79 protein-coding genes (1 of these 79 running past the window's edge) are annotated in these 95,364 nt (G+C 51.1%); 66 read left to right on the top strand and 13 right to left on the bottom strand.

All coding sequences use genetic code 11. From position 1 onward, the window contains the following. Both RSX24_RS15315 and RSX24_RS15310 read left to right on the top strand, forming a co-directional pair. The coding region (locus RSX24_RS15315) for a hypothetical protein (RefSeq protein ID WP_343261067.1) at window positions 1-104 on the top strand (104 nt) is incomplete at its 5' end. 315 nt (window positions 105-419) lie between these two features. Continuing rightward, window positions 420-929, top strand: a complete 510-nt coding sequence (locus RSX24_RS15310) for a shikimate kinase (protein WP_343261059.1) — start codon at window positions 420-422, stop codon at window positions 927-929. A 55-nt stretch (window positions 930-984) separates the two neighbouring features. Here RSX24_RS15310 and RSX24_RS15305 read toward each other — a convergent pair whose 3' ends face one another. After that, window positions 985-1,290, bottom strand: coding sequence for a rhodanese-like domain-containing protein (locus RSX24_RS15305; protein WP_236416505.1), 306 nt, complete (start codon window positions 1,288-1,290; stop codon window positions 985-987). A 151-nt stretch (window positions 1,291-1,441) separates the two neighbouring features. On the opposite strand from RSX24_RS15305, the gene aroA reads away from it, so the two are divergent. The 4 genes from aroA to ptsP all read left to right on the top strand — a co-directional run bounded on the left by aroA (window position 1,442) and on the right by ptsP (window position 7,190). Beyond that, complete coding sequence (gene aroA, locus RSX24_RS15300; RefSeq protein ID WP_236416504.1) at window positions 1,442-2,737, top strand: 3-phosphoshikimate 1-carboxyvinyltransferase; 1,296 nt, start codon at window positions 1,442-1,444, stop codon at window positions 2,735-2,737. 36 nt (window positions 2,738-2,773) lie between these two features. Continuing rightward, window positions 2,774-3,208, top strand: a complete 435-nt coding sequence (locus RSX24_RS15295; RefSeq protein WP_236416503.1) for a CoA-binding protein — start codon at window positions 2,774-2,776, stop codon at window positions 3,206-3,208. A gap of 344 nt (window positions 3,209-3,552) precedes the next feature. Next, window positions 3,553-5,433 carry a glucose PTS transporter subunit IIA gene (locus RSX24_RS15290; protein ID WP_236416502.1) on the top strand — a complete coding sequence of 627 codons (1,881 nt, stop codon included), beginning with the start codon at window positions 3,553-3,555 and terminating at the stop codon, window positions 5,431-5,433. Beyond that, window positions 5,430-7,190 carry a phosphoenolpyruvate--protein phosphotransferase gene (ptsP, locus tag RSX24_RS15285; protein WP_236416500.1) on the top strand — a complete coding sequence of 587 codons (1,761 nt, stop codon included), beginning with the start codon at window positions 5,430-5,432 and terminating at the stop codon, window positions 7,188-7,190. The genes RSX24_RS15290 and ptsP overlap by 4 nt, the downstream gene beginning before the upstream one ends. A gap of 154 nt (window positions 7,191-7,344) precedes the next feature. Here the strand turns inward: ptsP and RSX24_RS15280 are convergent, their stop codons facing one another. Continuing rightward, the gene (locus tag RSX24_RS15280; protein WP_236416498.1) at window positions 7,345-7,872 is read right to left on the bottom strand and encodes a type 1 glutamine amidotransferase domain-containing protein; all 528 of its coding nucleotides are present in this window, start codon (window positions 7,870-7,872) and stop codon (window positions 7,345-7,347) included. A 281-nt stretch (window positions 7,873-8,153) separates the two neighbouring features. Between RSX24_RS15280 and RSX24_RS15275 the strand changes: the two genes are divergently transcribed. The 4 genes from RSX24_RS15275 to RSX24_RS15260 all read left to right on the top strand — a co-directional run bounded on the left by RSX24_RS15275 (window position 8,154) and on the right by RSX24_RS15260 (window position 11,003). Then, the gene (locus RSX24_RS15275; RefSeq protein ID WP_236416495.1) at window positions 8,154-8,555 is read left to right on the top strand and encodes a hypothetical protein; all 402 of its coding nucleotides are present in this window, start codon (window positions 8,154-8,156) and stop codon (window positions 8,553-8,555) included. Between the two features lie 122 nt (window positions 8,556-8,677). After that, a complete protein-coding gene (gene ytxJ / locus RSX24_RS15270; RefSeq protein ID WP_236416493.1) occupies window positions 8,678-9,025 on the top strand; it encodes a bacillithiol system redox-active protein YtxJ in 348 nt (115 codons plus the stop codon). A gap of 92 nt (window positions 9,026-9,117) precedes the next feature. Next, window positions 9,118-10,125: a catabolite control protein A gene (gene ccpA / locus RSX24_RS15265; RefSeq protein ID WP_236416492.1), complete on the top strand. Its 1,008-nt coding sequence runs from the start codon at window positions 9,118-9,120 to the stop codon at window positions 10,123-10,125. A gap of 182 nt (window positions 10,126-10,307) precedes the next feature. Continuing rightward, window positions 10,308-11,003: a 5'-methylthioadenosine/adenosylhomocysteine nucleosidase gene (locus tag RSX24_RS15260; protein WP_236416489.1), complete on the top strand. Its 696-nt coding sequence runs from the start codon at window positions 10,308-10,310 to the stop codon at window positions 11,001-11,003. Between the two features lie 120 nt (window positions 11,004-11,123). Here RSX24_RS15260 and RSX24_RS15255 read toward each other — a convergent pair whose 3' ends face one another. Then, the gene (locus tag RSX24_RS15255; protein WP_339273501.1) at window positions 11,124-11,756 is read right to left on the bottom strand and encodes a GNAT family N-acetyltransferase; all 633 of its coding nucleotides are present in this window, start codon (window positions 11,754-11,756) and stop codon (window positions 11,124-11,126) included. 277 nt (window positions 11,757-12,033) lie between these two features. Between RSX24_RS15255 and acsA the strand changes: the two genes are divergently transcribed. Then, window positions 12,034-13,758, top strand: a complete 1,725-nt coding sequence (gene acsA / locus RSX24_RS15250; RefSeq protein WP_343261058.1) for an acetate--CoA ligase — start codon at window positions 12,034-12,036, stop codon at window positions 13,756-13,758. A gap of 148 nt (window positions 13,759-13,906) precedes the next feature. Here acsA and RSX24_RS15245 read toward each other — a convergent pair whose 3' ends face one another. Then, on the bottom strand, window positions 13,907-16,999 hold the full coding sequence (locus RSX24_RS15245) for a transglycosylase domain-containing protein (RefSeq protein WP_343261057.1): 3,093 nt from the start codon (window positions 16,997-16,999) through the stop codon (window positions 13,907-13,909). A gap of 255 nt (window positions 17,000-17,254) precedes the next feature. Beyond that, entirely contained in the window at window positions 17,255-17,854 is a 600-nt protein-coding gene (rpsD, locus tag RSX24_RS15240; protein WP_236416476.1) for a 30S ribosomal protein S4, read from the bottom strand. A 464-nt stretch (window positions 17,855-18,318) separates the two neighbouring features. Between rpsD and RSX24_RS15235 the strand changes: the two genes are divergently transcribed. From RSX24_RS15235 to RSX24_RS15215, 5 genes are all read left to right on the top strand, one after another. Next, the gene (locus RSX24_RS15235; protein ID WP_343261056.1) at window positions 18,319-20,295 is read left to right on the top strand and encodes a sensor domain-containing diguanylate cyclase; all 1,977 of its coding nucleotides are present in this window, start codon (window positions 18,319-18,321) and stop codon (window positions 20,293-20,295) included. A 216-nt stretch (window positions 20,296-20,511) separates the two neighbouring features. Further along, window positions 20,512-21,303 (top strand): hypothetical protein, encoded by a 792-nt coding sequence (locus RSX24_RS15230; protein ID WP_343261055.1) that lies wholly within the window; start codon window positions 20,512-20,514, stop codon window positions 21,301-21,303. A gap of 168 nt (window positions 21,304-21,471) precedes the next feature. Next, on the top strand, window positions 21,472-22,587 hold the full coding sequence (locus tag RSX24_RS15225; RefSeq protein ID WP_236416471.1) for an aminopeptidase: 1,116 nt from the start codon (window positions 21,472-21,474) through the stop codon (window positions 22,585-22,587). Between the two features lie 98 nt (window positions 22,588-22,685). Then, the gene (locus RSX24_RS15220; RefSeq protein WP_236416469.1) at window positions 22,686-22,931 is read left to right on the top strand and encodes an HPr family phosphocarrier protein; all 246 of its coding nucleotides are present in this window, start codon (window positions 22,686-22,688) and stop codon (window positions 22,929-22,931) included. Window positions 22,932-23,161: 230 nt separating this feature from the next. Next, window positions 23,162-23,455, top strand: a complete 294-nt coding sequence (locus tag RSX24_RS15215; protein WP_236416467.1) for an Fpa/YlaN family protein — start codon at window positions 23,162-23,164, stop codon at window positions 23,453-23,455. A gap of 165 nt (window positions 23,456-23,620) precedes the next feature. Here the strand turns inward: RSX24_RS15215 and cax are convergent, their stop codons facing one another. Continuing rightward, the gene (cax, locus tag RSX24_RS15210; protein ID WP_236416465.1) at window positions 23,621-24,691 is read right to left on the bottom strand and encodes a calcium/proton exchanger; all 1,071 of its coding nucleotides are present in this window, start codon (window positions 24,689-24,691) and stop codon (window positions 23,621-23,623) included. 180 nt (window positions 24,692-24,871) lie between these two features. Between cax and RSX24_RS15205 the strand changes: the two genes are divergently transcribed. Next, window positions 24,872-25,234, top strand: a complete 363-nt coding sequence (locus RSX24_RS15205) for an Asp23/Gls24 family envelope stress response protein (RefSeq protein ID WP_236416464.1) — start codon at window positions 24,872-24,874, stop codon at window positions 25,232-25,234. 76 nt (window positions 25,235-25,310) lie between these two features. On the opposite strand, the gene ftsW is transcribed toward RSX24_RS15205, so the two are convergent. Together ftsW and RSX24_RS15195 are read right to left on the bottom strand one after the other, a co-directional pair. After that, window positions 25,311-26,606: a putative lipid II flippase FtsW gene (gene ftsW / locus RSX24_RS15200; RefSeq protein WP_236416461.1), complete on the bottom strand. Its 1,296-nt coding sequence runs from the start codon at window positions 26,604-26,606 to the stop codon at window positions 25,311-25,313. A gap of 14 nt (window positions 26,607-26,620) precedes the next feature. Next, window positions 26,621-26,968 carry a YugN family protein gene (locus tag RSX24_RS15195; RefSeq protein ID WP_236416457.1) on the bottom strand — a complete coding sequence of 116 codons (348 nt, stop codon included), beginning with the start codon at window positions 26,966-26,968 and terminating at the stop codon, window positions 26,621-26,623. A 208-nt stretch (window positions 26,969-27,176) separates the two neighbouring features. Here RSX24_RS15195 and RSX24_RS15190 point away from each other — a divergent pair, with 208 nt between their 5' ends. The 8 genes from RSX24_RS15190 to RSX24_RS15155 all read left to right on the top strand — a co-directional run bounded on the left by RSX24_RS15190 (window position 27,177) and on the right by RSX24_RS15155 (window position 35,697). Further along, on the top strand, window positions 27,177-28,352 hold the full coding sequence (locus RSX24_RS15190; protein ID WP_236416454.1) for a M20 metallopeptidase family protein: 1,176 nt from the start codon (window positions 27,177-27,179) through the stop codon (window positions 28,350-28,352). Between the two features lie 129 nt (window positions 28,353-28,481). Continuing rightward, the gene (locus tag RSX24_RS15185; RefSeq protein WP_343261054.1) at window positions 28,482-30,134 is read left to right on the top strand and encodes a DNA repair helicase XPB; all 1,653 of its coding nucleotides are present in this window, start codon (window positions 28,482-28,484) and stop codon (window positions 30,132-30,134) included. 55 nt (window positions 30,135-30,189) lie between these two features. Further along, window positions 30,190-32,064 (top strand): helicase-associated domain-containing protein, encoded by a 1,875-nt coding sequence (locus RSX24_RS15180; RefSeq protein ID WP_343261053.1) that lies wholly within the window; start codon window positions 30,190-30,192, stop codon window positions 32,062-32,064. Between the two features lie 184 nt (window positions 32,065-32,248). Beyond that, window positions 32,249-32,689, top strand: coding sequence for a YlbF/YmcA family competence regulator (locus RSX24_RS15175; protein ID WP_236416445.1), 441 nt, complete (start codon window positions 32,249-32,251; stop codon window positions 32,687-32,689). Between the two features lie 92 nt (window positions 32,690-32,781). Continuing rightward, complete coding sequence (locus RSX24_RS15170) at window positions 32,782-33,045, top strand: YlbG family protein (RefSeq protein WP_236416733.1); 264 nt, start codon at window positions 32,782-32,784, stop codon at window positions 33,043-33,045. 212 nt (window positions 33,046-33,257) lie between these two features. Next, window positions 33,258-33,695 (top strand): hypothetical protein, encoded by a 438-nt coding sequence (locus tag RSX24_RS15165; protein WP_236416443.1) that lies wholly within the window; start codon window positions 33,258-33,260, stop codon window positions 33,693-33,695. A gap of 139 nt (window positions 33,696-33,834) precedes the next feature. Beyond that, window positions 33,835-34,737 carry a selenium metabolism-associated LysR family transcriptional regulator gene (locus RSX24_RS15160; protein ID WP_236416440.1) on the top strand — a complete coding sequence of 301 codons (903 nt, stop codon included), beginning with the start codon at window positions 33,835-33,837 and terminating at the stop codon, window positions 34,735-34,737. 84 nt (window positions 34,738-34,821) lie between these two features. Further along, window positions 34,822-35,697, top strand: coding sequence for a PHP domain-containing protein (locus tag RSX24_RS15155; RefSeq protein ID WP_236416437.1), 876 nt, complete (start codon window positions 34,822-34,824; stop codon window positions 35,695-35,697). A gap of 157 nt (window positions 35,698-35,854) precedes the next feature. On the opposite strand, the gene RSX24_RS15150 is transcribed toward RSX24_RS15155, so the two are convergent. Beyond that, window positions 35,855-37,606 (bottom strand): Rqc2 family fibronectin-binding protein, encoded by a 1,752-nt coding sequence (locus RSX24_RS15150; protein ID WP_343261052.1) that lies wholly within the window; start codon window positions 37,604-37,606, stop codon window positions 35,855-35,857. A gap of 360 nt (window positions 37,607-37,966) precedes the next feature. Between RSX24_RS15150 and RSX24_RS15145 the strand changes: the two genes are divergently transcribed. From RSX24_RS15145 to spoVM, 19 genes are all read left to right on the top strand, one after another. Next, window positions 37,967-40,810 carry a calcium-translocating P-type ATPase, SERCA-type gene (locus tag RSX24_RS15145; RefSeq protein WP_343261051.1) on the top strand — a complete coding sequence of 948 codons (2,844 nt, stop codon included), beginning with the start codon at window positions 37,967-37,969 and terminating at the stop codon, window positions 40,808-40,810. 139 nt (window positions 40,811-40,949) lie between these two features. After that, entirely contained in the window at window positions 40,950-41,783 is an 834-nt protein-coding gene (dapF, locus tag RSX24_RS15140; protein WP_343261050.1) for a diaminopimelate epimerase, read from the top strand. 329 nt (window positions 41,784-42,112) lie between these two features. Continuing rightward, window positions 42,113-44,002 (top strand): bifunctional homocysteine S-methyltransferase/methylenetetrahydrofolate reductase, encoded by a 1,890-nt coding sequence (locus RSX24_RS15135; RefSeq protein WP_236416429.1) that lies wholly within the window; start codon window positions 42,113-42,115, stop codon window positions 44,000-44,002. Window positions 44,003-44,021: 19 nt separating this feature from the next. Continuing rightward, complete coding sequence (locus RSX24_RS15130; RefSeq protein WP_236416428.1) at window positions 44,022-44,921, top strand: YicC/YloC family endoribonuclease; 900 nt, start codon at window positions 44,022-44,024, stop codon at window positions 44,919-44,921. 51 nt (window positions 44,922-44,972) lie between these two features. Next, window positions 44,973-45,233 carry an extracellular matrix/biofilm regulator RemA gene (remA, locus tag RSX24_RS15125; protein ID WP_006209218.1) on the top strand — a complete coding sequence of 87 codons (261 nt, stop codon included), beginning with the start codon at window positions 44,973-44,975 and terminating at the stop codon, window positions 45,231-45,233. 13 nt (window positions 45,234-45,246) lie between these two features. Continuing rightward, complete coding sequence (gene gmk / locus RSX24_RS15120; protein ID WP_236416427.1) at window positions 45,247-45,819, top strand: guanylate kinase; 573 nt, start codon at window positions 45,247-45,249, stop codon at window positions 45,817-45,819. Between the two features lie 94 nt (window positions 45,820-45,913). Beyond that, entirely contained in the window at window positions 45,914-46,129 is a 216-nt protein-coding gene (rpoZ, locus tag RSX24_RS15115) for a DNA-directed RNA polymerase subunit omega (protein ID WP_236416426.1), read from the top strand. Between the two features lie 111 nt (window positions 46,130-46,240). Next, window positions 46,241-47,509, top strand: a complete 1,269-nt coding sequence (coaBC, locus tag RSX24_RS15110; RefSeq protein ID WP_343261049.1) for a bifunctional phosphopantothenoylcysteine decarboxylase/phosphopantothenate--cysteine ligase CoaBC — start codon at window positions 46,241-46,243, stop codon at window positions 47,507-47,509. Window position 47,510: 1 nt separating this feature from the next. After that, window positions 47,511-50,060, top strand: a complete 2,550-nt coding sequence (gene priA / locus RSX24_RS15105) for a primosomal protein N' (RefSeq protein ID WP_236416424.1) — start codon at window positions 47,511-47,513, stop codon at window positions 50,058-50,060. 152 nt (window positions 50,061-50,212) lie between these two features. After that, window positions 50,213-50,701, top strand: coding sequence for a peptide deformylase (def, locus tag RSX24_RS15100; protein WP_236416423.1), 489 nt, complete (start codon window positions 50,213-50,215; stop codon window positions 50,699-50,701). 12 nt (window positions 50,702-50,713) lie between these two features. Beyond that, a complete protein-coding gene (gene fmt, locus RSX24_RS15095; RefSeq protein WP_339273470.1) occupies window positions 50,714-51,667 on the top strand; it encodes a methionyl-tRNA formyltransferase in 954 nt (317 codons plus the stop codon). Beyond that, window positions 51,664-53,115, top strand: coding sequence for a 16S rRNA (cytosine(967)-C(5))-methyltransferase RsmB (gene rsmB, locus RSX24_RS15090; RefSeq protein ID WP_339273468.1), 1,452 nt, complete (start codon window positions 51,664-51,666; stop codon window positions 53,113-53,115). The genes fmt and rsmB overlap by 4 nt, the downstream gene beginning before the upstream one ends. Window positions 53,116-53,391: 276 nt before the next feature. Next, window positions 53,392-54,432, top strand: coding sequence for a dual-specificity RNA methyltransferase RlmN (gene rlmN, locus RSX24_RS15085; protein ID WP_236416416.1), 1,041 nt, complete (start codon window positions 53,392-53,394; stop codon window positions 54,430-54,432). Between the two features lie 7 nt (window positions 54,433-54,439). Continuing rightward, a complete protein-coding gene (locus tag RSX24_RS15080) occupies window positions 54,440-55,213 on the top strand; it encodes a Stp1/IreP family PP2C-type Ser/Thr phosphatase (RefSeq protein ID WP_236416415.1) in 774 nt (257 codons plus the stop codon). Continuing rightward, window positions 55,210-57,465, top strand: coding sequence for a Stk1 family PASTA domain-containing Ser/Thr kinase (gene pknB / locus RSX24_RS15075; protein ID WP_343261048.1), 2,256 nt, complete (start codon window positions 55,210-55,212; stop codon window positions 57,463-57,465). Before RSX24_RS15080 ends, pknB begins: the two co-directional genes overlap by 4 nt. Window positions 57,466-57,534: 69 nt before the next feature. Next, window positions 57,535-58,452 (top strand): ribosome small subunit-dependent GTPase A, encoded by a 918-nt coding sequence (gene rsgA / locus RSX24_RS15070; RefSeq protein ID WP_236416413.1) that lies wholly within the window; start codon window positions 57,535-57,537, stop codon window positions 58,450-58,452. A 1-nt stretch (window position 58,453) separates the two neighbouring features. Continuing rightward, on the top strand, window positions 58,454-59,113 hold the full coding sequence (gene rpe, locus RSX24_RS15065) for a ribulose-phosphate 3-epimerase (protein ID WP_343261047.1): 660 nt from the start codon (window positions 58,454-58,456) through the stop codon (window positions 59,111-59,113). 3 nt (window positions 59,114-59,116) lie between these two features. After that, on the top strand, window positions 59,117-59,368 hold the full coding sequence (locus RSX24_RS15060) for a hypothetical protein (RefSeq protein ID WP_236416411.1): 252 nt from the start codon (window positions 59,117-59,119) through the stop codon (window positions 59,366-59,368). A gap of 175 nt (window positions 59,369-59,543) precedes the next feature. Next, on the top strand, window positions 59,544-59,624 hold the full coding sequence (gene spoVM / locus RSX24_RS15055) for a stage V sporulation protein SpoVM (protein ID WP_019424875.1): 81 nt from the start codon (window positions 59,544-59,546) through the stop codon (window positions 59,622-59,624). 181 nt (window positions 59,625-59,805) lie between these two features. Here spoVM and rpmB read toward each other — a convergent pair whose 3' ends face one another. Beyond that, complete coding sequence (rpmB, locus tag RSX24_RS15050; RefSeq protein ID WP_024631107.1) at window positions 59,806-59,994, bottom strand: 50S ribosomal protein L28; 189 nt, start codon at window positions 59,992-59,994, stop codon at window positions 59,806-59,808. A gap of 629 nt (window positions 59,995-60,623) precedes the next feature. Here rpmB and RSX24_RS15045 point away from each other — a divergent pair. The 9 genes from RSX24_RS15045 to glsA all read left to right on the top strand — a co-directional run bounded on the left by RSX24_RS15045 (window position 60,624) and on the right by glsA (window position 72,338). Beyond that, window positions 60,624-62,429 carry a DAK2 domain-containing protein gene (locus RSX24_RS15045; protein ID WP_343261046.1) on the top strand — a complete coding sequence of 602 codons (1,806 nt, stop codon included), beginning with the start codon at window positions 60,624-60,626 and terminating at the stop codon, window positions 62,427-62,429. A 34-nt stretch (window positions 62,430-62,463) separates the two neighbouring features. Next, complete coding sequence (locus RSX24_RS15040) at window positions 62,464-63,330, top strand: DegV family protein (RefSeq protein WP_343261045.1); 867 nt, start codon at window positions 62,464-62,466, stop codon at window positions 63,328-63,330. Between the two features lie 7 nt (window positions 63,331-63,337). Beyond that, window positions 63,338-65,386: an ATP-dependent DNA helicase RecG gene (recG, locus tag RSX24_RS15035; protein ID WP_339273459.1), complete on the top strand. Its 2,049-nt coding sequence runs from the start codon at window positions 63,338-63,340 to the stop codon at window positions 65,384-65,386. Window positions 65,387-65,497: 111 nt separating this feature from the next. Continuing rightward, window positions 65,498-65,785, top strand: coding sequence for a stage VI sporulation protein F (locus tag RSX24_RS15030; RefSeq protein ID WP_343261044.1), 288 nt, complete (start codon window positions 65,498-65,500; stop codon window positions 65,783-65,785). An 843-nt stretch (window positions 65,786-66,628) separates the two neighbouring features. Continuing rightward, on the top strand, window positions 66,629-68,266 hold the full coding sequence (locus tag RSX24_RS15025; RefSeq protein WP_343261066.1) for a LytS/YhcK type 5TM receptor domain-containing protein: 1,638 nt from the start codon (window positions 66,629-66,631) through the stop codon (window positions 68,264-68,266). A 23-nt stretch (window positions 68,267-68,289) separates the two neighbouring features. Further along, window positions 68,290-69,222, top strand: coding sequence for a LytR/AlgR family response regulator transcription factor (locus tag RSX24_RS15020; RefSeq protein ID WP_343261043.1), 933 nt, complete (start codon window positions 68,290-68,292; stop codon window positions 69,220-69,222). A gap of 126 nt (window positions 69,223-69,348) precedes the next feature. Beyond that, on the top strand, window positions 69,349-70,638 hold the full coding sequence (locus tag RSX24_RS15015) for an L-lactate MFS transporter (RefSeq protein ID WP_343261042.1): 1,290 nt from the start codon (window positions 69,349-69,351) through the stop codon (window positions 70,636-70,638). A gap of 209 nt (window positions 70,639-70,847) precedes the next feature. Then, window positions 70,848-71,336, top strand: coding sequence for a GNAT family N-acetyltransferase (locus tag RSX24_RS15010; protein WP_343261041.1), 489 nt, complete (start codon window positions 70,848-70,850; stop codon window positions 71,334-71,336). Window positions 71,337-71,390: 54 nt separating this feature from the next. Further along, on the top strand, window positions 71,391-72,338 hold the full coding sequence (glsA, locus tag RSX24_RS15005; protein ID WP_236416389.1) for a glutaminase A: 948 nt from the start codon (window positions 71,391-71,393) through the stop codon (window positions 72,336-72,338). Between the two features lie 368 nt (window positions 72,339-72,706). On the opposite strand, the gene RSX24_RS15000 is transcribed toward glsA, so the two are convergent. Together RSX24_RS15000 and RSX24_RS14995 are read right to left on the bottom strand one after the other, a co-directional pair. After that, window positions 72,707-73,045 carry a YolD-like family protein gene (locus RSX24_RS15000; RefSeq protein ID WP_236416387.1) on the bottom strand — a complete coding sequence of 113 codons (339 nt, stop codon included), beginning with the start codon at window positions 73,043-73,045 and terminating at the stop codon, window positions 72,707-72,709. After that, window positions 73,042-74,286, bottom strand: a complete 1,245-nt coding sequence (locus RSX24_RS14995; RefSeq protein ID WP_343261040.1) for a DNA polymerase IV — start codon at window positions 74,284-74,286, stop codon at window positions 73,042-73,044. Before RSX24_RS14995 ends, RSX24_RS15000 begins: the two co-directional genes overlap by 4 nt. Window positions 74,287-75,174: 888 nt before the next feature. Between RSX24_RS14995 and RSX24_RS14990 the strand changes: the two genes are divergently transcribed. The 6 genes from RSX24_RS14990 (at window position 75,175) to RSX24_RS14965 (ending at window position 83,640) form a co-directional block, all read left to right on the top strand. Then, window positions 75,175-77,400, top strand: coding sequence for a hypothetical protein (locus tag RSX24_RS14990; RefSeq protein ID WP_343261039.1), 2,226 nt, complete (start codon window positions 75,175-75,177; stop codon window positions 77,398-77,400). A gap of 32 nt (window positions 77,401-77,432) precedes the next feature. Then, window positions 77,433-78,641, top strand: a complete 1,209-nt coding sequence (locus RSX24_RS14985) for a HEAT repeat domain-containing protein (RefSeq protein WP_343261038.1) — start codon at window positions 77,433-77,435, stop codon at window positions 78,639-78,641. Between the two features lie 22 nt (window positions 78,642-78,663). Next, window positions 78,664-80,064, top strand: coding sequence for a glycosyltransferase family 2 protein (locus RSX24_RS14980; RefSeq protein ID WP_343261037.1), 1,401 nt, complete (start codon window positions 78,664-78,666; stop codon window positions 80,062-80,064). A 107-nt stretch (window positions 80,065-80,171) separates the two neighbouring features. Next, the gene (locus RSX24_RS14975; protein WP_343261036.1) at window positions 80,172-80,975 is read left to right on the top strand and encodes a response regulator transcription factor; all 804 of its coding nucleotides are present in this window, start codon (window positions 80,172-80,174) and stop codon (window positions 80,973-80,975) included. Between the two features lie 344 nt (window positions 80,976-81,319). Continuing rightward, entirely contained in the window at window positions 81,320-82,687 is a 1,368-nt protein-coding gene (locus tag RSX24_RS14970; RefSeq protein WP_343261035.1) for a nucleotide sugar dehydrogenase, read from the top strand. Between the two features lie 23 nt (window positions 82,688-82,710). Then, the gene (locus tag RSX24_RS14965) at window positions 82,711-83,640 is read left to right on the top strand and encodes a hypothetical protein (protein WP_343261034.1); all 930 of its coding nucleotides are present in this window, start codon (window positions 82,711-82,713) and stop codon (window positions 83,638-83,640) included. A 159-nt stretch (window positions 83,641-83,799) separates the two neighbouring features. Here the strand turns inward: RSX24_RS14965 and RSX24_RS14960 are convergent, their stop codons facing one another. Then, window positions 83,800-84,807, bottom strand: coding sequence for a hypothetical protein (locus RSX24_RS14960; protein WP_343261033.1), 1,008 nt, complete (start codon window positions 84,805-84,807; stop codon window positions 83,800-83,802). Window positions 84,808-85,374: 567 nt separating this feature from the next. Here RSX24_RS14960 and RSX24_RS14955 point away from each other — a divergent pair. The 7 genes from RSX24_RS14955 to RSX24_RS14925 all read left to right on the top strand — a co-directional run. Then, window positions 85,375-86,091, top strand: coding sequence for a helix-turn-helix transcriptional regulator (locus RSX24_RS14955; protein WP_343261032.1), 717 nt, complete (start codon window positions 85,375-85,377; stop codon window positions 86,089-86,091). An 11-nt stretch (window positions 86,092-86,102) separates the two neighbouring features. After that, window positions 86,103-87,116, top strand: a complete 1,014-nt coding sequence (locus RSX24_RS14950) for an LLM class flavin-dependent oxidoreductase (RefSeq protein ID WP_343261031.1) — start codon at window positions 86,103-86,105, stop codon at window positions 87,114-87,116. Further along, a complete protein-coding gene (locus RSX24_RS14945) occupies window positions 87,113-88,630 on the top strand; it encodes a BtrH N-terminal domain-containing protein (protein ID WP_343261030.1) in 1,518 nt (505 codons plus the stop codon). The genes RSX24_RS14950 and RSX24_RS14945 overlap by 4 nt, the downstream gene beginning before the upstream one ends. A 20-nt stretch (window positions 88,631-88,650) precedes the next feature. After that, the gene (locus RSX24_RS14940; protein WP_343261029.1) at window positions 88,651-90,288 is read left to right on the top strand and encodes a carbamoyltransferase family protein; all 1,638 of its coding nucleotides are present in this window, start codon (window positions 88,651-88,653) and stop codon (window positions 90,286-90,288) included. A gap of 450 nt (window positions 90,289-90,738) precedes the next feature. Further along, entirely contained in the window at window positions 90,739-92,478 is a 1,740-nt protein-coding gene (locus RSX24_RS14935; protein WP_343261028.1) for an ABC transporter ATP-binding protein, read from the top strand. Further along, entirely contained in the window at window positions 92,465-94,213 is a 1,749-nt protein-coding gene (locus tag RSX24_RS14930; RefSeq protein ID WP_343261027.1) for an ABC transporter ATP-binding protein, read from the top strand. The genes RSX24_RS14935 and RSX24_RS14930 overlap by 14 nt, the downstream gene beginning before the upstream one ends. A gap of 17 nt (window positions 94,214-94,230) precedes the next feature. Then, window positions 94,231-95,364 carry the 5' portion of a PEP/pyruvate-binding domain-containing protein gene (locus RSX24_RS14925; protein WP_343261026.1) on the top strand. Its footprint extends 843 nt past the window's final position, so only the first 1,134 of its 1,977 coding nucleotides appear in the window; the start codon lies at window positions 94,231-94,233; the stop codon falls past the right edge of the window.

Here is a 95,364-nt window from a genome sequence, read left to right as displayed (position 1 = left end):
GTCTGCCGGCCAACCTGCTGCAGGCTCAGCGCGACTACTTCGGCGCGCACACGTTTAAACGCGTGGACAAAGAAGGCTCGTTCCACCACAACTGGATGGAATAATACGCATTCTTTGGTTTTTGGACGAATCGAATGTTTGCGATCCATACGTTGATTCCCGCGCATGGATCGGCGAAAGGCCTGGAGTTCCGGCAATGCCGGACGGCTCCAGGCCTTTTTGGAGTGAAGCACACACGCAGGCGGCATAAATGTGCATCTGTCCCATCCCTTTCAGTGCAAGCGCGGGTGAACATCCTTGCCCGGAATGACAGGCGCCAGTCCCGGTCCATGAAACGACTTCCCCAGTCCGTGGGGGTGTGTTATGATAGGACAAACAAAAGTGTCCATGAGTTGCTTGGAATTAAAGGAGTGTACACCTTGAGCAAGTCGAACAATATTATTCTTATCGGCATGATGGGTACCGGCAAGTCAACCGTGGCGGAGATGCTGGCAAATGAGCTTGGTTATCAGCTGGTAGATCTGGATGCCGAGGTAGAGAAAGAGGAAGGCTGTACGATTCCCGAGATGTTTGCAGACAAGGGAGAAGCGTATTTCCGGGATGCGGAAAGCCGGGTGCTTCGCAATGTGCTCGCGAGCGAATCACAGGTCATCGCTACGGGCGGCGGCATCGTGCTGCGCCAGGATAACTGTGACGAGATGTCGGGACAAGGCTGGGTTGTCGCCTTGACGGCCGATCCCGAAGCCATTGTCGAACGCATCGGCGGCTCAGACCATCGTCCGCTGCTTGCCGGCAATGCGGAGGAACGAATTCGTACCATTATGCAGGAGCGGAAAGACGCGTACCTTTTCGCACATCACACCGTGGATACAACCGAGCTATCCGCCGCTGAAGTGACCCGTTTAATTTTAGCGCATTACCGCGTCTAAGCCTGTAAATGTTCCGGGAACAAAAACGGGCCTTTCGGCCCGTTCCTGATCCACTCTATTCTTCCTGCTGCCACTGCAGCATGCCGCCAACCATGTTGGTGCATCCTTCGTAGCCAAGCTGCTGCAAGTATTCGCAGGCACGCTCGCTGCGATAGCCGCTGCGGCAGATCAAGACGATTTCGCCCGTCTTCTCGATTTCGGACAATCTGTCCGGAATTTGTCCGAGCGGAATATGTTTGGCGCCTTCGATCATGCCCAGGGCGACTTCTTCGTCCTCGCGGACGTCGATCATCTGCAGCTTCTCGCCGGCTTGCAGGCGGCTGCGCAGTTCGGAAGGCAGAATTTCAGCGATTTGTGTCATTTCAGGTCCTCTTTTCTGTATGGACTTAACGCCTATAATGATACGAAGCGGCAAGTGAAATGTCAATTTGGCTTGCAGCCGATTGTGGTTATCGACATCAGCATTGCACCTTATTTCGAATGAATCTGATCAATGAAGGAGAATTTAATCGATGGACGTTATCGTTAAACCGACACCTACCCTGAAAGGGGACATCGGAGCTTTGTCTTCGAAAAACTACACGACACGTTACTTGCTTGCCGCAGCACTGGCAGAAGGCACAAGCACCATTCATTTCCCTGCCCACAGCGAGGACAGCGATGCGATGCGCAGATGCATTCGCGACCTTGGCGCCGTGCTGGAGGAAGACGACAGCAAAATCGTGATCCAAGGTTTTGGCAAACACCCGCGCGACGTGCGCGAACTCAACGTGGGGAACGCGGGAGCCGTATTGCGCTTTCTGATGGGGGTAGCCGCGCTTTGCCCTGAGGTGACGTTCGTGAACACGTATCCGGAATCGCTCGGCAAACGCCCGCATGACGACCTGATCGATGCGCTCGGCCAAATGGGAGTCGAAGTTCAGCACGAGCAAGGGCGCCTGCCGATCACGATCAAGGGGGGCCATGCGAAAGGCGGTCATATCCGCGTATCCGGTTCCGTCAGCTCCCAATATTTGAGCGCACTGCTTTTCGTAACGCCGCTTCTGGCGGAAGACAGCACGATCGAAGTGCTGAACGACTTGAAATCCAAGGTTGTCATCGGGCAAACGCTCGAAGTGCTTGAGCAGGCGGGGATCGTCATCCACGCGAGCGATGACTACATGTCTTTCCGGGTGCCGGGCGGCCAGTCCTATCAACCGCAAACGTATACCGTTCAGGGGGATTATCCCGGGTCTGCAGCTGTGCTCGCCGCAGCGGCAGTTACGCAATCGGACGTGAAGATCCAGCGTTTGATGGAACAAAGCAAACAGGGAGAGCGCGCCATCGTGGACGTACTGCGCATGATGGAAGTGCCGCTGACGCATGAGAACCATGTCGTTCACGTACAGGGCAACGGCAAGTTGAAGGCCGTGGAATTCGATGGCGATGCGGCAACGGATGCCGTGCTTGCGATGGTCGCGGCGGCCGTATTTGCGGAAGGCACCTCCCGGTTTTATAATGTAGAGAACCTGCGTTACAAGGAATGCGACCGAATTACGGATTATCTGAACGAACTGCGCAAGGCTGGTGCCAATGTGGAGGAACGCCAAGCCGAGATTATCGTGCATGGACGTCCTGAAGGCGTGGAGGGCGGCGTGGAGATCAATGCCCACTTCGACCATCGCGTAATTATGGCACTGACGGTGGTAGGCCTGCGTGCCAAACAGCCGATTCGTATTCGGGACGCACATCATGTAGCCAAGTCTTATCCTCAATACTTCGACCATCTGCGGGCGCTTGGAGCCTCGGTGGAATGGGTAGAAGGATAACATAACAAACGTTTGCTGAAAAGGACGGTGCTTTGCATGGAATTCAACAACCCTACACGTGAAGAGATCGGACACATTTTGCGCAATGCAGGCAACATCGCGATTGTCGGTCTGTCGGACAAACCGGACCGGACCTCCTACTTGGTTGCGGAAGCACTGCAGAGCAGAGGTTACCGGATCATTCCGGTCAATCCGCAGGCAAGTGGTGGCGAGATTCTTGGTGAAAAGGTGTATGCCTCTCTGGCGGATATTCCGGAGCCCGTTGACATCGTGGACGTTTTCCGCCGCGCCGAGTTTTGCGCCGACGTTGCCCGCGAAGCAGCTGCCATCCATGCCAATGTGCTTTGGCTGCAGCTCGGAATCCATAGTGACGAAGCCGTGCAGATTGCAGCCGACAACGGCATGACGGCTGTTACGAATCGTTGCATCAAAGTGGAAGATTACGCACTGCGGAGCGCCGGAAGAGGTTAAGGCCTTTTCATGTTGAAGGCAGCCCTGTGACTTCTGCTTGCGAATAACAGGTTCATAAACCGCTTGTCGAAACCCCGTTGACCCCCCAAGGTTGGCGGGGTTTCGCATCCGTAAGGTGGCGTTGTGAAACCTTCCGGACCAAGGAAATGACCGGTTAGGCAGGAGAGGAATTTTTGCTTCGGGTAAGCGTTGAAGTGAGTGCCGATGCCAAAGGCAAACCGCACGAGGATACGGCCTTTTTGACATGTGTCGCAAGGGATGTTTTAATTTTTGGCACGCACTCGTTTTGTTTTGACAAAACGTTCCGTAAAGCTTACCATCAAGGATAGAAAGGAGAGGACGCCATGAATTGGCTCGGGTCCTTGCAGCAGCTCGGAAGGGCAGTCATGCTGCCCACAATGGTTTTGCCCGCCGCAGCGATTCTGCTCAGCGTTGGCAGTTTGCCCTGGGATGCCTGGGGACTGAACGTTGTTGGCGAGATTTCTACCGTGGCTGGACGCGGTATTTTTTATTTTTTGCCCTACATGTTTGCCGTCGGCGTAGCGCTTGGCCTCTCCAATCAAGCCGGACAGGCGGGGCTTGCCGCGCTTGCGGGCATCGTGATTTACGATCAGGTCATTCGTCACTTCGGGGACGGGACGGTTCAGCCTGCTTCATTAATCGGAATCATCCTTGGCGCGCTCGCCGGGGTTACGCATAATCGGTTTAAAAGCATTAAACTGCCCGAGATTTTGCAATTTTTCGGCGGTTCCAGGTTTGTTTTGCTGATCGTGGGGCTGTGCTCGGCCTTGTTTTCCTGTTTTATGCTGTGGATTGCTCCCATTCTTCAAAACGGGCTTAATGTGATCGCTTCGTGGGAGTACAGTTTGGGCGGGTTCGGGCTGTTCATTTACGGGGTGCTCTACAGGGTGCTCGTGGCGTTTGGGCTGCACCATCTGCTCAATAACGTGTTCTGGTTCCAGCTCGGCACCTATCAGACACCTGATGGCCATATCGTTCAGGGGGATTTGCCGCGTTTTTTTGCGGGTGATCCGACCGCTGGATATTTCATGGCAGGACTGTTCCCGATCATGATGTTTGCGATTCCTGCGATCGCGTTTGCCATCATTCAGGAAGCAAGGGAAGATCTCAAGCCCAAGATCAAAAAGACGTTTTTGACGTCTGCGTTAGTGTGTTTCCTGACAGGGGTATCGGAGCAGATCGAGTTTGCATTTCTGTTTGCGGCACCTTATCTGTTTATTGTGCATGCCGTAATGTCGGGAATCGCCATGTGGATGGGATACTGGCTGGACATACGCCACGGGTTTTCCTATTCGGCGGGTATCATCGATTACATCATCAATTTCCATCTGTCCGAAAATGCCTGGAAGCTGATTCCGCTCGGCATTCTTTACGGATTGGTGTATTATTTTCTGTTTCGCTGGGCTATTCGCACGTTCAAAATTCCAACACCCGGCCGCGAGGAAGGCTCCGTGCTGGAAGATTGGGTGGGCAACATTCCTTACCAGGCTCCCCTTGTGCTGGAAGCATTGGGAGGCAAGGAGAACATCGTGCAGGTGGAGGCATGCATCACCCGGTTGAGGCTGACGGTTCACAATGACAGGCTTATCGATACGGGAGCGATGAAGAGTTTGGGCTCCGCGGGCCTGATCAAGCTGGGCGGCGGCAACGTGCAAGTGGTGTTTGGTACATATTCGGAGCTGATCCGGGAAGAGATCGCAAAGCTGCTTGAGCGGGATTTGCAGCAGGTGCTGTTCTGCGCCCCGGTTCAAGGCAAAATGCTGCCGATCGAAGAAGTGCCGGATCAGATCTTTGCGGCCAAACTGGTGGGTGACGGCGTTGCATTTGTACCTGAAAAAGGGGAATTGGTTTCCCCCGTGTACGGGACGATCATGCATCTCTATCCGACCATGCACGCACTCGGCATTTCGACCCGGGAAGGTTTGGAAGTATTGCTGCATATCGGCATCGACACTTCGCAATTGAAAGGCTGTTTTGAAGCGCTTGTGCAGGAAGGGGACACGGTGGAGCCGGGGCAGCTGCTCATCCGCTTCGATCTCGCGAAGCTGCGGACCGAAGCGGCGTCCTTAACGACACCGATGGTGATCACCAATCCGGATCGCGTCAAGTCCTGGAGCTTTGCTCCGTTCAAGCATGTCAAGAAAGGTCAGGCATCCGTTATGTCCGTGGTGCTCTATGACAGGAACGTTGGAGGGGTAGAATGAAGATAGAAGGCATCAATGGCGCTGCAGGGATAGCGATCGGCAAAGCATTTGTCCTGCCCAGCTGGGAGTGGGACCTGCCGGATCAGAAGATGGACTCGGTAGACCTTGCCCAGGAATTCGAACGACTGTATGAGGGAATACGGACATCGAAGGACGAGATCGAAAACATCAAAAACGAGTTCAAGGAAGTGGTCGGTCCGGAGGAATCGAGCATCTTCGATGCCCATTTGGCCATCCTTGAAGACCCGGTGTTCATGAACGAAATCCGCGGGATCATCGAACGTCAGTACAAGGCGGCCGAAGTGGCGGTCAAAGAAGCGATCGACCATTTCGTCACCATGTTCGATCTGTTGGATGACGAATACATGAAGGAGCGGGCCATCGATATCAAGGACGTCGGCAATCGGCTCCTGAAGCATCTGCTGGGAGCGCCCGAAATTACGCTTCCTTCGGATACCCAGCCGTACATTTTGGTGGCGAAGGAGCTGTCGCCTTCCCAATTGGCGCATCTGAATCCAACCTACGTGCTGGGCATCGTGACCTTGATTGGCGGCAAAACGTCTCACTCGGCCATCATGGCCCGCGCACTGGGCATACCGCTCGTTTCCGGACTGGAAGCGAACCTTGGCATGCCGGTGGAGACCGGAGACCTGCTGATTGTCGATGGCGATAACGGCTTGGTGTTTACGGAGCCTGACCGCAAAACGGTGGAAAGGTATACGGTGCTCCGCGCCCAGCAGCAAAAGAAAAAAGAGCAATTGCAAGTGCTTGCCACGGTGGACGCCGTTACGAAGGACGGAGAAACGCTGCACCTGGCATCTAATATCAGCTCCGTGAAAGAACTGGAGCTTGCGCTGAAGCACGGAGCGAAGGGGGTCGGACTGTTTCGGACCGAGTTTCTGTACATGGACCGGGCGACGTTCCCTGGCGAGCAGGAGCAATATGAGGTGTATCGGCTTGTTGCGGAAAAAACCGCAGGCCAATCTGTCGTCATCCGAACGCTGGACATCGGCGGAGACAAGCAGTTGGACTATTTTGAATTGCCTGAAGAAGATAATCCATTCCTCGGATATCGTGCCATTCGCATAAGCCTGGACCGTAGAGACCTGTTCAAAACGCAGCTTACGGCCATTTTGCGTGCCAGCGCTGCCGGCAACGTCAAGGTCATGTATCCGATGATCTCTTCCGTGGAAGAACTCAGACAAGCCAATGCGATTTTGCGCGAAGCGATGCATGATCTGGATGAGCGCGGATTGCCTTACGATCCGCATATTCAGGTCGGCATCATGATCGAGGTGCCGGCCGCCGTCATGATTGCCGACTTGCTGGCAGAGGAAGCGGACTTTTTCAGCATCGGCACGAACGACCTGGTACAGTATGTCCTCGCCGTTGACCGCATGAACGAACAGATTGCCCACATGTACCATCCGTATCATCCTGCGGTGCTGCGGATGCTGCGCACAACGGCGGAAGCGGCGCACCGTGCGGGAATCGGAATCAGCGTCTGCGGCGAAATGGCGGGAGACGAGCGGTCCATACCGCTCTGGCTGGAGCTTGGCATTTTCAATTTGAGCATGTCGCCCCAGTCTCTCCTGCGGGTCAAACACCGGGCCCTGAACACGACGGCTAGCACAGCGAAAGAAACGGCGAGAGCATGTTTCGGCCTTCGCACTAGCGAAGAGATCGAGGAGAGACTGCAAGCCTTCAATAACGCCAATTGCAGTCCTGACGAACAAAACGATTCGAATGCATCGTAAAAACGACGAGCACCCAACCCGATTTAGCCAAACCGGGTTGGGTGCTCGTTCATTTATTGGCCGCCATCCATAAAACGCCTTTTAACGGGCAAAAGGAGCGGTCCGGCCTGTTTGGCATATGCGTTTTCAGACGGTCAACCAAGTTGCGATGTCATTATTGGTTATTCGCGAGCGCATCGCAGAACGCTTTGCCATAGGGAGGCAGGTCGGGAGGACGGCGGGCCGAGATGATATGGCCATCTACGACTACCGCCTCATCCTTCCAGATCGCTCCGGCATTTTCCATGTCGTCCCGAATGCCTGGCGTAGAGGTTACCGTAACGCCTTCCAAAATTTTGGCTGAGATCAGTACCCAGCCCGCATGGCAGATTTGACCGATGGGTTTGCGGTCGGCATGCATTTCGCGGACCAGCTCAAGCACCTTCGGATATCGGCGCAGCTTGTCCGGCGCCCATCCCCCGGGAACGAGAATGCCGTCATATTGCGAGCTTTCCAGTTCGTCGAAGCTGTATTCGGCCTCGGCTGGAACGCCGTATTTTCCAATGTAGGTTTTTCCTTTTTTTTCGCCGGCCAGATGCACTTCCGCACCTTCCTCACGAACCCGATGGACCGGGTACCATAGCTCCAAATCCTCGAATTCTTCATCGACAAGGGCGATAACTTTCTTACCGGTTAATCTCATGATCATCTCTCCTTTATTGAACGTGTTCACCATCGCGATTTATTGTAACAAATTTTGTGGACGGCTTCACGGTCAGCATTTTCGTCGGTACAACGATTCGTGTCGATGTATGCTTTCCTCATAAGGTACCATCTTCTGGGGATGGTGGTAATTTGTTTAATTTGTGGTTTTGGGCAGGATTTGCGCCGAAAAAGGTCGAATGAACTATTCATGAGCAAAGAACGAATGAGGTGATGGATGTGCGCAAATCATGCAAGTGCGGACATGTAATGGAATTGGAAATGAGAACGGTAGTATATGCCAAAAAGGTGGAAATTCGCAACGTGCCTGTATTCGCATGCACGGATTGCGTTACATACGAGGTTCTTCAGCCGGTAAAGCCGGACCTTAAGGAATGTATCAGCAAATTGGGAGATCATCCCGTGCAGCAAGACGTATCTTTCGGTAAACAGAACGAACTCGCCGACCTTTTTCACGAAATGCTTCAGTCGTGGCCGGACGCGTCGGATCGGGAGATGGAAGAGCGCATGCAGCAAGCCGTTCAGGAACGCATCAACCTGCTCCTGGATATATTGAACTATGCCCAAAAATCCGGTGACGAGGAATGGATTCAAATGACACAGCGCAGGCTGGGACAATTGTCCGGCTTTGCATGGAGAAGTTATTTCTCGAATGCTGTTTGATTTTGACGCGTTTCATGCTTGTTTTCATGAAAATTGGCTTTTTCCTGCACTTTTTGTTAAGATATCGTAGAGTGAAAACGCTCAACATATTGGTATTCCTGATAAAGGGGGATGTATATCCAATGGCTTACATGACCAAAATGACAAGTGTTGAACAGCTTAACTCCGCACTGGGAGCTACGAATAATCAACCATTGCTTCTGTTTAAGCATAGTACTCGGTGCCCAATCAGTTCAAGAGCTTATCAGGAGATGGACCATTATCTGCAGAACCAGCCGAACGAAAATGTGGACTATGGCATCGTCTATGTTGTGGAAGATCGCCCTGTTTCCAATGAAACGGAGGCAATACTCGGGGTTAAACATGAGTCGCCGCAGGCCATTCTTGTGCAGAATGGAAAAGCGGTATGGCATACCTCCCATTCAAACATTACTTCGACTGCGCTTACAAGTGTATTAAACGGCTATTGAAGCCTATTTTAATTGATTAATGCAATAATTTGTCGTAATATAAATCTTAATGAAAATGGTATGAAAATTTACTGGTAATGGAGAGAAGTGCTGTGACGGTAACCATTTATGATGTAGCACGTGAAGCTGGCGTATCCATGGCGACAGTATCACGGGTTGTCAACAATAACCCTAATGTTAAACCTCAAACCCGCAAAAAAGTCTATGAAGCAATCGAACGCCTGGGATATCGTCCTAATGCTGTAGCCAGAGGTCTGGCGAGCAAAAAGACAACAACCGTCGGCGTTGTGATCCCTGATATTTCCAACTCCATCTTTGCCGAGATTGCCCGCGGTATCGAGGATATCGCGAATATGTATCACTACAATATCATTTTGTGTAATGCGGACAAAAAGAAGGAAAAGGAAATTCGCGTTATCAACACGCTGCTTGAGAAACAGGTGGACGGTCTGCTCTTCATGGGCGGAACCGTGACGGACGAGCATATCCAGGCGTTCCAGTCTGCCGCCGTGCCGATCGTGCTTTGCGCCACAAGCGACGAGAAGGGGGCATATCCTTCCGTGGACATCGACCATGAGGCGGCTGCATTCGATGCGGTGAATACGCTGATTCGCCATGGTCACAAGGAAATTGCCATGATCAGCGGCACGCTGCAAGACCCGGCCAACGGTTATGCCCGTTTCCAAGGGTACAAGAAGGCGCTTGAAGCTGCAGGTATGGAGTACCAGGAGGATCTGGTACGTATCGGAAATTACCGCTATGAGTCCGGCGTGGAAGCCATGAAGTACTTCCTGGGCTTGAAGAAGAGACCAACTGCGATCTTTGCCGCGACGGATGAAATGGCGATTGGTGCCATCCACAGCATTCAGGATGAAGGCTTGAAAGTACCGGATGATTTCTCGATCATTAGCGTGGACAACATCCGTATGGCCTCCATGGTTCGTCCTCAGCTGACAACGGTGGCCCAACCGATGTACGACCTGGGTGCCGTGGCGATGCGTCTTTTGACCAAGCTGATGAAGAAGGAAAACGTAGAAAATCCACGCGTGATTTTGCCGCATGAAACGATTTTGCGTTTGTCTGTCAGCCACGCTGGCTAAACGGGACGGCAAAGGGATGTCGCGTCTGGCGGACGCCGCCCGGATTAAGATGAAAGGGAAGATTTATTCCCTCTCTACATAGTATGCAGGCGAAGCTCCGGAAACGGAGCTTTTGTGCTTGACAAGAAGTAGATACGTCCGAATCTCAAGACGAGGCTTGGATCAAATGGAGGCAGGACAGAATGCGCGAAACCATCGGAATAATCGGTGCGATGAATGAAGAAGTGGAGCTTTTGCTGGCAGGCATGAAACGATCGGAGACCGTCAAGCAGACCGGGCTTACGTATGTTGCAGGCGAGTGGCTGGGGAAACAGATTGTAGTGTGCAAGTCAGGCGTAGGCAAGGTCAATGCCGCCGTGACCACACAAATTTTAATTGACCGGTTCCAGGTGGACAAAATTATATTTACGGGTGTGGCCGGAGCGGTGCATCCCGAGTTGAATATCGGCGATATCGTCATTTCTTCCGTATGCGTCCAGCATGACATGGATGTAACCGCGCTTGGGTTCGAACGCGGCGTCATCCCTTATCAGGAGACGTCGGCTTTTCCGGCCGATGAGACATTGATTGCGCTGGCGGAACAGGCATGCCTTGCACAAGGGGCACATTATCGGATCGGCAAAGTGTTGTCAGGCGACCAATTCATCGCCAGCAAGGAGACGGTAGGCAGGTTATATGCCGAAATGGATGGCGCCTGTGCCGAGATGGAAGGGGCTGCGGTTGCTCAGGTGTGTTTCATGAATCGTGTGCCGTTTGTGGTGCTGCGCGGCATGTCCGATAAGGCTGACGGTTCGGCCCATGTCAATTTTGCGGAGTTTACCGTACATTCGTCGCAACGTTCTCATCGTATTGTGGAACACATGCTCACCAATATGTAAGCGAAAGCAAAAAAATCGTAAATGCGCCCTTGATGGGAGCGAATTGTTGTAAAAAACCGCTATGACTGCATCCATGTGTCTTTCAAATGAAACATGGTTGAAAGGATAGCGGTTTTTGCATCAATACATAAACCGGTGGCGGAAACGAACGCGATCGAACTGCTGCTCGGATTCGAGAGGCACCTTATTTCCGATACGCACCATCAGGCAATTGGCCGGATGCGAACATATTTCGGGATCGTCGGTAGCGTACCAGGTCATGTCGACGGTCTGCATCAAACGCTCCATCATTTTCCGATAATCCCACACGGACAGACCGCTGCCTTTCAAATCCCAATGCCAGTAATATTCAGTCGTAAACACGATGTATCTTTCCATCTGGCCGCCCGCAAAAGCCGTAAGCAGCATTTCTTTCCCGATGCCCAGCGAGCGGTACCGATCCGCTACCTCAATAGCTCCCAATTCAATCAGATCGGCCATGCTGCCTTCAGACCAACGCTCACACTCATCGGCGTAGTGAAACGTAATATAACCCACGATCGTTTCGCGTTCACGAGCGATGATGATGCGCCCTTCGGGCAAACCTGCAATTTCGATCAACGCTTCCTGCTGCTCGGCAGGGCGTCGGAACGCATCCAGATCCGGATGAAAAGACAACGCTGCGATCCTGTCAGGAGGCAAAGGGCCTTCCACGGTAATATGGAAACCGGACTTGAAGATGGAACGCATGTGGTATTCTTTCAAATGCTCCATGGTTCATGCTCCTCTCCTCCCTACTTATAGCAAAAAATCAAAAAAATGAAAAGCCATAGACGGTCCCGGAAGCAATTTGATATAATTGCCTTGACATAAAACGTTCACAATTGGAATGCAGAATGAAGCTGCACCGATTTTGGCTACCTGACAGGGTACATGCAGAGAGTTGCTCTCTAAATAATGTAAGCGCTAACTGTAAGTTCAGTCAACACCAAGGCAAAGCGAAACACCTTTTTGAAGGAATCGAAATGTCGAGTTGAGGAGGCTGGCAAGCATGAGTCAAGCACATGGTGAGATGCTGCAAACGGTTGTGTCCGAATCCAATCTGGGTGATTACGAGGAAGCTCGAGGCCGCTTCGATTGGGAATCGGTTGAGAAACATTTTACGTGGTATACCAGCGGAAAAGTAAACATTGCGCATGAGGCGATCGACCGTCACGTGCTCGAAGGCAGAGGCGGCAGAACCGCATTGTTGTACAGCGATGCCACAAGAGAAGAGGCATACACGTTTGCCGATCTAAGCGAGCAATCGAACCGCTTCGGGAACGTTCTGCGAAAATACGGCATTGCCAAGGGAGACAGGGTTTTTATATTCATGCCCCGCAGTCCTGAACTCTACTTCAGCCTGCTCGGCATTCTGAAGGCAGGCGCCGTAGTGGGCCCGCTGTTTGAAGCGTTTATGGAAACGGCGGTCAAGGATCGCCTTGAAGACAGCGGCGCGGTTGCGATTGTGACGACGCCGGAGCTGCTCGGTCGGATCAAACGTTCCGAATTGCCTGAGCTTAAGTATGTATTCGTTGTTGGCGGCGGAGCGCAGACCGAAGATGGGCTCGTTGATTATGATGCCGAGATGTCGTCCGCTTCGGACGAGATGGAAGTGGAATGGCTGACTCGCGAGGACGGGCTATTGATTCACTATACCTCAGGTTCCACCGGTAAACCCAAAGGGGTCTATCACGTTCAAAATGCCATGATTCAGCATTATTATACCGGTAAAGTGGTATTGGACCTGCGCGACGACGATGTGTACTGGTGCACGGCTGATCCGGGGTGGGTCACAGGCACTTCTTATGGTATCTTCGCTCCGTGGCTGAACGGGGTAACCAATGTCATTCGCGGGGGCCGTTTCAGTCCGCAGGATTGGTACAGCACCATTGAGAAACGCAAAGTAAGCGTATGGTACAGTGCGCCGACTGCATTCCGTATGCTGATGGGAGCGGGAGAGGACGAAATAAAGCGGCATGATCTCAGCAGTCTGCGCCATGTGCTGTCCGTAGGAGAACCGCTTAACCCTGAAGTGGTTCGTTGGGGATGGAACGTGTACGGGCAGCGCATCCATGATACGTGGTGGATGACGGAAACCGGTGCACAGCTGATCTGCAACTATCCGGGCATGCCGATCAAACCGGGATCCATGGGACGGCCTTTGCCAGGAGTAGAGGCGGCGATCATCAACGATCAAGGCGAGGTACTCCCTCCGTATAGCATGGGGAATTTGGCCATCCGCACCCCTTGGCCATCCATGATGGCGAAGATATGGAACAATCCTGCCAAATACGAGGAATATTTCCGTTTGCCTGGATGGTATGTCTCAGGGGACTCCGCGTATATGGATGAAGACGGGTACTTCTGGTTTCAGGGGCGGATTGACGACGTCATTAATTCCTCGGGAGAGCGCATCGGTCCCTTCGAGGTCGAGAGCAAGCTGGTGGAGCATCCGGCTGTTGCCGAGGCGGGGGTTATTGGCAAACCCGACGTCATGCGAGGGGAGATCATTAAAGCTTTTGTGGCATTGCGTGAAGGCTATGAAGCTACTCCTGAGCTTAAAGAGGAGATTTACCGCTTTGTGAAAGAAGGGTTATCCGCCCACGCTGCTCCACGCGAAATTGAGTTCAAGGATAAACTGCCGAAGACCCGTTCCGGCAAAATCATGCGGCGTGTGTTGAAGGCGTGGGAGCTGGATCTTCCGGCTGGCGATCTATCCACGATTGAGGATTAGAGCAGCAGGGTTCGCTCGTCTCTCGAATGAAAGCATAAGAAATAAGCCTGTTCTGGATCACACCAGAGCAGGCTTATTTGTATGACATATAAGCCCGCCTCCAATCAAAGGAGGCGGGGCTTAACGTTTTAATGCGTTCAGGTTTCGATCAAGGCTGCAAAGAAACGGCTGCCGAAGGGCTGGATTCACCCGCATCGTTAGTCGCAGAGACCTTGAACCAACCTCCGGTTCCTTCGGCTACGCCGAAATCAAGCGATGTGCCCGAAGTGGTTCCGATTTGGTTAAACGGTGCTGATCCGGTTTCGCTGTAATATACCGTGTAGCTTTTGACCCCATCCGTCTCCGGGTTCGGAGACCATTGAATGCGAATGCCTTGGGGAAGGGCGGAAACGCCGACCTGGCCAGGCGTGCCAGGAGGCGTTGGCGCGGCCGGTTTCTCCCCTGTATTCGTTGGATCAATGACAGTACCCGGAACCTCGATCGGTTCATTATTTTCTACGTCCGGTTCGGCTGCATTGACTGCAGTGCTGACGATGGCACTCGGTGCAGACTCTTTGCCGGCTACATCGACGGCAGTGACATAGTAAGCAAAATTACCGTTTGTCGAAACGCTAAACGATCTGGATTCTCCTGTCAGGACGACTTTGCCTTGATTCTGGAATCCTCCGCCATTGGCGGATCGATACAAACGATAGCCTACAACGTCGTTCTCAGGCGTTGCGCTGAATGTGATGACCGACCCGGAAAGCCTTACATTGGATGGCGCATCAGGTGCCTTGCCGTTGTCCGTACGCGGATCGATCTTGGTCGGCATATCACTGCCGGCATCTTCAGGCAAATAGTATGCGAGCGATTCGTGACGACTCATGCGAGAAAACGCATTTTGCAGTTCTTTAATCAACTCGGAAATCGGCTTTTTCCGTTTGATGACCGTTTTTACTTTGAGCATATCCGAAGGCGTTCCGTCCCGCGGAATGTAATTCACGCCATTGTAAGTGATATATGTTGCCCGCCCAACGCCGTCATCGCTCTCTTTCGGCACGTATTTGCTGTTGAATATATCCGTCACAAATTTGTCCGTTAGAGAAGTAGGCAGCTTACCGCTGTAAGCCGATACGGTTTTGCTTACGATCCCGTCGGGTTTTTTGAACGAATCCGTCACGAATAAGTCCTTTTGGGAAGAAACCAACTCATTCATGATCTGGGTCCATAGCTGCTGCGCCCGTTTGCGTTGGGATTTGGTCTCAAGCGTATTCACAGGCTGCTTGTATCCAACCCATACACCCAAGGTGACGTCTGGCGTGTATCCTTCAAACCATACGTCTGCGTAACTTTGAGTGGATCCTGTTTTACCGACAATAGGAACGCTCTTGGTATATTTGTAATTGGAACGAACTTTGTCGGCCGTCCCTTCCGTAATGACTGTCCGCAGCATGTCGGTCATCAAATATGCCGTTTGCTCGGAAAAAGCCTGAACGGGATTGGCTTCGTGTTTGTAAACAATGTTGCCTTTGGAATCTACAATTTTGCTGATCATGTACGCATCGTTATAGACGCCATTGTTGGCAATTGCGCCGTAGGCATTGGTCAGTTCTTCGACGGTTACGCCATACTGAAGGCCGCCAAGAACACCGGTCTGCGCTTGGTAATCGCTTTTCTGGATGGTCGTGATGCCGAGCTTTTTCGAAAAAGCCCAAGCTTTATCGATTCCGACTTCTTCATTAAACAGCTTGAGTGCAGGGATGTTCAATGAATAATTCAATGCCCTGCGGGCTGTAACGAGTCCCTGATAGCGATTGTTGGCGTTTTTCGGAATATGGTATCCGGCACCGCCGTTCTTCAGGATGATCGGAGCATCGTCGATAATGGAAGCCGGCTGAACGAGACCTGCCTCCATGGCCGGCAAATATGCTGCGATCGGTTTCATCGTCGAACCTGGCTGACGTACCATCTGGGTGGCATAGTTCATCTGTTCGTCTTGGAAGCTGCGTCCTTCGATCATGCCGAGAATGGCCCCGGTTTTGTGATCGATCAGCATGGCCGCTGTTTGTTCTTTGCCTTTGGTAGGATCTTCGGCAGAGAAGTTGCTATCATCCTCGGCGATCGACCTCATCGTTTTGTACACATTTTTGTTGATGGTCGTATAGATGCGATATCCGCCAGTGCGCAATTGCTGCTGTGCTTCCTCCAACAATGTGCTGTTGTCCTTATCGGCGGTATTTCCATCCGTGTCCTTGCCGGTTGAGTTATTCGTTTTGTCTTTTTCCGTATTCAGATCCATGAGGATCTGCGCAGCCTGCCGCTCCGTTTCCATCATAAGGTAAGGATAAGTGTTGTAAGCTTTTACGGTTTTTGGTGCAAGCGAACTTTTGATATCGAAAGCAAGGGCTTCATCGTATTCCGACGTATTGATTTTGCCGAGTTCAAGCATGCGGCGCAGCACGAGGTGCTGACGATTGATTGCGCGCTCGAAGTTTTCCTCTACAAAATCGCCTTTTCCGTTAAAGGCAGAGTAAGAGGAGGGTAACTGCGGCAAACCTGCAAGATAAGCGGCTTGTGCCGTATTCAGTTTCTCCAAATCATTGATGTTGAACAATCCTTTTGCGGCCGCTTTGATCCCGTAGACGTTATAGCCGCTAGACCCGTTACCGAAAGGAACCTTATTCAGATACGCGGTCATGATTTGGTTTTTGGTCATAAACCGTTCAAGCCGCAGAGAGAGCAGAATTTCTTTGACTTTGCGGTCCTCGGTTCGGTCCAAATTGAGGAATACACGCCGGGCCAGCTGTTGGGTCAGGGTGCTTCCGCCGGTTTGAACGGATTCGTTCAAAACCTTCTGTTTCACTGCGCGCAGCGTTCCGCTCATGTCTACGCCGCTATGTTCGTAAAAATGATTGTCTTCAATGGCAATGACGGCGTCGATGACCTTTTGCGGAATCTGGTCAAAGGTGACCGGGCGCCGATCTTCTTCGGTTCGCAACTGGCCGATCGGGCTTCCATCGGCGAAGTAAGCAAAGCCTGTAATGGAGTTTTCGCTGACTTTTTGCTCGATCAGGGCTCTTGAACGAACGGGTTCATCTTTAACGATGGAACTGACGTACCCCATCAAGGCACCGCCAACGAATAGCACGCCCATGAATCCCAGGATAACCATCCATTTGACAACGCTGCCGAGTTTGCGGATAAAGCTCCGCTTGCGGACAGGCTGCTCGTCGGGCTTGTTTTTATTTGCATCAACCATTCAGTGTCTTCCTCCTTTTAACGACACTTATTATAGCATAAAAAGGAGGCTTTGCATGCGTGAGAAATACAAGCAATCGACGAAAATTGCCAATTTCTTGGGGGAATGACTGAATAAGTTGTCATCGAGACGAAGTCGTTCGATTAGTATATGTAAGTTGTGGGGGAATATAGGCTTAGCATGGAAGCAAAAAAACAGCTGCCGAGAAATTTCTCAGGCAGCTGTTTGGGGTAAAGCAGGATTGAAAAACAACGATTAACGGTTGTAGAACTCGACGATTTGTTTTTCGTCGATGTCTTGGGAAAGTTCCGCGCGTTCTGGCAGGCGGATGTATTTTCCTTCAACAGCTGTGTCGTTGAATTCCAGGTATGCCGGAAGATGCGTACGGTTTTCCAGAGCTTCCTTCACGGAAGACAAACCGCGGCTTCTTTCACGCAGGCCGATTACGTCGCCAGTGCTTACTTGGTAAGAAGCGATGTCGACTTTTTTGCCGTTTACAGTAACGTGACCGTGGGATACCAACTGACGTGCACCTGCACGGGAGTTAGCGAATCCAAGGCGGTATACCAGGTTGTCAAGGCGGCTCTCGAGCAAGAACATGAAGTTTTCACCCGCGATTCCTTGCATTTTTTGCGCTCTAGCAAACAGAGTGCGGAATTGTTTTTCGCCCAGGCCGTACATGTGGCGAAGTTTTTGTTTTTCTTGCAACTGCATACCGTAGTTGCTCATTTTTCTGCGTTGGTTAGGACCGTGCTGACCCGGAGGGAAAGGACGTTTCAATTCTTTGCCAGTTCCGCTCAAGGAAATGCCGAGACGACGGCTCAATTTAAATTTAGGACCAGTGTAACGTGCCATGTGTAAAGTAGCTCCTTTTTAATTAAAATTCAATAGTTAGGGCTCTGTTTGCGCTTCGTTTTGTTGTTGCGGGCAAGCCTCGCAAGCATCAATCAGGAAAGTTCAGCCGCTGTCCTGAAAGCAACAAAACAAATGAGGGTGACACAACCGGTAATGCCCAAATTTAAAGACCCATTAGCAGTCTTCATCAACAATATATTCTACAGTTTGGATGAAAGGAAGTCAAGAGCAAGGCAAAGATAGAAAAACGTCTAATTTTGTCGATAGGTCGTTGGGCCTAAAAAAATGGGACGATTTTATGAAATATGGATGCAAAAACCCTTTAAAGAGAGTAGAATAAAGTGTATCTTAACTTTAAAGGATTGCGTAAAACAAACGTTATTCCATACCTTTTGCAGATTTGCGATAGGGTCTGCAGATTCATGCATCTTCAGATGCAAAAACGGTGCAAAGGAGCGCCTGACATGTTGGAACATCTAGGAAGGTTGCCAAAGAGCGTCAATTCGCTTAACTCGACCGAAACGTTATTTTCCAAAAAATCACATGAAGAGCATACGCTCTGGATGCAGCATATGGACATCACACCTTTTGACTTCTCCTATCTTGACACGTTGCTGCAACAAGCCTTTGCCGATTGGCAGGTACAGCGTTTAACGGACTTTGGCCGTTCGCAAACGAAGTATTCTGTCTGGAATGCCGAAGGCATATGCGTCGCTCCAACTGGACAGGAGAGTATCGGGGCTGTCGTGCAATTGGTTTCGGAATGTCTGGATTCCGGACAGCCGCGAATCGCTCGAAACTTGGGCGCTCATGGCCAATATGCGATGCTTGCAGAGCCGTTGTACTCGAGAATCAATCAAGACTTGTTTGCTGTCTTCACGGCCTTGATTCACGAACCTGATCGATATGAAACGTCTGAAGCTGTAGTTCGATCTGAGGCGGCGCACTTTCGTACTTGCTTCTACCGAAGATTTGAATACATATTTATGACGGATCTGTTGAAAGCCCATGAACAAACGGCACGCGAGGAACATCGCAGATCAATTCTGTTTCAGATCATTCAACGGTTGAATGACAAGATGAATGCCGATGCGATTTTGGACAAGGTGTTTGAAAGCATCGATTACTTGTACCCGGCCACCCGGATGAATTTGTACATGTCGCAGGATCAGAAAAGCCCCCATTCCCGGATCAAGCCGTTATTGGTTCGCGAACGAGGAAATGACATTTGCGTGCGCTCCTTTAAAGAGGGGAAGATGATCGTACTCCGTTCAGAACAACCGGGAAATCGCATTGCCGAGGTGGCTTTTCCTCTTAAGGGAAACCAGGGAGTATATGGGGTATTCCACATGGAAATGAACGAGGAAACGATCGAGGAGTCCGATCTGCAGCTGGTGTCCATGATGGCTGACACAACGGGAACGGCATTTGAAAATGCCAAATTGCATGAACAGTCGAACATGCTCGTTCAGGAGCTGCGCCTGATGAATGACCTGACACAGCGATTGAACAAAAGTTTGCAGCTCATGGAAATATTCGATTTTTCGGTCCAGGAGCTGTTAGCCATTTTTCAAGCCGAATGGTGCTGCATCCTGCAGTTAAAGGAGGATACAGACCAATTTGAGGTCATGTCTTCGAATATACCCGATTTCGCCCATAAAACGTTTCCTCTGGATTATGGATTTGCCGGATTGCTGCGCCAAACCGAGGAACCGATCATTCTTTCCAACTATGCCGAGTACGGGCAATTGACTTCCGTGTTTATGGAGGTTACCCATTCGCTTTCGCTCATGGCTGCGCCCGTAAGAGTGAATGGTGTGGTGAAAAGCTTTATTTTGCTGTCCCACAGGCGCGAGCATTATTTTTCGTATGACAACTATCGGCTGCTTCAAATGTTGTCCATTCATATCGGACTGGCCCTTTCGAATGCTACGCTGCACGCCGAGGTGCGGCGACTTGCCAATCTGGACATGTTGACGGGGTTATACGTCAGGCATTATCTGGATAATATTATCCATGAACGCCAGGCTCACGAATTTTGCGGTTCTTTGATCGTGGTGGACATAGACCAATTCAAGCAGGTGAACGACACATTTGGGCACCAAACCGGAGACCAGGTGCTGAAGCAGGTCAGCGATATCGTGACAAGTTCGGCTCGCCCCGAGGATGTATGCGCGAGGTGGGGGGGCGAGGAGCTGGCCATTTACATGCCGCAGGTCGGGATACATCAGGCTCGGCATTATGCGGAAACCATCCGTAGAAGAGTGGCGGAAGAAACAAGGCCGCTTGTGACAGTGTCCAGCGGGATTGCCGAATGGAATTGCATGGATGATAAGGTGACGGTGGAATCGTTGTTTTACCGCGCAGACATGGCCCTGTATGAAGCAAAAAACGGGGGACGCAATCGCATCGTGCTCGAAAAACAGGAGATCAACCGATAAAAAGAGGACATTCCGTTTGCGGGATGGTCCTCTTTTTGCGATGGTGATGGGGACATACCCCTTACATACTGACAGAGTATAAGGCGAATCCCACGGGGCAGGCTATGAAAAACGGTTGCCCGAAAGGTGGAATTCGAGATGTGGATGTGGATAAGACGTCATATGCCGACTTCATTTTTGCTGATCGTCTTGGCGTTATGTATGGGGGGGTGTGGAATGTTCCAGAAGGAGCAAACTCCTGAGGAAGTATTTTCGCGTGCGGTTTCCGGCATTGCTGGAAAGGAAAGATTGGTTTTTGAAGGAGAGGCCGGATTACGCAGGGAGAACAGCGCCCGGTTCGAGAATCAGTTCAAATTTGAAGGTAAGCTGGAGGACCATGATCGCCTGACGCTGCAAACGAGAGTGCCCGGAACGATAGCGGCTGCCGGAAAGGAATCCGGCATTGCTCCTCTGAATGGGAAGCCTTTGAATGGGAAGCAGGGAGGGTTTAGTGTTTCTTTTGAGCGAAACGGTGGAAAATGGCAGGCTTTATCTGCTGAGCATGAACCGCTGCGCGGATCTTTGTCCCGTTTCAATCCGATTGCCCAATTGGAGAACATTGATCGCATGAACAAAACCATCCATTCGGAATATGGATCAGGTCGTCGCACGCGGATTTTGCGGATTGAACTGGCCCCGAAAGACGCAAAGGCCTGGGCCGTCGCCCAACTGAACGGCGAGATGGAAGCCATACGGGCGGAGTACCTGCATAAAGCGGCTGCAAGCGGGGGGAAGGATCGTCCAGCAATGGAGAAAGAATTGGACAAGGTTTGGAAACAAGGAGAGGACAGGTTGGTGCAGATGACGCAAAACGCTGAGGTGCAGACCGTGTATCATCTTACCGTAGACCGAAGAAACAGTTTGCCGCTGCGATTATCGTCCGAAAGCAAAGTGAGTCTTGAGGAAGACGGCGTCAAGAAAAGTCAGGAAGCGCTTGTGACGGACGTTAACTTCAAGTCCTATAACTAAGAAGCTGCAAGGAATTAGAGGTGATTTATTTCGTCGTAGTCCCTGGGAGGCCGAAAACGGGAATTGAGCACTGCCTGCTGACGGGAACGCTGTAGCGTGCTACAATAGTTAACGTAATTTACCGTTGTTCAATTCAAAGAATGGCGGATGACAGGAGGATGTTACGACATGAAGGATCCAAGAATTCAGAAACTCGCAGCAAACCTCGTCGGCTACTCGGTAGACGTGCAGCCTGGGGAGAACGTGCTTGTTGAGATGATTGGAACGGAACGGGATTTGATGAACGCCATCATTGAAGAGGTAGGCAAAAAAGGCGGAAACGTCTTTGTGCAGTTGACCGATCGAACGGTGCAGCGCGCTATGCTCAAAAACGCAACCGAAGACATGATGAAAACGTGGGCGGAAATCGATCTGAACCGGATGAAGCAGATGGATTGCTACATCGGCATTCGCGCCGGGGAAAACGTAAACGACCTGTCCGATGTGCCGGAAGACAAAATGAAGATGTACAATGCGCTGTATTCCCACCCGGTACATAGCGAACAACGTGTAAAACATACCAAATGGGTGGTGCTGCGTTATCCGAATGCAAGCATGGCTCAACTCGCAAACACAAGCACGGAAGCCTTCGAAGATTTTTACTTCGACGTCTGCAATCTGGATTACGCCAAAATGGACAAAGCGCAGGATGCTCTCGCGGATCTCATGAACCGTACGGACAAAGTCCGCATTACCGGACCTGGTACGGATTTGAGCTTCTCCATCAAAAACATTGGCGCCGTGAAATGCTCGGGCCAAAAAAACATTCCGGATGGCGAGGTTTACAGCGCACCTGTGCGCGATTCCGTCAATGGTACAATCAGCTACAATGCAGCCACGCTGTATAACGGCATTACGTTCGAAAACATCAAATTCACCTTCAAAGACGGGAAAATCGTTGAAGCGACAAGCAATGATACGAAACGTTTGAACGAAATCCTTGACTCCGACGAAGGCGCGCGCCACATCGGCGAGTTCGCGATCGGATTCAACCCATACATCCTGCATCCGATGAAGGACATCCTGTTCGACGAAAAAATTGCGGGCAGCCTGCACTTCACCCCAGGGCAAGCCTATGAGGAAACCGATAACGGCAACCGTTCGTCGATCCACTGGGATCTCGTATTGATCCAACGTCCGGATTACGGCGGTGGCGAAATTTATTTTGACGATGTATTGATTCGCAAAGACGGCATTTTCGTTGTTCCTGAGCTTGAATGCCTTAATCCAGATCAATTGAAGTAATCCTTGCCATTTTGCTGTTGCTAGGAAAGCGGATTCACGGTATCATGAAGGGGTAATTCATAGATGATACCATTTAGTGAAAAGACGGAGGGATTCCTATGTCGAGTAATAACGCTGCGGTAGTGGAAATTGCTCAAACAGCAGGCAAGTTTACATCTTCAATCGTATTGCATTCGGACAACAAGTATATCGACGTCAAAAGCATTCTGGGTTTGTTCACAACGTTGGTGAGCACGCACAGCTATGAGCTGCACGTTCATGGCCCGGATGAGGATGAAGCCAAAAAAGCGATGGCGGAAGTGTTTGCCAAGCACGGCCTCAATGTAACGATCGCGTCCGAGTAATGGTTCGGGAAGCATCTCTGCCTAACGTGGCGGAGGTGCTTCTTTGCGTTGTTCCCGAGACGTATGGATCTCTCCGATTTCCATAAATACGCCTATAGGGTATTATTTCATCGAACTGGACTCGGATTAGGTGGTTATTTTGGTCAAGTTCTTGTATTAGCTTCTGATTTCGTCTAATATTAGGGGTAGAACGTCTTTACGCGATTTTTGGGACATAGGGGGGGAAATGCATGACTTCATCTGATCTGCAGGAACAGCTGAATATGAAAGCGATCAGTCTTCTTCAAGAAGATGCAGATAAAATACAGAAGCTTATTGAAGTACAGATGGAGAATCTGGCTACCCGCTACTGCCCTCTCTACGAGGAAGTACTGGATACACAGATGTATGGGTTCTCCAAGGAAGTGGATTTTGCTGTTCGCGCAGGGCTTCTCCCGGAAAGTTCGGGTAAGCAGATGGTCAGTGCCCTTGAGCGGAATCTGGCTATTTTATATGAGGCTTTGAACAAGAAGAATGAGCAATAGCCTGCCTTCGCGCGGGTCCGAATAGAAGGCATGCAGCGGCTATGCATGCTTTTTTTGTGTGCGGATTCCGGGAGAATCGGCAGACCGCTGCCAAAGCAAAGAGGAGCTGTCTCATAGGTCAAAACAGAATGACCAGGGACAGCTCCTCTTTGTTGTGTTAATGGACTAGACAAGAAAGAACGATACACCGAGAATGGCATAGACAACCAGCAGCAGCAAGCCTTCGTACCAGTTGGTCGAGCCGTCCTGCGTGATGGATTTTGCGATAAATACGGACACCCCGATGGCGACCAACTCAATCGTTGTAAATACGATATCCATCGTGTCCCCGATAAAGTAGCTGACAAAGATAAGCACGGGTGCCACGAACAGGGCAATTTGCAGGCTGCTGCCCACCGCGATTTCCACGGCGGCACCAATCTTGTTTTTCATGGCAAGCATGACGGCCGCGCTATGTTCGGCTGCATTGCCGATAATGGCCACAAGGAAGGCACCCACAAAGAGCTCGCTCAATCCGAATTGTTCCGTAAACACCTCAAGCGTGCCGACAAGCCATTCGCTGACAAAAGCAACCATGACGGTAGCGAGCACAAGGTACAGGATAGATCTGCTTTTGGACCATACCGGCGCATGTTCATGCGGCAGTTCCTCGTCTTCGTCTTCCGTCACATCGGCAAGATACGTTTTGTGCGTCACCATGGAGAACAAGAGCCAGGCAATGTAAGCCAGAATGAGCAAGCCTGCCACGACCAGGCTAAGTGTGTCGGTATCCTTTTGCGTAATGGAATGGGTGTTCAGAAAGACGGCGGGAATAAACAGCGCGATGATAGCCACAATCATCAGTGAACCGTTAAGGCCTGCCAGTGAAACGTTATAATTTTGGATTTTGAACTTGAGGCCGCCGGCAAAGATGCTTAATCCAAGCACGAGCAACAGGTTTCCGATGATGGAGCCTGTCAGGCTGGCCTTGACCATGTCGAACAATCCCTCTTTAACGAGAAATATGGCGATGATCAGCTCGGCCGCGTTGCCAAAGGTGGCATTCAAAAATCCGCCCAGCCGTTGTCCGGCATAATGTGCAACGGATTCGGTAGCCTTGCCCAGAAATCCGGCAACGAAAATGACCGAAAGGGCCGAGACTACAAATTGCAGGACCGGATTCCAGTTCGCATAATGTGCAATGGCGCTGAGTACGAAGGTTACGATCAGCAAGGTTGATGAAATCCGTTTTTTCACAAGCTAACACCTCGGCATTATGTATTTATTTCAATTTGAAATGGAAAAGCATATGAGAATATTTTTATAACTCAATATACCCAAATCATCCTGGATTGTAAACGCCGCAAATGACTTTCATTTGCTTTTTGGTATGGAAACCGGATAAAATACGAGTAACGAAGTGAAGGAGGATGTGGCATGGCAGAACAACTTCAACTGGATGGCGGAAATATCCGGATTGCGGATGACGTCGTGGCGAAAATTGCCGGAATGGCTGCGCTCGAGACGCCCGGAATTGCCGCAATGTCTGGAGGATTGTCGGAGGGCTGGGCCAAGCGCCTCAGCGGTAAAAACGTACAGAAAGGCGTGGGCGTTGAGGTCGGCCAGCTGGAAGCAGCCATTGATCTGCGCATCATCGTCCTGTACGAGACCCCGATTCATGAAGTATCCCGCATGCTTCAGCAAAACGTAAGGGAAGCGGTTGAAAGCATGACCGGATTGCGTGTTGTTGAAGTCAACGTCAAGGTCGAAGGCGTTTCTTTCAAAGGTGACGACGTATAATCATCCATATGCGGTAAGAAAAAAGACTTCACATCCCAAGGGATGTGAAGTCTTTTTTCGATTATCCATTCACCGATTAACGAACGCGACGAATGGCCTGGCGGGAACGTACCGCCGGAGAAGTGCGTGTTTGGGTTTGAATCGTGACGGACTTCGTTTTTTCTTCCTTGATGACATCCAGGTTGTTGGTGCGTGAAATACTCAGCAAAATGCCCATGGCCACCATCATAATGAAGAGGGAAGTACCGCCATAACTGATAAACGGAAGGGTAACTCCCGTCACCGGAATCGTTTGAGTCACGCCACCGATATTAATGAAGGCCTGGATGGCGATCAATCCCATGATGCCGATGCCGACGAGCGTTCCGAACGGATCGGGGCAACGTAGGGAGACGATGATGCCTCGCCATATGAAGTACAGATAGACGAGCAGGAAGAGCATGCTTCCCAAAAAACCGAGCTCTTCGCCAATGACCGAAAAAATAAAGTCATTGTATGCATTGGGCAAGTAATGCAATTTAATGGTGCCTTGCCCGATTCCGGAACCCGTAAAGCCGCCGTCCCCGATCGCGACTAACGAGCGATAGAGGTTATAGCTGCTTCCGTTCGGGTCAGACATCGGATCGAGGAACGCTTGAAACCGTCCAACCTTGTAATTCGACTTTGACGCGTCTGCAGCGTCCGTGGTGGAGGCTGCGTTGTCCGAGGGGGATAAGGTTGAAAGGAGAGCGTTTCCTCCAAAAGCCAGCGCAGCCCCAAGCACCACCAGCAGAATGGATCCCATGATGTGTTTCATGTTGGCTCCCCCTGCATAAATGACCAATCCGCAAGTGGCGACCAAAATAAAAGTCGTGCCGAAGTCAGGCTGAAGCATAATCAACCCGGCTACGAATCCCACAATAATCAGGACGGGAAGATACCCTGTCTTCAAATCCCTGAACCGCTCGCCTTTTTTGGTAATTAGCGCGGACAGGTACAGAATAATGGCAATCTTCGCGAACTCGGCAGGCTGCACGCTGAATCCGAAAATGTGGATCCAGCTTCTCGCCCCGTTAAGCACCTTGCCCATAATCAGGACCAGCAGGAGCATAACCGTTGTAAACAGGAAAAAGGGTGCATACAGCTTCTTATACTTGTTGAAACGAATGTTCATGGCAAAGAACATGCCAAACAGGCCGATAACCGCCCACATCAGTTGTTTTTTCGTGAAGTAAAGGGCATCATTGTGATAATCCGCGTTAGCAATTGCAATGCTGGAACTGGAGCTGAATACCATCACCAGTCCAAAGCCCACCAACAATAGAGTGAGGATCAGCAGTTGAAAATCCGGCGTGCCTCTCTTCGTTCTCTTCTGGGCCGTTTGTTGTTTCATCGTATGGTCCCAGCCTATGCCTGAAGCAGTTCTAACAGCTGCTGCAGTTTTTGGTTCGCCAGCTTCACGACTGGCTGCGGAACGGAAGAGTCATAGTCCAGGCCGTGCGGGAACGTTGCTTTTCCAAGATACACGGCTTCTACCGCCAGAATGCTGTCCGGTTTTTCCAATTTGCCGTCAACAACGCGGGTGTTGATTCGTACGAAATATTCCGATTTGGTGGATTCGTCTTCAATTTTGTAGTCATATGTAGCCCGGTAATATTCCCATTGCCATCGAATAAATCCGACTTTCTCGGCGCTTTCATCCAGGTATGCCAAGTCGCTTTTCAAGCCATCTAAGCCTGTATTTTTAAAAATCATAAGCGTCTGCTCCTCCTCACAAGCTTCCGAGTGTATTTTCTCGTGCATTCTCTCATTCATGATAGTATGTTTCCCCTTCCCGTGCAAGCTTTCGAACACCGTTTCGTATCGGATTTCTTCCAATTCTGCTACAATATACAGCAATAGGTTTGCCAAGGTTGTTGCGGGCCTGATAGAAGCTCTGCTCAAGAAAGAAAGGATGGGAGAAATGACAAACAAAATATGGTGGGAGGATCTGCAGATCCATATGGTGGAATGGCGCCGTCACCTTCACCGTAATCCTGAGGTTTCCTTTCATGAGGAGAAGACGTCGACCTTCATCGCGGACATGCTGGAAAGCTTCGGCATTGAAGTGCAGCGCCATGTGGGCGGACATGGCGTCATCGGCATTCTGCGCGGGGAACAGCCCGGGCCGGTCGTCATGCTTCGTGCCGACATGGACGCGCTCCCGATTCAGGATGAAAAAGACGTGGAATACGCTTCGCAATCGGCGGGGGCCATGCATGCCTGCGGTCATGACGGCCATGTCTCGATCCTGCTGGGAACGGCACTGTATTTCAGTCGCCATCGGTCCGACATTCGGGGCGAAATCCGTTTTTTGTTTCAGCCTGCGGAGGAGCTTCTTCCCGGCGGAGCAGTCAAAGTCATCGCCGACGGTGCGCTTGAAGGTGTGGACGTCATCTATGGCATTCATCTCTGGACACCGCTTCCGGTGGGCGTGGCAGCCAGCAAGGAAGGACCGATGATGGCTGCGGCGGACGATTTCTACGTCACGCTTACAGGTAAAGGCGGGCATGGAGGCATGCCGCAATCGACGGTGGACAGCGTGGTCGCCGGTTCGGCGCTGGTCATGCAGCTGCAAACGGTAGTCAGCCGGTCCGTGGACCCGCTCTGTCCGGCTGTGCTGACCATTGGCACGATGCAAGCCGGTTCGGCTCAAAATGTCATTGCCGAATCCTGCAAACTAAGCGGGACGATCCGGACGTTTGACGAGGCGACCCGGGCATCGATGAAGGAGAGGGTACATACGGTCGTTGCCCAGACAGGCGCGGCTTATGGCGCGCAAACCGATGTGAATTACATCATGGGTTATCCGCCTGTGGTGAACGACAAAACGGAATCGGAGCGTTTTTTCCGTGAAGCCGTTCAGGTATTCGGTGAAAGCAACGTCCAGACAACGCCGATGCTGATGCCTGCGGAGGATTTTGCGTATTATTTGCAGCAGGTTCCCGGCTGTTTCATGTTTGTGGGGGCAGGCAATCCGGAGAAAGGGGCCGTGTATCCCCATCATCATCCGAAGTTTGACTTCGATGAAGACGCGATGCAGCTTGGCGTTCAGTTGTTCATTGCGATGGCCAAGGGGTATGCTTCGTCTTTCGAATGATTTTTCCAGTATTGGGCACTCTATTCCTAAGGAATAGGGTGTTTTTTTTATTTGTAGCGTCGACCGGAATTTCTTCGACGTGTTGAAAAGGATGAATTCGGGTCAATGTGATATTCATAGGAGGAAAGCATGGAAACGACAGGGGCTTGCATCGTGCAGCGGGACTTTACGATTTTGCTGGAAACGGATCACCCTGGCAGCGAGCAGGCGAGGTCGCAGCTGGCGGCTTACGCAGAGTTGATCAAGACGCCGTCTGCATGGCATACGTATCGGATCACGTCTTTATCGCTATGGAACGCTGCGGCCACGGGATGGAATGCAGATGGAATCATGGCAAGCCTGAACCAGCATTCGCGCTGGGACATGCCCGCATTCTTGGCGGAGTTTATTCGCAGAACGATGAACCAATATGGCAGGCTGCAGTTGCACGCAAGCGAGGAATCGCAGCAGTTGCGGCTGGTCGGTGATGAAGAACTGCTCGACGAGTTGGCCGAAGCTCGTTCCTTATCCGCTTTTGGCCTGAAGCGCTCAAGCCGTGCGGAATTCGTGCTGGGCGGCGAGCATCGGGGCCTGCTGAAGCAGGAGCTGACACGACTTGGATATCCCGTGCTGGATTACGCCGGATATCGGGAGGGAACGCCGTTGTCCATTGGATGGCGTGCTGGTGCATTTTCGTTGCGTCCCTATCAAAAGGAAGCGGTCGAAGCTTTTGGCGGAAGCGACGCCATGAACGGAAGCGGACTGCTGGTGCTGCCCTGCGGGGCAGGCAAAACCGTCATTGGCATGGCCGTATTGCAGCGGCTGCAATGCGAATGCCTCATTTTGACGTCCAACACGACGTCGGTTCGTCAGTGGATTGCTGAATGGTTGGATAAAACGGAGCTTGCTCCCGAACAGATCGGGGAGTATTCCGGTCAGAAAAAGCAGATAAGACCGGTTACGGTTGCGACGTACCAAATTTTGACCCACCGCAAATCGAAACAAGCGGAATTTTCCCATATCCGATTGCTCAGCGAACGGAAATGGGGGCTGATCATTTATGATGAAGTACATCTGCTGCCTGCCCCTGTATTCAGGGCCACTGCCGATATCCAGACCACGCGGAGGCTTGGGCTGACGGCTACGCTGGTTCGCGAGGACGGCCGTGAGCAGGATGTATTTTCATTGATCGGTCCCAAACTGTACGATATGCCTTGGAAGAAGCTGGAGCATCAAGGTTGGATTGCTAACGTGCAGTGTCAGGAAATCCGCGTCCCATTATCCCCTCAATGGAGATCGAAATACGATCGGGCAGGCAGCAAACACCAGTTCCGTATCGCTGCCGAAAATCCGGCCAAGGCCAAGGTCGTTCGCAGGCTGCTCGATACTCACGCAGAGCTTCCGGCGCTAGTGATTGGTCAGTATTTGGATCAGCTCGAGGGGATTGCCCGGGAAATTAACGCCCCCCTGATTTCGGGTCAAATGTCGCAACCGGAGAGAAACAAGTGGTTTTCGGCTTTTCGGCGCGGTGAAATAAAAACGATTGTTGTTTCGAAGGTCGCCAACTTTGCCGTGGATCTTCCCGATGCGGCTGTTGCCCTTGAAATATCGGGAAGCTTTGGATCCAGGCAGGAAGAAGCGCAGCGTCTCGGCCGTATTTTGCGACCAAAATCGGGCGAGAACAAAGCTTTCTTTTATACGCTTGTATCCGAGAACAGCAGGGAACAAGAATTTGCGATAAACAGACAACTGTTTCTGATTGAGCAAGGTTATGAATACACGATTAGACATGAGGATATATAGCGTTGTGAGTTCCTTGTTTTCTGAATGTTTCTGAAAAGGAGGGCGTGGTGGTTCGATGCATTTCGAAGATACATGCGGGACGAACATGGTTTCAGCATTGCCGGCAATGGAGCAGACGGTATTGGGAGCCGTTTTTTGCAAGCATGCAGGCCAACCCTTCGCGTCGGTAATGGCTGCGGCCGATTGGGCTGAAGAAGGACTTAGTCGGGCGGAGGCGAAAGCGGCGTTTGCCTCATTATGGGAGAAGGGATGGATACAGGCCGTCCGCAAAGCTTGGGGCGAATGTTTGTACTACATCCCGGCTGCCCACCTCCCTATACTCGCAGCAGCCTTTGAACGGAGAATCGGCCGCGCTTTGGAAGGTGTTCCGCCTTTCTCCTCCAACTCGGTTTCGCCGCTTCAGGGCGGGGGGGTAAGCCCTTCGCCCCATCGCGTGGGCATGGCCGTATGGCGGGAAGGGAAAACCAACATCGCTCTCGATCTGCTGCACGTGCTTGCCTGGTTCGGAAGCAAAGGTCTGCCATTGACCCGAAAGGGCACACTGCACAAAAAAGCAATAAACCAGCTTGACCGTATGACCAGCATGCGGCCGGAAGATGTGAATGGGCTGGTTTTTCAGTATAAGCATCAGGAGGTTTATCCGCGCCACGTTGCGATCATGCTGGACTTGCTGCTTTCATTGGGGCTTATTCAAAAGAACGAGGACGTGTACGCCATATCCCAAGATCGGCTGAGTTCATGGCTGGATTTGCCCTGGAGCGCGATGCACAGGAAGATCTATGGGCTGTGCGCGGACAAGTATGCTGCAATGAATCCCGTCATGCAGCATGTGCAGTATCGCCTGCTGTTGCTCGCGCCGCGCAAAGACCAATGGTTTGGTTTGCGGCAGGTACTGCCGTTCATCCGTGAATGGCGCGATGCTGCTGCTCCCCATGAACGTGAACATGAACATGCCAAAACCGTTTCGATTTCGGTTGATCCGGGGTGGCAACCCGAATGGGACCATGTATTCCCCCGAATTCTGGGGTGGTTGGGGGCATTGGCGGGTTGGGGCTTTGGCGAAATCGGCCAAGACGCTGCGGAAGGGATCGTGTTTCGCTGGCTTGTTGATCCCCATTCGCTGTTGTATGGAACGGAGAGGGAGGATGGGACACAGGACGCGCGGTTGCCTCGTATCATTATTCAACCTGATTTCGAGTTGCTCGTTCCTAGCGAGGCAGCCCCTTCCGTGCATTGGGTGGCAGAGTGCTGTGCCGAATTGGTTCATCGCGATCGCCTTAGCGTATATCGTTTAAGCCGAGAGAGCTTTGCCAAAGCTGCGCACTTTGGAACATCGGCGGAAGAGGTTATCCGCTGCCTCGCGCTAAATGCGATGGAGGAGCTTCATCCCCACATCCAACTTGCTCTTGAAGAATGGGGAGGGGGCCATCCGTCGGAAAGGCTAGGCGGCGCGCTGCTCATGAAGCATGAGGTGCCAAAGGCGGATATGGGCGTTGTTTACGGCGAGAATCCGGTCGAAGGCGGCCACGAGAAGGAAAAGTCCGACCGGATTGCGTTTCGCGACCACCTTGGTGATGGGCTTGTCGAGTCCAACCGCGGATGGCTTCGTCTTGAATCCGTCCCCTTCCGGAATCAAAAGGAGGATATACTGCCGGATTTGGACCGGGTGCCGGACGTGTGGCACAACGACTGGAGGCGGTATCATCTATCCACGGCTCGCCAAATCGCGGCCCAAGCCATTGAGTGGCAGACAAAACTGGTCATGAAGATGAAGGATGAGCTAGTTTTCGTGATTCCCGAAAAGATCCATGGCCATGAATCATGGACGTTGACCGGATGGAACGTATCTGCGCCTGACGGCAAAGTCATACGCGAAAACTTCTCGCCCTGCGATTGGGAAGAAATGCGCATCCTCGTACCTGAGATGTAGTTCCCCGCATCGAATGGTGAAAATGAGCTGCGTCCATGCTTCCCATGCGGCGTTTTCGATTTGGGCGTCGTTGTTGCGCCCTGTTTTCTAAATGCAGGAAAAACTCTTCTTAACCCATCAGGGATATGCTATGATAAAGTAGTCTACGTTACGTAGAACTTTATATATAGATAGGGATGATTTCATGAGCGTAGCGGAAATAAACACGGTCGATATGGCCCAAGTGTTGACGGGCGCATATGAATTGGCCGACATGATCAATCAATCTGCCGAAGTATCGGATTATTTATATTGGAAGCAGCAAGTTGATACGAATCCCGACATCCAGGCGGGGATCCGCAAACTGGAAAGCAAAAAGCAGCTTTTCGAGGAAACGCAGCGTTTTGGGCATTTTCATCCGGATTACCATGCGGCCAAAGATCAGGTTCGCGACGTGGAGATGGAATTGGAGCAGTTCGAAGCAGTGGTTCGTTTCAAACAAGCGGAGAGCCGGCTTGATGACATGCTGCACCAAATGTCGGAGACGATTGCTTTTGCGGTATCCTCCAGCATCAAGGTTCCAAGCAATGATCCGAACCCCAAAGGCGGCTGCGGCAGCGGGGGTAAATGCGGCTGTGGCGGCTGAGCCGGTGCTGGCACGGAGAAGGGAACGATAATATCAGACAGGCCGGACCCGATGCAGCGTCCGGCCTCCATTTTAGAAAGGCGGGAAAGATGATGTTTGCCGAAAGAACAGGATTCATTATTTGGGTCAGCGATTTAAAAGCTGCCCGCAATCTCGATAAATATGGCACCGTTCACTACATATCCCGCCGCATGCATTATGTGGTCATGTACGTGAATGCCGATCGGGCCGACGATACGATGAAAAACGTGAAGCGCCTTTCCTATGTGCGCAAAATCGAGCGTTCCTACCGGAACGAAATCAAGACGGAGTATGCAAGCAAAACGGCAGATAAAACGAGTTATTACGGATTGTGATCTGCGCTGTCGCGCCTGAGCGTCGAAGCCCATGGCCGATGCAGGAAAACGTCTTTATGGAGGGGCCTTTCGGGGCCGCTCTTTTGTTCCATTATGCAGCAAGCTTGTTTTGTGAAAAAAATGAAACATATGCCTTGAGGTTGCGGGACTTATGTTGTAATATATTGGTTAACAAATAGATAGAAAGTCCTATCTGGTGGAGAGTGATTCCCATGCGTGATAAGGTGATGCAACGTTGGAGCACGTACGAGCCCTTCTTTGTGGCTCTTGGAGACAAAAAAGTGGCCGACATCGTTATTACCCACCATGCCAAGATTCGGTACACGGACCGGATCGAGCCGAAACATAATGACGATGACCATATTGCGACATGGTTATGGGAGTGCCTGAAGCAAGACCGTATTACGCCATATTACCGCAATGAGCAGGATGTATACCTGATTGATGACGATTTGGTAGTGGTTGCTGAATTTTCCGAGCTTGAAGGGGAATACGATATTGCCGGCAATCCGCTGCACAAAATGATCATCGTAACGTTTCTCGGACGGATGTCGGAGACGATCGAGCTTCGCGATTTGAAATCGTATTATTCCTGGCTGAGACATTCCAGAAGGATGACGCTGGTGAAAAACAGCCGCAAGCACAAGTAACGATTAGGAGTAACCTTATCCCGAACGTATACCATCATAGCATTAGGCTACATCGCATGCAGACAAGCTGCATGCTTTTTTTGTTGGAATCGAAGAAATGGGCTACAATGGAGAGAGTGTAAAGAAGAGGGGCGAAGCCATGAATTTTCATCAATTACATATCTTTTATACGGTGGCAGAGAGGGGTAGCTTTTCGGCTGCAGCCCAAGCGCTTCATATGACCCAGCCTGCGGTAACGATGCAGATCCAGTCGCTGGAGGACTATTTCGGTATCAAGCTGCTGCATCGTTCCACCAAAAAATTGGAGCTGTCCGAAGCGGGGCTGACTTTACTGCCCTATGCGAAACGAAGCGTTGAGCTGGTGCGGCAGACAGACGAAGCGATGTCCGCCTTTACCGAGAAACTTCAAGGCAGGCTGCAGCTGGGAGCAAGCCTCACCATCGGCGAATACGTATTGCCCCGGATGTTAGGACCCTTTGCCAAAAAATATCCCGATACTTCGATCGTGATGAAGGTCATGAATACTGCACAAATTATGGAGGATATCCTGAAACATCAACTTGATCTGGGGCTGATCGAGGCACCCGTACAGCACCCTGACATGGTCGTGGAGACGGTTATGCAGGATGAACTGAAGCTGGTAGTCCCGGCAGGACACGCCCTTGATCGTGGAGAAGTCGAGCTTGAGGAAGTGTTGACTTATCCGTTTGTTCTTCGTGAGAAAGGGTCGGGAACCCGCCAAGTCATGGAGGATGAGCTGCTAAAACGAGATATTGATGCCCGGCATATTCATGTTGTGATGGAGCTTGGCAGCACGGGAGCCGTAAAATCCGCAGTCGAGGCGGGCGTGGGCATCACGATGCTGTCCCCCTCATCGGTGCAGCATGAACTCGCTCTAGGGCTGGTGCGGATCGTGGATATTCGCGGACTGGAGTTCAAGCGCCAGTTCTACGCCATTCATTTGAAGTCATCACTCCCGCCGCTGCCGGCAATAGCTTTCCTCAATTATCTTCGCCACCAGGAGCAGGGGACGGATAAATAAGCGATCGGAAGATGGTACTGCACTCGCAGTGCCTTGTGTCATTGTTTAGTGCGGTTTATATAGATGATAAAGGAGATGTTAAGGATGAAACCACTGAACGGACAATGCGACCTGCATACCCATACGCAAGCCTCGGACGGCATGCAGCCGCCTGCGGAGAACGTGAAGTTGGCCAAGCGGAAGGGACTCGCTGCGGTAGCGATTACGGATCATGATACGGTAGCGGGCATTGCCGAAGCGGTTCAAGCAGGATTGGAAGAAGGGATCGACGTCGTGCCTGGCGTGGAAATCAGTACCCGTGCCGGCGGCAAGGACATTCACGTACTCGGTTATTACATGGATCCGAACGATGTTCGGTTTTTGGAGAGACTTCGCGGCCTGCGGGAGGCAAGAGACCAGCGCAACCATAAAATCATCGCGAAATTACGGGAACTGGGGCTGGATATCACATGGCAAGAAGTCATCGATGCACTTGGACGGCCGCTTCAGCCCGACGAAAGCATCGGCAGACCGCACATGGCTGACGTGTTGGTACGCAAAGGATACGCTGCCAACATGAAAGACGCGTTCGATCAATATTTGGCTGAAGGCAAGCCGGGCTTCGTATCGGTACCCCGGGTAACGCCGCAAGATGCATGCCAGTGGATCAGGGAAGCGGGCGGTGCGGCGGTGATCGCACATCCGGGCCTGTACGGCGATGATGATCTGGTTAGGGATATATTGCACCAGGCCAAGCCTGATGGCATCGAGGTCTTTCATTCCGACCATGGGCCAGAGGAAGAACGCAGGTACGCACAGTTCGCCGGCGAGTTTGACCTGATCGAGACGGGAGGGTCGGATTATCATGGTGAGCGGCAAGGGGTTGTTTTTCATGGCGATTTGGGAAGCCGGACGGTCTCTGCCGATGTGCTCGCGAAGCTGAAGGCTGCAGCAGAGCGAAATGAAACAGGCGTTAGCTAGGCGCCAATGTATGTCTCCACAGTTAACCATGACACATAAGCAGAGCCTTGTTTTGGCATGAAACGACATAAAAATCCCGCGAGCAGTCAAACAAGGCTGCTTGCGGGATTTTTTAATGCGTATGCATCATCGGTACATAAATGGGGGAGCAACACCTTTAACCGTTCTTGACGGTAGAAGGCAGGCTTTTAATCAACTCTTCGTTCGGTGTAACAAACAGCGTTTTCTGATTATCGTAAATGACGAAACCCGGTTTAGCCCCGTTCGGCTTGCGAACATGGCGGATGTATGTGTAGTCAACGGGCACGCTGCTGGATTCCTTGGCTTGGCTGAAATATGCGGCCAGCTGGGCCGCCTCTTCCAGCGTGGCATCGCCGAATTCCTGGCTGCGAATGACGACGTGAGAGCCGGGAATGTCCTTGGTATGCAGCCACGTGTCGTTGGCGGAAGCCAAGCGGTTCGTCACGTATTCGTTCTGCAGATTGTTTTTGCCGACCAGAATGTCGATGCCTTCCGAGGAAGTAAACTGATGCACGGTAGGGCGATCGTTCTTCTTTTTCTTTTTGCCTTTTTTGGCCCGGTCGCGCAGGTAACCCTGCTGTACCAGCTCGTCGCGAATTTCCTCGATATCGCTCATGGATGCGCTGGAAAGCTGCTGCAGCAGGTTGTCCATATAGACGATTTCTTCCTTCGTCTTGCCGAGTTGTTCATGAATGACCGCCAGGCTGTTTTTGTATTTGTTGTAACGCTTGAAGTAACGCTGGGCATTGTCCGACGGCGTCAGCAGCGGGTCCAGCGGAATGGTGACGGTCGCCTGGTCCTCGTCATAGAAGTTCACGAGCTCGGCCTGGGTGTCGCCTTTGTTGATCTGGTGCAAGGAGGCAAACAGCAGCTCGCCCCATATCCTGTATTTGTCCGCGTCGTCGGCTTCAAGCAAATCCTTGTGCAGGTTGTCGAGTTTTTTGACGTTTTTGCTCCGCTCGTTCTGAATAAAACGCAACAGGTCGCTGACCTTTTGCTTGACGCTGTCCCGTTCGGCTTTGTCGCCGTAAAAATCTTCCATGCATTGGCTGATGGTGTCATAGGTTTTGACGGAATCTTGAATCCCATGCAGCGAGATGGCGGAGAAGACAAATTTTCCTTTGGCATTGGCCCCCGTCATCGGCGTGTATCGGTTTTCCTGCACATCGTCCATGACGGAACGAAATGCATTCCATAATTGCTCCGTATCTTTCGTTCCATTCGACGTCTCACCGTCTGTCCCGAACGCGCGATATGTGATTTCTCCGGCGATGAGGGGACTTAGCCCACTGAACGAACCGACGAACCAGCGGGCGGCTTCCTCTTCGGAAGACTGCAAGCTGAACGCAAATTGTTCCCGTGTGGCTTCAAGCGGGTTCAGTTTGTGCTGCTCCGGCGGCGCAGTGTAGGAAAATCCGGGCATGATGACCCGGTAGCTGCTGATGGAAGGGGTAACATGATGAATGCCGTCCAGAATCGTTCCGGTAGCCGGATCGAGCAGCACAATATTGCTATGGCGTCCCATCAGTTCGATGACGATGCGTTTGCTCGAGACATCTCCGAGTTCGTCGCGCTGACGCACGTCGATGTGAATGATGCGTTCCATGCCGACTTGACGAATGTCCTCGATAATGCCGCCTTCGCAGTGTTTCCGCAGTAACATGCAGAACATCGGTGCTTCGGCGGGGTTGATAAACGTTTTTTCGGTAAAATGCACGCGCGGGTAGGTCGGGCTTGCCGAGACAAGCAGCCTGCTGTTTCCTCGCTGCGCGCGCAAGGTCAGGACCACGTCATGATCGTTCGGCTGATGGATTTTGCTGATGCGGCCGCCTTTGCAGCCCTGGAGTTCATGTACGATGGCGCGTGTAACGATGCCGTCCAATGCCATGTTTTTCAACTTCCTCTCTATGCAAGCATTTCGTGAAATGCTCTGTCGGTAATCTGTGGATCGTTCCTTGAACACGTTGCATTTGCGGATATGTAAAAAGTGTTCAATCTGCTTTGCCCGGGCGGCCTGGTGGCGAAACGGAATCACGGCAACCGTCACGGGTTTTCCTCAGACTTTTATTTTAGCTTATTCCGGGCATCAGGGAAAGGATTCGCCTTCCGGGTGATAATTGGAGTCCTGTCCGAATAGATATAGAGCAGGCAGTTTGTCCGGCAGGGCGTACAACCTGTACGCCATGTGTCGGCGGAGCATGACCGAACGTCTCGCACGGGAAAACAGATTGGGAGGGAATCTGGAAGCATGGAACAGACCAATTGGCATCAACTGAGGGTTGAGGAGCTCCAGCAAATGCTTGGCGTCAGTCCGGAGGTTGGTTTAACGGATGAAGCTGCGGCGGAGAAAAGGAAAACGGCAGGTTCTAACGAGCTGAGCGAAGGAAAACGCATATCCCCGATCACGCTGCTGCTGAACCAGTTCAAAGATTTCATGGTACTGGTGCTGATGGGGGCAACGCTGGTATCCGGGTTGCTGGGAGAGTATTTGGATGCGATCACGATCGTGGCCATCATTGTGCTTAACGCCATTCTGGGCTTCGTACAGGAATTTCGGGCCGAACGTTCGCTGCGGGCCTTGAAACAGCTGTCCGCTCCTGCGGCCAAGGTATGGCGATCGGGAAAAGAGGTTCATCTGGCAGCCAAGCTGTTGGTGCCGGGCGATATCGTGTTTGTGGAAAGCGGTGATCGCGTCCCGGCCGACGTGCGTTGGTTCGAAACGAACAGCCTGGACGTCGAGGAATCCGCCCTTACGGGTGAATCGGTGCCCGTCAGCAAACACTGCAACCCGATCCCGGATGCGGCAGTGCCGCTCGGGGACCAGAAAAACATCGGCTTTATGGGTACCATGGTAACCCGGGGTACGGGAAAAGGGATTGTCATTCGTACCGGCATGGATACCGAAATGGGCAAAATTGCCGACCTGATCCAAAATACCGAAGAACAGGAAACGCCGCTGCAGCACCGTCTGGAGCAATTGGGCAAAATTTTGATCATGGTTGCCCTGGCGTTAACCGTGATGGTTGTCGTAGCAGGCATCCTGCATGGACAGCCTGCGGTGGGCATGTTCCTGGCCGGGGTCAGCCTCGCCGTGGCCGCAATTCCCGAAGGGCTGCCAGCCATCGTCACAATTGCGCTTGCGCTCGGCGTACAGCGCATGATCAAACGGAAAGCGATCGTCCGCAAGCTGCCTTCCGTTGAAACGCTGGGCTGTGCTTCGGTCATTTGCTCGGACAAGACCGGCACGCTGACCCAGAACAAAATGACGGTAACGGACGTGTGGGTGGAAGGCCGCAGCATCAAGGTAACCGGGGACGGATACGCTCCAGAGGGGCAGATGCTGGAGAATGGACGGACGTTGGAATTGAAGAGCGATCAGACGCTGCGCCGATTGCTGCAAATCAGCGCGCTGTGCAACAATGCCAGCATTTCACCGATCAGCGATGCAGATCAGCGAAACAAAAAGAAAGGCAAAGACGCCAAGAAGGATGCCAAAAAGGGAAGCAGCGACGTCGAGCACGGCGAGAATAACATCATCTGGGAATTGAAAGGTGATCCAACCGAGGGCGCGCTAGTGACGCTGGCCACGAAAATGGGACTTTCTCCCGCCAGCCTGAAAGATCTGTACGCTCGTCAAGTGGAATTCCCGTTCGATTCCGAGCGAAAACGCATGTCCGTTCTCGTTCATCATCAGGGCGGCCGGATGGTATATACCAAAGGAGCCCCCGATTTGCTCATTGGACAGTGCAACTACATTTTATGGGAAGGTCAAGTGGTGCCTTTCACGGGCACATTGCGCCAAAAGGTAATGGCAGCCAACGAAAATATGGCCGCTTCCGCCTTGCGCGTACTGGGCATGGCCTTCAGGGAGGTCCGACCTGACGAGAGAGTCGAAGATGAGCAAGCCGCCGAGAACCAGCTTGTCTTCGTTGGCCTGGCAGGCATGATCGACCCTCCGCGCCGGGAAGTGCGGGATGCGATAGCCACGTGCCGCCGTGCCGGCATCCGCACCGTCATGATTACAGGGGATCATGGCACGACAGCCGAGGCGATTGCACATCAGCTTGGCATCCTCCCGCGCGGAGGCAGTTCCTTGAGCGGGCAGCAGCTGGACGGCATGACGGACGAACAGCTGGATAAACAAGTGGAGAACGCTTATGTCTTCTCGCGGGTATCCCCGGAACATAAGCTCCGCATCGTCAAGGCATTCCAACGCAAGGGACACGTCGTTGCCATGACGGGGGACGGAGTCAACGATGCTCCGGCCATCAAAGCGGCGGATATCGGCATTTCGATGGGCATCACGGGTACCGACGTTACCAAAGAAGCCTCCGCGCTGATTTTGAGCGATGACAATTTCTCGACGATCGTCGCTGCCATCGAAGAAGGACGCAATATTTACGAGAACATCCGCAAGTTCATCCGATATTTACTCGCTTCAAACGTGGGAGAAATCCTGACGATGTTCTTCGCCATGATGATGGGATTGCCGCTGCCGCTCGTGCCTATTCAAATTTTGTGGGTGAATCTGGTTACGGACGGATTGCCGGCAATGGCGCTTGGAGTCGACCAACCCGAAAAGGATTTGATGGAACACAAGCCGCGCGGGGCCAAAGAAAATATTTTTGCCCGCAGGCTAGGGTGGAAAATCATCAGCCGAGGGGTATTGATCGGCATATGTACGTTGGGAGCGTTCTGGCTGACGCTGCAGGCAGCGCCGAATGATCCCGGCCAGCTGATCAAAGCCCAATCCGTGGCGTTTGCCACATTGGTTCTGGCCCAGCTCATTCACGTATTCGATTGCCGCAGCTCCCGTTCTATTTTCCACCGGAACCCGCTGCAGAACAAATACCTCGTGCTGGCGGTTATTTCATCGGTCGTTCTGATGCTGGTCGTCATGTACGCTCCGCCATTGCAGCCGATCTTCAAGACGGTTCCGCTCGGCCTGCGCGAATGGGCGATCTCGATCGTAGCCGCAGGGATCCCCACGTTTGTCATGGGTGCGGGAAGCGTATGGGGCGGTCGCCGCAACCGCCGCCGTATGGGCCCTCCGGGCCGCATCGTACCGAAAAGTACAAAAATTTCGGCATAAAATCAATACCGTATAAAGCCCGTTTTCGGGTATGCTATCCTCAAAATGATGCGGGGCGAGAGCTTCGGCATTTTGGCGGATAGCTTTTTTTACGCCGATAAACGCTTTGGCAGCAGATGCCAAAAGGAGTGTACAGCCAATGGAATTTACGAAAATGCACGGGCTTGGCAACGATTTTATCGTGATTTATGGAGAACAGCAGCTTCCCGCCGATGCGCCTGAACGGGCTATTCAATGGTGCAACCGGTTTTTCGGCATCGGTGCGGACGGGCTCGTCTATATATTGCCTTCCGAAAAGGCGGACTTTCAGATGCGGATCATCAATTCGGACGGCTCGGAAGCGGAGCAGTGCGGAAATGCCATCCGCTGCGTAGCCAAATACGTATACGACCACGGCCACGTGAGCAAGGAGCAGATCACGATCGAAACGATTGGCGCCGGCGTGCAGCCGGTCTCCCTCAACGTTAACGACGGGAAAGTCGCATCCGTGCGCGTCGACATGGGCGAGCCGATTTTGGACGGGCTTCAGGTGCCGACGACGGTGGATGCCAATCCGGTACTGGATCACTCGATTGAAGCGAACGGCCGCGAGTTCAAATTTACCGCCGTTTCCATGGGCAACCCTCATGCGGTTATTTATGTGGACGACGCGGTCCATTTCGATCTGGCGACATGGGGCCCGCTGCTTGAGGTTCACCCGATGTTTCCGAAAAAGATCAACGTTGAATTCGCGACCGTGCGCGACCGCGGACATGTGGATATGAGAGTATGGGAGCGGGGAGCCGGCCCAACGCTGGCTTGCGGAACAGGCGCATGTGCAACGCTCGTGTCCTCCGTGCTGAACGGGCACACGGATCGCACTGCGGTCATCAGCCTCAAAGGCGGCGATTTGCATATCGAATGGAACGAGTCGGACAACCATGTGTACATGACAGGTCCGGCGGAAGTTGTTTTCAAAGGAGTCATCGCATAAGCGATGCGCTATTCAAGCAAGAGAGGCCTGCGGGCCTCTTTTTTCGGTTGCAATCCTGCATTTCTGCTCTTGGTCATGGCGAGACAAACGATGGTTGGTCCCGGTCCGCTCCTTGGGAGTTGCGCCGTCCATTTGTTTATATCGAACAAGATGATGCGTGAATTTTGCAGCCTATTCAGCCATTCGCGCTCATGCGGGAAGTACACATTAAAACGCAAATAGATGAAGTGACGGGTTTAATCCCGAAAATTCTTTGTTTTTCTTCGTTTTTGGGCTTTTTTTGTGTTACATTAGTATGAAAATGATTGCAGTTAGGCGGGAGGAAGAGGATGAAGGCGGATTTGCGCAGCGCATTGCAGGAACGGGTTCTCATTGGGGATGGGGCGATGGGGACGTTCCTGTACCAGATGGGGTTTCCTGTGGGGATATCTTATGAGGAATTGAATTTGATTTCACCCGAGGTGGTGGCGGAAGTGCATCGCCGTTATCGCGACGCGGGGACTGAAATTTTCGAGACGAACACCTACTCGGCCAACTATGACAAACTGTCCAAGTTCGGGCTTGAATCGAAGGTGGGGGAAGTCAACCGAGAGGGAGTGCGGATTGCAAAGGAGGTAGCCGGGGCCAACGGTTACGTACTTGGCGCGGTCGGCTCCATCCGCGGAGGCAAGCGGACCAACGTGTCCACGAGCGAACTGAAGCGATTCTATGAACAACAGATTTTCGCCTTGCTTGACGAAGGCGTTGACGGCATTTTGCTTGAAACGTTCTATGACATCGAGGAGATGGATATCGCATTGCGGCAAGCGCGGAAGCTGAGCGATCTGCCGGTCATCGGACAGTTTGCCGTTGAAAACATCGGACACACGCTTGACGGTTACACCATGCCTGAAGCGTTTCGAATCATGCGCGAACAGGGAGCCGACGTGATCGGTTTTAATTGCCGCACGGGTCCGAACGGAATCATGCGTGCCATGGAAACCGTGTCCGGCAAAATCGGACTGCCGATGTCGGTTTACCCGAACGCGGGTGCCGCGGATTACGTGGACGGTCAGTTCCGCTACGGCGCGTCTCCGGAATACTTCGGCCAGACCGCGCTTCAATTCGCCGAACTGGGCGCGCGCATTATCGGCGGCTGCTGCGGCACGACGCCGGACCACATTTCGGCCATGGCCCGCGCATTGGCCGAGTATACGCCGCTGCCGATTGCCGAGCCGGATCCGGCCGAGCCGAAACCGCGCATTGTATTGCACGAACATCTCGATGAGCGTTCCGGCCGAGGCGGACAGCCGACCATCGTTGACCTGGTCAAACAGCGCCATACGATCATTGTGGAACTTGATCCACCGCGCGACCTCGATATCGCAAAATTCATGAAAGGCGCGGAAGAACTCAAGGCGGCGGGTGCCGACGCGCTGACGCTTGCCGACAATTCCCTTGCGGTGACCCGTATGAGCAATATGGCCCTCGGCCACCTCGTTCAGGATCGGACAGGTTTGCGGCCGCTCGTGCATATCGCCTGCCGCGACCGAAACCTGATCGGAACGCAGTCGCATATGATGGGCTTCGACGCGCTCGGCATCAACCATGTGCTTGCCGTTACGGGTGACCCGGCCCGCTTTGGTGACCTTCCGGGCTCCAGCTCTGTATACGACTTGACTTCGTTCGAAATCATTCGCATGATCAAGCAGCTGAACGACGGCATCGCTTTCTCGGGGAAACCGCTCAAACAAAAAGCGGGCTTCGTGATTGGGGCCGCCTTCAACCCGAACGTCAAGCATTTGGATAAAGCCGTGCAGCGGCTGGAGAAAAAAATCGCTTCGGGAGCGGACTATATCATGACCCAGCCGGTGTATGATCCTGAATTGATCGTAAGGATGCGCGAAGCGACGAAACATCTGGAAGTGCCTATTTTTGTCGGGATCATGCCGCTCGCAAGCGGACGAAATGCGGAGTATCTTCATAATGAAGTGCCGGGCATCCAGCTGTCGGACGAAGTTCGTTCCCGCATGGCGGGCCTTGAGGGCGAACAAGGCCGAGCCATGGGCGTGACGATTGCCAAAGAGCTGCTCGACGTGGCAACCGAGCAATTTAACGGAATCTATTTGATGACACCTTTCATGTTCTATGGCATGACGGCGGAATTGACGAGATATGTTTGGGAGAAATCCGCCCACCAATGTCCTACTTGTTTCAACCCAAATAATCAATTACAATAGTGTAACGGATGTGATGCCGATGTCATTCAGTATGACCGGATACGGTCAATCCGCCTTTCATTTCGGCGGCTACAAGGTACAGCTCGAGATCAAGTCTGTCAATCATCGCTACTGCGAGGTTATGATGCGCCTGCCGAAGGAGTGGACGTATTATGAGGACGGCTTGAGGAAGAAAGTGCAGAGCCGTTTGAAGCGCGGGCGGATTGATGTTTATGTAATGAAGGAAAAGGATGAGGACGAGGCTCTGCCTGCCGTGCTGAATGAGCAGGCGGTCAGGGCCTATCTACAGGCCGCGGAGCAACTGGAATCACGCTTCGGAATGCAGGGCAAACCCACCATCAAGGACATGCTTGCGTTGCCTGACGTCATGGTTCATTCGGACGGAGTGGGCCTGCTTACGGAAGAAGAAAAGCAGGAGTGGGAGCGCGTACTGCATGCCGGATTGGAAGAAGCGCTGACCGGGCTTGAACAGATGCGTGCCCGAGAGGGTCTTCATCTGGCCAGTGATCTGGATCGGCGAATCGCCCATCTCGAATCGCTGCATACCGAGATGCTTGCTCTTGCGCCCACTGTCGTCAGTGACTACCGCAACAAGCTTAGACAAAGGCTAACGGAAATGCAGGAAGAAGGCTCTTTCCCTTTTGATGAGCATAAATTGGGTATGGAAATTGCTGTATTTGCCGATCGTTCCAACATTGAGGAGGAGCTTACGCGTCTGCTGAGCCACTTTGGACAATGCAGGGAACTGCTGAGAAGTGATGAACCGGTAGGCCGGAAGCTGGACTTTCTTATTCAGGAGATGAATCGGGAGGTCAATACGATTGGCTCAAAAGCCAACCATTTGGCTCTGGTGAACCGTGTTGTCGAAATGAAGGCGGAACTGGAGAAGATTCGCGAGCAGGCGGCGAATATCGAATGAACGGCCATATTTCGGCATAAGAGTCGCAAGTATAGGGGGAAGAACCTGATTATGGCAATCAAACTCATTAACATTGGATTCGGTAACATCGTGTCGGCGAACCGGATTATTTCTATCGTAAGCCCGGAATCCGCGCCGATCAAGAGAATTATACAAGAGGCCAGAGACCGCCATATGCTGATTGATGCTACGTACGGAAGACGCACGCGTGCCGTGATCATTACGGATAGCGACCACGTCATTCTGTCTGCTGTTCAGCCGGAGACGGTTGCCCATCGTCTTTCCTCGAAAGACGATGATAACGACGAATAAAATGGAGTGTAATATGTCTAAGGGATTACTGATTGTGTTGTCCGGACCATCTGGGGTCGGGAAGGGTACTGTATGCAGCGCTTTGCGCAAACGGGTGCCGGAACTGATTTATTCGGTATCGGCGACGACCCGTCAGCCGCGTCTTGGCGAAGAGCATGGCGTGAACTATTTTTTTAGAACCCGTGAAGAATTTATGGCCATGATCGAACAGGATCAATTGTTGGAGCATGCCGAGTATGTCGGGAATTATTACGGCACGCCTCGTGATTTCGTGGAAAATACGATCAATGAAGGCCGCGACATCATCCTGGAGATTGAGGTCCAGGGCGCGCTGAAAGTGAAGGAGAAGTTCCCGGAAGGGATCTTTGTCTTTTTGCTTCCTCCTTCGTTGGACGAGCTTAAAGATCGGATTCAGGGGCGCGGTACGGAGAGTCAGGCGACGATTGATCACCGGATGTCCGTAGCGGTCGACGAAATTAATTTGTTGGAGCAGTACGATTATGCGGTTGTCAATGATGAGATCGATCTGGCGTGCAAACGAATAGAAAGCATCATTATCGCCGAACATTGTAAGATCAGGAAATAATCTAGGCGCTGCCGCATGCATATATTCTGGAAAGAGAGAAAAGTGCCGCGGCGGCGACCGGGGTTATACTAATGCAAAGAGGTGTTTTGTTAACATGCTGTATCCTTCTATTGATGAAATGATGAACAAAGTCGACAGCAAATATTCGTTGGTTGTTGCCGCATCCCGTCGTGCAAGACAGCTGCGTGAAGGGGAGAAATCGGAGCTGAGAAATCCGAAATCCCATAAGCAGGTTGGCGTGGCACTCGAAGAAATTTATGGTGATCTGCTCGTCGTTGTCAAAGGGCAAGACGAAGAAGAGGAAGAGTAAGCCGCTTGCGGCTTTTCTTCCAATTGCATAACCCGGCATGGCCGGATTCATTCGACAACCGCAAGGTTGTTATTTTTTTCTCTACGTCTTATATATCGGGGGAAGTAACCAATGTTGAACGGTAAAAAAATCGTGCTCGGCGTAACAGGAGGCATTGCCGCTTACAAGGCGGCTACATTATGCAGCAGACTGGTGCAAAAGGGGGCGGATGTTCACGTCATCATGACGGATTCCGCAAAACAGTTTATTACCGAATTGACGCTGCAAACCCTGACCCGAAACGTTGTATACAGCGATACGTTCGATGAACGGGAACCTGCGGTCGTGTCGCATATTCATTTGGCGGACCTGGCGGATCTGGTGCTGGTAGCCCCGGCTACGGCCAACACCATTGCCAAGATGGCAAATGGACTGGCGGATGACATGTTGTCGACGACCTTGCTTGCCACAACCGCTCCGGTTATGGTTGCTCCGGCCATGAATGTGCATATGTATGACCATCCGGCCGTGCGTCACAACATGCAGCTGCTCGTGGAGCGGGGGACGATGATGATCGAACCTGGCGAAGGTCTGCTTGCCTGCGGTTATGTTGGCAAAGGGAGGCTGGAGGAGCCGGAAACGATCGTGGAAGTGATCGAGCAGTACTTCGAGCAACAACAGTCGGGTACGCTGGAATCACGGGGACTGACAGATGGTCAAGCAGAATCGGCTTCGCTGCACACCGCCTTGCTTTCGGGGAAAAAAGTGGTGGTTACAGCTGGCGGTACCATTGAACGCATTGACCCTGTACGTTATATCACGAATGATTCTTCCGGCAAAATGGGGTTTGCGATCGCTGCGGCTGCGCGCGATTTGGGAGCCGAGGTAAAGCTGGTTATGGGCAATACCCAGGCAACGCCTCCCGAAGGGGTACGGATTGTTGCCGTACAGTCGGCCCAGGATATGTATGAAGCGGTGCTGGCCGAATGGGCGGATGCCGACATCGTCGTCAAGGCCGCGGCCGTTGCCGATTACCGCCCTCAAACGGTCGCATTCCAGAAAATCAAAAAAAAGGGCGATACGCTGTCCTTGGAGCTCGTGAAAAACATAGACATTCTGGAGACGCTCGGGAAACGGAAGGACCATCAATTTTTGATCGGTTTTGCGGCAGAGACCCATGATGTCGAAAGATACGCCCGCGAGAAGCTGGAGCGAAAACATTGCGATCTGATCGTCGCCAACGACGTGAGCCGGACGGATGCCGGCTTCGGCACAGATACGAACAAGGTGAATATCTATGACCGGGAAGGCCTGGTGGAAGAGCTTGAGTTGATGAGCAAGCAAGCGGTGGCACACCGGCTGTTGGCCATTGCGGCGGAGCGCATGACCGGGAGGGATTAAGATGGAGATTGCCAAGGTCATCGTCGACGTGCCCGTGAAACAGACGGACCGGCCGTTCGATTATTTGGTGCCGGAATCCATGCGTGAATGGATCGAGATCGGCAGCAGGGTCGGGGTGCCTTTCGGGCACCGGACTGTGCAGGGCTTTGTGGTCGATTTGGTGCCGCGAACGGGGGAGGAGAACTTTAAGCTCAAACCCATTGCGGAGCTGCTTGACTTGGTTCCGCCTTTGTCCCCGGACCTGGTGGAGCTTGCGGAATGGATGAGCGAGCGATATGCCAGCAACCGGATTCTGTCGCTGCAGGTTATGGTGCCCACAGCACTGAAAGGAAAGGCCGAGCGGTACATCTCCATGGGGGAAGGGATCGACGGTCAAGCGAATGAACCAACCTCCGGGGAAGAGGTATTGTGGGCATGGGGCGAAGAATCCTCTTCCGAAAAGGTTCGGACGGACATCATCCGCTTCGTGCAGAACCGGGGCCAAGTGCCTTTACAGCAGCTGAGCCGAAAGTATCCCCATCACGCAGAGCTGATCAAAAATCTGCTGCGCACCGGCGTGCTGCTCGAAAGCCAGCTCATCAAGGATAAAATGGGTAAAAAAACATTGAAATCCGTTGCTCTCGCTGTGGATGCCGCAGCTGCGAAGGAAGCGATGGATTCGTTTCCGGCCAAGGCGCAGCGCCAGAAAGAAGTGCTGGGCTTTTTGCTGGAGATGCACGAGCTGCTGCCCATGCCGATGAAGGAATTGCTGTCCACGCTGCAGGTATCCGCTGCTACCGTCAAAGGGCTTGAGGAAAAAGGGCTGGTCGTGACCGAGGACGTCGAAGTATTCCGGGACCCTTACCAAGGGCGCAGATTCCGCGCTACCGAACCTCTTGCGCTGACTTCGGAGCAGCAAACGGTATACGAGAGTATCAGCGGCCGTTTGCGGGAACGACGCCATGGCGTTTTTTTGCTGCATGGCGTAACCGGCAGCGGCAAAACCGAAGTATATCTCCAGACGATTCAGCGCTGCATCGAACAGGATCGCCAGGCTATCGTGCTTGTTCCCGAAATTGCGCTTACCCCTCAAATGGTGGAACGTTTCAAAGGGCGCTTCGGCGACCAGGTTGCGGTGATGCATAGCCGCCTGTCCGGCGGCGAACGTTATGACGAGTGGCGGAAGATCCGTGAAGGCCGCGTCAAAGTGGCGATCGGCGCACGATCTGCCGTATTTGCCCCTTTTCGCAACCTGGGTCTCATCATTATGGACGAGGAACACGAAACCTCCTACAAGCAGGAGGAAACGCCGAAATACCATGCCCGCGACGTGGCTGTCAAACGAGGACAGCAGCATCAGGCCGTGGTCGTTCTCGGCTCGGCAACGCCATCGCTGGAAAGCTATTATGCGGCCCGTTCGCAAAGCAATGACGATTTCGCCCCTCTGTTGCTTGAAATGCACACCCGTGCGCTGGGCAACAATTTGCCTGACGTGCGGATCGTGGACATGCGTGAAGAATTAAAAGAAGGCAATCGCTCAATGTTCAGCCGTTCATTGCATAAGGCCATTGAGGAGCGATTGGAACGAGGCGAGCAGTCGGTGCTCCTGCTGAACCGCAGGGGGTACTCGACCTTTGTCATGTGCCGGAGCTGCGGTTATGTGGCCGGATGCCCCGAGTGCGATATTTCCTTGACCTACCACCAGCGTTCCAACAACCTGCGCTGCCATTACTGCGGTTATGCGGAAGCGGCGCCGGAAGTGTGTCCCGAATGCGGGAGCGAGCATATTCGCTATTTCGGAACCGGAACCCAACGGGTCGAAGAAGAACTGGCGAAGCTTTTCCCCGGCATTCGGGTCATTCGGATGGACGTGGATACAACGACGGAAAAAGGCGCTCACGAAAAGCTGCTGAAGCAGTTCCGGGAAAAAAAGGCGGACGTGCTGCTGGGCACGCAGATGGTTGCCAAAGGGCTCGATTTCCCCGACGTTACCCTGGTCGGCGTCATTACTGCCGATTCGGCGCTCAACCTGCCTGACTTCCGGGCAGCGGAGAAAACGTTCCAGCTGCTTACGCAGGTGGCCGGACGCGCAGGCCGGCATCAGCTGCCTGGCGAGGTGTTCGTGCAATCGTACACCCCTGAGCATTATTCCATCGGACACGCAAGCAGACATGACTATCTGTCCTTTGTACGCGAAGAGCTGCTGCACCGACGCAATTTGCAGTACCCGCCTTACTGCCGTTTGATTCTGGTCACATTCTCGCACGAGCAGCTGCCCGTGCTCATTCGTTTGGCGGAGAATTATGTGCGGATGCTCAAGGAACGTGCCCACGGCGCCGGTTGGCTGGGCAGCCTGGACCGATTCAGCAGCGAAGCGCTTGACGTGCTTGGACCGGTCGCCTCCCCGATCCCGCGCATCAAGAATAGATACAGATTCCAATGTATGATAAAATGGCGGGGGGATGTCGACGCCATCGGACTTGCACTGGCGACAGCGCGTCGCATGGACGATGATGTCCAGTCACAGAAGCTGCAGATCAGTCTGGATGTAGACCCGCAAATGTTGATGTAAGCTTTGCGCCATAAGGGCGGGAAGAAATTCGCTTGCGGGAATGGCCCGCAATGACAAAAAAAGCGGACGGAGACAAGCGGTCCAAACATAAATTAGATAACAACAGTTTGATATCCTGAAATTATGATAACCATTGGGAAGGTGCTTACAACATGTCGATTCGTATTATCGTGAAAGAACCGGATGAGGTGCTCCGCAAAAGAGCCAAAGAAGTCACAAAAATTACGCCAAATGTGCAAAAATTGCTGGACGATATGGCTGATACGATGTATGACGCCGAAGGCGTCGGACTTGCGGCGCCACAGGTAGGAATTTTGAAACGCCTCATCGTCATCGATGCCGGGGACGAGCACGGATTGATCAAGATGATCAACCCGGAAATCGTCGCAAAAGAAGGCGAGCAGTTCGGACCGGAAGGATGTTTGAGCATTCCTGGCATTAATGGTGACGTTCGCCGCAGCGAAACGGTGACAGTTAAAGGCCTGGACCGCGAAGGCAACGAGTTGATCATTACGGGCAGCGGCTTGCTGGCCCGCGCATTCCAGCACGAGATTGATCACTTGGATGGTGTGCTCTTCACCGATATTGCCGAAAAGGTGTACGAAATTTCGGCGGATCAGAACGGACCTCGACGCAACTAAGGAGTGATCGATTTGAACATTGTATTTATGGGTACGCCCGAGTTCGCCGTTCCTTCGTTGGAAATGCTGCTGAACGAGGGATATAACGTCGTGGGTGTGGTGACGCAGCCCGACAAACCGCAGGGGCGGAAAAAGGTATTGACGCCCACTCCGGTGAAGGTGGCAGCCGAGCGTCACGGGCTGCCCGTATTCCAACCGGTAAAATTGCGCGATCCGGAGTCCGTGGCCCGCTTGGCCGAATGGAAGCCGGATTTGATCGTGACGGCAGCGTTTGGGCAGATTTTGCCCAAAGCGGTATTGGACATGCCTGTTCGCGGCTGCGTGAACGTACACGGCTCCCTTTTGCCGAAATACCGCGGCGGTGCGCCGATCCAACGCTCCATTATCAATGGCGAGTCCGTAACCGGAGTTACGTTGATGTACATGGCCGAAGGTTTGGATACCGGTGACATGATTTCCCGCGTGGAAGTGCCGATTACGGATGAAGACACGTCCGGAACGATGTTTGCCAAGCTGAGCAAGGCCGGATCGGAACTGCTGCGCGAAGAAATGCCGCGTCTGATCGCAGGCGAAACGAAGGCTGTGCCGCAGGACGATGCACAGTCGACATACGCGCGCAATCTGACGCGCGAGGACGAAAAAATCGACTGGTCGCGCACGTCGCGCGAACTGTTCAATCAGGTGCGCGGTTTGGTGCCTTTTTCGGGCGCATTTTCCCTCTGGGACGAGCAGGTGTTCAAAGTGTGGGCGGTGGCCAAACCGGGCGAGCCGGGCGAAGTTTCGGTTTCCGGCAGCGAACAAGCCGAGCCGGGAACGGTGCTGCAAGCGAATGCAAACGGCATCGAGGTCCGCACCGGCGACGGTTCGATCTGGCTGACCGAAGTCCAGCCGGCAGGCAAAAAGGCGATGAAGGCGGCTGACTTTGCCCGCGGAGGCACGCTGAAGCCGGGAACGGTGCTGCGATGAGCGGCAATACATCGGGGCGGCAGCCGGGCGGTTCGCGCGACACGCGGCGTCCTGCTCCGGCTGGCCGGGGAGCCCAGGCCGATCGGCGGTCGGGGAAAGCCAAGGTTACCGCGCGTTCTCTTGCCGTCAGCGTGCTTAGCGCAGTGGAGCAGGAGGGAGCGTACAGCAACCTTGAGCTTAACCGCCGGCTGAACGAAGCCGGGCTTGGCGCGGCCGATGCGGGACTTGCGACCGAGTTGGTCTACGGAACGATTGCGCGGCGGAATACGCTTGATTATTTCTTGGAAAAATTCGTTGCCAAAGGACTGGCCAAGCTGCAGCCCTGGGTGCGCAGCCTGCTTCGGATCAGCGTATATCAGATCATGTATCTGGATCGCATTCCGGAGCATGCCGTTGTGAGCGAAGCGGTCAATTTGGCGAAAAAAATGGGGCACCAAGGCATCTCGGGCATGGTAAACGGCGTGCTGCGCAGCATGCTGCGCCAGCGCGACGAACTGCGCATTCCCGACCATTTGCCGGCCGCCGAACGGATCGCGCTGCAGCATTCCCACCCGCAATGGATGGTCGAACGCTGGATCAGCCAGTATGGCGAGGAAACGGCAGAAGCGATCTGCAAGGCCAACAACGAACCTCCGGCCGTCAGCGTGCGCGTGAACACAACGATGACGACGCGGGACAAGCTGATGCAGGAAATGGAAAGCGCGGGAGTCGAAGTGGAAGCTTCCAAGCTTAGCCCGGATGGCATCCTGGTTCGCAGCGGCGGAAATATGGCGCTAACGTCCTGGTATCGGGACGGCCTGTTGTCCGTGCAGGACGAAAGTTCCATGCTGGTGGCCGAAGCCGTCTCGCCGGAAGAAGGCCATGTCGTGCTGGACTGCTGCGCGGCACCGGGCGGCAAAACCGCTCATATGGCCGAAAAGATGAAAGATCGCGGCCGGATCGTAGCCAATGATCTGCATGCGCATAAACGCCGTTTGATCATGGAGCAGGCGGAACGTTTGGGATTGGGATGCATCGATGCGATCACCGGCAATGCACTTGACTTGGACGAAAGGTATCCGGCCGGGTCCTTTGACCGAATTTTGCTGGATGCACCTTGCTCTGGCCTGGGCGTGATCCGTCGCAAGCCGGATGTCAAATGGACCAAATCTCCCGCCGATATCGCCGATATCGCGGCATTGCAGAGCGAGCTGCTTGACCGGATTGCCCCGCTGCTTAAACCGGGCGGCATTCTGGTTTACAGCACGTGCACCATTGAGCCGGACGAGAACGAGCGCATGGTAGCAAACTTCCTGAACCGGCATCCCGAGTACCGTGCCGAGAACGCCGATTGGTCCGGAGCCGAGGCGACGAAGTGGAATACCCTTCGCGGCGGTGTTCAGATATTGCCGCAAGATGCGCACAGCGACGGCTTTTTCATCGCCAGGTTGAGACGTATCGCGGACTGAACCTCCGATCGTGCCAGCAATGATGTCCGCCTTAGGAGACTATGGCGGATTTTTTGCGTCAACACCGTCCATATGGCGCGGTTCAACGGCTTTTGCTCTATTTTTCTAACCAACGGACTTGCCCTGAACCTCCCTTAATGATAGGATGCGATAGTACAAGTCGGATGTGATCATGCATGAATCGCGGGTTGCCAGGGTATACATGGATGTATGGCGGTCTTTGTGATAGAATAGAAAGAATGAAAAGATAAAGAAGGAATAGGTGTTGACAACAAAATGAAACCTTTTATATACGATTACACCCTTGAAGAACTGCAGCAATGGGCTGTGGACAACGGGGAGCCAGCCTTCCGCGGCGGTCAGATTTTCGACTGGATCTACGTGAAGCGGGTGAACGACTTCAGCGAAATGACGAATCTGTCCAAGGCGCTGCGCGCCAAACTGGCCGATCAATTCGAGTTCGTTACGCTGAACGAAATTACCAAATTCGAGTCCAAGGACGGCACGGTAAAATTCCTCTTCGGCCTTCATGACAACCATGCCATCGAGACGGTGATCATGAAACATAACTACGGCAACAGCATCTGCGTCACAACGCAGGTGGGCTGCCGAATCGGTTGCACGTTCTGCGCATCCACGCTGGGGGGATTGAAACGGAACCTGACTGCAGGCGAAATCGTCGCTCAGGTTGTGCAGGCCCAGAAAATTTTGGACGAACGCGGTGAACGGGTCAGCAGCATCGTCATCATGGGTTCGGGCGAGCCGTTCGAAAACTATGATGCAACGATGACGTTCCTGCGCATCATGATCCACGAAAAAGGGCTGAATATCGGTCAGCGGCATATCACCGTATCCACGAGCGGCATCGTGCCGAATATTTATCGTTTTGCGGACGAGGATACCCAGATCAACCTGGCGATCTCCATCCATGCGCCGAACGATGCGCTCCGTTCCAAACTGATGCCGGTAAACCGTCGTTTTCCATTTGATGACGTGATGGAATCGCTTCGTTACTACCTGGCCAAAACCGGCCGCAGAATCACGTTTGAATATGCGCTGATCGGCGGCATGAACGATCAACCGGAGCATGCAATGGAACTGGCGAGCGTGCTGAAAACGATGCTATGCCACGTCAATTTGATTCCGGTCAACCATGTGCCTGAGCGTAAATACGTGAGAACGTCCCGCAAGGACATTTTCAATTTTCAACGCATTCTTTCGGAGCAGGGCATTAACGTAACCATTCGCCGCGAACAGGGACATGATATTGCTGCCGCTTGCGGTCAGCTTCGTGCAAAGCATATGGAGTTGGGGTGAGAGCGTTTTGATCAAAACAGTTCATGCAAGCCATATCGGACGCGTGCGTTCCGTCAATGAAGACTCTGCCTGGATTCGCGACCTGGAAACGGGCTATATATTGGGCATTGTTGCCGATGGCATGGGCGGGCATCTTGCTGGCGACACGGCAAGCCGCCTTGCGGTGGAAACGTTGGTGGGCGACCTGAGATCGCTGGAACCGGGGCTGTCCCATGCATCCTTGTCCGCTGCGCTTAGCGATGCGATCCTCCATGCCAATGAGGTTATTTACAGTACGGCCTCCGCTAATGACAAATACCATAATATGGGCACAACGGTCGTTGCTGCCTTGTTGAACGATGCCGAAGGCGTCATTGGACATATCGGCGACAGCCGGGCTTACAAAATTTCCGGCCAACAAATGATCCAGCTGACCGAGGACCATACCCTCGTCAACGAGCTGTTCAAAAACGGTCAGATCAGCAAAGAGGACGTTACGCATCATCCCAGACGCAACGTGTTGACCCGGGCCCTCGGCACGGATGCCGAAGTGAAGGTCGACATGGATAACGTCAAGCTGGAAGAAGGGGAGGTCTTGCTGCTGTGCAGCGACGGACTCAGCAACTTGGTCAGCAATGAGCAGATCATTCGGGTTGCGGGCAATCTGGAGCTGCCGCTGGAAGAGCGTGCCGATCGTTTGCTGCAGCTGGCCCTTCTTGCCGGGGGAGACGACAATATCACCGTGGCCTTGTTTGAAATGCAGAAGGATTCCGCAGCAACGGAAACGGGGTGCGAATCATGATCGGGCACCAGCTAGGCGGACGCTATGAAATCATCGAACGTGTCGGCGGCGGCGGCATGGCTCTCGTATATAAAGCTCAGGATCTTCTGCTGAATCGATTCGTGGCGATCAAGGTGCTTCGCCAGCAGTTTGTTCATGACGAAGAATTCATCCGCCGTTTCCGCAGGGAGGCGCAATCGGCGGCATCGCTGTCGCACCCGAACGTGGTCAGCATTTACGATGTCGGCCAAGAGGATGACGTCCACTACATCGTCATGGAGTATGTGGAAGGCAAAAACCTGAACGAAATCATCAAAGAACGGGCGCCCCTGCAGGTCGACGAGGCGGTGCGCATCGCTTCCCAGATTGCGGACGCTTTGGACCATGCGCATCATAACCAAATCATTCATCGAGACATTAAGCCGCACAACATTTTGATCGGCAGAAACGGCCGGGTAAAGGTCACCGATTTCGGCATCGCACGGGCTGTGACGTCCACAACGATCACGCAGACCGGTTCGGTGGTCGGTTCGGTCCATTATTTTTCGCCGGAGCATGCCAAAGGCATCGTTACCGGAGAGAAGTCGGACTTGTATTCGCTTGGCATCGTGCTGTATCAAATGCTGACTGGCCAGCTTCCGTTCCTGGGCGAAAGTCCGATCAGCGTTGCCCTGAAGCATCTTCAGGAAGAGTTTGATGAACCGCGCAAATTCAATCCGTTGATCCCGCAAAGCGTGGAAAACATCATTCTGAAATCGATGCGCAAAAATCCGCATGAGCGGTATCAGTCCGCCAGGGAAATGCAAGAGGACCTGGAAACCTGTCTTCTTCCCGAGCGGCGGAACGAAACCAAAATCGATTTTGCCGATGAGGACGATGCGGACCAGACCCGCGTTATGCCTGCCATTAAGCCTGAACCGAGAGGCGTGACCACGACGGGCGCAATGCCTACGATGGAACCAAAGGAAGAGGCCGGACAACATAAAAGCAAGTCCAAAGGCTGGAAAAAGCCGACATTGCTCATTTCGCTTACTGTTCTTATTCTGGCCGCAATGGTCGGTGTTGTCATTTATGTCAAAGGCATGCTGGTGGTTCCGGAAGTGACCGTTCCGAATGTCGTTAACCAGACGGAGGAAGCTGCGCGCCAAACGCTGCAGGATAAAGGGTTAGTCGTAAGCGATGAAGTGATCCGGATGTATCAAGAAGGCGTTGACCCGGGGATGGTTTATGCCCAGAGCCGTAATGAGGGGGAAATCGTCAAGGAAGGCACCGAGATTCAGCTGAGCGTCGGGGCGGAGAAGGAATCCGTCAAAATGATCGACGTGAAGAACATTCCGTACGACGAGGCCGTCAAAAGATTGACCAGCGAGCTGGGCATCAAGGAAAGCCAGATCAAGCGGGATAACGCATATTCAACCGAGGTGTCGTCAGGCAACGTCATTTCGCAGACGCCTGGCGTAAACGAGGATTTCGACCTCGAGGCCGGTGAAATTGTTCTAACCGTAAGCCAAGGTGTAGAAACGGTCAAAATGCCGGATCTGAAAAACAAAACCCGCAGCGAAGCGGAGGAGATGTTGAAAAACGCCGGACTAACGCTCGCCCAGGTGAAGGAAGAGCCGAGTTATACGGTTGACTCCGGCAAGGTAACCCAGCAGTGGCCTGTGGAAGCTGGCGGGGAAGTAAGTCCCGGCGACAAAATTACGATCTATGTCAGCACGGGATACCCGCCTGAAGCCTTAAGATACAATTTCAACATTATGGTCGCACCAAAAGAAGAAGGCAAAACCAGCAAAATCCGGATTACGTTTGAGGATGCCCGCGGCAAGAGCCAAGAGTGGGGAACGCAATCCATTAACTCCACCCAGACGCTCAGCGTACCGCTAGTGCTGGCTCCGAATGAAAATGGGGCTGTCTCCGTTTACCGCGACGGCAAGTTCCTGGATACGTATCTCGTATCTTACGGGGAAGCCAAAAACGGAACGGTAAGCGTGCCTTCGATCGAACCGGAGACCGTTACACCGCCGCCTGAAAAGCAGGAACCTGAAACGGGTGGCGAAAGTGGAGGCGGAGGCGGTGCCGAAGACGGAAGCGGAGGCATAGACGACGGCAGCGGAGCGGCGAATGAAGGAACCGAAGAGCCGTCCACGCCGGTAGATGGTGAAGAAGAAGGAGACGTAGAAGGAGAAGCCTCCGACACGTCGGCGATCAATAGCCATGGTAACAAGGAGAAAGGCAAGAAAAAGGAAGTTATTAACGCATCAGGCCGTCCGTAAGGACGGCTTATGCTGGCGTTTGGGGTCTATGCCATATCGCGCAGAACGAAAAGGAGGGCGACGGAGCTAATGCCGGAGGGTATCATTGTCAAAGCGCTAAGCGGTTATTACTATGTCATGCCACTGGAAGACGGAGGGGTGCCTTCGGTTGAAGGCTCCGCCGTTCAATGCAGAGCCAGGGGCGTGTTCAAGAAAAAGGGAATCTCCCCGCTCGTGGGCGATCGCGTGGATTACGTGCTGACCGAAAACGGCGAAGGAACCGTGGATCGGATCCATGCCCGTGAGACGGAGCTGATTCGTCCGCCTGTAGCCAACGTCAATTTGGCGGTACTGCTGTTTTCCGTCAAGGAGCCGGATATGAATCTGAACTTGCTGGACAAGTTTCTCGTTCATATCGAACAAGCGGGGCTGGATGCCCTGATCGTGCTGACCAAGCAGGATTTGGCCGATCCCGAGGCCGATGGCCGGGACACGGTTGCCGATGTGAAGGCCATGTATGGACAGATCGGTTATGAGGTCATTTCGACCAGTTCCCGAACGGGAGAGGGCAGCGAACTGCTCAAAGAGCGGCTGGCAGGTCGAATCAGCGTGTTTTCGGGTCAGTCGGGCGTGGGCAAATCATCCATGCTGAATGCGCTGGTCCCGGGCCTTTCGTTGGAAACGAGTGAAATCAGCATGCGGCTTGGCCGGGGAAGGCATACGACGAGGCATGTGGAATTGATTCCGCTCCATAATGGCGGTTTTGTCGCCGATACGCCGGGGTTCAGCCAACTGGATTTTCTCGAAATCGGGGTGGAGGAATTGTCCACCTGCTTCCGGGAATTCGCCCAGTATGCGGACGAATGTAAATTCCGCGGCTGTACCCATACCCATGAACCGGGCTGCCGGGTCATTGCAGCCAAAGAGGACGGGTTGATTGCAGAGAGCCGATACCGGCACTATGAACAGTTTTTAAACGAAATGAAAGAAAAGAAGCGGAGGTACTAACATGATTAAAATTGCTCCATCCATATTGTCAGCCGATTTTGCCAGTCTTGGCGCAGAAGTTGCCGCAGCCGAAGCAGCGGGAGGGGATTGGATTCACGTCGACGTCATGGACGGTCACTTCGTTCCCAACATTACGCTGGGACCAGCGATTGTCAAGGCGATTGCTCCGCATACCAGCCTGCCGCTGGACGTGCATCTGATGATTGAAAATCCCGAGCGTTACGTCGAGGAGTTTGCGAAAGCGGGAGCTGCAGTCATTACCGTGCATGCCGAAGCTTGCGTACATCTGCACCGGGTTATTCACTTGATCAAGGAATACGGCATCAAAGCCGGCGTGGCCCTTAATCCGGGGACACCAGCCACGGCTATCCAGGAAGTGCTTGACGATGTGGATTTGGTTCTCGTAATGACCGTGAATCCCGGTTTTGGCGGACAAGCCTTTATTTCGGGCACCCTGAACAAAATCAAACAGATTCGTACCTGGCTGAATGAACGAGGCAGTCAAGACGTACATATCGAAGTGGACGGCGGCATTGCGGCCGATACGGCACCGCTTGTTGTGGGGGCAGGAGCGGACGTGCTGGTTGCCGGCAGCGCGGTATTCGGCCGTGAGGATCGCGCGGCTGCGATTGCGGATATCCGCCGTAGTTACGAGGGGTAAGGCATGAACCTCAGGGAAACGCTATGGACGATGGGGGCAAGCCTTGCAACCGGTTTGGTACTCGCGCTTTTTGCGGTCGTGCAATCCCCGTTTAATGCCATCATGTCCTTGGTCGGGGTCGGCGTGGTCATCATGTATTTTCGCAAATTCGACCGGACCGGGCTGCGGGTTACCTTCGTCATTTTCAGCATTCTGTATTATTTGTTAAGTGTATTCATGATCGCCGTTTATCAATATGTTCCTCCCCAAGCATGACCGGTCCGTTATTCGGGCTTGTCACGGTGGAATAGGGACAACGCTTTTCGCATAAGTATGGTTACGTGAGCAGGTTTCTCATGTAGCCTTTTTTGTCGTAGAGGTTAATGGGCGGCAAGCAAGGCATGAAGCATAGGATAGGGCGGATGCATGAGCATGATAGGGAGGGTGAAGCATGAAATTTTACACATTCAAACTGCCGAAGTTTCTGGGAGGGTTTGTCAAGGCGATTCTTAATACGTTTCAGAAAAATTGAAGCATGTTTCAGACGAATACCGCCGCGGGCAGCAGTGAAAGGATTCGGGCTTGGACAGAGTCCCGGCAGCGCTGTGCGGCGGCTGTTTTCATGTTTTGGAAAGATTTCGGCATACGAAAAAAGCACCTGCATGAGAACAAGGTGCTTTTTGCTATCCGATGTAAGGGTGCTATGCGTGAAATTATACGCGAGTCACTTTACCGGCTTTCAGTGCGCGGGTGCTTACGTATACACGTTTCGGTTTACCGTTCACGAGAATGCGTACTTTTTGAACGTTTACGCCCCAAGAACGACGGTTACGGTTGTTAGCGTGGGATACGTGGTTACCGGTGCCCGGTTTCTTACCTGTCACATAACATTTGCGAGACATAGATTACACCTCCTATCCATAATAACCAGTTGTCCAAGGGGAAGACTCGTGTCATTCCGAATGGACCAATTGTTCTTCCTGATCGAAAAGACCAGGCTCCAGTAGCTAATGGCGTTGTTCAAGCCGGCATGGCCGGATCATTTCCATTACTAAACCTGCATAAAACAATACTCGAATATAATATCATATTGAAAAAAGCTTCGTCAACTGATCCAAAAACTTTATTTATTTCTCATGTCTAATATAGTACAATGTTGAATAGTCCATAATATAGCGGTGAGGAGTCATTGCCGCGTAAAGCAGAGCAATATCGGCCTGGGGCCGACGTTCTTCCTGTTTGGCAATGCTGTGCACCGTGAACCCATCACTGGCACCAGTCTCCATGCGGCATTCATGCCGGCTCTCGATACCGGTGCATATCCGTATGCCCCGAGATGGGGGATGCGAGTTCACGGGCTTTCGGTGGCCTGGCCGCCCAGACCGTGATTCGGGACGACATCATGAAATTGTATGCCTGTGCCGGACAAGGTATGGACGAAGAATGGCGTGACGAGCGTCACGCATGAACAGACCAGAACACTTCTTGGTGCAAGATGTTCGTGTATCAAGCTAGGAAGGGGAATTCTCACTTGAGTATACGTTCTTTAAATGGAACAGATTTTACCGCAATGGTCCTTGCCGGAGCGGAACAACTTGGACAGCATGCAGAGCACGTCAATTCCCTGAATGTGTTCCCTGTGCCTGATGGCGACACGGGAACGAACATGAATTTGACAATGACCGCCGGCGTTGCCGAAATCAAACGCAAAAGTTCGGCTTCCATCGGCGAAGCAGCCGGGATTCTTTCGAAAGGGCTGCTGATGGGTGCAAGGGGCAATTCGGGCGTTATTCTGTCGCAGCTGTTTCGCGGCTTCAGCCGTGCAGCGGCTTCCCAGGATGAACTGAACACGCTTCAGTTTGCCGCAGCTCTCCAAAGCGGCGTGGATACGGCATACAAAGCCGTGGTCAAACCCGTCGAAGGAACCATTCTTACCGTAGCCAAAGAGGCAGCCAAGCATGCCACGTACTACGCTAGACGGACGAATGACGTAACGGAATTGATGAACGAAGTCTTATTAAAAGCAAAAGAGGCGTTGGCCAAAACTCCCGAATTGCTGCCTGTGCTTAAACAGGTCGGCGTCGTGGATTCTGGTGGCCAGGGGCTTGTATATATTTATGAGGGATTTATGGAAGCGCTGCGGCAAACCGATGGCAGCGGCTTTGTTTCCAAACCCGAGGCACCACAGACTGCCCCGGCGGCTCCGGTCAAATCCGTGCCAGCCGTTGAACCGGTTCACATGCCGGCGGCACAGCGGGTCATCGCTCCGGAAATGCCGTTGTCGGCTCAGGCTCGCCTGGATACGGAAGATATCGAATTCCTGTACGATATGGAATTTTTCATTAATCGCCAGCTGGGAGATCACGCCGGAACCGATTTCGATGACGAGGCATTCCGGAAAGCGTTGTCAGTCAATGGGGATTCCATTATCGTAATTGCCGATGACGAAGTCATTAAGGTCCATGTGCATTCCAAAACGCCAGGGGATGTGCTTAACCTAGCGCTTCGCTATGGCGAAATTACGCAAATTCACATCCTCAACATGCGGGAACAGCATCGTGAGCTGCTGACGGCAGGCATGGATATCGCTCCTTCGCCCGAGTTGTTTGCGGAGATCCCGCCGGAAGAGGTACGCAGCCCGGAAACGGCTGAACCTCCGGCAGTCGAAATGGCCCCATACGGATTTATTGCTGTCTCCTCCGGAGAGGGCATTGCCGATATCTTTCAAAGTCTTGGCGTGGACATCGTGCTGTCTGGCGGACAGACGATGAATCCGAGCACGGAGGACTTCGTCAATGCAGTGCGTTCCATCGCGGCTGAACAGGTATTCATTTTGCCAAACAACTCGAACATCGTGCTTGCGGCTGAGCAGGCCCGTGAATTGTTGGAAGGCGAACGCCGCATTACGGTCATTCCGAGCAAAACGATTCCGCAGGGAATGGCAGCAGCCTTTGCGTTCCAGGAGGACGAATCTCCGGAGACGAACCGCGAGCAGATGCTTGAAGCGATCGGCCGTGTTCAATCAGGACAGGTAACTCATGCTGTCCGGGATACCCAATATGATGAGCTGGACATCAAGGCAGGGCACTATATCGCGATCCACAATTCCAAAATCGTGGCTGCGGACGAAAGCCTGCTTCAGGCTTGCGAAGGTCTGATGCAGCAGATGATGGATCACGGGGATGAAGTGGTTACCATCCTGGAAGGGGAGGAAGCCAATCCGGAAACTACCGCCGATCTGGTCGCGTGGATGGAAGAACGATACCCTGATGCAGAGATTGAGGTTCATCCCGGCGGACAGCCCGTGTACTATTATCTGTTCTCGGTAGAGGCATAACACTCGGCCCCTACTGCGACGAGGAGGGAATCACATGAGCCACAAGGTAGCCATCGTCACCGACAGCACCGCCGACATCCCGGAGGAACTGGTTCGCAAATACGGAATTCATGTCGTTTCATTGCGCGTGCTTTTTGGGGAAGAGACTTATGCGGACGGGGTGGATCTGACCCCGAAGCAGTTTTACACCAAGCTGGGGCAAGCCGCAGCCCTGCCTACGACGTCCCAGCCTTCTCCGACGGAATTCATGAATGTCTACCAGTCATTGCTGGATGAAGATCCGGAAAGGCCCATCGTCTCCATCCATTTGTCAACCGGTATGAGCGGTACGTATCAGTCGGCTTTGCTCGGCAAATCGCTGCTCGAACATGAGTCGGACATGATTACGGTGCTGGATTCCAAGTCCGCGTCGTACGGATACGGTTTGCTTGTCGTGCAGGCGGCTGAGCTGGCAGAGCAGGGCAAGTCTGCCGCGGATATCAAGACCGCCGTTCAAGCGCTGCAGCGGGACCGCAAGCTGTTTTTCCTGGTGGACTCGCTGGAGTATTTGCAAAAAGGTGGGCGGATCGGCAAGGCTGCGGCCATATTCGGTGCATTGCTGAATATTAAACCGATCCTTTCCATTGATGACGAAGGCATCATTTATGCCGTCGAGAAAGTCAGAGGCCATAAAAAAGCGATGGCACGCATCATTGAGCTGTTTCAGCAGGATTTTGCGGGAGCGCGCGTGAACGTGGCAGTCGGTCATACGGCCGATCCTGACGCTGCGCTAGCCTGCGCCGAGCAATTGCGGGAACATTTTACGCTGAATGAAGTGGTCTATACCAATATCGGGGCCGTCATTGGCAGCCATGTTGGTCCGGGTGTCATTGCCATCTTTATGTGGCCTGTTCCGGAATGAGGGATGAATGATGAATTTGGATCAAATATCGGTAAAACAAATTAACGGCGTGAGTGCTCTCAAAGAGGGAGAGCTTCACGCCTTTGGCATCTCTACTGTCAAAGACCTGCTTGAATATTATCCGTTTCGATACGAGGATTATCGCCTTCGCTCGCTCAGTGAAGTGAAAGACGGAGATAAAATAACGGTACAAGGCAAAGTGATGGGCGTACCGGTACTGCAGCGGTATGGCAAAAAGTCTCGTCTTACCTGTAAAGTGATGACAGAGGAATGGATGATAACGGCAACGTGGTTTAATCGTCATTTCCTGAAAGACCAGCTGACGCCGAACCGCGAAATCGTTTTGACGGGAAAATGGGAACAGAAACGAATGCAGCTGACCGTGGCGGACTCGGAATTTCCGGACAAGGGAACGGGCCGTTCCGGCACGCTGCAGCCGGTGTATTCGGTGACCGGCAAAATTACGCAATCTTGGATGCGCAAAACGATTCATCAAGGGCTCGTTCAATTCGGCGACATGATACCCGAAATTTTGCCGCCCTCGCTGATGAGCAAATACGGATTCATGCCGCGCAAACAAGCGATAGCCGGCATCCATCATCCACAGGATAACAGGGATGGACTACAAGCCAGGCAGCGCATGGTTTATGAGGAGCTGTTCCTGTTCCAGCTCAAGATGCAGGCCTATCGCGCTTTGAACCGCGATCGTATGGATGGGGTTGTACACACGACCGACAATGCAACGATCCGGGAGTTCGTGCGCAGTCTGCCGTTTGAATTGACGGATGCGCAAAAAAAAGTCGAGCTGGAGATTTTGCACGACATGCGTTCCCCGTATTCCATGAATCGGCTGCTTCAAGGGGATGTAGGATCAGGCAAAACCATTATTGCGGCCATCGCGCTTTATACGACGGTTCGCTCCGGCTTTCAGGGGGCGCTGATGGTGCCGACGGAAATTTTGGCGGAGCAGCATATGAAGTCTTTGCAGAAACTGTTCGAACCATTCGGCGTGACGGTCGGGCTGCTGACAGGCAGCGTAAATGGACGCAAACGCAAGGACCTGATCGCGTCCCTGCAAATGGGCTTGATCGATATCGTTGTGGGGACGCACGCATTGATCCAGGAGGACGTTTTTTTCCGCGCGCTTGGACTGGTTGTGACGGATGAGCAGCATCGTTTCGGGGTGAACCAGCGCAGCGTTCTGCGGCGAAAAGGGTATAATCCGGACGTGCTGACGATGACTGCGACGCCGATCCCGCGCACGCTGGCGATTACGGCGTTCGGAGATATCGACGTATCGACCATTTCCGAGCGACCGAAAGGCCGTATCCCGATCTCCACGTATTGGGTCAAGCATGACAAGATGGATCGGGTGCTCGGATTTATTTCCCGCGAGGTGGATCAGGGTCGGCAGGCGTATCTCATTTGCCCGCTCATCGAGGAGTCGGACAAGCTGGACGTGCAAAACGCGATCGATTTGCATGTGCAGATGCAGCAGCATTTTCCGAACTACAAGGTGGGTTTGCTCCATGGACGAATGACGGCTTCGGAAAAAGAAGAAGTCATGCGTTCATTCTATGACAATGAAACGCACTTGCTGGTTTCCACTACGGTCATCGAGGTTGGCGTCGACGTGCCGAACGCCACGCTGATGGTCATCATGGATGCCGACCGCTTTGGCTTGTCCCAGCTGCATCAGCTGCGGGGTCGGGTAGGACGTGGCGCCCATGCTTCCTTTTGCGTGTTGATTGCCGATCCCAAATCCGAGGTAGGGCAGGAACGCATGAAGGTGATGACCGAAACCGATGACGGTTTCGAGGTGTCGCGGCGGGATCTCGATTTGCGCGGGCCGGGTGATTTTTTCGGAACCAAGCAAAGCGGCATGCCGGAGTTTCGGCTGGCGGACATGGTTGCCGATTTCGCCGTATTGGAGCAAACCCGGGACGATGTTTCCAATCTGATTGCCGATCCCGGCTTTTGGACCTCTGCCCAGTATGCCCCGCTCCGCGACTATTTACAGCAACAGCAAGTATTTCAGGGGGATCTGATCGACTAAGCATGGCCGTCTCAAACGTTTTGCACATCTTCTTCTGAAAAGGGTCAACTGTACAAGCCCTCCCGTCATAAGTATAGACAGTGATTCAAACTTCGGGAGGTGCTATAGACGTTGGGTTATCAACAATATGGAATCAGTCCGCAGCTGGTGGAGCGGATCAAATTGAAAATGAAAAATCCTGCCGTCAAAGAGCGGGTCAAAAAGCTGATTGAAGGTGTGACCAAGACGGATCTCCAGGACCGGGCGAAGGTGCGCAGGCTGATCAAGTCGTCGGCGCTTATCATGAATGAGCATTTTTCACCGGCGCAAGAGGAGCAGTTCGTCAATTTCGTCATTGCCCAGAAGATCGATCCGAACAATACGTTTCATTTGATTAAGCTGTGGGGCATGTTTAGGTGAGGGGATCGATGTAAGGCAAATGGTTAAAAGAAATTCATTATGTTACACCAGAGCACTGCGATGCCAGAACAACCTTCCGATCGCTGTTATCTCCAAATTTTTTTGATTAGTTTTATAAGGTTAAAATTTGGTGCTAAAGGCGAGCGCTTCGCTTCTCCAGGTTTTTTCTGTCTTCTCCGTTTGGTGTAACAAAAGAAACTTCTTTTAAAAATGCATTTCATCGATGAGATAGGATGTAATAGGGGGCGGCCATTTTTGAGATGGCCGTCTTTGTTTTTTGTAGGTCAAACCGTGGTCCTGCTTCGATGAAACATACGTGATTGGCGTTAGGTTGACGTGTGGCCACTCCGACTGCAGTACCATCTTCCGATCGCTGTTATCCCCGGATTTCTTCTGATTTAAATTTGATTATGGTAGAAATTCGTTGCTAAAGGCGAACGCTGCGCTTCTCCAGATTGGTTCTGCATTCTCCGTTACGCGCGTAAACGTGGACTATTTTTAAAATGGCTTATATCGAACTGGAGTATGATTAAAGGTTAGGATTTGTTGCTAAGCCTATGCTTCCGATGCAGCTTTCTTTTAGAAAGCTTTTAGGCGAGCGCTTCGCTTCTCCAGGTTTTTTCTGTCCTCTCCGTTTGGTGTTACAAAAACTTCTTTTAAAAGTGCATTTCATCGATAAGATAGGATGTAATAGGGGGCGGCCATTTTTGAGATGGCCGTCTTTGTTTTTTGTAGGTCCTGCTTCCATGAAACGTACGTCGATTGACGTTTGGGTTATAATATCAATGTTATGATTTTTGTTTCGGACTTGAAGGAGGTGCGCCGTTGGGCGAAATATTTACGATGCTGCTTGGGTTGTTCGAGCGGGCGGCGCTGCTGATCATCTTTTTGTTCTTTCTGTCGCGGGTGCCGCGATTCAGGCAAATTTTGCAGAAGGACAAGCTGCGGTGGCAGGAAGTGACGGTGGTTACTCTTCTGTTTTGCGCATTTGCCATCTTTGGTACGTATACGGGCATCAATGTGGAAGGTTCGCTTGTGAATGTTCGCATTATCGCGATCATGTCTGGAGGGATATTGTTCGGCCCGCCAGTAGGGATTATTACAGGACTTGTATCTGGCGTGCATCGTTATCTGATCGACATGAATGGCGTGACAGCCATTCCATGCTTGATTACGAGCATCCTCGCTGGATGGGTGTCGGGCTATATTCATAAATACACACCCAAGTCCAAACGCTGGCTGGTCGGCATTGCGGCCGGCATGATTTGTGAAGCGCTGACGATGCTGCTTATTTTGTTATATTCCTATCCGGATCCTGTGGGAGCTGATATCGTATCGAAGATTGCGCTGCCGATGATTCTGGGTGAAATCAACATCGGATTGATCGTGCTGCTGGTGCAGAGCGTGGAAGGGGAAAAAGAAATGATTGCAGCCCGCCAGGCCAAGCTGGCACTGGAGATCGCCAACAAAACGCTGCCCTATTTCCGTTCCATCGACGAAGAGTCGCTGCGCACGATCTGCCGCATCATTCGGGACGACATTCAGGCAGATGCCGTAGCCATTACGGATACGAGGAATGTGCTTGCTTATGTCGGATTTGGCGAGGAACGGTACCATATCGGCAACGAAATCATCAGCGAAATGACGAAACGCACGATTGCGAGCGGCGAGATTACGATCAGCAATGATGTCACCGACGAGAAAACGCCGGACATCCATTCGCTGCTCATCATACCGCTGAAGGAGCGCGGGGAAGTGACGGGGGCGCTCAAGCTCTATTACCGCAAAGCGTACAAAATCACATACCCGCTGCAAACGATGGCGGTAGGTTTGTCCCAGATTATCTCCACCCAGATGGAGGTATCCCGGGTCGAAGAGATGAAGGCTGCCGCGAACAAAGCGGAGCTGCGCGCGCTCCAGACGACGATCCATCCGCATTTCCTGTTCAATGCGCTCAATGCGATCGGTTCCTCGATTCGCACGAACCCGGATCGGGCGCGCGAGTTGATCGTTAATCTTTCCGGTTACATGCGATACAATTTGGAGTTATCGGATGAACTGATCGACATTCACAAGGAGCTGGAACAGGTCCGGAACTATGTGGAGATCGAAAAGGCACGTTTTGGCAGCAGGCTGCGGGTGATCTACGATATTGACGAGGTGGCCGTGCACATTCCAAGCTTGGTCATCCAGCCATTGGTCGAAAACGCGATCATTCACGGCATACTCAAAACGAAAGGTCCTGGGACGGTATGCATTCAGGTGCGGGAACAGCCGGACGCGGTGCGGATCAGCGTTAGCGATACGGGCGCAGGCATCAGCGAGGATATTATCGACAAGGTGTACCATGACCGTATGCCTGGCAATCAGATCGGGTTATACAACGTGCACCGGCGCGTGAAACTGATGTATGGACAAGGGCTGACGATCCGGCGGCTTGAGCAAGGGACGGAAATTCGTTTTGACGTACCGAAAAGATAATGGCTGAAGAGGTGAAGCGGAACATGAGAGCACTCATTGTTGAAGATGAAATCCCCGCTAGCGAGGAACTGAATTACCTGATACGCGCGCATAGCGACATTGAAGTGGTGGACTGCCTGGAGGATGGGCTGGATGTGCTGAAATTTTTGCAGGAGCAGGAAGTGGATGTCATTTTCCTCGATATCAACATTCCGTCCCTGGATGGCATGATGTTGGCCCACCACATCGGCATGTTTGCCCGAAAGCCCTACATCGTATTTACCACGGCATATAAGGAGCATGCGGCAGAAGCCTTTGAGCTGGAGGCCTTTGATTATATTCTGAAACCGTATGATGAGAAGCGGATTGCTGCCATGTTGAAGAAATTAGAGGCTGCTTTTCGACGGGACCATGCAGAACTAGGCGCGGGTACAAAAACCTCGGAAACCGTGGAATCCGGATATGCACAAATCGCGAGTCAAACGGCCTCGAATGTACATGCTGTCCCAATGAAGGCTGTTGAAGGACAGCCAAACATGGAGCACCCTGGCATCGGCGGACATGTGGGGGAAGGGGGGACGAGTTCCGGAGAAAAGCATGCTGGAACTGGAACGCATTCCGCTGCTGTACAAGGCACGAGCGTAACAAGCGGCAAAATCAATTTGCTGCGCAATGACAACATCATCGTCACGGATCCGGCGGACATTTATTATGCGGAAGCGCAAGAGAAGGTCACGAAGGTGTATGCCAAAAGCGGGGAGTACACGATGCCTGTCAGCATTTCGGATTTTCACGCACGTTTGCCTCAGGAAATGTTCTTCCGGTGCCATCGCTCGTATTTGGTCAATCTGTCCCAGATTCGCGAAATCGTGCCCTGGTTCAACAATACGTACCTGCTTCGCTTGCGGGATCTGGAGGCCGAAGTTCCGGTCAGCCGCGGAAAGGTCAAAGAATTCAGGCAGCTCATGCGTATTTGACGGCAATTCATTCCGCATTTGATGCAACTCATGCCGAAATGGACGTTATGAATCCCCTTTCATGTATGATGGGTTTGTAAAGGAAAGGTATTCAGAGAAGCAGACGTCCATAAAGGGGAGATCATCATGAATGCGGCTATTTCATCCGGAGCTAAATCCGACACTACAACAATCAACGTGAACCGGTGGCTCATCGTGCTTGGCACCATCATTGTACAGATGGGACTGGGAACCATATACACTTGGAGTTTATTCAACCAACCGCTGGCCGATCGCTTCGGCTGGGATGTCAGCTCGGTTGCGATTACGTTTTCGATCACCAGTTTTGCGTTGGCATTCGCAACCTTGTTTGCCGGCAGACTGCAGGAACGAATGGGATTGAGACGACTTATCCGCATCGCCGGGGTAGTGCTTGGGCTGGGACTTATGCTTAGCTCGCAAGCGAGCTCGTTGACGCTGCTTTATATTTTGGCCGGTTTCGTGGTCGGTTTCGCCGACGGTACGGCCTACATTACGTCGCTGTCCAATCTGATCAAATGGTTTCCCGAGCGCAAAGGACTCATTTCGGGAATCTCGGTGGGTGCTTTCGGCACGGGAAGTTTGCTCTTCAAATACGTGAACTCGGCGCTGATCGGTTCGGTTGGTCCCGCGCAGGCATTCATGTATTGGGGAATCATCGTTTTGGTGCTGATCGTGGCAGGTTCGTTCCTAATTCGGGAAGCCGTTATGCGTGAGCAGGGTTCTGCCGACACGGCCCAAGGAACGGCACAGGTGAATGCGCGCCATCAATATACGGTGAAAGAAATGCTGCGTACGAAAGAAGCGTACATGTTGTTCGTCATCTTTTTCACGGCTTGCATGAGCGGCCTGTACCTGATCGGCATCGTCAAAGACATTGGCGTACAATTGGCCGGGCTGGACGTGGCTACTGCGGCGAATGCGGTCGCGATGGTCGCGATTTTTAATACCGCTGGACGCATTATTTTGGGGGCGCTTTCGGACCAAGTGGGGCGCATGAAAGTCATTGCCGGTGCTTTGCTCGTGACGGCCATCGCCGTTATGACGTTAAGCCTGGTTCCATTGAACTTTGGCATCTTCTTTGCCTGCGTGGCAGCCGTGGCCTTCTGTTTCGGCGGAAACATCACCGTCTTCCCAGCCATTGTGGCTGATTACTTCGGGCTGAAGAATCAAAGCAAAAACTACGGCGTCATCTACCAGGGGTTTGGTTTTGGCGCACTGGCCGGGTCGTTCATTAGCGCCATGCTGGGCGGATTTCATCTGACGTTTATCGTCATTGCCGTACTTTGCGCCATCTCGCTGCTGCTTGCGCTGATCGTTACGCCTCCGGGCCAAAGCCGCCGTATGAGACAACGCGAACGGAAAATGAGCTTTAATCCTTCTTCCCGGGCGAGTTGAAGATACTATCCAAATCATCGATTCGGCAAAATAGAGTCAAACAGATATAGATCGTATGAAAGAAAACAGGCGGCTTCGCATGAGGCCGCCTGTTTTGCATGCCGTATCCAATTTCTTTTCTCCGGGCGTGCACGGATGATATGGCATCTGATATACTCTATCTACATCATCGCAGTACGGGTTTGTGTCTGTACAAAAGGAGGACATAAATGAAGTTCGTCAAATATGCCGCATCCCATTTCGATGACTATTACGCGCTTGTCTCCAATATGGAAGTCATGAAACAGATCACGGAGTGCACGACGCCCGAACCCGAAGCCCGAACGCAGTTCGCGCAGATGCTTGATTATAATGCCGGGCATATTGGCGGATATTATCGGGTAATGGATACTGCCGGAGTCGTTGTTGGTTATGCGAAACTGATTCCGGATGCAACCGATCCGGCACGGGCCGAGTTGGGTTACATGATTTTGCCGGAGCACTGGGGAAAAGGGTATGGCACCAAAATTGCTGCACGCCTGATTGAGCAGGCTGCCTTAGAATATAGGCAAATTGGCGTATTATACGCCATTATTGATCCTTCGAACGCAGCTTCGCGCCGTATTTTGACGAAACAGCAGTTTGCTTCAGTGTGGGTGGGCGATTACGACGGTCTCCCGGGTGAAATATTGGAATTGGATTTGACACGCCAAAGATAGAGATAACACCAGATCTAGAGCGTGATACATAGACATCAGAAGGAGTTGGAGGAGATGGAAGTGAGCAACACAACGATGGAACGCTTGAATCTGCTCTTGCCGGAATGGTTGGAGACCAGCCGCTTGCATACAGGACAAGGGAAAGTCGCCTCGTATATCCCCGAGTTGGCCAAGGCTTCGCCTGACGGTCTGGGCATTCATATCATGGACGCCGAGGGCCGGAGCGTGTCGGCAGGAGATTGCGGCGTGACGTTTACGATGCAGAGCATTTCCAAAGTGTTTACCTTGATTCTGGCCTTGATGGACCATGGAGAAGAGGCCGTCTTTTTCAATGTGGGCATGGAACCTACCGGAGATGACTACAATTCGATGATCAAGCTGGAGCTGGTCGAACCCGGCATTCCGTTTAATCCGCTGATTAACGCCGGTGCCATTACCGTGTCTTCTCTCGTCGCCGGGGATTGCAAAACGGAAAAATCGCAGCGCATTTTGGATTTTTTCCGGAAATTGGCGCATAACGACCGGCTGGGCTACGACGAAGCCGTATTTCAATCCGAGTCGGAAACCGGACATCTGAACCGGTCGCTCGCCTACTTCCTGAAGCATAACGGCGTGCTTAAGGACGATGTGGAAGATGTGCTGGCCGTGTATTTCCGCCACTGCTCGATTGAGGTAACCTGTACGGATTTGGCCCGCATGGCGCTGGTGCTTGCTTATGACGGAACCGATCCCATTAGCGGGGAAGAACTGATTCCGCGCCGTTATGTGCAAATTGCCAAAACGTTCATGACCACCTGCGGCATGTACAACGCGTCCGGCGAATTTGCGATTCAGGTCGGATTGCCGGCCAAAAGCGGGGTGTCCGGAGGCATTCTGACCCTGGTTCCAGGGCAATTCGGCATCGGTCTCGTAGGTCCTGCACTGAACCGGAAGGGCAACAGCATCGCGGGCGTACATTTGTTGGAACGCTTGTCGAAGGAATTTCAGTGGAGCATGTTCTGAATGAAGCCGAGCTGAAGCCGTAACTTTATCATTACCCTTGGTGGCAGCCTGCAAAACCGTCACGGACCAAATTGCTTCTTTCGAACGAGCGATGGATGCCGGTGCAGGGAGCAGGCTGTGACACATCAAAGGTTTGGCATGCTAGGCACACGGTCCTGCAAGCCGGGCATCAGGCTTCTTATATATTGCAGTTACTGCCATCATTCCATCGCGACCCGTAACCCGGCCTTTTTCATTCCTCGTTCGACCGCACCTTCTCGATGACCGCATCCGGTTTCCGGATCAAGGTCGAGCCAAGTCCAAGTACCTACGGCCCATCTTCTTCAAAGCAAGAACCTGTTTCCTGATTACGGAAGAGATGGATGCGTCTAGTCCGCCAGAGCAACATCCGTAATGAGATTCATCTGCACATCACGCATCCCGTCTTCCGTCTGCATGCGGAGCGTACGTGCAGGACGGTCCAAACGAACGACCTGACCGGTCACGCGCACATCGTCGTATTCGTGGAACAAGGTGATCGTGATTCGGTCTCCCAGCACCATGGAACTGCTAAGCAAACGCGACATTTCCTCGGCCGCCTGCATATCGAGGGAAGGACGGCTGCGGGGAGCAAGGCGCTCCTGATGCAAAATATAGGCCTCCCGATGTTCGGGAAGCATCATGCGCGAAGATTCGAATAACCCGTTATGCTGTAATTTTTTGCTCATTTGTAATGACCTCCGATTTTGTGGGCACGATCCTGAGCCTGCCCGGATGCATTCAGCGAGGAAGCACGCATGATGGCGGTGTCCCCGAATTTGCGTTTGATGCCGTCCGTGGCCCGTTCCAGTTCCCGCTTGCGATCCCGTCCATCGAACCAGGAGAGCTGTACTTCGGCATCCGACATAAGACCTGTCAAGGATACGCCGATGCGGCGGATGGGCAGACCGTCCCAGTGGCGCAAGAAGAGTGCGGCCGCAGCATCATAGACTTCGTCCGTGATGTTGGTGGGCTCCCCCACCTTCATTTGGCGGGAGAAACCGGTGGGCCGATCGAAATCATGCCCCCGGCAGCCGACCGACACAACCTGCCCCATGAGCGCTTTGTCCCGGGCACGCCTGCATACCAGTTCGGCTAATTCGAGCAGCACGACCTTAATATCCGCCCAAGTATCGTAGTCCCGGGGCAGCGTCATTTGGTGGCCGATCCCTTGCTGCTGATGGGCATAGGTTCCTGGCCTTACGGGCGAATCGTCGATGCCGCGGGCAACGCGCCAGAGCACCTCGCCGTTCACTCCCCAGCGTTCCCTCAGCCGGGGCAAAGGGGTCTGCGCGAGGTCGCCAATCGTATGAATGCCCATGTTGTACAGATGCTTCGCCATTCGGGAGCCAACCATGAACATGTCCCGGACGGGTTTAGGCCATAACAGTGCCGGCATATCCTTCCGGGGCAGGGTGCAGATGCCGCCAGGCATTTTTTTGGCGAAAAGGTCGCAGGCCATCTTGCTCACGACCTTGGTATCGCTGATGCCGATGCGAATCCGTACGCCCGTCTCATCCATGACCCGTGCCTGAATGCTGCGGGCAATCGTTTCCGGGTCGCCGAACAAGTCCAGACTTCCGGTGACATCCAGAAACTGTTCATCAATGCTGTAGGGCTCGACCAGGTCGGTATAGGACTGCAGAATGTTCGTAATGTGCAGCGACACCCGAATGTATTCGGCCATCCGCGGGCGGATGACGACGACGTCCGGACACTTGGCCAAGGCTTCGCCCAGCCGTTCGGCCGTCGTAATGCCGTACGACTTGGCGAGAGGGCAAGCTGCCAGAATGATGCCCGAACGGCGGGCGGGGTCACCCGCTACCACCAGGGGACGGTCCTTATATTCGGGATGTGCCGATTTCTCAACGCTGGCATAAAATGACTGGCAGTCGGCCAGCATAATGACAGGCCCCTTTTGGCGTTCCATGCGATTCTCTCCTTTGTCCATTGGTGGGCAGGATATTCCGAATGAACATCGGGCCTGCAGGATCGCGGCGTCTTTAGACGTGCGAACAGTGTAGTATATGATCATTTATCCATAGTATAGAACAAGTGTTCTCTTTTTATAAGCATATCCGAGAATGCTTCTTGCGACAACCGGAATTATTTGCAAATGGGAAAGGGGATGGGCAGAAGAGCGAAAACGGAGAAATATAGGGAATAAGAAGTGCATTTTTACATTATATGTTATCTATCTGTGACCTCTGGGCGATGTCTGGGCGGTCGTTTTGATGTTTGTAAAGAAATATGATCAAGGGCACGGTCCCATAGGGGGACTGATGTCCTTTTTTTCATTTTCTGCTCTTTTCAGAAAACCTTGATGCCATGCGGTTTTCCGCTGCTGCGTTATCGGACTATAGTATCAATTTTGTAATCTTTATGGTTAATACTGTAAAAATAAAGCGCAACTTTACAACATGACAGGCGTTTAATGGGGTAAGCGTTCAAGATTGACGTCAGCTTCAACCCGCCATACACATAACATCCTCGGGCGGGGACACGGCTGAAAGAAAAGATGTGGACGGGTGCTCAATCGCGGCGATGCATGCTTTGTTTTCATGAATGGTGCAGGCTTCTAAAAACGCTCAATTACTTGATTTTTTGAGAATAATAGGCAAAATGTTTCATTTTCAGGTTTGCTTCCATCAGCCTAGTTACAAAAGCAGAGTCTTGGCGCTATAGTGAGACTACACCGCAGACATCCCGAACGATGTCAACGAGCATGAATGCGAGAAATTCCGCGTTCCTCCTGGTTTCTGCAAAAAAAGAGGCGTGAGGATAAATTGCATAATAGTGAGGTGGGCAATCGAAGGCCATGAGCAGACGAAGACGAAAGCGCTGGATGCTGACGTTGCTGGCTGGGACGGCAGTGCTGGCCGGCGGAGTGCTGGCAGGCTGGCAGTTTATGCAGCCCCGGCTCGCGACGTACACGGCGGAGAATGGTGCGGAAATGAAGTTCAAGACCGAGGGAGCCAAGTTCATGGAGTATGGCCAGGATGGCATATGGCGGGAAATGTTCGTCAAAGGCGTGAATTTGGGCGCAACGTCGCCGGGCCATTATCCGGGAGAGTTTCCGCTGACCAAGGAGGATTATCAGAGGTGGTTCGGGCAGATTCAGGAGCTGGGCGCCAATGTGATCCGGATTTATACGGTCCATGAACCGATTTTTTACTCGGCTTTGGTCGATTACAATCGCGGCCGCGAGCAACCGTTATATTTTATACAGGGCATATGGTCGCCGGAGGAGCAGTTGATCGAGGGCAAGGACGCCTATGCCGACCACATCGTGCAGACGTTCAAACAGGAAATCGAAAAGGCGGTTTCCGCCGTTTACGGAGATGCGGACGTTCCCGAGAAGCAAGGGGCTTCGAGCGGGGAATATACGGCCGATGCGGGGAAATATTTGATGGCCTGGCATGTGGGCACGGAATGGGACCCGACCATGGTGGAGAATACCAATGCCAAGCATGCGGATGTTCCGCAGTACAAGGGAGCCCAGTTTGCGGGCACGGCGGATGCTTCGCCGTTCGAGAACTGGTTGGCTGAACTGCTGGATTACACCGCCGGATTGGAGAAAACATACGGCTGGGAACATCCGGTCACCTTCACCAACTGGGTGACGACCGATGTGCTCGAACATCCGGGAGAACCGTTGTACGAGGAGGATCTTGTCAGCGTGGATGCCCGCCACATTAAGCCGGTGGATTGGCAAGGGGGATATTTCGCGGCGTACCACGTGTATCCGTATTATCCCGATTTGTTCCATACGGATCAGACGCTGCAGACCATCAAGGATGAAAACGGGGAGTACAATACGTACAAAAGTTATTTACGCAAACTGAAAGCCGAGTTTTCGGATATGCCTGTAATGATTACAGAATACGGCGTTCCTTCCTCGCTTGGCATTTCCCATCTGGGCATGGGCGGAAGGGACCAAGGGGGACACAATGAGACCGAGCAAGGCGAGATCGACGCTTCGCTGACCCAGGATATTTACGACGAAGGGTACGCGGGAGCCATCTTGTTCATGTGGCAGGACGAATGGTTCAAAAAAACGTGGAACACGATGCCGTTTGAAATTCCGGCGGATCGGCGCGCGTATTGGCTTAATGTACTGACCAACGAGAAGATGTTCGGCTTGCTCGCCATGGATCCCGGCAAACAGGATCGATTGACCATCGACGGCAAGCTGGATGATTGGGACGCGCTGCAAGAAGGCGAGGTCAACGTTTGGCAGGGCAAGGTGGAAGGCATTCAGCAAATCCGAATGACCCATGACGAAGCCTACCTGTACATTGGCGTGACGCTGGACAAGCCATTCGATCCGAAGCAAACGCTGCTCCGTCTTGGCACGAACACGCTGACCGGCGGCAATCAGCCAGGCAAGCGCCTTCCGGGCCGGACGATGAGCGACGGTCTGGAAACGGTGATCACGCTGGGCAAGGATGACGAATCCGAAGTGGAAATCGCGCGGGACTATGATTTCAACAGGCGCTTGTACGGGAAAGACGGCTACAATATGCTTCCCAAGGAAGAGGAGTTATCCGATGATCCGTTTCAGCCTTGGAAACTGGCGGTCAGCCTGACCATGACTCCGCCCGATACACGATCTGCACATCCGTTCCTCGATGCCGAGGTGGGCATATTGAAACGTGGCACCAACGCTCCAGGCCAAGCGGACGAAGATTCGCTAACCGCTTGGCAGTATAGCGGGAACCAGGTGGAAATGCGAATTCCGTGGCTGCTGCTCGGTTTTGGCGATCCAAGCTCCCTGCAAGTCATCCAATACGGACCGCTGCCGGGAGGAAGAACATTTGAGACGGAAACGACCCAAGGCATCACCATCGTTCCATGGTTGACGGATCGTGCCACCGGAAAAGTTGCATGGCCAGGCGGTGAGAAAAATACGCTGGATTTACGGACGCTGCCGGTCTACAGCTGGAAACCGTGGGAACAAGTAAACTACAGCGAACGCCTGAAGCTGAGCTATGATGCCATGCGGGAACGCTTCGAACAAATACCTAGTTTTCAAGGCGAATAACTAAGAAAAAAGAATGAGGAGGGCTTTGTCACATGTTTTCGAATCTGGCTTTGGCCTACCTGTTTCTATACATTTGTGCGGCGCTTGTCGTGATCGGGGTCATTCTGCTGTTTGCGATGAAAATATCCCATAACGGCAAAGTGCGCAAGGCGCAGTACTATGAGCAAAAGCAGCGCGACTACTTCGCGTATTTGCAGGCAGCGCTGGCGGAACAACGTCCGCTGCGTTTGCCGCCAGGCAAACTGGCTCCGCTCGAAAGGCGGGTGATTCAAAACAGGCTCATCGAATGGATCGACCAGTTTAAAGGCGAGTACCGCGACAAGCTGATTGCATTGTGCCGGGAAGCCGGCATGGTGGAACAGGATTTGAAGGAGCTCGGCAGGCTGCGTTACGGACGCCAGATCGATGCGGCATACCGTCTGGGCGGCATGCGCTGTCCCGAGGCGGTGCCGGGTCTGATGGAACTGCTCCGGGACGAGAAGCCGGGACCGATGGCGATTATGATCGCCCGCTCGATCGCAAGATGTTCCGCACGCCAGGGTGAACTGAAGGAGATGCTGGAGCTGCTGCTGACCAAGGGCAAATCGATTCACCACCTGGCGGCGGATATCTTGCTGGAAACCCGTCTGGACCCCAGCAAACTGTTGATCGAGCTGCTTGAATCGGACAAGCCGGATTTTGTGAAGGTAGGCCTTGTCGCCATGTGGGGACAGGCAGTACCGGAAGTGATGCCTGCGCTGGGCAAGCTGGTCGGTGCGGAGCATCAGGACGTGCGTGCCGAAGCGGTGAAGCTGTATCTCAGCGCAAGTCCGACGTTAAGCGATGAAACCATTCTCCGGCTGATGCAGGACGAGAGCCCGGAAGTGCGCGCCGAAGTGGCGCAGGCGCTTGGTTCCAAGCATGCCGCGGGCAGCATTCCATTGCTGCGCAAGGCGCTGCGCGACGAAGACTGGGGTGTGCGTCATAACAGCGCGGAGAGCCTCGGCAAGTTGGGCGAACCGGGATTCGAGGCGCTGTGCCAGGCGGCCATGCATGGAACGGGAGCCGAACGCGAGATTGCCAAACAGCACGTCGAGAGCATCATGCAGCATCCCGGACCCGGCGATCGCGGCGTGGAGCAGATGATTGCGCATAACCAAAAACGACTGTTGTACGAGCGGTATTTTGGTCCCATGAAAGCCGGCAGGACAAACAAGAAACGCGCAGGCGTAGCCGCGTTAGGAGGGGATTACACTGCTTAGGGATCTGCTGTTCATTTACGGCATGGTGGCGATTTATTACGTCGTCTTTGTCAATACGCTTTATTTTTCGATTATGGCCCTGTCATTCCGCAACATCTGGACCATCTTCAGACGATCGAATTATTCGAAGTACAACACATTGTCCGGTTCGCAGCTGGTGCCTTCCGTTTCTCTCCTGGTACCGGCATACAATGAGGAACTGACGATTATCGAAAACGTAAACTGCCTGATGACGCTTAATTATCCGACGTATGAGGTCATCGTAGTCAATGACGGTTCCAGCGACAATACGCTGAAGCTGCTGCTGAAAGAATACAAGCTGAAGCCGATATCCAATGCCCAGGTTCGGGGCAAGATTCCTTGCCAGCCGATTCGCGGCATCTATCACAACCCCGAGTTCCCGGGCCTGTACGTCATCGACAAAGAAAACGGAGGCAAGGCCGATTCGCTGAATGCGGGCATCAACTTGTCGCACTATCCGCTCATTTCTTCCATCGATGCCGACTCCTTGCTCGAAAAGGACGCCCTGATTCGCATGGCGCGCATGTACATGGAGAATCCGGAAGAAACGGTGGCCATCGGAGGCGATGTGCGCATCGCCAACGGCTGCAAAATCGAGAACGGGGCCGTGCAGGACGTTTCGCTGCCGCGCAAAATGTGGCCGATGTTCCAGTCCATCGAGTATCTCAAAGCGTTTTTGGGAGGCCGGATCGGCTGGAGCCATATCAATGGCCTGATCATCGTCTCGGGAGCCTTCGGCCTGTTCCGCAAGGATTACGTCATTGCCGTCGGCGGATATCGCGACGGGTACCCGGGCGAGGACATGAACATCATTATCAAGCTGCATCGCTACATGCTGGAAAATAAACTGAAATACCGCGTGGCGTTCTGTCCCGAGGCCGTTTGCTGGACCCAGGCGCCGGATTCTTACCGGATCCTGTCCAGCCAGCGTAAGCGTTGGGGACGCGGAAATCTCAAAAACATGCTGGAAAACCGCGACATGCTGTTCAATCCGAAGTACAAGGTGATGGGACTCATCACGATGCCGTATAACGTCATTTTTGAAGCGCTGAACCCCTACTTCCGGATTACCGGTTTGCTGGCACTGGTCGGATACGTGCTGCTGGATATGACACAGTGGCCGATCCTCGTATTGTTCGGTGCCCTTAACCTGGTGAGCGGTTATCTGCTGAGCATCGGGGCGCTCATTCTGGAGGAGATCGCATTCAGACGTTACAACAAGCTGTCCGATCTGGGCAAGATGCTTGTATTCTCGGCCTTGAAGTTCGTCGGTTACCATCAGCTCGGCGTGTTGTGGAGATTGCAGGGACACATCCAGTTTTTGCAAAACAACAACTCCTGGGGCACGATGACGCGTCAGAGCTGGTCCGAAGAAAGCAAGGACACAACCGAAGCGGCTTGAGCTCGCGCCGTGATCCAAGCATGAGCCGGCTTCAGGCAAGCCGGCGTTAACGGAAGCAATACGGCAAGACCATGATAGATAATCCAAAGGAGAAGGGTGGAGAAAACATGTCGAATGCGGCGACATTGCAGCGTGAAGCTGCCGCGAACGTGTACCGAAGCATGGAGCAGGAAGTAAAGGGAATCGGGGCCGGAGCATGCGGCCTCATGTTCATTCATTGTGCAGGGCAATCCCCGCCGGAGCAGCAGGTTCAAACGTATCTGGAGCGAACGAACGAGTATGGCTTTCAGCTATGGCAGGATGGGACAACCCAAACGGTTGGCGTGCTGCTGCCAGGTCTGCTGTTGGATGAGGTCCACTATGAGGGTCTATGCATCAAACATCATTTGCTGGAAACCGTTCCGGGAGCACGGCCGCAGATCGTGGTAGCCAGCTTCAAGGACAAGGATCGGCCGTCCCAGGCGGTCATCCAGCAAATGGCGGAATTCGCCCGACGGGTCGATTCCGCCGACATCCAGATCTACACGCCGGATCAGATGGCAGAACGGGCGGAGCGTATCCTGATTGTCGATAATGATCCGACGATCCGCGAATTTTTGCAATTGCGGCTGAAGATGCAGGGGTACGAAACCTATGAAGCGGTGGATGGACTCGCAGCCCTCGAAATGATCGGAAAGGTGGAGCCTGACCTGGTATTGACCGAACTGAACTTGTACGGCATCGATGGCCTCCCGTTTATTCACCACATTCAGAAACTGGAGGTGGAACACCCGCCCAAAATCGTGGTGTTAACCGAGCAAAGAGTGGAGGAAACGATCAGCCAATGCTTCAGCAGCGGCGTGAATGACTATATGACCAAACCGTTCTCCCCGGTAGAACTGGATGCGAGAATCCGGCGGTGCCTGCACTGAGTAGGTTCAGATGATCGACAATCCATCATGAACAGTGCGTAACAGCCGGATACTAGTCTCTGCCGAGACGTACCACGAACCATTATATAAGGCGAAAATAGCGTATGCACATGAACGGAGAGACAGAACCAATCTGGAGAAGCGGAGCGTTCTGAAAGCTTTCTGAAGGAAAGCTGCATCGGAAGCATAGGCTTATCCCGGATTTTCCCCTTAGCCAAAGGGGATTCAACAAAATCCGGGGATAACGGCGATCAGAAGATGGTACTGTGCTCGAAGTGTCTTGGTGCGAAACATCTTCGGCTTATAAATACAAAAAACCAAAAATACAGCCTGGAGGGAATACCATGGAGAATCAACATGTTCACACTTTACTGAATGCGATTGAGAATAAAGAAGCGGTGCTCGGCGTTGTCGGGCTCGGTTACGTAGGTCTGCCGCTGGCCGTGGAAATGGTCAATCAGGGCTTCACGGTCATCGGCATCGACCTGGATGCATCGAAGGTGGATCGTATCTATCATGGCGATTCCTACATTCATGACATTTCGTCCGACGAGTTGAAAAAGGTGATGCAAACCGGCCGTTTCCAGCCGACGACGGATTACAGCCTGCTGCGCGTGATCGATGCGCTCAGCATCTGCGTGCCTACGCCGCTGAGCGAGAATCAGGACCCGGATACCTCCTACATCGAAACGGTTGTGGACCAGATCAAACGGCACATGAAGCCAGGCATGCTGATCACGCTCGAAAGCACGACCTACCCGGGAACGACCGAAGAGCTCATCCAGCAGGAGTTGGACAAGATCGGGCATGAAGCAGGCAAAGACTATTTCCTGTGCTTCTCGCCGGAGCGGGTGGACCCGTCCAACGGACGTTTCACGACGTTCAATACGCCGAAGGTCATCGGAGGCACGACAGAATCGTGCCTGAAGCTCGGAACGGCACTGTACAGCAAATACGTGCAAACCGTCGTTCCGGTATCCTCCCCGAAAGTGGCTGAAATGTCCAAACTGCTCGAAAATACGTTCCGCAGCGTTAACATCGCGTTTGTGAACGAAATGGCGATGATGTGCGACCGCATGGGCATCGATATTTGGGAAGTCATCGACGCGGCGGCGACGAAGCCGTTCGGATTCATGCCGTTCTACCCGGGCCCGGGCATTGGAGGCCACTGCATCCCGCTCGACCCGATGTACCTGTCCTGGAAAGCGAAGGGCTTCCGTTTCTACAGCAAATTCATTGAACTGGCTCAGTCCACCAATGACAACATGCCGTATTACGTGCTGAACAAAGCCTCCGTCATTCTGAACGAATACGCGAAGTCGGTGCGCAATTCGAACGTGCTGCTGCTCGGCATGGCGTACAAGCCTAACATTGCGGACTTGCGTGAATCCCCGGGACTTGAGGTATACGAGCTGTTCAAAGAGAGCGGAGCCAACGTCAGCTACTATGATCCATATGCCGCTTCCTTCCGCGACAAGCATGGAGAGACCGTGCCAAGCGTGCCGTTCAGCCTGGAGCAGTTCAAGAAATTTGACTGCATCGTGCTGATCACGAACCATAAAGACCTGCCGTATGGCGACATTGCCGACCTCGGCGTGCCGATTCTGGACACGCGCAATGCGTTCCGCAGCTACACGCAGCCGCATATTTACAAAATTGGCCATTCCGTTCAACATCCTGTGCTCGAACATAGCGAAGCGCTGCTCGTCTAAAGCCGATGACATTCAAGGGCAAGATGCCGGCCAAGGCAAAATGGGCTGTGCTGGCACTGACGTTCTGCCTGCTGCTCCTGCCCTGGCTCTTCCGGTGGTTCGCCACCGAGGAGCATAAGTCGACCTGGCTGTGGGATGCGTCGATCATTGCCGAGCAAACGCCGGAGATCATTGCGTTCACGAAAGAGCAGGGAATTGAAGTCATTTTCTTGCAGCTGCAGGATGAGGTCACGGAGGATGCATACCGCCATTTCGTTGCTGCCGCGCACAAGGCCGGGATGGAAGTGCATGCGTTGAACGGCCATGCGGATTGGGCTTATACGGAGAAGCGCGAAGAGGGTCTTGCGTTCGTGGACAAAGTAAAGGCCTATAATGAGGCATCAGCACCGGAAGAACGGTTCACGGGCATTCAATTCGACGTGGAGCCGTATCAGCTTCAGCGTTGGGAGCAAGAGCAGAGTGAGGTCATTGCGGAATGGCAGGACAATATGAGCGCTTGGACCGCCGAGGGCAAGGAAGCGGGATTGTACATGAGCGCGGCGATCCCGTTCTGGCTGGATGGGCGCGAAGCGGCAAATGGCGGCGGCACGCTCAGCCGCTGGATCATTAACCGCTTCGACGCCGTGGCCATCATGGCTTACCGGGACAGCGGACAGCAGATGTATGACCTTTCCCGCGAGGAGCTCGACGAAGCGGATGAACTCGGCAAAAAGGTGTGGATCGGCGCTGAACTCGGGGACACGCATGAAGGGGAGCATCTGACCTTCTACAACAAAACGCTGAGCAATATGGATGAAGAGATTGCGAACGTGTTCCGCCTTGGAAAGGAACATTCGTCTTTTGCAGGGGTGGCAATCCATCATTACCAAGCCTGGTATGCCAAGAAAAACGGCATTCCGCTGGCAAAAGGCAATGCAGCTAAAAATGCAAGCCAATTCGATCAAAATGAATAGCTATACTTCGAGAGAGTAAGGATCCAGAGTAAAGGATCCAACGTGAAGAAGATGATCTCCCTTGTATACGGAGATCATCTTCTTCTTTATATAACAATAACAAGCGCTCGTATGAAGTCTAGTCTTAAGAGATATTGAATTTTTGCAATCAAAGGAGTTTTAAAGGAATGAAATTATCTTTTTGTAAACTGCTTGCTCTTTCTCTATGAAGGAATCTAAACGGTTCAAGACATCATTTTTCAACTTGCTTTCTTTTGTTATATTGAAGCGCAGGACTAGATTTCTATGAATCTCAGTAAGCGTTATCAATTCTGAAAGAGATGCTAAATCAATTGCATTTTTTTCGATATATTGATTCGTAATTAGGAAATTGAATCTATGGAGCATAAATTTTTTATGATCAAGAAATAAATGAAAAGGTCGAATATCAATATGAGGATCTTCATTGGAAGCATAGTGGTCTATAACATTACGATAAACATCATGTCCGAACAGTAATTGCTCGCGGTCATAATGAGTAGTTCTATTAAGATCAAGTAAATTCATATGAGTAGAATTAAGATAATGTTCAAGTAAAGTTTTAATGCGTGACCGAATATCAGGATCCACTTTTTGTCTCTCTGAATCGCGGTATTGATATAATACAACGCCAAAGAGCCAATCAAACAACTCATCTTTAAAAGAAAGGATATAAGCGGTTCTTATTTCTTCAAAAGTACAGGTTACAAAGGCGTATTTGCCGTTAAGGAAGTTTCCTGCTAGATAAACAAGCTCTTGATCGGAATCATATCCGTAAATGAAAACATCGTGAATGAATTCAGGGATATCCATATTTTTGTAAACCGAAAGGTGTTTCTTGTTCACCATCATGAGTATGTAATAATTAGTGTCTATACAATCTATTATAAATTGAATGATATCTTCCCATTTTTTGTTGATTAGATCTTTACCTATCCGTTGTACAGCAAAGAATGGCGTATCATATTCATGCTGACATTCATAAAAGAAATTTTGAGGACTACCTTTGAAACTTTTTAATTGAATAAAATTGCTGCATAACCATGGCTCGGTTAATTCATAACTAAGAGCCATAGAAACAAAGCTAGCATCTATATTGTAGGTGGAAATTAGATCTTGTTTTTTCATAGGCAACTGTTTTTTCTTCATAATATCTCCCTCACATCAGTCAATTTAATTAGCTTTAAAATTCTAACAAAATTCATGAAGATGTATGAAATAGTGCAAATAGAGTATGGAAGAATGAAATACATAAATTTACAAAAATTTAATAAAATTAGTTCTATTTAATCAGAATGATCCATTTACTGTCAAGGTAAAATACTGTCATGCTTTTTAAAAGCGAGACTTTGATTTCAGAGGGCTGATAAAAGCAGCATAAAAAAATGATTTCTATAAGTATTAATTTATTTACAAGAAACGAAAAAGAGGTTCGACAAAATAAGCCTTACATCGACAGGCATGTTTTACTATGATGAAAAATGAGAATGTTAAAAGTGTAAAAAACTAAATTGGAGATTTACATAGGGTAGAATTATAAAACGTTTTAGAAAAACAAAACGACAATAAATTTCTGTGGAAGTATGTCTTGGTATGCGCTTTTTGAGTATATTAAAATATTTTACATATTTAATTCTACAGATTTACTTGGCTATTAAGTTTTGCGGTGTTATCATTGCTTTGTAATTTTGGAATTGGGGTGGGTCTGTGTCAAATATGACAATAATAAACATAAATATGCTATCTAAGGCAGGGTTTATTTTTATTAATCCGAAGAACACCTGCACAATGATTTTTCCAGAACAAGATATCGAGTTTCATATAGCCTCACAAATAAAAAAATTGCAAAAAGAAAAAGTTAAAATCGTCACACAAAACGAATTGATGTTTAGGCTTGTTAACAGTTCTATGGAAGCTGTAACCGTAAGGTGTTGTCAGTACACGTTGCCTAATGCCGCAAGGTTTAGAGAAAGCTTGGAATACATTGAAAGCGCTACAAAAAAATATTTTATAACTGGAAAACATGATCTGCTGGTGGAAACCTTAGAGACTTTCTTGAATAAAGAAACAAAAAAACGGCTTGAAAATGTAACTGAAAATACAAAAATTGATGCAAGATTGTTGCTGGTTAGTCGATTCATTAAGGAGCATTACAACCAGCCTATATCTTTATATGATCTTTCAAAATTGATCGACTGCAACCCAGTTTACCTTTGCAATACTTTTTCGAAGGTGTTTAATAAATCACCAATAAAGTATTTAAATGATATTCGTCTTCGGCAGGCTGAAAAAATGTTGTTGGAAACCGATCTTTCCATCAAAGAGGTAGCGACCAAAGTAGGGTATGTATCGTCATCGCACTTCTGTCAGATGTTTAAAAGTCAATTTCGCACTACACCAAAGCTTTATCGAATGGTAAATAAGTACAATTAGACGGAGGTCTTATGGAATTTTGTTGGGCGCTACCTGTATCAAACGTCAATGAATGTACAATGCAGGCTATTCAAGCCGAAGTCAGTGGATTCGACAGCATTTTAATAGCTAGTGCCAAGCAGGCGCCGGACCCATGGATTATGACCATGTTACTTGCTACATATACAAGTCGAGTTCGATTCCTTGTAGCTCAAAATACCAATTTGCTTCAACCGCACATAACTATGAAAGCCCTTAACTCCGTGTCGCAGATCTACGGAAACCGATGTGATATCAATATAGTCACAGGTGGTATTCAGCAAGAGGCACTTTCAACTGCAGATTTTGCTTCCCACGAAGATCGTTATCTTCGCACGAAGGAGTTTGTGAAATGTGTTCATTTGTTAAAGGGAGGAGCGGCAAGTTATAAAGGTTCCGTTTTCAACTACAACCAATTGACCATTGAACCTCCCTATACACGAGATGCCAGAGTATTCATTGCTGGAAGCTCGGACGAGGCTTTGAATATCGCGGCGGCACAGGGAGATGTATTGATTTGTTATGCGGATACGGTCGGGAATTTTAGAGAGAAAGCAAGCGTATTGAAACAAAAGGCTTTACTTATGGGAAGAAGCTTGAAATTAGGAATGTATGTGGATATTTTAGCAGCGGAAAATACGGCAGAAGCAGTTCAAATCGCAAATCGGAAATTCGAGATGTATACGGATGCACAGCAGAAAATGATTAAAATGTACCTCAATAGCGTGGATTCGGTAGGTATTCGCAAAAACAAGCAATATGCAGAATGCGATAAACTATGGGTGGAAGACCATCTTTGGGCAGGACTCTCGAAAGTGAGCCGCTCTGTAGGATTAACCGTGATAGGAAGCTACGAGGAAGTATGCAGGAAGCTGGAGCACTATCACTCGGCAGGTGTGGATTATTTTCTTTTTTCTGGATATTTGGATGCTGGAGTCTGTAAGGTTATCGGAGAGCATATTATTCCATATTTTAAAACTTCCATAAAGGATCGTGAACCACATTGAGTTTGGCAATTACTCCTTTCAAGCACGAGACGCTTAACTGTTTAGAGTCGCAAATCATCTCTATAGCGTTGTCATGGAATAAAAGATATGAGCTTATGTTTTTGGGGAAGTGGGGGTTTTCTTTCAGAAACAGGGAATACGATACAGCAAGCATAACTGGAGACCGTATCCTGACACAAATGGACGACACTTTTATACCTTTGGAGCATTATCACGGCATAAAAATTGAAGAGCATCAGGTGGGGAAGACCTCTGCAATGATGGATTTAATACGATTATACCTAGCAGAGAACATCCCCATAGTATTGTTCGTTGATTCGTATTGGTGCCCATGGGATCCAGGATATCAGACATACCATAATATGCATTTTGTGATTGTTGTTGGCATTGATGAGAAGAAGGAATGTTTTATTTGTGTCGACGGATTCTATGATAAACACCGCGAGCATTTGCCCTTAAAGGATTTGCATCAATATTGCAGTGTGTGTTATTCAATCAGGAATGTCGAAAAAAAACAAATTATTCCTTCGATAGAAGAGGTCGCAATATATACTTTGAACAAGCTCTCGGGTGAATACGGGATGAAGGAAGCGATCATTTCTTTTTCCGAAGATATCATTAAGCATTTCAATTATAAAGAAGAAATTGGGCGGTACAAAGATAAGTGGTGGGCGTCTCCTTTATTCAAACGTTTGATAAAAGTAAGTCAAGGACGGTTGTTGTTTGCCGAAGCTCTTAACTTTATGAATGATGTTAGATTGAGCCCCATTGTAACCGAGATGAAGCAGGCCAGCCGGAATTGGGAAAATTTAAGGGTTATGTTGCTGAAATCCAGCCATTTGGCTGATCCGATGGTCATGTTGCAAAGAGTCGCAAGTAAGCTTGAGGATATGGCTGAAGACGAAGCTCAAATTCTGCAGCAATTTTCAGACATGGTTCAAACAAGTGAAACTCGACATCAACCGGTCAAACGCTACCACCATGTTGAGATACGTGACTTAATGAATAATCGGGCTTTCGGTTCATTCGATACACCGGTTGATTTTTGCAATAACATCTTCTTTTTGGCACATGATTTGCCATCAACGGCGATATGGGGAGTATCTACTACTACTACTTTTTTAATGCAGAACTATGATGGTTACAGTCACGATAATATGATTGCGAGAGGTCAACGAGTAGAAATTGGATCAGATCAATATTTTGAGAAGATCGATCTTCTTATTTCTTTCAAGAAAAAAACCTCTTGTCAGGTTTTCATTGAAAATTCGTTGGGTGAGCTTCAAGAATGGCTTATGGAAGGGGACCACTGGATAACCAGCCAGGCTGATTCTAGCAAAGACATCGGATACTCGGGTCAATTGGCCCTATATGAAAAAGAAGAGGTTCGTTTGTTGCCGCAGTTAGGACGAATTTATGCGCTTAGGTTTCAGCTGAGCGAGGCATCTCAGGTTGCTGCGCTCACGTTTTCTTCCAATGAAGACGTACATATATTTTCAATCACCTTATCATAACCGAGAAAGAGGTAATATCTATGAAAGTGTTAGGGCTTGGTGGATCTAATCACGACTTTGCGGCTTGTTTGATCGTGGATGGTGTTGTTCAAGGAGCAATAGAAGAGGAACGTTTGACGAGAATAAAGCATTCTTTGGGATTAGGTCTAAAAGCGGTCAGATGTCGGTCGGCGGATTATCTGTTAAACCATGCTGGTTTATCTTTGGATGATATTGATTTTATCGTTGGGAATGATATTCTCGACCCCAAGTATTATGAACGCTTTAAAGATCGCATCATACTAATGAATCACCATTTGGCGCATGCTTCAAGTTCCTATTACGCCTCGGGGTTAGAGAAATCGGCGGTTCTGGTGGTTGATGGATATGGGAGCCCGGTAAGCCAAAATTCGGACATGAATGAAACCATTTCATTCTATCATGCAAGTGGCTCGTCTATTGAGCTGTTATCCCAAGTTTCTGGAAGGATTAATCGCGATAGAGAGTATCCTGTTTTCGAAAATTCGATTGGGGCGTTTTATTTGACGTTAACTCGGGGACTAGGTTTCGAGTTCCTGCAGGAAGGAAAAACGATGGGGTTAGCTGCTTATGGCAGTGACAGCCGTTTCATCAGAGAAATGAGTGAGTATTACAGATGTGGGGATGAAGGGGAGTACCACTTTTCGGAGGAGCAAGCTGCCGGCATGGCTGAGTATATTAAATTGCAGTTGAATGGGGCTGCGAACGATAAAGAGTTATTTATAATTAAGGCAAATTTGGCTTACGCAGGGCAGCATCATGTTGAAAAAACGATGGTTCAGCTAAGTAATTATTTATATAAAAGAACAAAATTGGACTATTTGTGCTTAGCTGGAGGTGTTGCGCTAAATAGCGTGGCTAACTATAAAATTTTATCACAAACGCCATTTAAACAAATATTTATTCAACCTGCGGCCGGGGATGCTGGAACAGCGGTAGGAAGTGCCATGTATGGTCACTATATTTTAGGAAAACAGCAATGGGCTCCGTTAAATGAAATATTCAGTCCATACTTGGGAAAAGAATATACTTCAACCGAAGTAGAGGCTGCACTTGACGCCTTTAAAGAGAAAATTAAAGTGAGTCGGCCGTCGGATTTGTATGCAAAGGTCGCAGACCTTATATCAAAAGGCAATATTATTGGTTTTTTTAATGGACGATCCGAAATTGGACCAAGAGCATTGGGCAACAGAAGTATACTCGCGGATGCCCGCCATCCCAAAATGAAAGATATTATTAACGAAAGAATCAAACATCGGGAGGCTTTTCGACCATTTGCTCCAATTGTTCTGGAAGAATATCAAACGGAATATGTAGATATGGACCATCCGTCTCATTATATGTTGTTTGTTCCGCCAATTCACGAAACGAAGCATTCCGTGATTCCAGCCGTTACACATCAAGACGGAACCGGGAGGATTCAAACGATCAACAAAAAACTGAATCCAAGGATTCATCAGCTTTTAAATTCCTTCTATGAGCTGACAGGTGTACCCGTACTATTAAATACATCGTTTAACGATAATAACGAACCCATTGTAGAAAGCCCAATGGATGCCGTCCAGTGTTTTTTAAGAATTGATTTAGATTATCTTGTACTCGGGGATTATTTGCTGGAAAAGCAAAGTGCTTCTTTATGAGAAAACAGAATCGTGTTTCAAGGGTAATCTTTCACTTAGCGGTCAAGACGCCTTTGATATCGCTTGCACTAGTTTTTTCGATATCGGTTTTTGTATTTTATTCCTTGTTCGTATATAAGGTGGACATTGAAAATACAGTGAATGCCAATCTAATCCCCAAGCCATCATCGATAGAGAATGAATACGTATTGGAGTTTTGGATTGACGGAGGACTAGACGCCCAAGCTACCTCGTATGTTAACTGGTACCGCTCGTCCCAAAAATATAAAGCAAAAATTATAACGGTGTCTAGAGAGGGAACTCGAACTCGCATCCAAGCACAAGCATTAACTGAAGACATTATCCATGAATTTAGTGACGAGGAAAATCTATCAAAACAGTCTCTTCAAGTTAGCTTGAAGATAGGCCAGGAACGAATTATCGACAAGTTGTCTAGAAAATAGGTGAGTGATGGATAAAAAGCGGAAAATAGGAATAGTCTTAAAGCTCATGAAGCCGTTCCGGTGGAGTTTTGTAAACTTATTTATTTGTGTTGTGGCGACCTCCATCATCGCAATGAGCTATCCCTATATATTTAGTTTGTTGATAGACGAGGTCTTCTATAAGAAAAGTATTGATTTTTTTATTCTTATTGTAATTAGCTATGGTGTTGTATTCATTGGAGAGCAGTCTCTCCATTTCGTGCTTAATGCCGTATGGTCATACCTGATGACACGTTTCGTCTATGAGATCAGGAGAAAAGTCATTAGAAAGTTTATTCGCGCACAGGCAGACAGGCTCTCCCAAATGGAAACTGGCGAAGCAATGGTCAATATAAACCAAGATACAGATGAATTTATGAATTTGATTCACTGGAATATTTTTTATTTAATCGCCAACTCCATCAAAGTGATTAGCGCTTTTTGTTTTATAGCTGTGTTGAATGTCAAAGTGGCTCTTGTAGTTGCTGTATTGGTGCCGGTTTCTTACTTTATCAATCAGAAAATAAATGAGAGAGCGTACAAAAAAACGTTTATTCATCGAGAATTGTATGGAAAGATTTCGAGTTGGGTGCTCGAGATGTTATCGGGTATGAGGGAAATAAGAATATTTGGGCAAGTTAGAAGAAACAACTCTGTTTTCATCGGTAAACATGTGGAGCTTACTAGGGCCAAAATTGCAAAAGATCGGATTGAATTCATATCAGAACGAATAAATGTATTGGTGGTACTTCTTGTTCAGCTTACCTTGTTTATTTTTTCAAGTATTCTGGTGGTTAACGGGTCCTTTTCAGTCGGAGGGGTTATCGCGACATTAATGTACTACACGATCATTAGCGATATGTTTCGTAATCTTGCTCAGGCGCATATGCGGTTACAGAAAAATTTTGTGTCGGTCAATCGTGTATTTGCGATTTTGGGACAAAGTGAGGAACGCAAAACAGGAGATGGTTGTTATTCTACCAGAACGAGCATTGATTTTCGGAATGTACGCTTTGCTTACAATGAAAAGCCTGTTTTTGATCAGCTTTCTTTCACTATAAGGTATGGAGAACATGTTGCTATAGTAGGTAAAAGCGGGACGGGGAAGAGTTCCTTGATCCAATTGCTGCAGGGTTTCTATGAACCGGATGAAGGTGTCGTCGAACTGGACGGAGTTCCTATCCAACAATATCCGCTGAAGGAGCTGCGGAGAATGGTTGGAGTAGTACATCAAAGGCCCGTAATGTTCAAAGGAACCATTCGCCATAACATTTGTATGGGAGAAAAACATTTCACGGATGACGCCATATGGGAGGCCTGCAGGCAAGCTGGCATTGCAAATGAAATAGAGCAGCTTCCTGACCAGTTAGATACGTTTTTAAACATCAACGGTGAAGGCCTGTCTGGAGGACAGAAGCAACGGATATCCATTGCCAGAGTGCTGATCAGGAATCCCGAAATTATTGTATTTGATGAGGCGACTTCTGCCTTGGACGGCATATCGGAGCAAGCTTTACGTCAAGTTATCCGGTCTTTGAGATCTCGAAAAACGATTATCACAATTGCACATAATTTCTCTATGATCGCAGAGGCAGAGAGAGTTATCGTACTGGATCAGGGATCTGTTGCGGGAATGGGGAAGATAGAAGAACTCATGCAAAATTGTTCAGTATTCCATGATTTGTATTCGGAACAGAAGGAGTGGTATGCAGCATATGAACGTACTTAAATCCGATCGAATCAAGTTCATGAGGCAGATCAACAAGTATATTGCTGGCAGCCGGAATCCCTATGTATTGCTGAGCTCGATCCGTTTCTTGTTGTTATTAATCGTCCTGGGAACGCCCTACTTATACAAGTTGTTAGTAGATGGTGTGCTCATTTCAGGCCAATTGGAACTGCTGTGGATCGTTATCACAGGCTACATCGTTTCCTATGTTTTTGAAACAGGGTTATTAACATACTCCGCCCAAAAAACAAATCGGTTATCTAACTTGCTGGCAATTATGATTCGAAAAAAAATGTGGAATAATTATTTGCGCGACTACAACGGGAAATTCCAATCTCTAGGAACAGGAGAATTGAAAAATCGCATCGACAATGATGTTGACTTGCTTGCGATGTATCCAGACAAACATATCATTCAATACTATTATCATGTTGTTCTGATCGTTTCATTTTCTGTTGTTATGCTGTGCATTAACTGGAAACTTGCTCTCATCGGTTTTGTATCGATTCCGCTGTCCTTCTGGATGACGAAATGGCTGGGAAAATCGGTATATCGCACATCTGAATCTTATCGTCATGTCTATGGGAGATACGAAGAATGGTTGAAGGAAGTGTTACAAGAATGGAAGGAAATTAAGTCCTTTGGATTAGAACAGAAACAAGAAATTCAATTCACTTCCTACTGGCATCGATTAAGTCAATTGTTCTTTAATAAACAGCTTTTTTGGAGTATGAATAGAACCTTTATTTCTATTAAGGACTTTTTTATTACCAAGTTGAATATTTACTTTGTCGGAGGCCTTCTTATTATCTATGGTGAGTTGAGCATTGGCAGTCTGGTATTGTTTATGAGTTATTACGATTTAACGTTCCGAAGTTTGGGAAATGTCAATGAGTTGGATATCCAACTTCAGGAACAAAGGCCAAGTATAGAGCGTGTGCTGGACAGCGTGGATATTGAGATGAAGCAACAGAAGAACTGGGTTGAACCGGTTCATTTCAACGGGGAGATATCTTTTAAAGAGGTTAGTTTTACTTATCCGGCAGCCAAGCATGCAGTGCTGAAAAATATCCAATTGAATATTCAGGCGGGAGAATGTGTGTCCATTGTAGGAAGGAGCGGTAGTGGGAAGTCAACGATCGCAAAGATACTATTGGGAATTGTTGAACCTGACCATGGCGCAGTGTGGTTAAATCGGTCAGTTGTCATACATGAAACTGTTGTTGAACAGATCAACCGAAACATCGGTATCGTTATGCAAGAAAGTATTCTGTTCAATCTTTCGGTCAAAGAAAATTTGCTGCTTGCCAATCCAAAAGCTTCAATGGATGAAATTCGTCAAGCATGTCGAATCGCGCAGATTGATACTTGGGTGGAAGGATTACCGGATCAGTATTCAACGATGCTCGGTGAGCGTGGAATCAATTTGTCGGGCGGTCAACGGCAGAGGTTGGCGATTGCGCGGGTAATTTTGCAGAAGCCCCGAATCGTAGTCTTTGACGAAGCAACATCTCAATTAGATCATGAATCCGAGTATAGTTTACTTCGGGACGTAAAACATCACTTGCAAGGGATAACCTTAATTATTGTTACCCATCGTCTTCAATCCGTGTTGTTTTCGGATCGCACGGTATTGCTAGATCAGGGATCAATCGTGATAAGCGGAAAACACGATGAGCTTTTGGAAAAAAATCATGTGTACCGAAACATGTTTTTGCAACAAAAAGCGATCTAGCTGAAGGGAAGGTTAAGATGAAAAATTCCTTTATCCATTTAGGTGAACATATTGAGGCAGGTGGCAAAGCAAACGCACTGGGGCAATTAATCCGGCATGATATAACGGTGCCGCGAGGAGTTATTATACCTTTCAGCATATTAACGAAGTTACTTCACTACAACGAAAAATACAATGAATTTATGGATGTCATTCAAGGGGAATGGGTTTTATATCGTGACTCTCTTCTCGAATCTTTGTTAGACAATCTTGTTATGGATAGTGATACGGAATCTTTATTAAATGATATTTCGAAATTTCTTAAGCCGCCTTTCATCATAAGAAGTTCGGCTGACAATGAGGATACGCAAACAAGTAGTATGGCGGGTGTCTATGAGAGCCATATCGTGTCAGGTGAAGCATCAACAATTTGGCAAGGAATGGTTGCTTGCTGGAACAGCGCCTTTTCGAGCAAAGTATATTCCGTAACCGGAACTTATCCCGAAAGTATCCATTTAATTATCCAAGAATTTGTGGAGTTTGATGTTTCAGGTGTTGCGTTCTCTTCTTTCAAAGAAACAATCGATGCGGATGAATGCATATGGATTGAAATGGTTGAGGGAGAATGTGGGAAACTAGTGGATGGAATTGCTGTTCCGCATGTCTGTAAAATGTCCCGATGGGAAGTGCCTAAGAAAGATAATAAACTCAGCAAGGAAATATTGACCGAACTGCAGATGCTTATATTCGAATTAGAGAGGATCATGGGGTGCCACGTCGATTTGGAATGGGGGGTCAAACAGGAACAACTCTACATTACCCAATGCAGACCTATAACTAGTAAGGCGGCAGTTAAAACATTAGAACATGGAACATGGATAGAAGAGGAATCGCTGCATTTCCTGCTCGCTCAGCCCAATCAAGGTTGCCTTGAACTATTGAATCAGCATCTAAACAAAAAGTATTGGACTAGGCTTGTTTTAAAGAGACACCATATTCGGATTGCGGTACTAGGTTTTTTATGTGTCGATACTGCGAGATTAACGATGAAGGATGTTGAAGTAATAGGGAGACATTGCAAGACCAAGCTGGTTGAGCTGAAAACGGATCATGGGCTTATTCGAACTTTTAATACCCCTGAAGATATATTGAAAGCATTAAGAAACCCCATG

The sequence above is a fragment of the Paenibacillus hubeiensis genome (assembly GCF_032334105.1).
GTDB classification, from domain to species: Bacteria; Bacillota; Bacilli; order Paenibacillales; family Paenibacillaceae; genus Paenibacillus; species Paenibacillus hubeiensis.
The sequence above is the reverse complement of the archived record's forward strand: the minus strand, read 5'-3'. Positions and strand labels throughout refer to the sequence as shown.

Bases quoted from the DNA above. Each gene is read 5' to 3' on its own strand.
- RSX24_RS15220 (WP_236416469.1), top strand. From the start codon at position 22,686: ATGTCGAGTAATAACGCTGCGGTAGTGGAAATTGCTCAAACAGCAGGC.
- recG (WP_339273459.1), top strand. From the start codon at position 63,338: ATGATGAATTTGGATCAAATATCGGTAAAACAAATTAACGGCGTGAGT.
- RSX24_RS15060 (WP_236416411.1), top strand. From the start codon at position 59,117: ATGAACCTCAGGGAAACGCTATGGACGATGGGGGCAAGCCTTGCAACC.
- dapF (WP_343261050.1), top strand. From the start codon at position 40,950: ATGGAATTTACGAAAATGCACGGGCTTGGCAACGATTTTATCGTGATT.
- def (WP_236416423.1), top strand. From the start codon at position 50,213: ATGTCGATTCGTATTATCGTGAAAGAACCGGATGAGGTGCTCCGCAAA.
- ptsP (WP_236416500.1), top strand. From the start codon at position 5,430: ATGAAGATAGAAGGCATCAATGGCGCTGCAGGGATAGCGATCGGCAAA.
- RSX24_RS14995 (WP_343261040.1), bottom strand. From the start codon at position 74,286: ATGGAACGCCAAAAGGGGCCTGTCATTATGCTGGCCGACTGCCAGTCA.
- RSX24_RS15195 (WP_236416457.1), bottom strand. From the start codon at position 26,968: ATGATTTTTAAAAATACAGGCTTAGATGGCTTGAAAAGCGACTTGGCA.
- rpoZ (WP_236416426.1), top strand. From the start codon at position 45,914: ATGCTGTATCCTTCTATTGATGAAATGATGAACAAAGTCGACAGCAAA.
- priA (WP_236416424.1), top strand. From the start codon at position 47,511: ATGGAGATTGCCAAGGTCATCGTCGACGTGCCCGTGAAACAGACGGAC.
- RSX24_RS14965 (WP_343261034.1), top strand. From the start codon at position 82,711: ATGCCGGCCAAGGCAAAATGGGCTGTGCTGGCACTGACGTTCTGCCTG.
- rsgA (WP_236416413.1), top strand. From the start codon at position 57,535: ATGCCGGAGGGTATCATTGTCAAAGCGCTAAGCGGTTATTACTATGTC.
- RSX24_RS15020 (WP_343261043.1), top strand. From the start codon at position 68,290: ATGAGAGCACTCATTGTTGAAGATGAAATCCCCGCTAGCGAGGAACTG.
- RSX24_RS15280 (WP_236416498.1), bottom strand. From the start codon at position 7,872: ATGAGATTAACCGGTAAGAAAGTTATCGCCCTTGTCGATGAAGAATTC.
- pknB (WP_343261048.1), top strand. From the start codon at position 55,210: ATGATCGGGCACCAGCTAGGCGGACGCTATGAAATCATCGAACGTGTC.
- aroA (WP_236416504.1), top strand. From the start codon at position 1,442: ATGGACGTTATCGTTAAACCGACACCTACCCTGAAAGGGGACATCGGA.
- RSX24_RS14930 (WP_343261027.1), top strand. From the start codon at position 92,465: ATGAACGTACTTAAATCCGATCGAATCAAGTTCATGAGGCAGATCAAC.
- remA (WP_006209218.1), top strand. From the start codon at position 44,973: ATGGCAATCAAACTCATTAACATTGGATTCGGTAACATCGTGTCGGCG.
- RSX24_RS15225 (WP_236416471.1), top strand. From the start codon at position 21,472: ATGAAGGATCCAAGAATTCAGAAACTCGCAGCAAACCTCGTCGGCTAC.
- RSX24_RS14990 (WP_343261039.1), top strand. From the start codon at position 75,175: ATGAGCAGACGAAGACGAAAGCGCTGGATGCTGACGTTGCTGGCTGGG.
- RSX24_RS15150 (WP_343261052.1), bottom strand. From the start codon at position 37,606: ATGGCATTGGACGGCATCGTTACACGCGCCATCGTACATGAACTCCAG.
- RSX24_RS14985 (WP_343261038.1), top strand. From the start codon at position 77,433: ATGTTTTCGAATCTGGCTTTGGCCTACCTGTTTCTATACATTTGTGCG.
- RSX24_RS15190 (WP_236416454.1), top strand. From the start codon at position 27,177: ATGACAAACAAAATATGGTGGGAGGATCTGCAGATCCATATGGTGGAA.
- RSX24_RS15145 (WP_343261051.1), top strand. From the start codon at position 37,967: ATGGAACAGACCAATTGGCATCAACTGAGGGTTGAGGAGCTCCAGCAA.
- RSX24_RS15010 (WP_343261041.1), top strand. From the start codon at position 70,848: ATGAAGTTCGTCAAATATGCCGCATCCCATTTCGATGACTATTACGCG.
- RSX24_RS15260 (WP_236416489.1), top strand. From the start codon at position 10,308: ATGCGCGAAACCATCGGAATAATCGGTGCGATGAATGAAGAAGTGGAG.
- coaBC (WP_343261049.1), top strand. From the start codon at position 46,241: ATGTTGAACGGTAAAAAAATCGTGCTCGGCGTAACAGGAGGCATTGCC.
- RSX24_RS14955 (WP_343261032.1), top strand. From the start codon at position 85,375: ATGACAATAATAAACATAAATATGCTATCTAAGGCAGGGTTTATTTTT.
- ytxJ (WP_236416493.1), top strand. From the start codon at position 8,678: ATGGCTTACATGACCAAAATGACAAGTGTTGAACAGCTTAACTCCGCA.
- RSX24_RS15305 (WP_236416505.1), bottom strand. From the start codon at position 1,290: ATGACACAAATCGCTGAAATTCTGCCTTCCGAACTGCGCAGCCGCCTG.
- RSX24_RS15230 (WP_343261055.1), top strand. From the start codon at position 20,512: ATGTTCCAGAAGGAGCAAACTCCTGAGGAAGTATTTTCGCGTGCGGTT.
- RSX24_RS15165 (WP_236416443.1), top strand. From the start codon at position 33,258: ATGCGTGATAAGGTGATGCAACGTTGGAGCACGTACGAGCCCTTCTTT.
- RSX24_RS15295 (WP_236416503.1), top strand. From the start codon at position 2,774: ATGGAATTCAACAACCCTACACGTGAAGAGATCGGACACATTTTGCGC.
- RSX24_RS14975 (WP_343261036.1), top strand. From the start codon at position 80,172: ATGTCGAATGCGGCGACATTGCAGCGTGAAGCTGCCGCGAACGTGTAC.
- RSX24_RS15255 (WP_339273501.1), bottom strand. From the start codon at position 11,756: ATGGAGCATTTGAAAGAATACCACATGCGTTCCATCTTCAAGTCCGGT.
- RSX24_RS14960 (WP_343261033.1), bottom strand. From the start codon at position 84,807: ATGAAGAAAAAACAGTTGCCTATGAAAAAACAAGATCTAATTTCCACC.
- rpe (WP_343261047.1), top strand. From the start codon at position 58,454: ATGATTAAAATTGCTCCATCCATATTGTCAGCCGATTTTGCCAGTCTT.
- RSX24_RS15185 (WP_343261054.1), top strand. From the start codon at position 28,482: ATGGAAACGACAGGGGCTTGCATCGTGCAGCGGGACTTTACGATTTTG.
- glsA (WP_236416389.1), top strand. From the start codon at position 71,391: ATGGAAGTGAGCAACACAACGATGGAACGCTTGAATCTGCTCTTGCCG.
- RSX24_RS15025 (WP_343261066.1), top strand. From the start codon at position 66,629: ATGCTGCTTGGGTTGTTCGAGCGGGCGGCGCTGCTGATCATCTTTTTG.
- RSX24_RS15155 (WP_236416437.1), top strand. From the start codon at position 34,822: ATGAAACCACTGAACGGACAATGCGACCTGCATACCCATACGCAAGCC.
- RSX24_RS15275 (WP_236416495.1), top strand. From the start codon at position 8,154: ATGAGAACGGTAGTATATGCCAAAAAGGTGGAAATTCGCAACGTGCCT.
- RSX24_RS15160 (WP_236416440.1), top strand. From the start codon at position 33,835: ATGAATTTTCATCAATTACATATCTTTTATACGGTGGCAGAGAGGGGT.
- RSX24_RS14935 (WP_343261028.1), top strand. From the start codon at position 90,739: ATGGATAAAAAGCGGAAAATAGGAATAGTCTTAAAGCTCATGAAGCCG.
- RSX24_RS15130 (WP_236416428.1), top strand. From the start codon at position 44,022: ATGTCATTCAGTATGACCGGATACGGTCAATCCGCCTTTCATTTCGGC.
- rpsD (WP_236416476.1), bottom strand. From the start codon at position 17,854: ATGGCACGTTACACTGGTCCTAAATTTAAATTGAGCCGTCGTCTCGGC.
- RSX24_RS15040 (WP_343261045.1), top strand. From the start codon at position 62,464: ATGAGCCACAAGGTAGCCATCGTCACCGACAGCACCGCCGACATCCCG.
- ftsW (WP_236416461.1), bottom strand. From the start codon at position 26,606: ATGAAACAACAAACGGCCCAGAAGAGAACGAAGAGAGGCACGCCGGAT.
- RSX24_RS15235 (WP_343261056.1), top strand. From the start codon at position 18,319: ATGTTGGAACATCTAGGAAGGTTGCCAAAGAGCGTCAATTCGCTTAAC.
- RSX24_RS15205 (WP_236416464.1), top strand. From the start codon at position 24,872: ATGGCAGAACAACTTCAACTGGATGGCGGAAATATCCGGATTGCGGAT.
- RSX24_RS15245 (WP_343261057.1), bottom strand. From the start codon at position 16,999: ATGGTTGATGCAAATAAAAACAAGCCCGACGAGCAGCCTGTCCGCAAG.
- RSX24_RS15215 (WP_236416467.1), top strand. From the start codon at position 23,162: ATGACTTCATCTGATCTGCAGGAACAGCTGAATATGAAAGCGATCAGT.
- RSX24_RS14940 (WP_343261029.1), top strand. From the start codon at position 88,651: ATGAAAGTGTTAGGGCTTGGTGGATCTAATCACGACTTTGCGGCTTGT.
- RSX24_RS15000 (WP_236416387.1), bottom strand. From the start codon at position 73,045: ATGAGCAAAAAATTACAGCATAACGGGTTATTCGAATCTTCGCGCATG.
- acsA (WP_343261058.1), top strand. From the start codon at position 12,034: ATGAGTCAAGCACATGGTGAGATGCTGCAAACGGTTGTGTCCGAATCC.
- RSX24_RS15175 (WP_236416445.1), top strand. From the start codon at position 32,249: ATGAGCGTAGCGGAAATAAACACGGTCGATATGGCCCAAGTGTTGACG.
- spoVM (WP_019424875.1), top strand. From the start codon at position 59,544: ATGAAATTTTACACATTCAAACTGCCGAAGTTTCTGGGAGGGTTTGTC.
- rlmN (WP_236416416.1), top strand. From the start codon at position 53,392: ATGAAACCTTTTATATACGATTACACCCTTGAAGAACTGCAGCAATGG.
- rpmB (WP_024631107.1), bottom strand. From the start codon at position 59,994: ATGTCTCGCAAATGTTATGTGACAGGTAAGAAACCGGGCACCGGTAAC.
- RSX24_RS15015 (WP_343261042.1), top strand. From the start codon at position 69,349: ATGAATGCGGCTATTTCATCCGGAGCTAAATCCGACACTACAACAATC.
- RSX24_RS15180 (WP_343261053.1), top strand. From the start codon at position 30,190: ATGCATTTCGAAGATACATGCGGGACGAACATGGTTTCAGCATTGCCG.
- rsmB (WP_339273468.1), top strand. From the start codon at position 51,664: ATGAGCGGCAATACATCGGGGCGGCAGCCGGGCGGTTCGCGCGACACG.
- RSX24_RS14950 (WP_343261031.1), top strand. From the start codon at position 86,103: ATGGAATTTTGTTGGGCGCTACCTGTATCAAACGTCAATGAATGTACA.
- gmk (WP_236416427.1), top strand. From the start codon at position 45,247: ATGTCTAAGGGATTACTGATTGTGTTGTCCGGACCATCTGGGGTCGGG.
- RSX24_RS15290 (WP_236416502.1), top strand. From the start codon at position 3,553: ATGAATTGGCTCGGGTCCTTGCAGCAGCTCGGAAGGGCAGTCATGCTG.
- RSX24_RS15135 (WP_236416429.1), top strand. From the start codon at position 42,113: ATGAAGGCGGATTTGCGCAGCGCATTGCAGGAACGGGTTCTCATTGGG.
- RSX24_RS14980 (WP_343261037.1), top strand. From the start codon at position 78,664: ATGGTGGCGATTTATTACGTCGTCTTTGTCAATACGCTTTATTTTTCG.
- RSX24_RS15170 (WP_236416733.1), top strand. From the start codon at position 32,782: ATGTTTGCCGAAAGAACAGGATTCATTATTTGGGTCAGCGATTTAAAA.
- RSX24_RS14970 (WP_343261035.1), top strand. From the start codon at position 81,320: ATGGAGAATCAACATGTTCACACTTTACTGAATGCGATTGAGAATAAA.